This is a genomic window from Streptomyces krungchingensis (assembly GCF_054729265.1).
This window is the reverse complement of sequence record NZ_JBPUKY010000001.1, coordinates 4,172,245-4,286,039: the sequence shown is the minus strand read 5'-3', so window position 1 is coordinate 4,286,039 and position 113,795 is coordinate 4,172,245. Positions and strand designations below refer to the sequence as shown.

Below are 113,795 nucleotides of genomic sequence, written 5' to 3'. Positions count from 1 at the left end.
GCCGGGCGGGGCCACGGGGGGAGCCACTCGCGCCGCGGTGAACTCACCCGGTGTGCAGCCGGTCATCGTCCTGAACTCCCCGCTGAGATGCGCCTGGTCGTAGAACCCGCAGGTCGCCGCGGTCTCCGCCTGCGAACGCCCCGCCGCGAGCAGCCGCCGTGCCCGTTGCAGGCGCAGCACCCGGGCGGCGGCCTTCGGCCCGAGCCCGATCTGTTCCCGGAACCGGTTCTCCAACTGCCGTACGCTCCAGCCGACCTCGTCGGCGAGCCGGGGCACGGGCACCGCGCCCCAGGTCCGCTGGAGCCGGTCCCAGGCCCGTACGACCCGCGCCGAGCTCGGCGGCCCCGCCGCGGCCCACCGTGCGAACACGTCGTCGAGCAGCCGGAACCGCTCCGCCCAGCCGGGCAGCGCGGCCAGCGCGGCGGACAGTTCACCGACGCTGTCCCAGCGGTCCCGGCCCGGCCCCGCGCCCGGCGGACGCGGCAGTTCGTCGGGGTCCACCGTCCGGTCGGCGAGCTCGTACTGGGGTGTGCCGAACAGTGTGAACGCAGCCCACGGCGCGAGCATGACCTCGATGCCCGCCAGCCGTCCGCCGTGCTCGCCGACGGCCGAAGTGGTGGTCGGCCCGGAGAACACCGACACCAGTGTGGCGGGGGGCCGGCCCGCCCGGGAGACGCGCAGGGGCTGGTCGAAGCCGAGGAGCAGGGTCGCCGCGCCGATCGGCGCCTCCAGCCTGCGCCGGGGACCGTCGAGGGCGAGCCGGATGCCGCGGTAGCTGAGCACGCCCGGCCGCAGCCGCGGATGGGGCGACGCGAGCGCGGTCTCCCAGGTGCCGCCGGGTCCGCACCCGGCCCGCGAGACGATTCCCTTCGTCATCCACCCCTCCCGCCGTCCGTCCGCACCGGGGAACACCCATCGTGCAACGCGGCCCCGCCGGCCGGAAGGCCCGTCTCGCTCTCGACGGGGCGACCGGGTTCGCCGGGCCCCGCGGGACCCGTCCGGCTCCGCTCTCCCGGCGGGGGCAACCGCGTCGCCGCGCCCCGCGGGACCCGTCCGGCTCCGCTCTCCCGACGGAGGCAACCGCGTCGCCGCGCCCCGCGGGGCCGGTCAGGCTCCGCGCTCCCGCCAGGGCGACCGCGCAGCTGCATCCCACGGCGCCCGTCGACAGGGCGACCGCGCCGCTACGCCCCGCACGACCTCAGGAACGCCCGGGTCCGCCGGGCGATCGGCAGCGGCTTGTCGGGCGGGCACGGGTACATGTCCTGTTCCACGATGGCGAAGAGTTCGACGCCGAGCCGCTGCGCGGCGGCGAGCACGGGCTCCAGCGCCGGTACACCGGACGGCGGTTCGCACATCACGCCGCGGGCCACGGCGGGCCCGAACGGCACCTCGCCGGCCCGCACCTCGGCCAGGACCAGCGGGTCCACCTGCTTGAGGTGGAGGTAGCCGATGCGCTCGCCGTACGTCTCGATGAGCTTGACGCTGTCCCCGCCGCAGTAGGCGTAGTGACCGGTGTCGAGGCACAGGGACACGAGGGAGGAGTCGGTCGAGTCGAGGAAACGCGTGACGTTCTCCTCGCTGTCGATGTGTGTGTCGGCGTGCGGGTGGACGACGATCCGCAACCCGAAGCGCTCCCGCACCTCGTGGGCGAGCCGCTCCGTCTGCGCGGTCAGGTTGCGCCACTGCGTGGGGGTCAGCGTGCTGTCCTCCAGCACCGCGCCGGTCTTGTCGTCGCGCCAGAACGCGGGAATGACGACGAGGTGCTCGGCGCCCATCGCCCGGGTCAGTGCGGCGATGTCCGCGACGTGCGCCCAGGTGGACTCCCACACCTCGGGCCCCTTGTGCAGGGCGGTGAAGACGGTGCCGGCCGAGACGGTGAGTCCGCGTCGCGCCGTCTCCTCCTTCAGGACGCCGGGATCGGTGGGCAGATAGCCGTACGGGCCGAGTTCGATCCACTCGTACCCGGACTCGGAGACCTCGTCCAGGAATTGCCGCCAGGGGATCTGCCGGGGGTCGTCGGGGAACCAGACGCCCCAGGAGTCGGGAGCCGAACCGATCCGGATGCGGGACAGTGAGGACGAAGGCGGCGACTGCGGCGACGGGTGAGGCGATGACTGCGGCGGCAACGACGTCATGGGCGTCAGCTTCGGGCGGCCCCGGAAAGCTGTCAAGCCATCGTCCGAATGTCTGGACAAAACGTTGACAGGGTTCCCCGCGCGGGACTAGACCTGGGTTCAGCCGTAGCGAAGGGAAGGCGATGGCGTACGACCTGATCACCATGGGGCGGATCGGTGTGGACCTCTACCCGTTGCAGACGGGGGTCACGCTGGCCCGGGTGACGTCCTTCGGGAAGTTCCTCGGCGGCTCGGCGACGAACGTGGCGGTGGCCGCCGCCCGGCTCGGACGGCGTACGGCGGTGATCACACGGACGGGTGAGGACCCGTTCGGCGCATACCTCCACGAGGCGCTGCGCGGTTTCGGGGTCGACGACCGCTGGGTCACGGCGGTGCCCGGACTGCCCACCCCCGTCACCTTCTGCGAGGTCTTCCCGCCCGACGACTTCCCGCTCTACTTCTACCGGCAGCCCAAGGCCCCGGACCTGGAGATCCACGCACGGGACCTCGATCTGGAGGCCATCCGCGCGGCCCGTCTGTTCTGGGTGACCGGCACGGGCCTGAGCGAGGAGCCCAGCCGCACCGCGACCCTCGCGGCCCTGGCCCACCGAGCCCGGTCCGCCGCGACGGTCTTCGACCTGGACTGGCGGCCCATGTTCTGGAAGGACCCCGGGACGGCCCGCCCGTTCTACGCCGAGGCCCTGCGCCACACCACCGTCGCGGTCGGCAACCTCGACGAGGTCGAGATCGCGACCGGCGAGCGCGAACCGGACGCCGCCGCCCGTGCCCTGCTGGACGCGGGCGTCGAACTCGCGGTGGTGAAGCAGGGACCCAAGGGCGTCCTCGCCGTCCACCGCGACGGCTCCCGCGCCGAGGTCCCGCCGCTCCCGGTCGACGTCCTCAACGGCCTCGGCGCCGGCGACGCGTTCGGCGGTTCCCTGTGCCACGGACTGCTCGCCGGCTGGGACCTGGAGCGCGTCATGCGGCACGCCAACGCCGCCGGAGCCATCGTCGCGTCCCGCCTGGAGTGCTCCTCCGCGATGCCGACGCCCGAGGAGATCGAGGACGCGATCACGGCGGGAGAGGTGCGATGAGAGCGGGCCACGTCGGGGGCGCCCGGCACGAGCAGGGCGGCGACGCCGCCGGCCCCGCCGGTGCGGCCACCGGTGCCCGCGCCGGCCACGGCGAACTCCGCCCGCCGTACCGCACGGTCGACCTCGCCGGCCTGGTCCGCACCCGCGCCCGGCACCCCGAGGCGATCGCCGAGGCCGCCGCCCGCCGGGTGCGCCGTCCCCTGGTGGGCGACTCCGGGCGTCTGATGATCGTCGCGGCGGACCACCCGGCCCGGGGCGCGCTGGCCGTCGGCGACCGCAGGCTCGCCATGGCCGGCCGCGCCGACCTCCTGGAGCGGCTCTGCCTCGCCCTGTCCCGTCCCGGTGTCGACGGCGTGCTCGCCACCGCCGACATCCTCGACGACCTGCTGCTGCTCGGCGCGCTCGACGACAAGGTCGTCCTCGGTTCGATGAACCGGGGCGGACTCGCGGGCGCCTCCTTCGAGTTGGACGACCGGTTCACCGGCCACCGGCCACGGGACATCGAGCGGCTCGGTTTCGACGCGGGCAAGCTGCTGCTGCGTATCGACTACGACGATCCGGGCTCCCTGCGCACGCTGGAGTCCACCGCCCGGGTGATCGACGAGATGGCCGAGCGGCGGCTGCCGGTCTTCGTCGAGCCGTTCCTGTGCCACCGCCGCGACGACGGCACGCTGCGCAACGACCTGAGCGCCGAGGCCGTCATCAAGTCCATCGCCATCGCCAGCGGTCTGGGCGGCACTTCGGCGTACACGTGGCTGAAGGTTCCCGTCACGGACAACCCCGACGACATGGCCCGTGTCATGGAGACCTCCACCCTGCCCGCGGTCCTGCTCGGCGGCGATGTCGCGGAGGACCAGGAGGGCGCGTACGAGAAGTGGCGCGGCGCGCTCCAACTGCCCACCGTGCGGGGCCTGGTGGTGGGCCGCTCCTTGCTCTACCCGGCGGACGGCGATGTCGCCGCGGCCGTGGACACCGCCGTAGGACTGCTGTGAGGGCCGCATGAGCAAAGAGCTGTACGTCCCCCGAGGCGCCACCGCCGACGCGCACTACGCGCTCGACATCGACCCCGAGCGGGCCGGCTGGACCCATGCGAGCCTGCGGGTCGTCGAACTGCCGCCCGACGGCACCCACACCTTCACCACCGGTGACAGCGAGTGGATCGTGCTCCCGCTCGCCGGCGGCTGCACGGTCCGCGTCAAGGACGGCATCGAGGAAGCAGAGTTCCCCCTCCTGGGCAGGGAAGGCGTGTTCGCCGGAGTCTCCGACTTCGCGTACGTGCCCCGCGACGCCCGGGTCCAGATCGCCTCCGGTGCGGGAGGCCGCTTCGCCCTGGCAGGAGCGAAGTGCGAGCGCCGACTCCCCGCCCGCTACGGCCCCGCGCCGGAGGTTCCCGTCGAAGCCCGCGGCAGCGGCAACTGCGCCCGCCAGGTGCGCAATTTCGCCTCCGCGGACGCCTTCGACTGCGACCGGCTCATCGCCGTCGAGGTCATCACCCCGGGCGGCAACTGGTCCTCGTACCCGCCGCACAAGCACGACGAGTACCGGCCGGGCGAGGAGAGCGAACTGGAGGAGATCTACTACTTCGAGATCGACGGCCCGAACGGTTTCGGCTATCAGCGCGTATTCCCTTCGCGCGAGGGTGGCTCCGACGTCCTCGCCGAGGTCCGCACCGGCGATGCCGTCCTCGTCCCCGACGGATGGCACGGCCCGTCCGTCGCCCAGCCCGGCCACACGATGTACTACCTGAACGTCATGGCCGGACCGGGCAAGGACAGGGAGTGGCGGATCTGCTTCCACCCGGGACACCTAGAGACCACAGAGGGATACCGATGACCTCAACGACGAGGCTGACGGTCGCACAGGCGCTGGTGCGCTTCCTGGCAGCCCAGTACACGGAACGGGACGGCGACCGGCAGCGGCTGATCGGCGCCACCTGGGGCATCTTCGGCCACGGCAACGTCGCCGGGATCGGCCAGGCACTCGTCGAGTACGGCGACGTCATGCCCTACCACCAGGGCCGCAACGAGCAGGCCATGGTGCACGCGGCGGTCGGTTACGCCCGCCAGTCCGGCCGGCTGTCCACGCACGCCGTCACCACCTCCATCGGCCCCGGCGCCACGAACCTCGTCACCGGCGCGGCCCTCGCCACCGTCAACCACCTCCCGGTGCTGCTGCTGCCCGGCGACGTCTTCGCGACCCGCCCCGCCGACCCGGTCCTCCAGCAGCTCGAAGTCCCCTACGCGGGCGACGTGTCGGTCAACGACTGCCTGCGCCCGGTGTCCCGGTACTTCGACCGGATCACCCGCCCCGAGGCGCTGATCCCGGCCGCCCTCCAGGCGATGCGTGTGCTCACCGACCCCGTCGAGACCGGCGCCGTCACCCTGGCGCTGCCGCAGGACGTGCAGGCGGAGGCGTACGACTGGCCGGAGGAGTTCTTCGCCGAGCGGACCTGGGCGGTGCGCCGCCCGGCGGTCGACCAGGCCGAGCTGGCCGCCGCCGTGCGGGCGATCCGTGAGGCCCGGCGTCCGCTGATCGTCGCGGGCGGCGGCGTCCACCACAGCCGTGCCGAGGGGGCGCTCGCCGAGCTGGCCTCCGCCACCCGCATCCCGGTGGCCTCCACCCAGGCGGGCAAGGGCTCGCTGCGCTGGGACCACCCGCAGGACGTCGGCGGCATCGGCCACACCGGCACCGCGACCGCCGACGAGCTGGCCCGCACCGCCGACCTGGTGATCGGCGTCGGCACCCGCTACACCGACTTCACCACCGCCTCCGGCACCCTCTTCGGCGGCTCGGGCGTGCGTTTCCTGAACCTCAACATCGCGCCGTACGACGGCCACAAACTCGGCGGCCTCCCGCTGGTCGCCGACGCCAGGGCGGGACTGGAGGAGCTGACCGAGGCGCTGCTGCTGCACGACCACCGCGCCGAGCCGGCCTACGTCACCGAGTACACGGACGACAAGGAGCGCTGGGAGTACCGGGTCGACGCGGCCTACGAGACCGAGGACGACGACATACGCCCGACCCAGCCGCAGGTCCTCGGCATGCTCGACGAGCTGGTCACCGAGGACGACATCCTGATCAACGCGGCCGGCTCGCTCCCCGGGGACCTGCACAAGCTGTGGCGCACCCGGTCCCGGGACCAGTACCACGTCGAGTACGGATACTCGTGCATGGGCTACGAGATCCCGGCCGCGATCGGTGTGCGGATGGCGGCCCCGGACCGCCCGGTGTGGGCGCTGGTCGGCGACGGCACGTATCTGATGATGCCGACGGAGATCGTCACCGCCGTGCAGGAGGGCGTCGCGATCAAGGTGCTGATCCTGCAGAACCACGGGTACGCCTCGATCGGCGGTCTCTCCGAGGCCGTGGGCGGCGAGCGGTACGGCACGGCGTACCGCTTCCGGGCCGAGGACCACACGTACACGGGCGCTCCGCTGCCCGTCGACCTCGCGGCCAACGCGGCCAGCCTGGGGATGCGCGTCCTACGCGCGAAGACCGTGCGTGACCTGCGGGCCGCCCTGGCCGAGGCGCGCGCGGCGGACACTCCCACATGTGTCTACGTCGAGACCGAAACGGCAGACACAGTGTCGGGCGCGCCCCCGGCGCAAGCCTGGTGGGATGTACCTGTGGCCGAGACCGCGACCCGATCGTCGGCGGTCAAGGCGCGCGAGGAGTACGACCGGCACGTCGCCGCCCGACGCCGCCATCTGTGAAGGAGTTTTTGGCCATGACGAAGACCGTCAACCACTGGATCGGTGGCAAGACCGTCGAAGGTGCGTCGGGTACGTACGGGCCGGTCACCGACCCGGCGACCGGCGCCGTGACCACGCAGGTCGCCTTCGCGACCGTCGACGAGGTGGACGCCGCGGTCGCCGCCGCGAAGGACGCGTACGCGACCTGGGGCCAGTCCTCGCTGGCCAGGCGGAGCACGATCCTGTTCAAGTTCCGGGCGCTGCTCGACGCCCACCGCGACGAGATCGCCGAGCTGATCACCGCCGAGCACGGCAAGGTGCACTCGGACGCGCTCGGCGAGGTCGCCCGCGGCCTGGAGATCGTCGACCTGGCGTGCGGGATCACCGTGCAGCTGAAGGGCGAGCTGTCGACCGAGGTGGCTTCCCGGGTCGACGTGTCGTCGATCCGCCAGCCGCTCGGCGTCGTCGCGGGCATCACGCCGTTCAACTTCCCGGCCATGGTGCCCATGTGGATGTTCCCGATCGCCATCGCGTGCGGCAACACCTTCGTGCTCAAGCCGTCCGAGAAGGACCCGTCGGCGTCGATGAAGGTCGCCGAGCTGCTGGCCGAGGCCGGTCTGCCGGACGGCGTCTTCAACGTCGTGCACGGCGACAAGGTGGCCGTCGACCGCCTGCTGGAGCACCCGGACGTCGCCGCCGTCTCCTTCGTGGGCTCGACCCCGATCGCCCGCTACATCCACACCACGGCCTCGGCGAACGGCAAGCGCGTCCAGGCCCTGGGCGGTGCCAAGAACCACATGCTGGTCCTCCCGGACGCGGACCTGGACGCCGCGGCGGACGCCGCCGTGTCGGCCGCCTACGGCTCGGCCGGTGAGCGCTGCATGGCCATCTCGGCCGTGGTGGCCGTCGGCTCGGTCGGCGACGAGCTCGTCGCGAAGATCCGCGAGCGCGCCGAGAAGATCAAGATCGGTCCGGGCAACGACCCGACCTCCGAGATGGGCCCGCTGATCACGGCCGCGCACCGCGACAAGGTCGCGTCGTACGTGGCCGGCGCGGCGGCCCAGGGCTCCGAGGTCGTCCTGGACGGCACCGGCTACACCGTCGAGGGCTACGAGGACGGCCACTGGATCGGCCTCTCGCTGCTCGACAAGGTGCCCACGTCGGCGGACGCGTACAAGGACGAGATCTTCGGCCCCGTCCTGTGCGTGCTGCGCGTCGACACCTACGAGGAGGGTGTCGCCCTCATCAACGCGTCGCCGTTCGGCAACGGCACCGCGATCTTCACCCGGGACGGCGGCGCCGCCCGCCGCTTCCAGCTGGAGATCGAGGCGGGCATGGTCGGCGTGAACGTGCCGATCCCGGTGCCCGTGGGCTACCACTCCTTCGGTGGCTGGAAGGACTCCCTCTTCGGGGACCACCACATCTACGGCAACGACGGCACGCACTTCTACACCCGCGGCAAGGTCGTCACCACCCGCTGGCCGGACCCGTCCGAGGCGCCGGCCGGCGTCGACCTGGGCTTCCCGCGCAACCACTGAGACAGCCCCTCCGTGCCCCGGAACCGCGAGCCGGTTCCGGGGCACCGGTGCGTCCGGCGCCGTTCGTCCCGCGAGCCTGTCCGTGTTCCTTCCGGCCGGCCGGCTCCCCCTTCTTCTTGTGCGGCCGCTTCTTCATGCGCGGCCGCAGTTCCTCCGCGGGAGCCGGGGGCCTACCGCTCGGTAGTCGTCCCGACCGCCGAGAAATCCAGGTGAATTTACGCGGCGGCGCTGCGGTTCCCGTGTGCGGGTGATGAAACGGGTGGCGTAAGTATTTCGCTCACTAAGCCTTTGAAAGCAAGGTCACAGTCCGCTGAGTCTTGATGATTGCCATATAGAGGCGCACTTACCTAGGAAAGCGATGTGACATGGGTCGCTCCGCTAGTGCGGATTCCGAAGGTAAACGGCCATTGACGCAACGGTTTCCGTCAAGGTTCCATCAACGTCGGGAGCGGACGAAATGACGTACGACGCGAGCCGCCGGAGGCGATATCGCTCCCGCCCGAATCACCTGACGCACGAGTCGATCGGAACCGCTTCATGACCGACACGCTCCGCCCTGTCGAGACCGCAGTCCTGGACGCCGCCCCCTCGGCGCCGGACAGCCCTCGAAAGCTCAAGCGCTCCATCGGCGTCGTCGGCGGCACCCTGCTGACGCTCTCCTGCGTGACACCCGCCTCCACGCTCTTCGTGGTCGTGCCCGACCTGTTCGGCTCGCTCGGCACCGCCACCGCCCTCACGATCGCCATCGGCTCCCTCCTCTGCATAGCCGTGGCGTTCTGCTACTCGGAGCTGGGCACCCTCATCCCCAGCGCCGGCGGCGAGTACGCGATGGTCTCGACGATGGCCGGACGCCTCGCGGGCTGGCTGGTCTTCGTGCTCTCCCTGCTGGTCGTCATGATCGTGCCGCCGGTGATCGCGATGGGCACGGCCGACTACCTCGCGCCGATCGTGCACCTCGACCCCGCCATGACCGGCGCCGGCGTGATGCTCCTCGCCACCCTCGCGGGCCTGCTCGACCTGCGGGCCAACGCCTGGATCACCGGCATCTTCCTGGTTCTCGAAGTCATCGCGGCGGCCGTCGTGGCGGTCCTCGGCTTCGCCCACAGCGAGCGCGGCCCGGGCAGCCTGGTCTCGATGCAGGTCGCGGGCTCCGGAGGCCACACGGACACCGTCACGGCCATGCTGGTCGTCTCCGGACTCGCCATCGCCCTCTTCGTCACCCAGGGCTTCTCCACCGCCGTCTACCTCTCCGAGGAGCTGGAGAACCCGCGCCGCAACGTCGCCCGCACGGTCCTGGCCACCCTCGCCATCTCCACCGTGATCATCCTGGTCCCGGTCGTCGCCATCACCATGGGCGCCTCGGACCTCTCCGCCCTCACCGGCGGCGACATCAGCAGCATGGTCACCGCGTGGTCGAACTCCGCCGTCGGCACCTTCGTCAGCCTGTGCGTCGCCCTCGCGATCATCAACGCGGGCATCGTCATGGTCATCCAGAACTCGCGGGTCCTGTTCGCCTCGGCCCGTGACAAGGCCTGGCCCGAGCCCGTCAACAAGGGCCTGTCACGCCTCGGCCGCTTCGGTTCCCCCTGGGTCGCCACGCTCCTCGTGGGCGTCCCCGGAGCGCTCCTGTGCTTCGTCAACCTGGACACGCTCTACGGCGTGACCGGCGTCTCCGTGACGGCCATGTACCTGCTCGTCGCCGTCGCCGCCCTGCTCGCCCGCCGCGGACAGCACCGCCACACGCAGGCCTGGCGGATGCCGCTGTGGCCCGCGATGCCCGTCCTGCTCATCGCGGTCCTCGCCTACATCCTCAGCCAGCAGGAGACCTCCTACCTGCTGTGGACCGGCGGCATCACGGCCGTCGCCACCCTGTACTGGGCCTTCTACCTGCGGCCGCGCCGCGAGACCCGCTGGCTGGTGTCCATCCCGGAGGACGCGCAGGCCTAGGGGGGCTTCGTTCGGATCAGCCCGGGTCGAACGAAACCCCCTAGGCGAAGTCCCAGGTCACCACCGTGCACGACCCGTCGTCCTTGCCACCCGCGCTGCGGTAGGTGGCAAGGGCGACGTCGTTCCCGGTGTCGACGCCGACCCACATGCCGTAGCAGCCGCGCTCCCGGGCCAGCGCGGCGAGTGCCCGCACCAGCGCGCTCCCGGTGCCGCGCCGCCGGAACGGTCCGGCGACCGCCAGCTCGTACAGGAACATCTCGGTGCCCTTGTCGGGGTGGACCGTCTCCACACCGCTGACGAACCCGACGGGACCGCCGTCCTCGTACGCCAGGAACAGGTGGTGGCCCTGGGTCTCCAGGAAACGCCGGGCCCATTCGGGACGCACGGGGTGGTCGAAGAGGTACTCGGCGGGGGTCAGTTCCCCGACCGTGGTGGCGCGGCGCATCTCCATGGGCCGTTCGTACCACGGACGCGGTACGCCGGTACCCGCCCGTACTCCTGTGGGAGGGGCCGGGGTTCAGCCCGGTGGCTGCATCCGTCGCCGGTCCCCGCCCGTACCGTTGGAGCATGGATCTTCGACTGCCCCGACCGCGCGGGCCGCGCCGGGGCCCGCTCCCCGGTCGGACGTGGCCGGGCACCCGGGGGAGGTTCGCCGCCGCGGCCGCCGCCCTCGCCGTGCTCGCCGGCGCCGGCACCTGGACGGCCGTCGCCTCGGACGACGCGCCTCCCGTGCACCGCGCCGACCGCGTCATGGCTATGAGCGGCGGTGTGCGCGTCGACACCTCGTACTTCACCGCGGGCCCGCCCTCGCACCGCCGCCCCGCCGTGCTCCTCGCGCACGGCTTCGGCGGCAGCAAGGCCGACGTCCGGGACGAGGCGGAGCGGCTGGCCCGCGACGGATACGCGGTGCTGACCTGGTCGGCACGCGGCTTCGGCCGCTCCACCGGCACGATCGGGCTGAACGACCCCGACGCCGAGGTCGCCGACGTGTCCCGGCTGATCGACTGGCTCGCGCGGCGGCCCGAGGTCCGGCTCGACGCGGACGGCGACCCGCGCGTCGGCGTCACCGGCGCCTCGTACGGCGGCGCGGTCTCGCTGCTCGCCGCCGCGTACGACCGGCGGGTCGACGCGATCGCCCCGGCCGTCACGTACTGGAACCTGGCCGACGCCCTCTTCCCGAACGGCGTGTTCAAGAAGCTCTGGGCCGGTGTCTTCGTCAACACCGGTGGCGGCTGCGACCGCTTCCAGCCCCGGCTGTGCGCCATGTACAACCGCGTCGCCGAGTCCGGCAAGCCCGACGAGGCCGCCACCCGGATGCTCCAGGAGCGCAGCCCCTCCGCCGTCGGCGACCGCATCAAGGTGCCCACGCTCGTCGTCCAGGGCCAGTCCGACTCGCTGTTCCCGCTCGGCCAGGCCGACGCGACGGCCCGCGCGATCCGGGCGAACGGAGCACCCGTGGACGTCGACTGGATCTCCGGCGGCCACGACGGCGGCGACATGGAGACCGGCCGCGTCGAGTCCCGGGTCGCCGCCTGGTTCGACCGCTACCTGAAGGACGACGAGGGCGCCGACACCGGCCCCGCCTTCCGCGTCACCCGCACCGGCGGCATCGACTCCACCGACGGGGCCGCACAGCTGCGCGGCGCGAGCGCGAACACGTATCCCGGCCTGACCGACGGACGGCGCACCGTCCCGCTGAGCGGCCGCGAGCAGCGCTTCGACAACCCCGCCGGCGGCGGCCCGCCCGCCATCTCGGCGCTGCCGGGCCTCGGCGGCTCGGGCGGCCTCGCCCAGCTGTCCTCCCTCGGCGTCGGGGTCTCCCTCGACTTCCCCGACCAGTACGCGCACTTCGATTCCCCGGTGCTCCGCGACGACCTGCGGATCACCGGCACCCCCACGGCGACGGTGCACGTCACGTCGAGCGCCGACGACGCGGTCCTGTTCGCGAAGGTCTACGACGTCGGGCCGGGCGGCCGGCAGCAGGTGCTGCCCTCCCAGCTCGTCACACCGCTGCGCGTCGAGGGCGCCAGGACCGGCAAGGACGTCACGGTCACCCTGCCCGCCGTCGACCACGAAGTGCAGAAGGGCCACCGGCTGCGCCTCGTCCTCGCCTCGACCGACCTCGGCTACGCCTCACCGTCCGCCCCGGCCACGTACACCGTGTCCCTGAAGGGCGACCTCACGGTCCCCACGGCGCCCGGCGTGGAGACCGCCGCCGCGCCGCTGCCCTCCTGGGTGTGGTGGCTGCCGCTCGCCGGAGCGCTGGCCGCGCTCGCCCTGCTGCTCACCGCCCGCCGCCGCACGGCGCCGGCCGCACCCGACCCGGACCTCGCCGAAGTCCCGCTCCAGATCACCGGCCTGAGCAAGCGGTACGCCGGGTCCGCCGACCGGTACGCGGTACGGGACCTGTCGTTCCGCGTGGAGAAGGGCCAGGTCCTCGGCCTGCTCGGACCGAACGGCGCGGGCAAGACGACCACCCTGCGTATGCTCATGGGCCTCATCGGGCCGGACGACGGCGAGATCCGCGTCTTCGGGCACGCGATCCGGCCGGGCGCGCCGGTCCTCTCCCGGGTCGGGGCGTTCGTCGAGGGCGCGGGCTTCCTCCCGCACCTGTCCGGCCGCGAGAACCTGGAGCTGTACTGGCGGGCGACGGGCCGCCCGCCCGAGGACGCCCACCTGGAGGAGGCCCTGGAGATCGCGGGCCTCGGCGACGCGCTGGCCCGCGCCGTCCGCACCTACTCCCAGGGCATGCGTCAGCGCCTCGCCATCGCCCAGGCGATGCTCGGCCTGCCCGATCTCCTCATCCTCGACGAACCGACCAACGGACTGGACCCGCCGCAGATCCGCGAGATGCGCGAGGTCATGATCCGCTACGCCGCCGCGGGCCGCACGGTCATCGTCTCCAGCCACCTCCTCGCCGAGGTCGAGCAGTCCTGCACGCACCTCGTGGTCATGGACCGCGGCCGACTGGTCCAGGCCGGCCCGGTGAGCGAGATCGTCGGCTCCGGCGACACCCTGCTCGTCGGCACCGGTTCGCCCGTGGACGAGCCCGTCGTCGAGAAGGTCGGCGCGTTGCCCGGCGTGGCGTCGGCCGTCGCCACCGAAGGCGGACTGCTGGTCCGGCTCGCCCCCGGGGGCAGCGCCGAGCGCCTGGTCGTCGAACTCGTACGGCTCGAAGTGCCGGTGGCGTCGATGGGCCCGCACCGCCGTCTGGAAGACGCGTTCCTCACCCTGATCGGAGGCTCCGCATGAGCACGCTCGTCGAGCGCGGCGAGACGGCCGACGGGTACCGCGCCCGGCGCACCCTGCCGCTGCGCGTCGAACTGATCCGGCAGCTGAAGCGGCGCCGCACCCTCGTGATGGGGGCGATCCTCGCGGCGCTGCCCTTCGTCCTGGTCGTGGCGTTCGCGATCGGCGGCGACCCGGGCTCGCGCAACGGCCAGGTCACCCTCATGGACACGGCCACCGCGTCCGGCGCCAACTTCGCCGCGGTGAACCTGTTCGTGTCCGCGGGCTTCCTCCTGGTGATCCCGGTCGCCCTGTTCTGCGGGGACACCATCGCCTCCGAGGCGAGCTGGTCGTCGCTGCGCTATCTGCTGGCCGCGCCCGTGCCCCGGGCCCGGCTGCTGTGGTCCAAACTCGTCGTCGCCCTCGGCCTCAGCCTCGCCGCGATGATCCTGCTGCCGGTCGTCGCGATCGCGGTGGGCACCGCCGCCTACGGCTGGGGACCGCTGGAGATCCCCACCGGAGGCGCGCTCCCCGCGGGCACCGCGACCCAGCGGCTCCTCGTGGTGATCGCGTACGTCTTCGTGTCCCAACTCGTCACCGCGGGCCTCGCGTTCTGGCTGTCCACCAAGACGGACGCCCCGCTCGGCGCGGTCGGCGGCGCGGTCGGCCTGACGATCGTGGGGAACGTCCTGGACGCCGTCACCGCCCTCGGCCACTGGCGCGACTTCCTTCCCGCGCACTGGCAGTTCGCGTGGGCCGACGCCGTCCAGCCGACCCCGGAGTGGAGCGGCATGATCCAGGGCACGGCGATTTCCATAACGTACGCGCTCGTGCTGTTCGCGCTGGCCTTCCGCGGTTTCCGGCGCAAGGACGTCGTGTCCTAGGTCTCCGGAGGATCACCCACCGGTCTCGAAGGCCCCCCGTCGTGGCCGCTTCGAGATCCATCCGCAACACCCCGGAGCGCACGTCCGGGCCCCCTCGGCCGTCACAGTCACAGACGTCGGCCCACACACGGCCGCTCACCGAGGGGGCAGCATGGGGACGCACCTGACACGGATACGCACACGGGACGCGGGAGGCCGCCGGCTGCGCGGCACCCTGCTCGCGCTGACGGCCGCGGGCGCCGTCCTGCTGACGGGATGCAGCGCGAGCGACGGCGGCAACTCGGCGGACCACGCCGACAAGTCCGGGGGGCGCACCCTCCCGCTGCCCGCCCCCGACCGGCCCACGGGCGACGCCCAGGGCGCGCAGGAGGGCGAACAGACCGGGGCGCCCGACCGGGAGATCGCACCGTCCCCCGACTACCTCTCCACCTTCGCCCTGGACGTCGACACCGCCTCCTACGGCTACGCCCGCCGCACCCTCGCGGGCGGCAGGGTCCCGGACCCGTCCACCGTCCGGCCCGAGGAATTCGTCAACAGCTTCCGCCAGGACTACCGGCGCCCCGACGGCAACGGCTTCACCGTCACCGTCGACGGCGCCCGCACCGACGACGAGCGCTGGTCACTCGTCCGCGTCGGGCTCGCCACCCGCGCCGCCGAGGACGAGCGGGAACGGCCGCCCGCCGCCCTCACCTTCGTCATCGACATCTCCGGTTCCATGGCCGAGCCCGGCCGCCTCGACCTGGCCAAGGACTCCCTCGACGTGATGACGGACCGGCTGCGCGACGACGACTCCGTCGCCCTGGTCACCTTCAGCGACAAGGCGGAGACCGTCCTGCCGATGACCCGGCTCGGCGACCGCCGGGGCCGTGTCCACGACGCGATCGGCAGCCTGGAGCCGACGGACTCGACCAACCTCGGCGCCGGCGTGGACAGGGGCTACGAGACGGCGGTCGAGGGACTGCGCGAGGGCGCCACCAACCGGGTCGTGCTCATCTCGGACGCCCTCGCCAACACCGGTGACACGGACGCCGACAGCATCCTGGAGCGCATCTCCGACGCCCGCCGCGAGCACGGCGTCACCCTGTTCGGCGTCGGGGTCGGCAGCGACTACGGCGACGCCCTCATGGAGCGCCTCGCCGACAAGGGCGACGGGCACACGGTGTACGTCTCGGACCGCGACGAAGCCCGTACCGTCTTCTGCGACCAGCTCCCGCGGAACATCGACCTGACGGCCCGCGACGCCAAGGCGCAGGTCGCCTTCGACCCGCAGACGGTCGAGCAGTTCCGGCTCATCGGCTACGACAACCGCGCGGTGGCCGACGAGGACTTCCGCGACGACCGGGTCGACGGCGGCGAGGTCGGCCCCGGCCACACGGTCACCGCGCTCTACGCCGTCCGCACCCGCCCCGGCGCCTCGGGCCACCTCGCCACCGCGAGCGTCCGCTGGCAGGACCCCGACACCCGCGCCCCGCACGAGGAGTCCGGACTGCTGGAGGCCGGTTCCCTCGACGGCGACCTGTGGACGGCCGACCGCTCCCTCCAAGTCGCCGCCGTGGCGGCCTACTTCGCCGACGGTCTGCGCGCGGGCGACGCCCTGCCCGGCGCGCTTCCGCTCGGTGAACTCGCCACCCGCGCCGACAGGCTCGCCGACGACTCCGAGGACCCGGCGGTACGCGGGCTGGCGACCGCTCTCGAGCAGGCGAACCGGCTGAAGGGCTGAGCGGAGGAGTCCCCTGGAGGGCTGAACGGGGCGCCCCCTGGAGGGCCGGACGGCGGGCGTCCGCCGCCGTCCGGCCGGCCCGGCCCGGTTCATCGACCGTGCGCAACCCATTGAATTTCCGTTACGCCTGAGTAAGTTGACTCCAGAGTAAGTACCCCGAGCAAGTCCCCCCGACCGGGAGCCGTCATGGGCGTACGCAAGGATCTGAAACGGGCGAGGCGGCGCGCCGACCTGGCGGACCGCAGCAGGGTGGAGCTCGTCCGGGACGAGAACGGCACGGTCCGCGAGGCGCGCGCCGCACGTCTCGCCCCGGCCCCCACCACCGGCAGCACCGCCGACCTGCCCTTCACCAACGCGGCCGAGGCCCCCCATGCGGTCGTCCTGCGCCGCGCGGAGCAGGGCGTGTGGCGGCCGGTGACCGCGGCCGCCTTCGCCCGCGAGGTCACCGATGCCGCCAAGGGCCTGATCGCGGCGGGCCTGGAGCCGGGCGGCCGCGTCGCGGTGATGTCCCGCACCCGCTACGAGTGGACGGTCCTCGACTTCGCCGTCTGGGCGGCCGGCGGACAGACCGTCCCCGTCTACGCGACCTCGTCGGCCGAGCAGGTGGAGTGGATCGTCCGGGACTCGGGCGCCCGGTTCGTCGTCGTCGAGACCGGCGAGAACGCGGACACCGTGGCCGGCGGCACGGCACGGCACCCCGAACCCCCGCGCGTGTGGCGGCTGGACGCGGACGCACTCGGTGAACTCGCCGCCCTGGGACGGGACATCGCCGACGAGGAGGTGGCCAAGCGGCGCGCCGCGCTGACCCCCGACACCGTCGCGACCGTCTGCTACACCTCCGGGACCACCGGACAGCCCAAGGGCTGCGTCCTCACCCACGCCAATCTGCACGCCGAGGCCGCCAACACGGTCGAGCTGCTGCACCCCGTCTTCAAGGAGGTCACCGGCCAGACGGCCTCGACCCTCCTCTTCCTGCCGCTCGCCCACATCCTGGGCCGCACCCTGCAGATCGCCTGCCTCATGGCGCGCATCGAACTGGGCCACTGCCCGAGCATCAAGCCGGACGAACTCCGGCCCGCGCTCCGGCAGTTCCGCCCGACCTTCCTCGTCGGCGTCCCGTACCTCTTCGAGAAGATCCACGACACCGGGCGGGCCACGGCCGAGAAGATCGGCCGGGGAGCCTCCTTCGACCGTGCCGACCGCATCGGCGTCCGTTTCGGCGAGGCCTACCTGAACAAGTTCCTGGGCGTGGGCAAGGGCCCCGGCCCCGGACTGTACGCCGCCTGGGCGCTGTACGACCTGCTCGTCTACCGCCGTATCCGCAAGGAACTGGGCGGCCGGGCCCGCTACGCCATCAGCGGCGGCTCCCCGCTCGACCGCAACCTCAACCTGTTCTTCTACGCGGCCGGAATCATCGTCTACGAGGGGTACGGCCTCACCGAGACGTCCGCGGCCGCCACCATCGTCCCGCCCCTGGAACCCCGCCCCGGGACCGTCGGCCTGCCGGTCCCGGGCACCGCCGTGCGCATCGCCGACGACGGCGAGGTCCTCATCAAGGGCGGCATCGTCTTCGGCTCCTACTGGAACAATCCGGCCGCCACCGACGCCGTCCTCACCGACGACTGGTTCGCCACCGGCGACCTCGGTGCCCTCGACGAGGACGGCTACCTCACCATCACCGGCCGCAAGAAGGACATCCTCGTCACCTCCGGCGGCAAGAACGTCTCGCCCGCCGTCCTGGAGGACCGGCTGCGCAGCCGTTCGCCCGTCGGCCAGTGCGTCGTCGTCGGCGACAACCGCCCGTACGTCGCGGCCCTGATCACCCTCGACGCCGAGTCCCTCGCCCACTGGCTCGCCGTGCGCGGACTGCCCGCGGACACCCCGCTGTCCGACGTCGTCGCGGACCCGCGGATGCGCGCCGACGTCCAGAAGGCCGTGGACTACGCCAACGCGGCGGTCTCCCGGGCCGAGTCGATCCGCCGCTTCGCCCTGGTGGCGGGCGAGTTCACCGAGGACAACGGTCTGCTCACCCCCTCGCTGAAGGTGAAGCGGCACGCGGTCACCACGGCGTACGCCGCGGACATCGAGGAGCTCTACCGGAGCTGAGCGGCCCCGTACCGGCACGGGGGAGCGGCCGGTCCCCGCACACGGGAACAGCGGGCCGCCCCGAGGGGCGACCCGCTGTCCGCGGTACCGGGAGGTCAGCTGTTGTTGGCGCCGTTGCCCGACAGGACCGGGATGTTGTCCAGGATGTGCGAGAGCGGCTCGTCGCCCTTGGCCTGGGTGGAGTTCTCGGTGCACTGCTGGTTCTGCGGGGCCGACAGGATCGGCACGTCCTGGACGGCGGTGACCGGGATCGCGCCGACGACGGAACCGACGTTGGCCTTGGCGGGCAGGCCCACACAGGGCTTGTTCAGCGAGCCCTGCACCAGCGAGAGCTGGGGGCTCAGGTCGCCGTTCGTGGCCTGGTTGCCATAGGCCTGCGTGGAGTCGGTGCCCTGGGTGGTGGTGACACCGTCGTCGTTCCCGATCGCCAGTGCCTGCGGCGCGGCGGCAGCCGAGACGCCGGCGAGAGAAGCGGCAATGGCCGCGGTCGCCCACAGCTTCTTCATGTTCGTTGCCCTTTCGGAGAGCGGACTCCGGTGCGGAGCCGCGCAATGATCAACTCTGGTGCGGGCCGTCCGGTTGCTGCGTGTGCCCCGAACGGCCCAGGGGGGTCTGAGGGATCCGAGTGCCGGTGCCGCTGTCGTCATGGAGCCGACAGCGGCAGCGGGCCGCCGGGACACCCGGCGGCCCGCTGTGCGCGGTGCCGGAAGGTCAGCTGCCGGAGGCGCCGTTGCCCGACAGGACCGGGATGTTGTCCAGGATGTGCGAGAGCGGCTCGTCGCCCTTGGCCTGGGTGGAGTTCTCGGTGCACTGCTGGTTCTGCGGGGCCGACAGGACCGGGACGTCCTGGACGGCGGTGATCGGGACGAGACCGACGACCGAGCCGACATTGCCCTTGACCGGCAGGCCGATGCAGGGCTTGTTCAGCGAGCCCTGGACGAGCGCCATCTGCGGGCTCATGGTGCCGTAGGTGGCCTGGTTGCCGTAGATCTGCGCGGAGTCGGTGCCCTGGGTGGTGGTGACACCGTCGTCGTTCCCGATCGCCAGCGCCTGCGGCGCGGCGGCAGCCGTGGCTCCGACGACGGAAGCGGCGACCGCGGCGGCGGCCATAACCTTCTTGATCACTTGCTGATCCCTTCTGGAGTAACCCCGTACACCGGAGCGCTCTGGACAACTGGAACCGGTCCACATGGTTGCTCCGGTTCACCCCAATGGCCCATACGGGTGGCGTCTTCGCCGAGTCCTCGGGCCAGAGGTTCCGTGAATTCCGCAACCCTGAACGCACCATCCGGGTGACGGGACGAAACCAATCCCGCCGGCGCCGGTTGATGTGGGAGCAGGAATACCTGTCTCTGCCAGGAAAGGACCGGAGTAATGCTCAAGAAGGCAATGGCCGCGGCGGCGGTCGCGGCTTCCGTCGTCGGTGTCTCGGCGACGGCCGCCCCGCAGGCGCTGGCGATCGGGAACGACGACGGCGTCACCACGACCCAGGGGACCGGTGCCGAGCAGTCCTACGGCAACGGCGTCACCCAGGGCGACATGAGCCCCCAGCTCTCCGTCGCCCAGGGCGACCTGAACAAGCTGTGCGTGGGCCTTCCCGCCAAGGCCAACGTGGGTTCGGTCGTGGGTGTCCTGGTGCCCGTCACCGCCGTCCAGGACGTGCCGGTGCTGTCGGCCGCGCAGAACCAGCAGTGTGCCGAGAACTCCACCCAGGCCAAGGGTGACGAGCCGCTCTCGCACATCCTGGACAACATCCCGGTGGCCTCCGGCAGCGGCGCCACCAACAGCTGACGGCTGTTCACGAGAGGCTCGGGCCGAGTGCCGCGTCATGCGGCAGGCCCGGGCCTTTCCGTGCTTTCCCGCCGTGGGCGGCGAGATATTCGGACCGGTCCGGAGAAGCGTTTCTTCCGATGTGAAGTTTTCGTGCGCATTCGGTGCGGGCGATTCGAGTGAATTAACAAGCGGACCGGGTTTCGCAGTTTCTTCGCCCCGTTGTCGCTCGTTCACAGCCCGTAGGTCATGGTGCGAGCCGTTCATGCTGTGCTCGCTCGGTTTCGGCCGTCAAACGGGCATGACCGCAGAGAAGGGAAAGTGCGTGAAGCTCAAGAAGAGCGCTGCAGTCGTCGCGGGCACGATCGCGGCCCTGGGCATGGCTGTCCCCGCCTTCGCCGACTCCGGTGCCCAGGGCGGCGCCGCCGAGTCCCCCGGTGTCCTGTCGGGCAACGTGGTCCAGGTCCCCGTGGACGTGCCCCTCAATGTGTGCGGCGACACGGTCGACGTCATCGGGCTGCTGAACCCGGCGCTGGGCAACGGCTGCGCCAACAACGACTGACGCGGCGACGGATCAGCCGCCTCGGCTGAGCCGCGGCCGGCCTCGGACTGCCTCTTCGCGTCCGGGGTCGGCCTTCCTCACTTCTACCAGCAGGAAGATCAACGAGATTGCGACAGACTCTGAGTAGGGGAATGGTCGTGGCCGCGGCCGCGACGAGCATCGTGTCCCTGTACGGGAACCCGGCCTTCGCCGACGCGGGCGCGGAAGGGGTCGCCGCGGACTCGCCCGGCATCGCCTCGGGCAACAACGTCCAGGTTCCGCTGAACGTACCGGTGAACGCCTGCGGCAACACCGTCGACGTGATCGCACTGCTCAACCCGGCCTTCGGCAACTCCTGTGCCAACGGCTCGGGTTCGGGCGGGACGAGCGGCACGACGGAGACGAGCGGGACGTCGGGTGTGCCGGGTGTGTCGCAGCACGACGACGACTCCGTCCACGGCCCGGACGACATCGGGCGCGTGACGCCCGGCACGTACAGCGGCTCCTCGGCGCACGGGGAGAGCACCGGATCGCCCGGCGTCCTGTCGGGCGGCCTGTTCCAGGTGCCGTTGGACGTGCCGGTGAACGCCTGCGGCAACACCGTGGACGTGGTCTCCGCGCTCAACCCGGCCTTCGGGAACGAGTGCGGCTACGGGGACACGCCTTCGACGACGCCTCCGACGACTCCGCCGAAGACGACGCCTCCGACGACCACGCCTCCGACGACCACGCCTCCGACGGCGCCGCCGCCGACGACCACGCCTCCGAGGACGGTGACCCCGCCGTCGACGCCGCCGGCCACGCCTCCGCCGACGTACACCCCGCCCACGCCGGCGTCCACGCCGCCGCCCGTCGAGGAGCAGACGCCTCCTCCTCCCGGCGGATCGCTGCCGAACACCGGCAGTGAGGGCACTCTCGCGGCGTCGGCCGCCAGCGCAGCCCTGCTGGCGGGCGGAATCCTCCTGTACCGGCGAGGCCGAGCAGCCTCCCGCCGTTAGCGCCCTGCTGCGGGTGCCGGACGACGCAGGAGCGCGTCCGGCACCCGAGCCGGTGCTCCACCCGGCGGCCACTCGGAGCAACGGGGCCGGCCATGTCCGCGGCGGGCGAGCCGGGCCGGGGCGCTCGACGCGTTCAGGGAACCCGACGCGATCGTCGCGGGGAACGGCGTGGACGGATTCCCGGCCATGGTCATCCGTGCGAGTGATCCTCACCCATGAAGACCGATGCCATGTTCGGCAAAAGGGGTACTTATATGACTGTATGTCAGTAATCGAAACGCATCACGCGGTTCCGAGCGCGCCGGGAGCGGACATGGCCCCACAGCAACTGCGGCCCCGAAGCGGGCGGTCGGCGTTCGTCGCGGCCGGCGTCGTGGCGGCGGTCGTCCTCGCGGCGGGTCCGGGACACGCCGCCGGCGCAGGAGCGGTCCAGGTCACCGACCCGGCAGTCCCGCCGCCCGCCCCGACGCCGTCGGCACCGGCGATCCCCGCCACGCCCAGCGCTCCCGCCGCACCGACCACCCCCGCGACGCAGCCGGGGACGGCGACACCGTCCGCCGAGCCGCCGCCGTCCACCGAGGGCCGCAACGCCTTCGGGGCGTACCTCGACTACGGACCCCCGGGCATCGCCCGTATCGCGAAGTTCGGCACGTGGCTGGGCGGCGCCGACGTGCGGGTCGGACACACGTATCTGCCGGGTGACCGCTGGAGCAACATCGAGGGCGCGCCCGACTTCCTCGACGACTGGGCCCGATGGCGGCGCGAGCGGGACGACAGGCTGTTCGTCCTCAACGTGCCGATGCTGGAGCGCAACGAGGAGAACATCTCCGACGCCGGGGTCCGGCTGCGGCTGCGCCAGGGAGCGGCCGGGCTGTTCGACGGTCACTTCCGGGCCCTCGCCGAACGTCTTGTCGAGCTGAAGGTGCCGGACACCGTCATCGTGCTCGGCTGGGAGATGAACGGCATCACGTACACCCACCGGTGCGGTCCCGACCCCGCGGCCTGGAAGGCGTACTGGAAGCGCATCGTCACCACCATGCGCGCGGTGCCGGGGCAGAAGTTCCGGTTCGAGTTCACCCCCAACCGCGGCCGGGACGCCATTCCCTGGACCCAGTGCTACCCGGGGGACGACACCGTCGACATCATCGGCATGGACGCGTACGACCAGCCGAACGGGCTGCCCTTCGAGGAGCAGGTGACGGAGCCGTACGGCCTCCAGCGGCACGTGGACTTCGCGAAGGCCCACGGAAAGCCCGTGGCCTACCCGGAATGGGGGCTCTACCGCAACGGCGACGACGTGTCGTACATGAAGGGCATGCTCGCGTGGTTCGACGAGCACAAGCCGGTGTACAACACGATCACGGACTACTGCCCGCACGGCGTCTGGCAGTGCGGGGAGAACCCGAAGGCGGCTGCGGTCTACCGTGCGGCGCTCCTCGGACGCACCGACCCGACACCCACGCCCACCCCGACGCCCACGCCTACACCGGAGCCGACGCCTACGCCCACACCGGAGCCGACGCCCACGCCCACACCGGAGCCGACGCCCACGCCGACGCCCACGCCGACTCCCACACCGGAGCCGACGCCGGTGCACCCGCCGGGCTGCACCCCCGTCGACCTGGGGGACTGGGTCGAGTACTGGATGGGCGGCAAGCTGTGCCTGCGCTTCGACTGGTGGTCGCGCAGCCGGTGAGACGGGGAAGGCGGCGGGCCGTTCACGGCCTGCCGCCCTCATGCTCCTGCCGGCCCCGCATCAGCTCTCTGCCCCGGTTGCGCGCGGCGACGTCGCAGACCACCGCCGACATCAGCGGCGCGGTGCGGTGCCGGGCGAGCAGCAGACGCTGGTTGACGACGGTCTCCGGGCGCCAGTGGTGCTTGTACGGTTCGTCGCCGCGCAGCAGGCTCAGCGATCCGCGCCCGCTCCCCTCGGTGTGCCGGGTGCAGGCGCTGAGCAGCATCACGGCCACGTCCGCCTTGCGTTCGCGCAGCCGGGGATCCGCGCCGTACAGATAGCCGCCCACGAGGCACCGGGACAGCAGGGTGAGGTCCACGGCCACCACCGAGTCGTCGAGCCGGAACTCGGTGACCACCGCGTCCCCGGAGCGCACCATCGGGACCATCGACCGGACCAGATGCTCGCAGAACCGCTCCTGGACGTGCTCGGCGGTCATCGGCCGGCCCTCCCACTGCAGCCGGTGCAGTTCGAGGAGGCGGTGCAGCGCCGCGCCCACCCCGTCGGGGCCCACGACGTGCTGCTCCACGCCCAGCGCGGTCAGCTTGCGCAGCTTGGCGCGGACGCGCTGGGCCTTCGAGGAGGGCAGCCGGCCCGCCAGTTCGTCCATCGACGTGGCGGGCAGCTCCAGGCACACCGAGTCCCGCACCCGTCGGCGCGGTCCGCGCCAGCGCTCGTAGATCCGCTCCGCCGCGCCGCCGGGGCGGACCTCGCGGAAGTCGATCAGGGCGCTGCGGGCGGCCTCGGACAGCCCCTCGGTGAGCGTGGCCGCCGCCCGGTCCGCGTACTCGTCGTCGAGCAGCACGTCCCCGTAGTCGGTGATCGACCCGCCGAGCGGTACGAGGGCGGGCAGCGGCCTGCGCTGCCTCATCAGGGGCGCGACGGCGCGGAGTTCACCCCCGTCACGGACCACCATCAGGCGCAGCCGTCCCGGCATGCCGTACGAGAGCCACCAGGAGTGCAGCCAGGCGTGGTTCTGGAACGGCGTGGCGGCCCCGCAGCGGCGGTACAGGCGTCCCCAGGCCGGCTCCAGCGCGGCGAACTCCCGCTCGTCGGTGACGAGTTCTGTTCTCGACGAGCCTCGTACCGCGGTCTGCAGGGTGCCGCTCACAGCTGGCCGTGCACTTCGACGGCGGGCGCCGGGCTCGGTACGGACGCCGGGCGGGCGGCCTCGGCGCCGCGCCGCGGACGGACGAGCAGCAGAAGGCCGCCGAGCAGCCCGCCCGCGCTGGCGCCGACCAGCCCCGTCACCGTCGGCGACGGCGAGGAGGCCTGGGCGGGACGCACCGCGCGGGAGAACGAGACCAGCTCGACGTGGGTGCTGCTCCGGTTGTCGTTCGCGTGCCGGGTCAGCGAGCGGGCGACGGCGTTGGCCATGTCGGCGGCGACGTCCGGGCGCCCGGAGGTGGCCGACACGGCGACCATCGGGGCGTCGGGCGAGGTCGCCGTCCGCACGTGCGACTGGAGCGTGCGCACCGGCACGCCCGCCCACACCTGGGCGTCCCCGAGCACCGCGAGCTGGGTGGCGACCCGGCCGTAGGCCTGGGCGAAGCCGAGCGCGGCCGCCGGGTCGCCCTTGTCGGTCGGCACGGCGATGACGTAGCTCGTGGCGGTGTACGTCGGAGGCTTCACCATGCCGTAGGCGCCGCCCAGCGCGCCGCCGAGCACCGTGCCGGCGGCGAGCAGCGACCAGGACGGCAGGGACCTCACGCGGGTGAGGGCCCGGCCCGTCGGACGATGGCCTCTGGTGTTGTCGGACATGAGGAACTCACTCCCAGTCAGGTGCACGAGACGGCGGCCGCGTACACGTCCATGAGCTGCGCGGCGCTGCGGGTGATGGAGTAGTGGTGCGCGGCGTCCGGCGCCGAGCGCGCGGCGGGGCCCCGCGCGCGGAGCCGGGTCAGCCCGCCGACGAAGGACGCCGTGTCGCCCTGGACCCGCACGGCCCCGCCGGTGGCGTCCGGCGGCAGGTCCTCGACGGCCGGGCAGGACACGTACAGCACGGGCAGTCCGGCCGCCAGCGCCTCCACGACGGCGAGGCCGAACGCCTCCTCCGCACTGGGCGAGGCGAGGACGTCCATGGCCGCCATCAGCGACGGCAGATCGGCTCCGGGGCAGTCGCCGGTGGTGCGCTCACCGGTGAACAGCACCCGGTCCGCCACCCCGGCCCGCTGCGCCGCCCGCCGCAGCATGCTCTCCCCGGCGCCGCCGCCCACCAGCAACAGCCAGTGGTCGTCCGGAAGTGAGGCGAGTGCGCGGATCAGCACGTCGAACCGCTTGCCCGCCGTGAGCCGGCCCACCCCGCCGACCACGTACGCGCCCTCCGGCAGGCCCAGCCGGCGACGGGTGAGGTCGCGCAGTTCCGGGTCGAACCGGAACCGGGCCACGTCGATGCCGTTCGGCACGATCTCGATGCGCGGCCCCGGCACGCCCCAGCGCCGCAGCCGGGCGGCGACGGTAGGGGAGACGGCGACGGTCGACCGGCCCAGCCGTTCGCTGGCCAGGTACAGCGCGCGTACGCCGGCACTGAGCCGACGCCCCTCCATCTGCGAGTCGCCGAGCGAGTGTTCGGTCGCGACGACCGCCTTGACCCCGGCGAGCCGCGCGGCGAGCCGCCCGTACACGCAGGCCCGGTACAGGTGCGTGTGCACGAGGTCGTAGTCGCCCGCGCGGATCACCCGCACCAGGCGGGGCAGCGCGGTCAGGTCGCGGTTGCCGGACATGCCGAGGTGGATGACGCGCACGCCGTCGTCGGCGAGCCCGTCCGCGACCGCGCCCGGGTTGGTGAGCGTCACCACGTCGCAGTCGACCGGCAGATGGCCGAGCAGCAGGCGCAGTTGCTGCTCGGCCCCGCCGACACCGAGACCGGTGATGATGTGCAGGGCCTTCACCGGAGCCCCGCGACCGGGCGCCGGCGCAGACGGTGCAGCTTGTACTTGAGCAGGAGGCGCACGGCGTTGTCGTTCTCGCCGATGTGGAGGCGCGGCAGGGCGTGCCGTCCGGTGAGCGGGCCGGGGTCGATCGCGCAGGCGTACCCGTATCCGGCGGCGCGGACCGCGTCGGCCACCCGCCCGTCGACGGTCCCGTACGGGTAGCAGAAGCCGTCGACGGGAGCGCCGGTCAACTCCGCGAGCACCGCCCTGCTTTCGGCGACCTCCGCGTGCAGCAGGGCGTCGTCCGCCCGGGTCAGGTCGACATGGGTGAGCCCGTGCGAACCGACCTCGATGCCCTCGGACGCGGCGGCCAGCCGGATGCCCTGCTTGTCCAGGAGCGGTTTGCGGGGGCCCAGCGGGTCCCACGCGTTGTCGCCGCCGAGCCGGCCCGGCAGCACGAACAGGGTCGCGCCGCAGTCGTGGCGCCGCAGCAGCGGCAGCGCGGTCTCGACGAAGTCGGCGTACCCGTCGTCGAATGTCAGGCCCACCAGGCCGTGCGCGGCGCCGCGCGCGTGGGCGGCCAGGAGGTCGGCCATGCTCACGCCGCGCAGACCGCGGCGGCGCAGCCAGCCCAGCTGCCGGTCGAGCCGGTCCGGCGAGACCGTGATGCGGTACGGGTCGTCCGAACAGTCGCCCACGGAGTGGTACATCGCGACCCAGGGCGGCGTCTCGGGGGAGTGCGTGCCGGTACGTCTGATGCTGTCAGCGGAAACGGACATGCGGGAGCCTTCGTGTGACGGAACGGAATGCGGGTGCGCAGGCCTGGACCTTGAGGGCCCAGGCCAGCAGGGCGAAGACGACGGTCACGACCGTGCCGCCGACCATGAGACCGAGCACGGGGGAACGGGTGCCGCTCGCGGCGACCGCCCCCGCCACGGCGGCGACGGCCGCCGCCCGTACGGGTTTGCCGAGCTCCGACACCACACGACGGGTCCGGATCGGCACACTGCGCGGGCCCGTGCCGCACAGCAGGAGCACGGCGCTGACCGTGATGCCGAGGGCGTTGGCGGCCGCGATCCCGTGCACCCCCCAGACGCCGACGGTCAGCGCGCCGGCCCAGGACGTCACGACGAGCCCGACCGTCATCGCGAACAGCGGGTACCAGGTCGGCCGTCCCGCCGAGAAGAACGAACGGACCAGCGCGCCGACCAGGGTGTGGCCGAGCAGTCCCAGGGTGTACACGCGCATGACCGACGCGGTGGCCGCCGTGTCCCGGGCGGTGAACGCCCCGCGCTGGAAGAGCAGTTCGATGATCTGCGGAGCGCATGCGACGACCGCCGCGGCGCCGAGCAGCACCGTGCAGGAGACGAGCGCCAGGTCGCGTTCCACCCGCGCCCTGGCCTGCTCCGTGTCGCCCTCCGCCTGTGCCCGCGCGACCACCGGGAAGGTGACCGTGCAGAGCATCAGGGCGAGCACCATCGGCATCTGGGCCACTTTCTGGGCGTAGTTCAGATGCGAGATGGCGCCCGCGGGCAGCGAGGACGCGAGGTAGCGCTCGACGAGGACCTGGCACTGCCGGCACAGGGCGAACAGCAGGACCGTCGTGATCAGTGTCAGGTCCACCGGCCGGACCTGCGCGCCGCCTCCCGTGTCGTCTGTCCGCGCCATGGCGGCGAGGTCGTCGCCGGGCGCCTTCCCGGCCCTGAGCTGCCGCCACAGCGAGGGCAGTTGCGCCCCCACCATCAGCGCGCCGCCGAGCGCCACTCCGAGGGCCGCGGAGCGCACGCCCCAGTGGCCGCCGAGCACGAGCATCGACGTGATGATCGCCGCGTTGTACGCCACGTAGATCGCTGCCGGCGCGACGAACCGATGGTGTGCCCGCAGTACCGCGCTGCAGTACCCGGCGAGCCCGAAGCTCAGCACCCCGGTCGCCGTCAACCGTGTGCAGTCCACGGCCAGTCCGGGATCCGGCAGCCCGGGCGCCAGTGCCTCGACGAAGTAGGGCGCCCCGAAGACCAGCACCCCGGAAGCGGCCATGAAGGCCAGCGACAGCCGGGGCAGGGTGGCGCCGACCAGGGCGCGGACGGGGTCACCGACCGTCCCCCGGGCGCGGCGCGCGACGGCCACGCTGAACGCGGGTACGAGTACGAAGGCCAGACCGTCCTCGATCAGCAGCGTCGCCGCGAACTCCGGCACCGTCCAGGCCACCAGGAACGCGTCCGTCTCCGAACCGGCCCCGAACAGGTGCGCCAGCGCCTGGTCCCGGCCGAGGCCCAGCAGCGCCCCGGCGATGGAGAGGGCGATCGTGACGAGCGCGGCCTTGGCGAGGAAACGGCCGGCGGCCGTTTCCCGGGGTTCGGCGGGGGCGTCAGGAGCGGCTCTGCGGGCCGCGGGCAGCACGACGGGGGGCCGGGTGCGCGGGGGGCTCACGGTGCGGACGGGGACCGAGGCGCGCACCGAGCCGGCGTCGGCACGCCCGGCCCCCGCGCCGCCCGCCGCGTCACCGGCCTGCGCCGCGCCGGTCTGGTCGGCCTGGGCCGTGCCGGTCCGGTAGGTCTGCGCTGCGCCGGTCTGGTCGGCCTGGGCCGTGCCGGTCCGGTAGGCCTGGGCCGCGCCGGTCTGGTCGGCCTGGGCCGTGCCGGTCCGGTAGGCCTGGGCCGCGCCGGCCTGGTCGGCCTCGGCCATGCTGGTCCGGTCGACCTTCGCCGTGCCGGTCCTGTCGGCCTCCGCTGCGCCGGTCCGGTAGGCCTGCGCCGCGCCGGCCTGGTCGGCCTCAGCCATGCCAGTCCGGTCGACCTCCGCCGCGCCGGCTGGACCGACCCGGCCCGCCTCCGCGGCGCCCGGCGCGCTGACCTGGTTCGCCGTCGCTTTCGGCGCTCCGCCCCGGTGTGCGTCCGCCGGGCTTGCGGTGTCGGCCGCCGAGCGGGGTGCGATGCCGGCCGCTCGCGCCGGGTCCGGGGCGCCCGCCGCCGCGCCGGTGCCGGCCCCGGTCTCGGCTGCCGTCCCCGCCCCGGTGACGGGCACCGTGCCGTGCGCCGGGTCCGCGGGGAGTTCGCCGCACGGCCCGGCCGTACCCTCGCCGTCGGCGGAGGGGACGCTCTCGGGCGTGGAGCCGGGCTCCGGGCGTTCGTCCGTGCCTGGACCGGGCGGATCCACCGTCATCGTGCCGTCGCTCCTTCCGCCGGGGCGGGCGTCGCGGCGGACGCGTATGCCGGTGCCGTGGTGGACGTGGGATCCAGCAGGGCCCACCAGGCCGCCAGCCCGAGCACGAGGCCCGTCAGCACGGTCGAGGGCCCGCCGATGTCCGCGTACACGAAGTCGGTCAGCTGCCAGACGAGCAGCCCGCAGGCGACCAGCGCGCAGTCGAGGCCGGACGGGGTGCGCCGTACCCGGACGAGTCCGCGCAGCGCGCACACCAGGAGCGCGAGCCAGCTGCCCGCGAGGGCGAGCAGCCCGATCAGCCCCTGTTCGCCGAGCACCAGCAGATACATGTTGTGCGGGGAGAGCAGCGGCTGGCGGTGGTACGCCTCGCCGGCGCCGCCGACCTCGCTGCCGGAGGACAGGGCGAGGGACGCGTGGCCGTCGCGGTGGTCGGGGAAGCCCTTCAGACCGACCCCGGTCAGCGGGCGTTGGCGCCACATGTCCACGGCCGCCGCCCACATCGTGTACCGGTCGACGACCGACTGGTCCGGGGCGTCGGTGACCTGGGTGATGCTGTTGATCCGTTCCTGGAGCATCGCGGTGCCGACGCCGAACCCGCCCACCAGGATCACCGCGGCGGCGGCCACGGCGGCGCCCGCCTTCACCGCGCGCCGCGCCCCGGCGAGCGCCAGCTGCGTTCCGCAGGTCGCGGCGGTGGCGATCCACGCTCCCCGGCTGAACGAGAGCGCGAGCGGCAACGACAACGCCACGGCGCACACCACGGCAGCGCACCGCCCCCAGGACCCGTGCCCGCCCGGCCCACCGGGTGCCGTGGACGGCCTGAGCGCCAGCGCCACCGCGCACACCAGCCCGAAGGAGACCACGGTCGCCATGCCCATCACGTCCGTGGACCCGAAGGTGCCCACGGCCCGGATGTCCTCGCCCATGTACGTGGCCCCGGTCCCGGTGGCGTACTGATGCACCCCGACCGCCCCCTGCCACAGGGCCAGGGCGACGAACGACCAGGCCAGCAGCCGGAAGTCGGCGCGGTCGCGCACCGACAGCAGGACGGCCGCCGGGACGAGCACGAAGATCTGCAGATAGCGGCCGAGCCCTGCGAGGCCCGCCCCCGGGCTCACGGCATCGGCCGCGGAGACCGCGATGCCGACCACGGGCAGCCCGACGATCAGGGCGGCCGTGCCGGACAGGGGGCGCAGGCGGCCGCGCAGGAGCCGTACGGCGCAGCACACCACGAGCAGGCCCGACATGGCGTCCGCGGGCGTGGCGCCGCCCTCCGTGCCGGGTGCGTGCGGCAGCCCGAGCAGGGCGATCACCGCGATGGCGGGCAGGACGGGCAGCGCGCGCCGGACGGCGGACACGCACGTGTCCAGCGGCGTGAGGGGCAGGGCGTGGCTCAAGGGGCTCAGCTCCCCGTCGGGCGTACGAGCGAGGCGGCGGTGCGCAGCAGGATGCAGACGTCCTGCCACAGCGACCAGTTGTCGATGTAGGCGTTGTCGAAGCGGCAGCGGTCCTCGATGGAGGTGTCGCCGCGCAGCCCGTGGATCTGGGCGAGCCCGGTCATGCCGGTCGGCATGCGGTGCCGGGCCGCGTAGCCGGGATAGGTCTGGCTGAACTTCGCGACGAAGTAGGGCCGTTCGGGCCGGGGCCCGACCAGGCTCATGTCGCCCCGGAAGACGTTCCACAGCTGGAGCAGCTCGTCGAGCGAGGTACGCCGGAGGAACTGGCAGAAGCGGCTCATCTCCTGTTCGTTCGCGACGCTCCAGCGGGTCGCGGCCTCGTGCGCGTCGGCCGGCCGGTGGGTACGGAACTTCAGCAGGGTGAAGGGCCGCCCGTCCTTGCCGATGCGCTCCTGGCGGAAGACCACACCGCGGCCCTCGCTCAGCCGCAGCGCCGCCGCGCACATCAGCAGCAGCGGGCTGACGAGCAGCAGCAGCGTCCCGGACACGGCGACGTCGAGGGTTCGTTTGCCGACTCCGCCGCGTCGCCGCCCGACGGACAGCCGGCGGCAGGGGAACCCGGCGAGCGTGTGCCGGCCGCCCCTGTCGTACGCGGGCGAGTCCGCGTCGACCTCCCACAGGGCGCACCCCGCTTCGGCCAACGCCCGCAGCAGCGGCTCGCGTTCGCCACGGGGCTCGATGACGAGCACGGCCCGTACGCCGTTCTGGATGAGCGCCCGCTGCACCTCCTCGCCGGTGGTGAGGACCGGCAGCCCGACGCCTCCCGCCGCACGGTCGGAGACGACACCCACCGGCCGCAGACCGCAGCGCGGATGGCGCAGGAAGGCGGCGGCCACCCGCTGGGCCGTCGCGACGGGCCCGATCACCAGGGCCGCGCCGGGGCGCAGCAGGAGTGTCCTGCGGCGCCGCCGGTGCACGGTGGCGCGGCCCGCACAGCTCGTCGCCGACTGGAGGGCGCAGCCCGCCGCGAGGGTGGGGGCGGACAGCGCGGCGGCCGGGGCGAGCGCCGCGACGACGGCGGCCAGCGCGCACCACAGGACCGTGATCCGCACGCACAGGGCGGGCAGTTCGTCGAGGACGGCGGGTACCGGCTCGGGCCGGTACAGCGACGACCGCGCGTTGACGGCGACCATGCCGAGCAGCAGCGCGCCGAGGAGCAGCGGCCGGCGCTGGACCTGCGGGAGGGCGAGGCCCGTGAGCAGAGCCGCGGCGGCGTCCGCGGTGAACAGCGGCAGCCACGCGGCCCGCCGGCCCGACGGCCGCCGCCCGGCAGGGAATCTGAAGCCGCCGTCCGCGCTGCGGGCGGGGACGACCGAGACGGCCGAGAATCCGTACTCCCGGGGCTGGCCGCCGGGGGAGGGAACGGTGCTTTCCGCGGTCACGTGTGGATGGACTCCCTGCACTCGGTGTGGTCCTCGCACGTGACACGCCCGGCGTGCGGTGCCCGTCGGCCGGTCAGCAGTTCGCGGTACACCTCCGCGACCGCGTCGGTCATGTGGCGCACGTCGTGCGTGGTCGTTACGTGGTCGCGTCCCTCGCGGCCGAGCGAGTCGCGCAGGAGCGGGTCGCGCAGCAGGGCGCCGATCGCCTCGGCGAGCGGTCCGGGCGCCCGCGGCGGCACCAGACAGCGGGTGGCGAGGGCCGGGGGCAGACTCTCGCGGGCGCCGTCCACGTCCGTCACGAGGACGGGGCGTCCGCAGGCCATGGCCTCCAGCGGAACGAGCGCCATGCCCTCCCACCGGGACGGCAGGACCACGAGATCCGCGGCCGAGTACCAGGGCACGGTGTCGTCGGCGGCCCCTGCGAAGAGGACGCCGTCGGGTGCCGCGGCCCGCAGCGTCGCCGCGTCCGGCCCGTCGCCGACCAGGACGAGCCGGGCGCCGGGAATCTCCCGGAGTACCGAACTCCAGGCCTCGAGCAGGACGTCCTGCCCCTTCTGCCGGCACAGCCGCCCCACGCACACCACCACAGGAGCCGGCGGATCCACCCCGGCCCCGGCGAGCAGCGGAAGCCCGGCCCGCGCGGAGCGGGCGTCGGCCGGACGGAAACGTGCCGTGTCGACGCCGTTGGGGATCACCTGCCACTGCGCGTGCACTCCGGCGCGCACGCCGGTCCTGCGCTCCGCCTCGCTCACGCACACCACTCGCGACGCCCAACGCGCCCCCCAGCGCTCCCAGATCACCGCCAGCCGGGCGGCCGTCCCGTCGACGGCCTCGAACGACCAGGCGTGCGGCTGGAACACGGTGGGCACCCGCCCGCGCACGGCCAGCCGCACGGCCAGCCCCGCCTTGGCGCTGTGCGCGTGCACCACGTCGGGCCGCGCCCCCGCGAGGAGGCGGCCGAGCCGGCGCACCTCCTGCGGCAACCGCGGCCCCGGCGCACGCGTCGCCCGCCAGTGCCGTACGTCCGCGCCGAGCATCCGCAGCGAGCGGGCCAGGGGGCTGTCGTCCGGGCAGGCGACCGTGACGTGCGCACCCGCGGCCAGTTGGGCCCGCGCCAGGTCCGTGACGACCCGGGGTACCCCGCCGTCGACGGGCTGGGTGACGTGAAGGACCCGCGGCGGAGGGTCGGTTGACAGTTGCATGCGCGGTTCCTTGCTCACGGGCGGCGCGCAAAGGCGCGCGCGTCACTGCTTCGCGTCGACGGCGCCGAACTGTGCGCTGATCCAGGCCGCGTCCCGCTGCGAAACGATCCGGGAGGCCAACTGGTCACCCCTGCACCGGATCGCGGTGCCGGCCGGTGCCCGGAGCGCCGCGCGGGCCGAGCGGACCACCGGCGTGCGGTGCGGCGGAAGACCCGGGGAACGGCGCATGACCGGCGATGCCCTTTCGGGGAGAAAAGGTTCTGGATCAGCGGACGGTCGGAATCTGTACATCACATGAATACGTGTCGACTCCCCGTCCTTCGGAGGCCTGTTGGCGTCTGGCCGACGTCCGGTTCCAAGCGGCGCCAGGAGGAGCCCGACTCTAGCCCCCTATACGCATTTGTCGTCGAAACCATCGAAGTGTGTCGGAATGGTGAAGCTGCGCGTTTTGTGGCATCACTCTTCCGGGGCACAACCCGCGCGTGGCTCACGCGTTGACTTTCTGTGCCGGGCATCCCGCCCGGATGTTGTGTCGATCTCCAAGGAGCACTTCTCCATGTCGCGTATCGCGAAGGGCCTGGCCCTGACCTCCGTTGCCGCCGCCGCTGTGGCCGGTGCCGCCGGTATCGCCGCCGCCGACAGCGGGGCGAACGGCGCGGCCGTCCAGTCCCCCGGCGTCCTGTCGGGCAATGTCGTGGAGGTCCCCGTGCACGTCCCGGTCAACGCCTGCGGCAACACGGTCGACGTCATCGGTCTGCTGAACCCGTCGTTCGGCGACCGCTGCGCCAACGACTGACGTCCACGCGGACCCTTCCGGCCGTCCTCCGAAGCGGAGGGCGGCCGGTTCGCGTTGCCCCGAATGGGGGGAATGTGCCGCAATCCCCCGCATGGCTCCTGACCAGGGGCGATGACGGTGTTATGGACGCGAGGCCGCTACGCAGAGCAGTCGTTCGGTTGCACAGGGCGACAACCGCTTTCACGGTGATTCCAGGTTCGACCAAACATCGAAGGGAACATCCATGCGTGCTCTGCCCGCACGACGCATCGCCTCCACCGCTCTCAGTGCCACGCTTCTGCTCGGGATCGCCGCTCCGGCCGCCATCGCCGCGGACGGCGACTCGTCGCGTGGCACCAGCCACACGGCGGCGGCACCCGTCCCCGGCGCGGACGCGCTTCTCGCGCAGGTCCAGTCCCTGGCCGACATAGGTGGCGTACTGAGCCCGGTGACCGACCTGCTGAACACCGTCCTCAAGGCGGACAACGGCCAGCTCACCCCCGATCAGGCGACGAAACTCGGCCAGGCCGTGAAGGACGCCATCGCCAAGGTCGCGGCAGCCGCCCCGGCGACCCCGCCGGTCGCGCTGCCCGACACCACGACGCCGACCACCACCACGCTGCCCTCGGTGACGAAGAGCGCCGAGGCCAAGGACGGCAAGGCGCCGGCCGCCAAGGCGCAGATGGACCTCAAGGGCGACGCGCTGACCGCACTCCAGGCGGCGGTCGACGCGCTGCTCAAGGCCGCCACCTCCGGCGACCCCGCCCAGGTCGTGCCGGCGGTCACCGCCGTGGTCACCGGCCTCGTCAACTTCGTCGTCGCCACGGTCCTCGGCGGCGGGCTCCCCGCGGCCAACCTGCCGGGTCTGCCCTCGCTGTCCGGCGTGACGAGCACGCTGCCCACGTCCGACGTCACCAGCACGCTGCCGACGGGCGGTCTCCTGCCCACCCGCTGAGCCCGGGGAGCGGTGTCTGAGGCGAAGCAGTCGCCACCCTGCCGTCATGCCGACCGTCTCCGGTCGGCATGACGGCTGTTTTATATGAGAATGCGACACGCCGTTCGTTCGGGTGGGGTGCAGGAATTTTCTGCATGCGGGGTTTCCGGCGGGAGCGGGGCTCGTTAGCCGGGCGAAGAGGAATTCCCTCTGGTGACCTGAGTTGCCGATGAAAGGAACCCGATGAAGTCCCTGAAGGCCGCCGCTGTCGTTGCCGGGTCCGTGGTCGTCGCTGGTGCCGCCGCGCCCGCCTTTGCCGCCGATGCCTCCAACCTCACGCCCAGCAGCCTCAACGGCGCCCTGGAGACCATCACCAGTCAGCGCACGCTCAACGCCGAGGACCTGATGCCCCTCCAGCACCAGTCGAACGCGCTCGACACCGAGAACAAGGGCTCGCTGCTCAACTCCGTGGACGGCGTCACGAAGGCGGTCAACTCCTCCGGCACCCCCGCGAAGCTCCTCGGCGGACTTCCTCTCCAGGGCTGATCGGTTCATTTCATCGCGTGTCTTTTCCAGGGGGCCTGCGGCGATTTCCCTAGGATTTGGGGCAAATCTCCCAGGAAAGGGTTGATGATGAACACTGCCAAGAAGGTCGCTCTCATTCTTGCCGCCGCCGGAATGGCCATGGGTGTCGCTGCCGGCAGCGCCGTCGCCGACACCGGTGCCGAGGGCCTCGCGGCCAACTCCCCCGGCCTTGTCTCCGGCAACGTGATCCAGGTTCCCGTGCACGTCCCGGTGAACGCCTGCGGCGACTCCGTCAGCGTCATCGGTCTGCTGAACCCGGCGAGCGCCAACGGCTGCGCCACCGACTGACGTCGTACGCGATACGAAAAGGGCCGATTCCGCAGAATCGCGGAGTCGGCCCTTTCGCGCCGGAAAACGCGGGACCGGCGCTTCCGTGCTGTTCGAGAAGCGTCCCTCATTCGTGTGGTCGACCCTCCGGTCATCCCCCGGGCGGGTGATGAACCGGCCCGACCCGTTCGGGTGCGTCGATAAGGTTCCGCGGTGACTTCAACCCCAAGTGAAACGCGCCCTTTCCGGGCCGCCGACCTCGGCACGCTCGCCGTCATGGCCTTCAGCGGTGAAACCCCCGACGGCGACATGCCCTATCTCCTCGCCTATTCCCTGGGTGACGGCGCGGGCGGCCCCGAGGCCTCGGCGACGGCCATCGAGCAGCTGCTCACCAGCAACGGGCTGCCCGTCGGCGAGACGCTCCTCGACGCCTCGCGCAAGCCGAGCCTGCCGCTCAGCCTCCTCGTCGAGGCCGGTCAGGCCGTCGTCACGATGCCGCACCTCAACGCCCAGTGCGTCGCGCCGCCGGAGTGGCTCGCAGCCGTGGCCGAACGGGGTTACGCCTACTTCCTGTTCGCCACCCGCGCCTGGCCCGAGGCGCAGCCCGGCAAGCCCGTCGCGCCGGAGAGCCTGGCGGCCTTCGCGGGCGACGAGGAGACCCTGCTCAGCGCCGCGCACGTACTCCTGCCCGCGCGCACCCTGCGCGGCTGATGGTGTCCACCGCGGGGCGGGGGACACACGGCGAGGACGGCGCGTCCGTACGGACCGCGGGCAGCAGTCGCGCGTTCGCCCTGATGCTGGTGATCACCGGAGCCGCCGGGCTGCTCGCCGCCTGGGTCATCACGATCGACAAGTTCAAACTGCTGGAGAACCCGAACTTCGTGCCCGGGTGCAGCCTGAACCCGGTCGTCTCCTGCGGCAACATCATGAAGAGCGACCAGGCCTCCGCCTTCGGCTTCCCCAACCCGATGCTCGGACTGGTGACGTACGGCATCGTCATCTGCGTCGGCATGAGCCTGCTCGCCCGCGCCACCTTCCCGCGCTGGTATTGGCTCACCTTCAACGCCGGCACGCTCTTCGGCGTCGGATTCTGCACCTGGCTGCAGTTCCAGTCGCTCTACCGCATCAGCGCGCTCTGCCTGTGGTGCTGCCTGGCCTGGGCCGCCACGATCATCATGTTCTGGTACGTGACGTCATTCAACGTACGAAATGAATTCCTGCCCGCACCCGCCTGGCTCCGTCAATTCCTCGCGGAGTTCACCTGGGTCCCGCCGCTGCTGCACATCGGCATCATCGGCATGCTGATCCTGACCCGTTGGTGGGATTTCTGGACGAGCTGACTATTGCGTCTGTCGGGGGAATCTTGCACTGGTGGCGTTCTCGGCATCGTTACGCGGTACGGACGCTGAGCCCGCCGAACCCTGAAAGGGCCGTACCTGAGATGAAGCCGACCACACGAGGAACTCTCGCCGCCGTCATGACCGGCGTCGTGGCAGCGGTGGGCGCCGCCGCCGCGGCCCCCGCCGTCGCGGCCGGCACGGTCCCGGTCCCCGTACCCCTGGAAGGTGTCGAGAACGCCCTCAACCTGCCCGCCCCCAAGATCTCCGGGGAGTTGCCGCTGCCGACGCCCGGAAGTCCCGAGGGCCCCCGGTACGTCGAGGGACGGCTGATCCCCGAAGGCGCCCTGCCGCAACTGCCGCTCAGCGGCGGACTGCCCGGGGCGGACCTGCGTACGTCCCTCCCGCACGTTCTCGGCGACGGCCTCGAACACGTCGGCGTCGACGCGCCCGCGACCGGCCTGCGGACGCTGACCCCCGGACTGTCCCTGGACGCCCCGCTCGGTCCCCCGAACCCCCACCATTTCGGGCTCCCGGACACCAAGCTCCCCCAGGCCGCCGTGCTCGCGCCGCTGCTCAGGACGACTCCCGCCGCGAACGTGGAGGCGGGGTCGGGCTCCTGAGGGGCTTCGACGAAACCCCTGGGGCCTGGCCGCAGCAGGGGGCGAGGCCCGGGTGTCCGGCTCCGGCCCGCCGCCGCCACTGATCCGGACCGAATCCGCCTAGGAGAGAACCATGTTCGTCAGGAGAGCGTCGGCCGAGGCGTCCGGCGAGGCGCCGGGCAGCGTGCCGAGCCGGGTGTCGAGGCGAGTGTCCGACGGGAGGTCGGTGACACGGCGAGGCGCCATGCGCGGCCTGTTCGTGTCGGCCGTCGCCCTCGCGCTGGCCCCGGTCGTCGCGGCCTCGCGGCCCTCGCGCGACCTGCGCCCCGGGGACAGGTCGTTCGACGAGATGTACCGCGGCCGGCACATCCTCGGGACGAGGATCGGCTCCGACGGCCGGGCCGCGTACGGGACCGGCGGCGCATGGGAGGTCACCGTCGACGGCCGTCCGCTGCACCTGATGCGCCGCGCGGACGGCAGCTACATGAGCATGGTCGACCACTACGAGTCGTATCCGACACCGCTCGACGCGGCCCGAGCGGCCGTCGACGGACTCGGCCCCTCGGAGCACCTGCGCGACATGGACATGGGCCTGGGCAGGCCCGGGGCCGGCGGACGCGACCTGGGGAGCGACACGCTCGGGCGCGGAGGCCTCGGGCGCACGGACGCCGGGGCCACCGGGGTCACCGGGGCCACCGGGGTCACCGGGGTCACCGGGGCCACCGGAGACAGCGGGGCCACCGGGAACGGCGTTCGCCGGAGCGGCGCGGAGGGGAGCAGTCACCACCATGGTGTACACGCGTAAGGACGTCAGCACGCTCACCCGCACGGAGCGGCGCCGCTTCGTCGACGCGCTGCTGGCGGTCAAACGCAGGGGCGAGTACGACGAGTTCGTCCGCATGCACGTCGAGTACTACGTCTCCGACGGTGACGGCCGACTGCGTGCGGCCCACATGGCGCCGTCCTTCCTCCCGTGGCACCGGCGGTTCCTGCTGGAACTGGAGCGGGCCCTGCGCCGCGTGGACCCGTCGGTGAGCGTGCCGTACTGGGACTGGACGCGGGACCGCACGGCCAAGTCGGTGCCCTGGACCGAGGACCTGCTCGGCGGCACCGGACGGCGCTCGGACCGGCAGGTCATGAACGGGCCCTTCGCCCACGCGCACGGCAAGTGGACGATCAAGGAAGGGGTGACCGACGGCGCGTTCCTCACACGCGAGCTCGGCCGCCCGCGCAATCCGATCCAGCTGCCCACGCGGAAGGAGCTGAACTCCGCATTGGACGAACGCGTCTACGACACGTCCCCGTGGAACTCCACGTCCACCCGCGGGTTCCGCAACAAGATCGAAGGGTGGGGCTCCGGTTCCGGCAGCTCGGCCTGGCGCAACCACAACCGCGTCCACCGCTGGGTCGGCGGGCACATGCTCGGCGGCGCCTCCGTGAACGATCCCGTCTTCTGGCTGCACCACGCCTTCGTGGACCTTCAGTGGTCACGCTGGCAGAAGCGGCACGGCGGCGCGCGGTACCTGCCCGACCGGCCGCCGGCCCGGGGCGAGTCGCAGTACGGCCGGATCGTCGCCCGGCACGAGAAGATGCCGCCGTGGGGCGTGACTCCGGACTCGCTGGAGGACCACAGCGCCATCTACCGGTACGCGTAGGTACCGGAGCGGTACGGCGTAGGCACCGGGGAGCCGGTCCGGCACGTGGTGAGCGGCCCGCCGGAACCGTGGCGCGGCTGCCGCCGCGTGGCGTGCGGACGGTCGGCGGCGCGGTCGCATCGGCGGCGCGCGGGTGGAGCGGCGGTGGTCTCGCCGGACACACGGGAGACAGCGGAAGGCCCCCGGCGGTGACACTTGGGTTCTAGTAGTCGTCGCAACACCCCAGCTCAAGGGGTGCGATGGACTTCGAGATCCGTAAGGACAGAAGCCCGGGGGCCGGTCGTCGCCTGACTCGTGAGCGGGAGGTATATCTCCAGCTCATGAGTCAGGGCTACGGCAACGCGGAAGCATGCAGAATCGTCGGGGTCAACCGGGGACCGGCAAGAGATGGCGCAACGGGCACCACTCGCCGACCTACGGCAGGCCAAAGCCGCCGATCACGGCCGGTCCATCGGCTATCGACCCCTCCCGCTACCTCCGGGAAGCGGACCGCATCCACATCGCTGACCGGCTGCGGGAGAAGGCGTCCATCCGGCAGATCGCCGCCGAGCTGGGCCGCAGCCCCTCGACCATCAGCAGGGAGATACGCCGCAACGGCGCGCTCTGGCGCGGCAAGGACTGGGTCTATCGGCCGCACGCCGCGCACCGACGGGCGGAGGAGCGTCGGCCACGGCCCAAGACGGGAAAGATCGGCCAGAACTCCGAGCTGCGGGACTTCATCCAGCACCACCTCTCCCTGCGCTGGAGCCCGGAACAGGTCTGCCAGGCTCTGCGGACCGCCTTCCCCGACCGGCCGGAGATGCACGTGGTCCACGAGACGATCTACCAGGCCCTCTACGTCCAGTGCCGCGGAGAACTCCGCCGCGAGTTGGCCAAGGCCCTGCGGACAGGCCGCACGATGCGCCGACCGCACCGCCAGTCCTACAAGCGCAGAGCCCGCAACATCCCGGACAAGGTCATGATCAGCGAACGTCCGGCCGAGGCAGCCGACCGGGCAGTCCCGGGCCACTGGGAGGGCGACCTCATCATCGGCAAAGACCACAAGTCGGCCATCGCCACACTCGTGGAGCGCAGCACCCGCTACGTGATGCTCGCCCACCTCCCCGACGGCTACAACGCCACCAGCACGAGGGACGCACTCGTTCAGACCGTGCAGACGCTCCCGCCGCACTTGCGCAGGTCCCTGACCTGGGACCAAGGCTCAGAGATGTCCCGGCACAAGGAGTTCTCCATCGCCACGGACACCCCGGTCTTCTTCTGCGACCCCGGCAGTCCCTGGCAGCGCGGCTCGAACGAGAACACCAACGGCCTGCTGCGGCAGTACTTCCCCAAGGGCACGGATCTGTCCCGCCATAGCCGCGAGCACCTGCATGCCGTGGCGGCCGAACTCAACAGCCGGCCACGCAAAACGCTCGGCTGGCAAACACCAGCCGAGCGCCTCGCTAAGCTCCTGGCGACAGCCAGTTGATCACTGTGTTGCGACGACCCCTGGAATTCGCCACACCGCCGGGGGCCTTGCTCGTGCGCGTCGGCTCAGCTGCCGTAGCCGTAGCCCTCGTCGTCGCCGTCCCTGTCCTTCTCGGGGGTGCCGGCGTTCTCGCACTGGTTGCCGAACACCGGGTTCAGCAGGCCGACGACGTCGACGGTGTCCCCGCACAGGTTGACCGGCACGTGGACCGGGGCCTGGATCGCGTTGCCCGACACGGCGCCGGGCGAGCCGGCTGCCTCGCCGGCGGCACCGGCGTCCGCCATGGCGAGGCCGGCCCCGCTGAGCATCACGGCACCCGTGCCCAGGGCCACGACGGTGGCCTTCGCGATGCGAGACATCACGTTCTCCTTTGGGTCGATGAGTGCGGCTGCACGGACGCGGCCGCACTGCCCCTACAACGCGCCCACCCACACCTGGTCACGGCGTCCGCCGGTGCATCACCCTTCCCGAACTGGGCGTTCGATGCGTCCACCGCCTACGGCCGGGCCCGGGAGGAAATTCGTTACGGCACCCGGCCCACCCAGGACTAGCCTGCCGGGCATGCCGACCGACGAACCGACCGACCTTCCCACCGACCGGCCCACCGACCTGCCGAGCGGCCGGAGCGACCTGCCCGAGCTGCCGGACCCCGCCGAACTCGTCGGCCTGATCCGCCTGTTCGCGGAGGAGAAGCGGGTGCGCGCCTTCGCCGCGGTGGCCCTCGGGGCGGAGAACCCGACGCAGGTCGGGGAGCGGGCGGGACTCTCCCCGAAGGACACCGGCGGCGCCCTGCGACGGCTCCGCGACCAGGGCGTGATCGCCGAGGACGCCGGACGCCTGGGCGTGGCCCACCAGCGCTTCCGGGAGCTCGCACGCGCCGCCCGCCCGCGCACGGCGGCCACCGAGGACTACGGCTCGCAGGACGAACGGTCCGAGACGGTGCTGCGGACCTTCGTGCGCGACGGCCGCCTGGTCCGGCTGCCGTCGCAGTGGCAGCGCAAGCTGGTCGTGCTGCGGCACATCGCCGAGCGGACCTTCGAACCGGGTGTCGAGTACCCGGAGCGGACCGTCAACGAGAAGCTCCGCGCCTGGTGCGAGGACGCCCCCGTCGACCATGTGACCCTGCGGCGCTACCTCGTGGACCTGCATCACCTGCAACGCCAGGACGGCTTCTACTGGCGGCCCGCGGCGACGGCCTGAGGGCTCGTGACGACGGCCTGAGGGCTCGTGACGACGGCCTGAGGGCTCGTGACGACGGCCTGAGGGCTCGTGACGACGGCCTGAGGGCTCGTGACGACGGCCTGAGGGCTCGTGACGACGGGCTGAGAGCTCGCGGCGACCGGCGGAGTGCCTGCGGCGCCGGCTCGGGCGCCCGCGGGCCGGGTGCTCAGCCCAGCCGGCGCACGGGATCGCCGGCCAGGAACGCCTGGATGTCCTCGACCGCCGCGCCGTAGTACGTCTCGTAGTTGGCCCGCGACACATAGCCGAGGTGCGGGGTCGCCAGCAGGCGCGGGGCCGTGCGCATCGGGTGGTCGGCGGGGAGCGGTTCGACGTCGAACACGTCGACGCCCGCGCCCGCGATCCGGCCCTCGTGCAGGGCGGCGAGCAGCGCGTCCTGGTCGACGATCGCCGCGCGCGAGGTGTTGACGAGGTACGCGGTCGGCTTGAGGAGCGCCAGCTCGGGCGCGCCGACCAGACCCCGGGTGCGTTCGCCGAGCGCGAGGTGGACCGAGACGAAGTCGCTGCTCGCGAGCAGCTCCTCCTTGGAGGCCGCCCGTTCCACGCCGACCTCGGCGGCGCGTTCCGCGGTGAGGTGCCGGCTCCAGGCGCTGACCCGCATGCCGAAGGCGAGTCCGACCTGGGCCACCCGGCCGCCGATCCTCCCGAGTCCGAGCAGGCCGAGCCGGCGGCCGTGCAGGTCGGCGCCCACGGTGCTCTGCCAAGGGCCGCCCGTCCGCAGCGCGTCGTTCTCGGTGACGATGCCGCGGGCCAGGCCGAGCAGCAGTGCCCAGGTCAGCTCCACCGGGGGCGTCGAGGAACTGGGGGTGCCGCACACGGTCACGCCGTGCCTCTCGGCGGCGGCGTAGTCGATCACCGAGTTGCGCATCCCGGAGGCGACCAGCAGCCTGAGCCGGGGCAGCCGGGCGAGCAACGACGCCGGGAACGGCACCCGCTCGCGCAGGGTGACGACGATGTCGAAGTCCGCCAGCGCCGCCGCCAGCGCGTCCTCGGCCGCGGCCTCGCCGCCCCCGGCGGCCCGGGGCCGCTCGCGGAAGCTGACGACCTCCACGTCGTCGGCGAGCGGCGACCAGTCGGCCATCTCGGTCGCGACTCCCTGGAAGTCGTCGAGCACGGCACAGCGAAGTCGCATGTCAGGTCCCTCCCAGGATCAACCGGACCCTATCCGGGCCGGGTCGGGGCGGAGCGTCGGGATGCGAGGCGGCTCCCGGGAAGCCACGACGGTCCCTCCCGCCGCATGGCAGTATCTGGGCTCCATGAGTGCGTCCCCGGCAGTACGGAGCCTGCGCGCGGCGGTGTTCGCCGTGCTGTGCGTGCTGCTGGCCGCCGGGGGACACGGACTGGCCACGGGACAGGCACCGCCGCTCCGGGCGGACGCTGCCGGGGCCCTCGCCGTCTTCGCCGCCGCCTGTCTGCTGGGCGGCCGGGAACGGTCGCTGCTCGGGATCGGCGGCGGGATGCTGGCCGCGCAGGCCGGGCTCCACTTCGGGTTCGAGGCCGCACGGCCGCGCATGGCGATGACCATGCACGGGGCGCACATGACGCACCCGCACGCCATGACGCCGCACGCCACGGCCGCACATCTGACCGCGGCCCTGCTGGTGACCTGGTGGCTGCGGCGCGGTGAGGCCGCGCTGTGGACCCTGCTGCGGTGGGCCGTGACGCTCGTCCCGGGTCTCGTGGCGTGGTGGCGGGTACGGACGGGAACGTCCTTCGCACCGGCGCGCCGGGGTGCCGTACGCCCCGCGTCGGTGCCGGCGCGTCCGTTGCGGCAGGTGCTGCTGCGGTACGCCGTCTCCCGTCGGGGACCGCCGGCCGGGCTCGCGTACACGACCTGACCGCGTTCCACACCAGTACGGAGTCCCCTGATGTCCCCGATGAGCACCACCCTGCGCCGCGCCGGCGTCGTCGCCGCCCTGAGCACCGCCGGAGTCCTGACCGCGGCGGGTGCCGCCTTCGCGCATGTGACGGTCCACCCCGAGAGTTACCCCAAGGGCGCCACGGACGGTGTCCTGACCTTCCGCGTCCCCAATGAGGAGGACACCGCCAGCACCACGAAGGTGCAGGTGTTCCTGCCCACCGACCACCCCGTCCTGGGCGTCCTGGTCACTCCGCAGGCGGGCTGGACCGCCAAGGTGACGACCACCCGGCTGAAGAAGCCGATCAAGACGGACGACGGCACGATCACCGACGCCGTCTCGGAGATCACCTGGACCGGCGGCCGGATCCGGCACGGCGAGTTCCAGGACTTCGACGTCGCCTTCGGCCAACTGCCCGACGACACCGACCGGCTGGCCTTCAAGACCCTGCAGACCTACTCGGACGGCAAGGTGGTCCGCTGGATCGAGGAGACGCCGAAGGGCGGCGAGGAGCCGGAGAGCCCGGCGCCGCTGCTCTCGCTCACCGCCGAGACCGCGGGCGGGGCGGACTCCGGTGAGGGGCCGTCCTCGGCCTCCTCGTCGGCGCCGGCGTCGGAATCGACCGCCAAGGCGTCGACGGCGAGCGACAAGAGCAGTGACTCGACCGCTCGCGGCCTGGGTGTCGCCGGGCTGGTGGTGGGTGTCCTCGGGCTGCTCGCCGCCGGATTCGCCCTCGTCCGCGGCCGGAACGCACGCTCCTAGCCGCCGCGCGGCGCCCGCGGCTGGAACGCGCGGGCCTGCCGGCAGCGCGGCAGCCGTCCCGCCGGTTCCGGCCGGTGGGGCGGCGGTCCGGTGTCAGTTCCCGTCGGCCGGGCGGACCGCCCGGCGCTGCTCGACCGGTGGCGAGGGCCGCTCCGGCCCGGGCCCCTGAGGGGCCGTCACCGGTCTTCCCGAACACCACGGCCCGACCACCGTAGGGGTGGCTGGGGCCCGCCGCAAAGCCGTGCGCCCGCGCGGGTATCGAAGATCACAAACGGCTGCCCGTGGCGCGGGACCGCCCGACCCGCGGTGCGGGAAGCGTCCGGCCGGACGGTGGTGCGGCCCTTCAGCAAGGCCCGTGGCCCGGGCGCCTGGGGCGGGCCGAGGCCACGGTCTCACGAAGCCGTCCTGAGTACGGTCACCTGCTGTCGAGCTGTCGAGCTGTCGAGCTGTCGAGCTGTCGAGCTGTCGAGCTGTCGAGCTGTCGAGCCGTCGAGGTGCCGGGTGGCTCAGTCCTGTGCGGCTCAGTCCTGCGTCGGTGACTTCTTGCGGCGGACGAGGACCACCGCGGCGCCGCCGATGACGACGAGGGCGATGGCGATCCCCGCGATGACGGGCGTCGCGCTCGAACTGCCGGTCTCGGCGAGATCGCTGTCGCCGGCGGACGTGCCGCCCACCGAGGCCGGACTGGGCTCACTGACCGTCTGGGTCGTGATGTCGTTCGCGCTGCCCTGGGTCTTGCAGTCGAGGACGCCCTTGAACCGCTTCTGGAAGCCGTTCGGACCGGTGATCGTGAAGTCGTACGCCTGGTCCTCCTGGAGCGGGATGGTCACCGTCCCGGACGCGCCCGCCCCGATGGTGTGCTCGCTCCCCATCAGCTCGAAGGTGAACGGCTCGTCGCCCTCGTTGGCCGCCGTGATGTCCACGCCGCCCTCGGCGCAGTTCTTCTTGGCGGACAGAGCCGGTATGGCGCCCTTCTCGGCCCAGTTGGCGGTCGCCGTCGCGGAGACCGTCGACTCGCTGGAGCCCGCGAGGATCTGTGTCTGGCTGCGGGTCTCGGAGGTGAAGGCACGGCCGACCGGCACGGTCGTGGAAGCCTGCACCGTCAGCGCGGCCGAACCGTCCGCGCTGTCCTTCGGCACGTCGAAGTAGACGTGGCCGCCGTCGGCGGCGGACGTCACCGGCTTGCCGTCCTTGTCGACGATCTTCACGCCGGCGGCTGTGGCGTCCGCCGGGGGTGCCACCGCCACGCTGTCCGCGTTGGTGTGCACCGTGACCGGGCCGAGCCGCTCGCCGGCATGACCGGAGACCGCGGGCGGGGTGAGGCTCAGCGAGGCCTTGGGCTCGGGGAGGTTCCGCGCGCTCTTCTGCAGGTAGTCCGCGAGCTTCTGCGCCCCGGGGTCGGCCGCGTCCACGTCGGCGCCGTCCGAGTACCGCCAGATGGCCACCTGTGTACCCGCGGCCGCGTCCTTCTCCGTGAGGCTTGCGACGCCGGCCTTCGCGGCGAGGGCCGCGAGGTCGTTCACCTGGGGGTAGGAGTTCTGCAGGATCCAGCGGATCCTGCCCGCGTCCTTGTTGGCGCCCAGCGACGTGCCGCTCCAGGGCGTCTCCTGGTACTTGGCGTCCCGCTGGGTCGGGTTGTGGAGGTCGACGCAGTAGGTCTGCAGCATGCCGCCGTCGTCGACGGACATCTCGAACAGACCCGCGGAGACCCACGAGTCCTCGCCGTGGTCGTGGATGACGGCGGAGCCGTAGGTCTTCAGGTCGCCGATGGTGGCGGTCGCACCACCGAGGCTCTGCGGGGTCTCGTCGGCGGCGGCCGTGCCGGCGGTGGCGAGTGCCCCCGCGGCGACGAGACCCGACACCAACGTCGCGGCGGTGAGACGGGCTGTCACCCGCCTGCGCGCGAACGACGCAGAGAACGAACGAAACACAGAATTCCCCTTCGCGCAGGACCCGTTGATGTGGGGGACGGTCCCGCCAGCAGAATCAGAAGCCCCGTGAGCTATGCCCGGCATCCTAAAGACGCGGCGCACCACGCTCCCCGGTCATTCCATCCGATAACCGATCCGACTCGGAATCGTTATCGCTCACCCGCTTGTGAGCTGCGCTTATCGACAAATCCACGAGGACGGCTCGGTGTGAATTCACCGATAAGGCGCAGTTCGGTCAGATCGCGCGGGTCTCTGACATCACGTCACCCCGGCTGGCTCGGCCAGCTGTTGGGCGGCCGCGTCCGGAGAGGAGGGCGGGGGTGTCTCCCAACTCGGTTCGGGCCGGGGCGGCGAGGCCGGTCCCGTGTCCCCCTTCGGCGGACGGCGGAAGGCCGATGTGCCGTGTGACAGGTCGTGTCCGATCGCCGTCGCCTCGACGTCCGCGGACGTCCAGCTCTGGCCGTCCCGCGTCTCCGTACGGACCTTCAACCGCCCCTGGACGAGGACCGGATCGCCCACGGACACGGACGCCCCCACGTTCGTCGCGAGGGACTTCTTCGCCCACACCGTGAAGAAATTGGTGTGCCCGTCCACCCACTGGTTCTTCTCGCGGTCCCAGTAACGCGAGGTGACCGCCAGCCGGAACCGGGCCGACGCCCCGGTCGGCGCCTCCCGGTAGACCGGTTGCGTCGCGACGTTCCCCACCACGCACACCGTCGTCTCGTTCATGCCCGAACCCCTCTCCCGTGCGAATGCGTCCGACGCGGCGACCGCCGCGCTGCTGCGGTCGCCGCGAGTTCAGACTGCCTCCGCCGGGCCGGGCCCGCCGGGCCCTGTGGGCCACCGGCCGATTGTGGACAACCGTCTCACTCGAAGGAGTGGCAGCCGTCCGGCGCTATGCCGTTGCCCGACGCGCCGTCACCCGACGGAGGCCGGCGCCGCCCCCGTCACCCGCCCGTACTCCTCCCGGACCTCCCGGTACCGCAGCAACTCCGCGGCCAGGGGATCGAGCACACGGGCCCTGCCACAACCGGTGGCCGCCTCGCGCAGCCGCCGTTCCGCCTCCTGCCCGTAACGCCGGGCCGGTCCGCGGGCCGCCATCCTGCTGCCCCACTCGACGAGCGGTCCTCCGACGATGCCCGCCACCATCAGCAGCACCGGCACCCCGAGGTTCGGCGACATCACCCCGATGATCTGCGCCACCAGCCACAGTCCGCCGACGACCTGGAGGATCGTCATCGACACCTGCGCGAGGACGGCGACCGGCCACCAACCGGGCCGCGGCGGACGCCTGGCCGGAGTCGTGGCGCGCACCGCCATCTCGTCCAGGGCCTCGGGCAACCCCTGCGCCCCTCGCGCGGCGGCCTCGCGCACCGTCAGGGCCCAGGGGGCGGGCAGTCCGTACGCCGCCCGGTCCGCGACCACCCGTACGGCCTGCTCCACGCGCTGGCGTGCCGTGGCCTCCTCGTCCGCGGGGTCCCGCACCGGCAGACGCGCCGTCTGGGGATCGCGCCGCTCCTGCGTCCACCGCCACAGCCGCAGCCAGGGCGTGCCGCAGGCGCGGTTGGCGTTGCGGCGCCAGGCGCGCTCGGCCGCCTCCCCGGCCGCGACGGCGCCCACCGCGTCCGCGAGCCGGTCCGAGAACTCGTCGCGGGCCTCCTCGCTGAGCCCGACGCGCCGACCGGTCACGTACGCCGGGCGCAGCTGCCTGGCGGTCGCGTCGACATCGGCCGAGATCCTGCGCCCGGGGGCGTTGCGCCGGGCCACGAACTGGCCGAGGACCTCCCGCAGTTCCCCGACACCGTCCCCGGTGAGGGCGGACAGCGCGAGCACGGTCGCGCCCGGTTCGCCGTGCTCGCCGAGCGCGATGCCGTCCTCGTCGAGCAGCCGCCGCAGGTCGTCCAGGACCTGGTGGGCGGCCTCCCCGGGCAGCCGGTCCACCTGGTTGAGCACGACGAACATGACCTCGGCGTGTCCGGCCATGGGCCGCAGATAGCGCTCGTGGATGACGGCGTCCGCGTACTTCTCGGGATCCACCACCCAGATGACCGCGTCGACGAGCTTCAGGACGCGGTCGACCTGCTCGCGGTGCTGGACGGCGGCGGAGTCGTGGTCGGGCAGGTCGACCAGGACGAGACCGCGCAGCTGCGCCTCCGCCTCCGGGCTCTGCAACGGCCGCCTGCGGAGCCGGCCCGGGATCCCGAGCCGGTCGATGAGCGTGGCCGCGCCGTCGCTCCAGCTGCACGCGATGGGCGCCGCGGTGGTCGGCCGGCGGACGCCGGTCTCCGAAATGGCGACGCCCGCGAGCGCGTTGAACAGCTGGGACTTGCCGCTGCCCGTGGCCCCGGCGATGGCCACGACGGTGTGCTGCCCGGAGAGCTTGCGGCGCGCCGCGGCCTCGTCGAGGACCCGGCCGGCCTCCGCGAGGGTGTCGCTGTCGAGCCGCGCCCGCGAGACGCCCACGAGTTCACGCAGCGCGTCCAGACGAGCGCGCAGCGGGGCGTCGTACGCGAGCGGTGCCGGCGGGGCCTGCACGGCGGGTCGGGTGTCCGGCGCGGGCGGTTCCCCTGCGGTGGCCGGCTCCGTCACGCGCCGTGCGATGAGCCCGTCGTCCCAGACCGCGTCGCCGTCCGCGCGCGCGGACTCGGCGTCGCCGTTCACGCGCGCGTGCCCGTCGCCGTCGCCGGCGGGGGCGCGCTGGGGGAGTCCGGGCGCGGAGGGCTTCCTTGCTCCGGCGCCCCTGCGGAACCGGCCCTCGGCGGCAGCCGCCTCCTTGCGGTCCGCCCGCCGCTCCTTGGAGAGGCCGGTGCTCTTCCGGCGCGTGTCCTCGGAGGGGGCGTCGTCCCCGGCGGTGCCCGCGGAGCGGTCGTCGCCGGTGCGGTTCCGGCCCGGTCGGCCGCCGCCCTCGGAGGGGGTGTCGCCGGTCCGGACGCCTCCGGACGAGGTGGCGTCGGTACGGACGCCTCTGGACAAGGTGGCGTCGGTACGGGCGTCGGCCCGCGTGTCCTGGGAGGGGCCCTCCTGAGTCCCCCTGCCTTCGGGCCGGGCCTCTCGCGGATTCCGGCCTTCGGAACGGGCAGGTGAGGGCTCGGTACCTGCGGAGCGGGCCTCGTCGGAGCGGGCCCCTGCGGCGCGGGCGTCCTGGGAGCGGCCCTCCTGAGTCCCCCTGCCTTCGGGCCCGGCCTCTCGCGGATTCCGGCCTTCGGAACGGGCAGGTGAGGGCTCGGTACCTGCGGAGCGGGCCTCGTCGGACCGGGCCCCTGCGGCGCGGGCGTCCGCGGACCGGTCCTCTCCGGACCGGGCGTCTGCGGACCGGGCGTCTGCGGACCGGGCGTCTGCCGGACGGGCGTCTGCCGGACGGGCGTCTGCCGGACGGGCGTCCTCGCTCCGGCGCTGCGGCGTACCGCCGCCTCCGGACCGTTCGTCCCGTGGGTGGCGCCCTTCCTGCGGGCCGGCCTCCGCGGGCCGGGCCTCCCCGTCGCGCCCCTGCGTGCCACGGCTCTCACCGTCGTGCGCGTTCCCGTCGTGCCCGCCGGCGGGACGGTCGCCCCCGAGGCGTCCGTCCCCGGGGCGTCCGTCGCCGGAGCGCTCCTGACCGTGCGTGGCCTCCCCGCGGGGAGTCTCTGCGCGCGGAGCGTCCCCGTGCGGGTCGTCTCCGGGACGGTCGGCGTGATCCGTGTGGTCAGTGACGGCAGTCACCGCGGTCACCTCTCCTTCTGCAGTACGGACAGCGCGGCGATGAGTTCGGCCTGGGGTTCCGCGTGGACGCCGAGTGCGTCGAGTGGCGCGAGACGGCGTTCGCGCTCGTTGTTCAGGGTCCTGTCGAGGTAGTCCGTCAGCAGCCGTCCGCCCCGGTCGCGCAGCCGCAACGCGCGGTGGGCGCCGATCCGCTCCGCGAGCCCCTCGCCCGCGTTCCGTGCCCGGCGACCGCCCAGGAGCGCGGTGGCGACCAGCGCGGCCACCATCTCGGTGTCGGGCGCGACCGTCTTCTCGAGGCCGCGCACCTCCTCCTCCGCGTACTCCTCCATGACGCGCCGCCAGCGCCGTACGGCCAGCCCGATCCGGTGCTCGGCGCTCTCCAGCGTCGGGTCGCGGTCCATCAGGCCCGGGGCCTGCGCGGCCGGTTCGCGCCGCCACACCTCGTCCACGCGCTCGTCGGCCGCCGTGACCGAGCACAGCAGCAGCTCGCTCAGGCTCTCGACCAGGGAGTCGAGCAGCTCGCCCGCGGTGCAGTCGAGGGGGAAGGCGCGCCACCGCTTGAGCGCGCCCCCGGAGAGCACGGCACCGGCCTGCAAACGGCCCTTCACGCGCGCGTGTTCGCTGTCGTAGGCACTCTCGACGGCCGAGGTGAGCCGCAGCGCCGCGGCGTACTGCGCGGCTGTCGCACCGGCCAGTTCGGGCATCCGTCTCATCAGCGAGTCGAGCACTCCCTGCGCCGTCCGGGCCATCGCCTCGTGGCGGGCGCCCGGCTCCTGCGCGCGGTGCACGAGCCACGTACGCAGCGGCGCGACGGCGCTGGCGGGCAGCAGACCGCCGCCCCACGCGGACTCCGGCAGTTCGGGCACGGTGAAGCGGGGCACCTCGCCGAGCCCGGCCTTGGTGAGCAGGGCGCCGTACTGGCGCGAGACCTCCGTCACCACCTGGTGGGGCACCCGGTCGAGCACGGTGACCAGGGTCGCCTTGTTCTCCTTGGCCGTACGCAGCATGTGCCACGGCACGGCGTCGGCGTACCGGGCGGCCGTAGTGACCATGACCCAGATGTCGGCCGCGCAGATCAGCTCGGCCGCGAGGACGCGATTGTCGGCGACCAGGGAGTCGATGTCGGGGGCGTCGAGCAGGGCGAGGTTGCGGGGGAGCGTGTCGGCGGTCTCGATCCGCAGCACCGGCTCCATGGACTGTCCCCCCGAGAGCCCGGGAAGATCGTCGCCCGGCTCCTGATGGGGCTTCCACACGCGTGTGAGCTGGGGCAGCACGCGCATCCCGCTGAACCAGTGATGGTCCTCGGGATGGCACACGAGCACCGGGGTACGGGTCGTCGGCCGCAGCACCCCCGCCTCGCTGACACGCCGTCCGACAAGGGAGTTGACGAGGGTCGACTTGCCCGCGCCGGTAGATCCGCCGATCACGGCGAGGAGCGGTGCTTCGGGCTGTCTCAGCCGGGGCACCAAATAGTCGTCGAGCTGTGCGAGCAGTTCGTCGCGGTTGGCACGCGCGCGTGGAGCCCCCGCCAGGGGCAGCGGAAAGCGTGCGGCGGCGACACGGTCGCGCAGGGCGGAGAGTGCGTCGAGCAGCTGAGGCCGTACGTCCAAGGTCACCACATGCGAAGAATGCCCAATTTTGGCGGCATTCTGAAGCATATGGGTGTGTCTGCGCGCCGACAGGACACACGGGGCGGAAGGGATGACTGGGGCGCAGGCATAACGAGTGCACAACACCCGATGCGCGAGGCGCCAAAAGCGGTGCACGATTCGTACCCGCCTGCGATTATCGGGACCGCTTCACTGAACCTCCACATCGAGCCACGGAGGCGAAGCACGAGGGACAAGGAGGCGGGAGCCCTATCCTTGTGCCCGGCAAGGTCAAGGATCAGCCCACACCCGGGCACCGCGACACAGGCCACCACACCCGGCCCCCGTAGCTCAGTGGATAGAGCAGGCGCCTTCTAAGCGCTTGGCCGCAGGTTCGAGTCCTGCCGGGGGCGCCATGCTGCTCAGACCTGCGGATTCGCGGTTCGATCGAGCGCTCGGGACGCTGATTCATCCGCTTCGTCGAACTCGGGCCGAGCGCCTGCGGTCACTTCCGTCCTCCTCTCCCGCGGCACACCCATGAGCGCGCCCGGTGCGCCGCGACGGCCGACCCGACGGCACGGACCGCGGGCCGGCCCGCGCGGGGGCGGACGGTGGAACCGTCTCTCCGACGCGATCACGGATTTCCGGAATGTCATCGCCCGGATGGCGGTCATCGAGGACGACACACCGGCGCGATCCGACTCCGCGTGCCGGAACGGCGCGGTAGTCGCGCGCTCGCGACAGGTGCCGATGGGGCGCGGTTCCCGTGCGCCCGCGCCGCCGGCCGAAAGGAGCTGCGGGCCTTGTGCGCTGACGGCTCCTCAGGGGCGGGAACGGCCCCTTCCGTCCGGCGCGTGCCCGCCCCGAGTCGGCGCCCGCCCGCCTGAGCCGGCGCGAGTCCCGCCCCAGCCGGGGCGAGTCCTGCGTACGACGACATCCCCCCGTAGGACGGCGTTCCTGCGTGCGGCGGCGCCCCCCCGGGTACGGCGGCGTCCCGCACCGTGAATCCGGTGCGGGACGCCCCGCCGATGCCGGCGGCCCGGTCGAAGAAGTCGGGCCGGAGAGGCCCGGTCGTCCCGGCTGCCCGGGTCGACCCTGATGGGGGAGGCCCGGTTCCGTCCGACCGGGCACGCTGCCCGGACCGACCCCGGTCGGGAAGGTCCGTCTCCGGCCGACCGGGCACGGCTGCCCGGACCGAAGGGCCCGGGCCGGTCCGCTCGGGTCAGGCCCTCAGCGGGTGCGAGGTCCTGCCCGACGCCTCGTCGATCTCGTCGTGCGCCTTGGTCAGCAGCCGCATCGCCAGTTCGTTCAGAGCGCGAGCCCCCGCGACCTCCTCGCCGACCCTCGGCTGATTCGAGTCGGAGGGGTGGCGGCTGGCGTATCCGTGGGCGCGTACCTCAGTGCCGTCGGGCAGTCTCAGGAGCGCGGCGGCACGTGTGCGGTGGTCGTCCTCCTCGAACTCCATCTCCACGTGCCATCCGATCGCGGTCCGTGTCTTTGTCTCCATCATTGTGATCACCTCCGGGGCAGGCCCCAGCCCCTACTACCAGAGTGTGCCCCTTCGCCCTGGTCCGCACGAGGTGGCGGTCGACGCGGACGCGCAGTCACCGGCCGGTCACCCACAGGGCGCGGTGGAGGGCCGGGCGGCGGTCACCCGCGCCGCTTGGCGATCTGCCACCAGCCGGCGAGCGCCACGACGACGAGGAGGCACAGCAGCCCCACCACCCAGCCCGATCCGCCGAAGTAGTAGAAGTGGAAACCTCTACCGCGTCGCCGTATCGCGAGTTCGAACACGGTGTCCACAGGAGTCATGGGCAGGGACTGCAGACCAGGCCGCGGCGCACCGTGCCGGCCGGCGTTCGGGTGCTCACGTCCGGGCCGTCCCTGTGCCGTGCGGGGCCGCTCGGCAGCGGTCGAGCGCGACAGCCGGTGACCGGCCGGGCACGAGCGGCGGCAGAGGAGGCCCAGGTCACAGCCCCCCGCCGAGACTGGTTTCCTTCCAGGGCTGGCCGTCAGGCAAGATGGGGTGTATCTGCCCACTGCCGATTTCAAGCGTCCGGACGGTTTCTCTTGGCTGAGTTCATTTACACCATGCGCAAGACGCGCAAGGCGCACGGCGACAAGGTGATCCTCGACGACGTCACCTTGAACTTCCTGCCGGGTGCGAAGATCGGTGTGGTCGGTCCGAACGGAGCCGGTAAGTCCACCGTTCTCAAGATCATGGCGGGTCTCGAGCAGCCCTCCAACGGTGACGCGTTCCTGTCGCCGGGCTACAGCGTCGGCATGCTGCTGCAGGAGCCCCCGCTCGACGAGTCCAAGACGGTCCTGGAGAACGTGCAGGACGGCGCCGCCGAGATCATGGGCAAGCTCAAGCGCTTCAACGAGGTCGCCGAGCTCATGGCGACCGACTACTCGGACGCGCTCATGGAGGAGATGGGCAAGCTCCAGGACGACCTGGACCACGCCAACGCGTGGGACCTGGACGCCCAGCTGGAGCAGGCCATGGACGCCCTGGGCTGCCCGCCCGGCGACTGGCCGGTCACCACCCTCTCCGGTGGTGAGAAGCGCCGCGTCGCGCTGTGCAAGCTGCTCATCGAGGCGCCCGACCTGCTGCTCCTCGACGAGCCCACCAACCACCTGGACGCCGAGTCCGTGCAGTGGCTGGAGCAGCACCTCGCGAAGTACGCGGGCACCGTCGTCGCCGTCACCCACGACCGGTACTTCCTCGACAACGTCGCCGAGTGGATCCTCGAGCTCGACCGCGGCCGCGCCATCCCCTACGAGGGCAACTACTCCACGTACCTCGACAACAAGGCCTCCCGCCTGAAGATCGAGGGCCAGAAGGACGCCAAGCGCGCCAAGCGGCTCAAGGAAGAGCTGGAGTGGGTGCGGTCCAACGCCAAGGGGCGTCAGGCCAAGTCCAAGGCGCGTCTCGCGCGCTACGAGGAGATGGCGGCCGAGGCCGACAAGATGCGGAAGCTGGACTTCGAGGAGATCCAGATCCCGCCGGGCCCGCGCCTGGGCTCCATCGTCGTCGAGGTCAACAACCTCTCCAAGGCCTTCGGCGAGAAGGTCCTGATCGACGACCTCTCCTTCACGCTGCCGCGCAACGGGATCGTCGGTGTCATCGGCCCGAACGGCGCCGGCAAGACCACGCTCTTCAAGATGATCCAGGGCCTGGAGACGCCGGACTCCGGCTCGATCAAGGTCGGCGACACCGTCAAGATCTCGTACGTCGACCAGAGCCGCGAGAACATCGACCCGAAGAAGACGCTGTGGGCCGTCGTCTCCGACGAGCTGGACTACATCAACGTGGGCCAGGTCGAGATGCCGTCGCGCGCGTACGTCTCCGCCTTCGGCTTCAAGGGCCCCGACCAGCAGAAGCCGGCCGGCGTCCTCTCCGGTGGTGAGCGCAACCGCCTCAACCTGGCGCTGACGCTCAAGCAGGGCGGCAACCTGCTGCTCCTCGACGAGCCGACCAACGACCTCGACGTCGAGACGCTGTCCTCCCTGGAGAACGCGCTGCTCGAGTTCCCGGGCGCGGCCGTGGTCGTCTCCCACGACCGCTGGTTCCTGGACCGGGTCGCGACCCACATCCTCGCGTACGAGGGTGAGTCCAAGTGGTTCTGGTTCGAGGGCAACTTCGAGTCGTACGAGAAGAACAAGATCGAGCGGCTCGGCGCCGAGGCCGCGCGTCCGCACCGTGCCACCTACAAGAAGCTGACCCGGGGCTGATCGATCTTGCGGCACATCTACCGCTGCCCGCTGCGCTGGGCGGACATGGACGCGTACGGCCACGTCAACAACGCGGTCTTCCTCCGCTACCTGGAGGAAGCACGTATCGACTTCCTGACCCGCCCGGACAAGCAGTTCAAGCAGGGGTCCGTGGTGGCGCGCCACGAGATCGACTACAAGCGACAGCTCGTCCACCGGCGCGAGCCGGTGGACATCGAGCTGTGGATCACGGAGATAAGGGCGGCGGCGTTCACGATCACGTACGAGGTCAAGGACGCGGAGCAGCTCTACGTCCGCGCCGCGACCGTGGTCGTGCCGTTCGACTTCGAGGCCCAGCGCCCGCGTCGCATCACCGCCGAGGAACGTGAGTTCCTGGAGGAGTACCGGGACGACGAGGGCGGTAAGGGCGCCGGGGCCGCCGAGGACGGACAGCTCGACGAGGACGGCGAGGCCGTCGCGGCATGACTGTCCTGCACCTCGTCGACGCGGGGGAGGCGGCGGACCTCGCCGCCTTCCTCTCCCGGCTGGTCCACTACGACCGCGCGGCGGCCGTGCGCCTTCAGGCACACGGCACCACGCTCGCGGTCTTCGGCCGGCCACCGTCGTTCGAGGTCCTCGCCGTCCGTACGGCACGCCTCGCCAAGCCGTACGAGAACGGGCTCGACCTCACCCTGGACGTGACCGTCTCGGCCGGTGAACTCCTGGAGTCCGTCGACGAGTCGGCGGCCACCGCCACGGTGCCGGCCGCCGTCACCGGGCCGCCGTGGGCCGGGGTGCTGCCGCCGCGCGGCGGCTGGACGCCCGAGCCGGGACTGCCCGCCGCGGACGCCGTGCGTGCCATGGTCGCCGGTGCGGTGGCCGAATTCCGGTCCCGTACGCAGGAGTTGGCGCCCGAGCGGCGCACGCGCGCCGAACTCGACCGGATCGGGCGGGAGATCTGGTCCCGGCCGATCGGCGACACCGCTCTTCCGGTACGGGCCGCGCACGCGGCTCAGTCACTGGGATTCCTGCGACCCGCGCGGCCCGGGACGGAGTCCGGGGCCGCGGCCGGGGAGAGCCCGCTCGGGCTGTACTCGTCGGGCGCGTGGCTGCGGCTGCGCACGCCGTACGGGTCGATCGCGGTCCGCCGGGCGGGACTCGGCGCGCTGGACGTCAGCGTCCGCTGACCGCGCGCACCGCACCGGACCGCCTCCGCGGGCTCCGTGCGCCGACCGCGCGCACCGCACCGGACCACCTCCGCGGGCGCCGTGCGCCGACCGCGCGCACCGCACCGGACCACCTTCGCGGGCGCCGTGCGCCGACCGCGCGCACTGCACCGGACCACCTCCGTGGGCGCCGTGCGCCCACCGCGCGCACCGCACCGCCTTCGCGGGCTTCTCAGCCGGGCGTGCTGTCGTCCGGCCAGACGCCGATGTGGTCCGGCTCCAGTTCCAGTGCCACGCGGTCCCGCATGCCCAGCGTCTCGGTGTACTCGGCGGGGAGCTGGAGACGGCCCGCCCGGTCGAGCATCGCGTACTCGCGGGCCACCACCGCCTCCTGACCGGTCGCGGCGTCGACCTCGGTGCGGCGCAGCACCTCGGTGGAGGTGCGGCCGTCGCGGATCGCGACCGTGCGGCGGACCTCGCCGGCGACCGCCTGGTCGTGGGTGACGATCACGATGGTGGTGCCGAGGTGTTCGTTCGCCGTGCGGAACGCGGCGAAGATCTGCTCGGCGGTGTGGGAGTCGAGTTCGCCGGTGGGCTCGTCGGCGAGCAGTACGGCGGGGGCGTTCGCCAGCGCCACGGCGATGGCGACGCGCTGCTGCTGGCCGCCCGACATCTGGTGCGGGCGGCGGTTGCGGCAGTCGGCGATCCCCAGCAGCTCCAGCAGCTCCAGAGCGCGTTCGGACTGGGCGCGGCGGGTGCGGCGGCCTCCTCGGGCGGCGCCGGACAGCTGCATCGGCAGGGCGACGTTCTGGGCCGCGGTCAGATAGGGGAGGAGGTTGCGGGACGTCTGCTGCCAGACGAACCCGACGACCTCCCTGCGGTAGCGCAGCCGGTCCTTCGACCCCATCGTCAGCAGGTCGCGTCCCGCGACGCGCGCGGCGCCCGCGGTGGGGGTGTCCAGGCCGGCCAGGATGTTCATCAGCGTCGACTTGCCGCTGCCCGACGCGCCCACCAGCGCCATCAACTCGCCCTCGCGGACCAGCAGGTCGAGCCCCTGGAGCGCCTGGACCTCCACGCCGTCCGTGGAGAAGATCCGGACCAGCCGGTCACAGGTGATCAGGGCGTCGTGGCCGTAGGCGGGACGGTCCCGGCGCGCCGTGGCACGGTCGGCGAGATCGGCGAAGGTGGGATCGGTGGTGGTCATCGCCTGCCTCCGGCGGGGGTCACGGGGACACTGGTCGAGTACGGGCCCGGGCGCACGGCCGTACGAGCCGAAGGGCCGTGCCGGGCCGGGGGGTTTCCTGAGCCGGCCGCCTGCCGGGCGGGGCCGCTTCCTGCGGCAGGTTCCTGCCGGGCCGGGCGGCTGCCAGGACGACCGGCCTCTCGGGCCGGGTGGCCTCCGGGGCGGGTGACCTGCCGGGCCGGGCGGCCCACCTCGCTCGTGTCCTGTCCCGCCCGGCGGGACGCACGGCACAGGACCGGGCGGACCGAGGTGTGTGCCGGGGCCGTGCCCGGGGTCGAGGGGATCATCGCGAGTCCCCCGCCCGCAGTTCCCGGACCGACCCACGTCGACCCGACCACCACGCCTGCGCCGCCGCGATGCCCGTCGCCAGGGCCAGGACGGTCAGGGACGGCAGGATCAGCGAGACGGCGTCGGTGCGCAGCCGGGCGCCCCCCGACGAGGAGTCGGGCGTGGCGAGCGCGATCGCCGTCAGGTCGATGCCGGGGGACAGCAGACGGATCGCCGCCCAGCCGGTGAGCGCGCCGCCCGCCGCGGCCAGCAGAGCCTGGGGCAGGGCCTCCAGCACGAGCAGACGGCGGCCCTGGGCACGGGTGAGCCCCATGGTGCGCAGGCGGGCGAGGAGCGCGGTCCGTTCGGGCGCGGCACGCAGGAGGGCCAGCAGCAGTGCCAGCACGGCGTACCCGGCGCCCGCGGCGACCGCGGCCGTGTAGATCCGCTCCGCGCCGGTCTGCAACGGCGAGTCCACGTACCCGTCCCGCACCTCGGCCCGCAGCCGCACTTCCACACCGGTGCCCGCCGCGTCGCGCAGGGCACCTCTGTCGAGGTGGCCGCCTGTCACGAGCAGCGCGGTCGGCCGGGCGGGGCGGGCGGGCAGACCCGCGCGGTCCACCACCAGGAAGTCGAGGTCGGAGACGGCCGGGGTCTGGTCCCGTACGGCGGTGATCCGCACGGTCACCTGGCTGCCGTCCTCCAGCCGCACCGCGAACGGACGCGTGCCGTACCGGCCGGCGACGGCGGGTGAGGCGAGCGCGGGAAGCACCTGTTTCTCCGCGCCCGCGGTGGTCCCCGAGGAGCCGCGCGCGGCGGGGGCGGCCAACTCCGTGCCGGAGAAGCCCCCGAGGCCGACGCGCCGGGCCAGCCGCCCGTACGCCCCCGGCTCGACACCCACCAGAGCCACCACTTCCTGCTCGGTTCCGGAGCCGTCGCCCACCTGCGCCTCGTAGGCGATGCTCACCGGTGTGACCTCGCGCACGCCGGACGCCCGCCGGACCTGCCCCGGCAGGGCGGCCGGGAGCGGGTGGGTCGCCTCGATGCGGGCGTCCGCACCGGTGACCAGGAGCGCGGCGCGGTCGCGGGCGTCGTGGACGCCCGCGAGGACCGAGCCGCCGAACGCGGCGGTGGTGAGGGCGGTGAGCAGGGCGAGGAGAGGCAGCACGGTGGAGGCGGAGGTGCGTCCCGCGCGGGCCAGCGAGAGGTGGGCGACGGCGCCCCGCAGCCGCCCGGCGGGCCGGGCCAGCCGGCGCAGCGGCAGCGGGTAGAGCCGGACCAGGACCAGCGCCGCGATGACGCCCACCAGGACCGGCGCCAGCGCGACCAGCTGATCGCCGGACGCGCCGCGGCGCCGCAGTGCGGCGACGGCACCCGACGCCAGCACCAGCAGTGTGAGTTCCGCGACCGTGCGACGGCGTGAGGGACGCACCGACGCGAGGTCCTCGCGGCCGCCGTGGATGCGTACGGCGCGGTGGGCGAACGCTGCCCGTACGGGCAGGGTGGCGCAGGCAAGGGCGGTCACGGCGACGGCGGCGGCGACCGCGTGGGCGACGCGGTCCTCGGGCACGGCGAGCAGTGCCACCGCGAGGCCGAGCGCGCCCGCGGGCACCGCGACGACGGCCGTCTCGGCCAGCAGCCGTCCCGCGACGCCGCGCAGGGAGCCGCCGCGGGCGCGCAGCAGGGCCAGTTCGGCGCGGCGCCGGTCGACGGCGAGGCCGCCCGCCATCAGCAGCACGACGGCCGCGACCGTGCCGGCGCCGAAGGCGGCCACGGCCACCAGCGGGCCGATGCCGGACCGCAGCCGGACGAACGACGTCAGGACGTCGTCCAGGTCCGTGGCCACGTCCGCCAGCGGGTCGACCTTCTCGCGCACTCGCCCGAGTCCCGGCCCCGACTCCAGCGCGGCGATCGCGGAGGACAGCCGGTCCACCTCGTGCGCGGTCAGCGACGTGGTGTCGGGCGCCAGCTGCCAGTAGCGCTCGGGCTTCCCCGCCGTGCCGAGCAGGGCGGGCGCCGCGTCCGGCGGCAGCAACAGCGCGCCCAGCCAGTACCGGTTCGGCACGCCGGCCGGGGTGGCCAGCTGCATCAGGGAGGGCTTGCGCAGCACGGGCATCGCCGACCAGTACGCGCCGTCGGGCTCGCGCGGTTCGACGATCCCGGTGACCCGTACGGCCAGCGGCTCGCGCTCCACGCCGGGCAGGTGGATCACCGAACCCACCTTGATCCCCAGCGTCCTGGCCGTGGCGGTCGTGACGGCCGCCTCCACCTCGGGCGTCGCGGCGGTCACGGCGCCCCGCACGCGCGGAAGGCGGCCCTCGCGCAGCCTGGCATGGTCGGCGAGACCGTTCTGCGCGGTGAGCGACATCCGGGCGGGCAGCCCGGTGGGCCGGGGCAGCCAGGGGTCCAGCGCGGCGCCGGGGTTGGCGGTGCGGACCCCGTACGAGGACTGGGCGCGGTCGGGCACGAGGGGCCGCTCGACGGCGCCGAGCACCTTCTTGTTCGCGGCGCGCAGGGCGGCACCGCGCAGGGCCTCTTCCCTTTCCTCCTGCGGGAGTTCGACGCCGGGCTGCGGGGCGTACACCTGCACGGTGGTCCGCCGGGCGGTGGCGTCGTCGAGCAGCCGGCGCAGGCCCGCGTCCTCGTAGCGGTCGACCGCCCGCGGGAACGCGGCGGCCAGACACGCGGTCAGCGCGACGAGCAGGGCCAGGGCGACCGCCACGCCGGGGGCGGCGCGCAGCCGGGTGCGGACCCACGGGGCCACCACCGTCGCGACGCCGGTGCTCGCGGCGGCGTCGGCGCCGCCCGAGTCGCCCGGGCCGCCCGCGCCGCTCGTCTCGTCCGTGGGGCCGGTCATGTCACTCACCACCCTGCCGTCGCAGTGAAGTCGCCGGGTCAGGGCGGTGCAGCGAAAGGAAAGCCGTGATCGCCAGCGGGGTCACCGCCACGGCGGCCAGCAGCAACGCCACGTGCGGGAGCGGGAGCTGGACCAGGACCTCGGGGGTCGGCCGGGTCGCCTGGGACGTCAGCACGATCAGCGGCACCACGGCCCGTGCCAGCACCGCGCCCAGGGCCACGCCCACCACCAGCGCCAGGGTCACCAGGACGCCCTGCTCGACGGCGATCAGCCGGGCCAGCTGGCGGCGCGGCGCGCCCAGCGCCCGCAGCACCGCGAACTCGGCTCCGCGCTCCCGCAGCGACCCGGCGGTGCTCACCGCGAACCCGACCGCCGCGAGGGCGGCGGCCACCACGGCCGCCGCGGCGAACGCGGCCTCGGGGCCCGCCCCGAACGGGTCGTCGCGCAACCGGTCCGCGATCTCGTCGCGGACGACGACCTGCGACGGCTCGATGCCGGGCCGCTCCCGCAGCTCCGCGGCGACCCGTGCCGAGTCGCCGGGCGCGGTCCGCAGCCACCACTCACTGGGCGGGACGCTCTGCCCGTAGCGCGCCTGCAGCACCCGGTTCACCGACCGGAGATCGATGATCAGCGCACCGCCGTTCTCCGCGGCCCGGATCGTCGCCCCGGCCGCCGTGCCGTCCGGCGGGGTGTCCGTCGTCGGCAGCGCGCGGACGCTGTCCACGATCCGCACCGGCACCGTGCGGCCGGCGAACGGCACGTCCACCCGCTCACCGGTCCGGGCGCCCGACGAGGTGAGGAAGCGGTCCGTCGCGACTGCCGTGATCTCCGGCGCCTTCGGCTGCACCACCTGCATGCGGATCGTCACCGAGGTGATCTGCCAGGCGAGTTGGAGCGGGAGGTAGCCGGTGCCGTAGCGGACGGAGAACGACCGCTTCGACGCCTTGTCCACACGCGGGGGAGTGGGGCGGGTCGCCTCGTCGGGGGACGCCGCGGTGCTGGTGGTCCCCGACGCCGTCTTCCAGTCGGTGGGCAGCGGCAGTGCGCGCTCCTTGCCGTCGGCGCCGGTCGCGTTCAACGCCTCGACAGCGAAGCGGTGTTGCTGCGCGGTGTCGGTGGGCTGGGTCATGTCCAGCTGGAGTCCGGTGAGCAGCAGGGGCGCGGTGCTCCGCGGAAGGTCGAGGGAGAGCGGGTGCGCCCGCCCGTCGGAGGGGAGCCGGCCGATCCGCAGCGAGTGGGGCGTTCCGTAGCGGTCCTCCAGGGTGACCGACAGGTCCGCGGCCGTCGTGCCGCCCCTGCTGCTCAGACGTACGGTCATGCCGAGCCGTTCGCTGCCCTTGGGGACCGGCGTCCCTCTGGAGGCTCCCTTCGGCCCGAGTCCCGCGAGCAGCGGGCGCACCGGCCGGTCGGCCAGGTCCCGGCGCAGCAGCACACCGTCCGCCGCGTGCGCCGTGTCGAGGGCGAGCACCGTCGCGGTACGGCTGCCCGACAGCGGAAGCGTGGTGCGGACGGCGGGAGCGGCCTGTTGTACGCGGGGCAGGGTCGCGTACGCCTCGGCCTGGCCGAGCGCGTCCTCGTCGCCCGCGAGGACACGGACCGACGTACCGGCCCGGAAGTCCGCCTGGTCGTCCTGCGAGCGGTTCCAGGACGCGCCCTGGCCGATGGCGAGCATGCCCATGGCTACGGCGAGCACGAGCAGCAGGACCGGTCCGGCGCCGCGCATCGGGCGGCGGCTGAGCTGCCAGCCCGCGAGTGCCGTGGGCAGTCCCCGGCCGCTCGCGGCCCGGTGTTCCGCGAGCCGCGCCACCGGCGGCAGCAGCCGCAGCGTGAGGACGGTCCCGGCGAGCAGGGCGAGGGCGGGGGCGGAGACGAGCAGGGGATCGACGCCGAGGGTGCCCGAGGTGTCGCCGCTGACGGCGCCGGACGTCTGCCGGTCCAGCTGCCAGTACGCGACGCCGGCGATCGCCAGCAGCCCGACGTCCGCGCCCGCGCGCACCGGCGCGGGCAGCGTGCGCGCCCGGCCTCTGTCGCTGTCGCCCGCCGTCAGTGCCGGCACGGTCACCGCGAGCGCGCAGCCCAGCGCCACGCCCGCCGCGACCAGCCACACCGCGCCGAGCCCCTGCGAGGTGTCGAGGCGCAGCCCGATCCGCGCCAGCGCGCCCTGCCCGGCGAGCAGGCGGGTCAGCGGTCCGGCGAGGAGGGGCGCGCAGAGCGCGGCGGGCAGGGCGAGGAGCAGCGCCTCCAGCGCGGCGAGCGTTCCGACACGGGCGCGCGAGGCGCCGCGCGCCCGCAACACCTCGGTCTCGCCCACTCGTTCGGCGCTCAGCAGCCGGGCGACGAGCAGCAGCGCGTATCCGGCGAGCAGGGCCAGTTGCGACGCGACGATCAGGAGTGTCGAACGCGAGACGAGCAGCGAGCGCTCGACGCTGTCCAGGACCTCGGGCAGCGAGGTCGACACGGCCGTCGCCCCGGTCAGGGCCGGGTCCTTGCGCAGCTTCCGCTGGCCCTCGCGGGCGGCCTCGCGCAGCGCGCCGATCCCGCCGGGCGTCAGCGTGGAGAAGTCGGCGGACGTCAGCCACGCGGTCTCACCGGCGCTCACCCGGCCCCCGGAGAGGACCGCGGGATCGGTGAGCAGCGGCCCGTACGTCGTGAAGTCGACCTTGTTGATCCCCCGGCCGCGCAGCGCGTCCAACTGCCAGTACGGGGCGGTGGGGCGGACGGGCTTGTAGAGGCCGGTGACGCGGACGTGGACCTTGGGGCCGCCGAGCCGGTCGACGAGGGTGAGGCGGGAGCTGGGCTTCAGGCCGAGGCGGTCGGCGGCGGCCACGGGCAGGGCGACCTCGACGATCGGGCCGCCCGTGCCGCCGGGCAGCCGCCCGTCGGTGACCCGCACCTGGCTGTGGTCGAGGGCGGCGAAGTGCGTGAGGTCCGGGTCCCCGGCGCGGGCGGCGGGGGTCTGGAGGGAGCGGGGCAGGGCGTACGGGCCCGAGCGCGTCAGGGTGCGCCGGGTGACCGGCAGCCCGGAGAAGGTCTTCCGGGCGCCCGCGCGCACGGCGCTGTCGGCGGCCTCGCGCTCCCCGGCCGGGACGTCGGCCCGGACGATCAGGGCGGTGCTCACGGCGTTCCCGGGGTCCTTGAGCGCGTGGCGCAGGGACGCGTCGCCGATCGAGCCGGAGTACGCGGTGAGGGTCGCGAGCACCGCCGTCGTCAGCAGGACGGTGAGCAGCGCGGCCGCGAGCAGCAGACGGTGCGCCCTCGCCCGCAGTAGTACGAACCCCGTCACCCGGACCCCCGCCCGCCCCCGTCACCCCGTCGGCCCCTCTGTCGTCGTCCCGGGACCTTCGGGCGATGCTGGCAGAGGGACAGGGCCGCGGGTAAGCGCTTGTAGGCAGGCCTTGACCGGATTGTGACCGGAATCCGGCGTCCGGCGACCGGAATGCGCGCGTCAGCCTCCGTGCGGGGCCGGTACGTGTCCGTCCGGAACCGGCGCCGGGTCCGCCGCCGCGCGACGGACCCGGGGGCGGGCGGATCAGCCCGCGGTGTTCACCATCGAAGCCGCCGCGTACGTCAGGTAGTTCCACAGCGTGGTCTCGTGCTCCTCGGAGAGGCCGAGCTCCTCGACGGCGACCCGCATGTGCTTGAGCCAGGCGTCGTGCGCCGCCTGGTCCACGGTGAAGGGGGCGTGGCGCATCCGCAGCCGGGGGTGGCCGCGGTTCTCGCTGTACGTGGTCGGGCCGCCCCAGTACTGCATCAGGAACAGCCTGAGCCGCTCCTCCGCCGGGCCCAGGTCCTCCTCGGGATACATGGGCTTCAGCAGCGGGTCCTCGGCGACACCCTGGTAGAACCGGTGCACCAGGCGCCGGAAGGTCTCCTCGCCGCCGACCTGCTCGTAGAAGGTCTGCTCCTGAAGCGTGCCGCGCCGAATCTCTTTCACCCGTCCATGGTCTCAGACGGGGTGACCGAGGACTCGAGGCTTAGGACTCCTCGCCGCCGGCGCTCAGGACTCCTCGTCGTCGGCCGGTCCGTCGCTCGCCCGGCGGCCCGTCCGGCAGCACAGTGGAGACATGGGCGCGCACGCACTCGACCACGAGCTCGACGACCTCGCCGCGCAGGCGCGGGCCGCGATGGTGCGCGAGATCGAGGCGAGCGGCGCCTGGGCGGCCGACCCCGTCTGGCGGGAGGCGTTCGAGACGGTCCCGCGCCATCTCTTCGTGCCGTACTACTACGTCGGCGTCCTCGGGGGCTTCGAGCGCGTGTGGGGCCAGGACCCGGACCCGCGCAGCCGGGAGCGGTGGGTGCGCGGTGCGTACGCCGACGCCCCGCTGGCCACCCGCGTGCGCGACGGCGAACTGGTCTCCTCCAGCAGCCAGCCCTCCCTGATGGCGGCCATGCTCACCGAACTGGAGGTACGGGACGGGAACACCGTCCTGGAGATCGGTGCCGGGACCGGCTACAACGCGGCCCTGCTCGCCCACCGGCTCGGCGACGACCGGGTGACCACGATCGACCTGGACGCCGAGATCACCGAATCCGCGCGCCGGCATCTCGCGGCCGCCGGGCATCACCCGCTCGTCGTGACCGGCGACGGAGCCCGTGGCGTCCCCGAGCGCGCCCCCTTCGACCGGATCATCGCCACCTGCACGCTGACCACGATCCCGCACCCCTGGCTGGCCCAGTGCACCCCGGGCGCCCGCATCCTCGCGCCGCTGGCCACCGGTCTGATCGCGCTGCGGGTGCGGGACGCCGGGCACGCCGAGGGGCGCTTCCTGCACACACCGGCCTATTTCGTGCCCCTGCGCGGCGCGACCCGGCCCGGACGCGCGCCGGAGCACGTCGGCGGGCTGCCCGCCCGGGCCCGGAACGAGGAGCTGCTCCGCTTCCTGCTGGCCCTGACCGTGGACGGTCTCGATCCGCAGGAGGCCTACGCGCTCTGGGAGCGCGAGGGCCACCCGGTGCGGGAGCGGTACGGGATCACGGTCAGCGGAGAGCGCGTCCGGGCCTGGCTGGACGACCCCGAGGGGCCGCACACCTGGCCGCTGCCGTGAATCCCGTACGGACGCGTGGGGCGGTGCTCAGCCCCGGCGGATCGTGATCGTCGTCCAGGCGCCGACGTGCACCCGGTCGCCGTCCTGGAGAGGCACCGGCACGAACGGCTGGATGGGCTCCTCCCCGCCGTTGACCGTGGTGCCGTTCGTCGAGTTCTGGTCGACGACCGCCCAGCCCCCGTCCGGCTGCTGGACCAGGACGGCGTGCTGGTGCGAGACGCCCGGGTCCTCCGGGGGCACCGCCAGGTCGATGTCCGGGGTGTCGCCGGTGGAGTGCCGGCGACGGCCGATCGTGATCTGGTTGCCGGTGAGCGGACGCTGCTGCTCCGGCGAGTACGCGGGCAGGTTCAGCCCCGCGGCCTCGGGGCCCGAGCGCTGCATCATCGCCATGAAGTACTCGCGGTCGGGACCGATCGTCACGCTCCACGCCAGCGGCTGCTGCTGGTAGCCGGGGCCGGGCGGGGCCTGGGTCACGCCGGGCTGCGGGTAGCCGTAGCCGCCCTGGCCCGCGCCGGGACCGTTCGGACCGCCGGGACCGGCAGGGCCGCCGGGCGCGCCCGCCGAGGGCGGGGAGATCACCCAGTCGTCGTCACCGCCGAAGGCCGGGCCGCCGGGCTGCGGCGGGCCGCCCTGGGTGAAGGGCGAGGCGGGCTGCTGGGTGTACGCCTGCGGGGCGCCGGGGCCGCCGGGCGTCGGGCCCGGGGGCGGCGGCACGGGCCGCGAGGGGTCGCCGCCGAAGCCCGAGGGGTCGCCGCCGAAGCCCGAGGGGCCGTCAGCGCCCCACGGAGTGGAGGGCGGGCCGGGCGGGATCGGCTCGGCGGGCCGGTTCATCTGCGAGGGCCGCGAACTCTGGTACTCGAACGGGTCGTGAACGGGGCCGGCACCGGGACCGCCCGGCTGGCCGGGGCCCTGCTGCGGGAACCGCGGCGGGGGGTTGCCGCCGGGACCGCCCATGCCACCGGGACCGCCGGGGCCACCGGGACCGCCCATGCCGCCGGCCGGCGGACGCGGCGCCGCCGGCGTGTACGACGTGGCGGTGTTGGTCAGGAAGTTCCACCGGCACTCCTCGCAGAACGGCGCGGCGCCCTCACGGGGCGTGCGGCACTGCGGGCAGAGCTCCGGCTCGGGGTCGGGCACGGCGGACAGATGCGGGCGCCCGCCGGCGCCGGGCGGCGGCGGGGGCGAACCGGGCGGCGGATAGCCGTACCCGGCGCCGGGCGGCGGCGGGGGAGGTGGCGGGGGCACGGCTCCGGCCATGCGGTGACCGCAGACCTCGCACCAGTCGTCGGAACCCGACTGATGTCCGTTCGGGCAGGTCGGCATGTCGGCGCTTCCCCCTTTCCTTTCCGGCCCTCGGGGCCGGGTTTCTCCGGCTCCCCTCGGGAACCGGGCTCGCTACTTCTTTACACGAACAGTCTTTGTGGACCGTGTCTCGAGGGTCATCTCGTCGGCCTCTTCGACCTTTGCCTTCAATCGCACAGTACCTGCCGCGGCATCGACCACGTCCACCACCTTCGCAAGCAGTTTCGCAGTATCGGCATTTCCGGAGGCGCCGGCGAGCTGAACGGCACGTCCCAGCTTGGCCGTTGCGCCGTCCACATCGCCCGCTTTGCGGGCATCCAGGCCCTGTTGGATGACTTGCGCCAGTTCGGCCTGTCCTGTGTAGTGCGCCACCTGCGGGTTGATCGACGTCGAGGCGGCCATGTCGTCCGTCCACACCGCCCGGACGAGACCCTGCGCGCCGAGATTCTGCACGCTTCCGTCGCCCTGCGGGATGACCAGCGACACGCGGGCCGCCAGCATCTCCTGGCCGATCCCGGCCGCCGGGACCTCCACGCACACGTGGTAGTCGCGCGACTCGTCGCCCCAGGAACCGGTCGGGTAGTCCCCGGCGCGCGGCCCGGCCTCGCTCCGGCGCTCCGTCAGTTCCTCGACCGTGGGCGCCACTTGCTTGACGAACTTGATCCGCGTCCCGACCGGTGTCCACAGGCGCAGCGCGACGTCCGCGACCTCCTTGCCCATGGCCGTCTCCATCATCTGCGTGAAGTCGGCGGACAGGGCGGCGGGGTCGGCCACGATGTCGGCGGTGCCGAGGAGCGCGGAGGCGATCCCGGTGACCTCCTTGACCTCCCAGTCGGTGCCCACTCCACGCGCGTCACACGTGAAGCGTCCGGCACAGGAGTCCAGCGCGGCCTTCAGGTCCTCGGGCGACTCGTGTTCGTTGCGGCCGTCGGTGAGCAGGATGCCGTGCCGGATGGAGACCTCCGCGGAGGACAGCAGCCGGTCGGCCAGGCGCAGCCAGGTGCCGATGGCCGTGCCGCCGCCCGCGCTCAGCCGGCGCAGGGCCTGCTTCGCCTGCTCGCGGTTGGCCGCGTCGGCGACGGCGAGCCGCCCGCCGCCGGGATAGACCTCCTTGGCGACGTGCGTGCCGCCGATCACCGCGAAGTGCACGCCGTCGCGCAGCGTGTCGATCGCGGCGGCCGTCGCGTCGCGGGCGTTGCGCATCTTGGTCGGCGGGTAGTCCATCGACCCCGAACAGTCGACCATGATCGCCACGGCCGCGTCCGGTCCCTGTCCTGGCGAGTAGAGATGCGGTGCCGCCACGGCGCTTCCGATGGTGCCGCCGCCGGTCGCGCTCACGGTGACGATCGCGTTGACCTCACGACCGCCCTCGGGCAGGTACTCGTTCTGGTACACGTCGACCGAGAACTGCGGCACGTTCGACTTCGAGAAATTGGCCATGCCTTCTCTGTCCCCCTCGGGCCTCCGGTGCTGGCGGAGGTGATGACTGTATGCGGACCGGTCCCCTCCGGTCCGAGGCCGTCGCCCTGTGCGCGGTCCGCGGTGCCGGGACCCGCGGTGCCACGGCCCGCGGACCTGCGGTCCGTGGGCCGGTGGTTCCGTGGCCCGGCTGGTCCGGGTTTCGCGGCCTCAGGCCGATCCTGCCCCCTGTGGTGGGGCGGGGAACGGCAGGACGGCCACTGTTACGTTGTCGTGGCCCCCGCCGTCCAGGGCGTGACCGACCAGCACCTGCGCGCTGTGCAGCGGCCGTTCGGCGGCGTCGAGGGGTACGACCTCGGCCATGTCCTCGGCCGCCTCCGCGTAGTTCCACAGACCGTCGGTGCACACCACCACTACACCCGGTCGGTCCGGCTTGAAGGAAGCGGTGTGCGGCTCCAGTTCGTAGGCGTCCGCGCCGAGCCAGCCCGTGATGGCGTGGGCGCGCTCGTCGGCGTACGCCTCCGCCTCGTTCATCAGGCCCGCCGCGACCATCTGGGCGGCCCACGAGTCGTCCTCGGTGAGCCGGGCCGGCGGCGAGGAACGGTCGACGGGCACCCAGTAGGCGCGGCTGTCGCCGACCCAGCCGACGACCAGCAGGGCGGTCGTGACGACCGCGCCGACGAGGGTGCACGCGGGGGCGTTGACGTGGGGCGCGTGCTCGCCCTGTGCGGTGGACGCGTCGGCCAGCGCGTTGACGGCGTCCGCGGCGGCGACGATCGCGTCGTGCATCGCCTGCTGCGGATGCGTGCCCCGCGGCAGCGCCGCGAGGAGCGCCTCGTTGGCCGTGTTCGACGCGGCGAGCGAGGCCTCGTCCGGACGGGTCGCCGAGGAGACGCCGTCGCACACGATCGCGACGACCGCGGGCGATCCGTCGGGCAGCGCGGTGGACGAGATCGCGAACGCGTCCTCGTTGCGGTGGTGGCGCAGACCGCGGTCACTGACCGCCGCGACCGCGCCGAGTTCCTGCTCCATGTGGTCGCGCTCCCGGGGCTGCGCGTGGCCGCAGTTCTCGCAGTAGCCGTCGTCGTCGACGCGGCCCGAACGGCAGGCGACGCACAGCTTGGTACCCGCGGGCGGGCTCGCCAGATCGGCGGTACGGGGATCCGCGGGGCCGCTGCCGGCCACGGGGGCCTCCGCGGCCGGGGGCGCCAGCGGGTACTCGTCCGGTTCGGAGGGCCGGTCGAAGCGCACCCCGGACGGTTCCGCGCCGGGCGCCTGCCCGCCGGACGGACGGCCGGCCGGAGACGGCGCGTCCCCCGCCGGGGCGGGTGGCCGGGTGTCGGGGAGATGTCCGCCGGACACCTGTCCGACGGGTGCCTGCGTGCCGGGGAGTTGTCCGCCCGGCACCTGGCCGCCGGGCGGCCGCGCCCCCGGCGCCGGAGTGCCGGGGCCCTGAGGGGCGGGGGGCGCCGTCGGAGACTGCGGAGCCGGCGGCCGCGCACCGGAGGCCGGGGCGGCCCCGGGCCGCGCCGGACCGGGCTCGTGCGCCCCCGCGGACTCCAGGTCCGGGTGCGGGTGCGGGAGTTCGGAGCCGCCCGAATCCGTGCCGCGGATGTCGGTGGCCCGGTGCACCGGCGCGGGCATGTCGGAGCTGTCGACCTCGGGGGCGACGGGCCACTCCACGGACGCGGCGGCAGGAGGCCGCGCCGACGTGCCGTTCATCGTGATCGTCGCGTCGTCCGGGCTGTCCTGCGGCGGTGCGGACACGGCCGACAGGTCGTAGCCGCACGCACCGCAGAAACGGTCACCCGCCTCCAGCGGCTCCTCGCACACGGGGCACCGCGAAAGGGCCGTCGGCTGGGGCATCTGGGACATCAATCACACCCACGTCCGGGGGCGGTAACGATTCGCACGTTCCACCAGGTCGATCCTCTCCTCGCCGCCCTGCGCGAGCCGGGCCAGCGTGCGGTACGAACGCTCCAGTCCGAAGCGGAGACCGCGCTCGTCCAGCGCGCTGCCGAGCAGCACACGTCCGCCTCCGGGAGCCGGAGCGGAACCCTGGCTACCGGAGAGTACCCAGTCCAGCGCACAGCCAAGGACCTCCGTCGACAACTGCTCGCGTCGGACCGCGTCCAGACCGTACCCGTCGAGCGCCTCGACCTGGCCCGCCGCCGCGGTCAGATCGTCCAGGAACGCCGCTGCCGCCGCCTCCTCGGCCAGCCGTTGGCGCAGCCGTGCCCGGACGGCCGCGACCCGCGCGGCGGTGTAGTGGATGGACGCCTCCGGCACGGACTCCAGGGTGGCCACGGCGGCACGGCGGTCGCCCGCGGCGAGCTGCACGCGGGCCAGCCCGAACGCCGAACTCACATAGCTGGGGTCGGTCGTCCACACCAGCCGGTAGTACTCGGCGGCGTTGTCCAGCTGCCCGAGCACCTCCGCGCACAGGCCGAGCGCCAGCTTGGGCGCGGGCTCGCCGGGGAAGGCGTCGTAGACCGCGTCGAAGGACAGCGCCGCGATCTCGAACTCCCCGGTGGCCAGCGCCGCGACACCGCGGTACCAGACCACCCGCCAGTCGTCGGGATGGTCCGCCTCCAGGGTGTCGAGGGCCTTGCCCGCGCTGGTCAGCTCGCCCATTTCGAGGCGGGCCCGCAGCTCGCGCAGCCTGAGCTCGGGCGATCCGGCCGGCGCCGCCTGGAGCGCGGTGATCAGCTCCGCCGGGGCGGACGCCATGAGACCCGCGAGGAAACCCGCGTTGGGGTCGCTCGGGTCCACCAGCGGGACGGGCAGCGCGAGCGCCGTGCCGCCCGCCTGGACGAGCGTGACGAGCGCGCTCGGCGCCGTCGTCGGGGGGAGCGCGGGAGCCGTGGTCGCCCCGTCCGGCCGCTGGGCCGCGCCCTTCCTCCCGCGTACGGGTAGGGCCCGCGCGCCCAGGCGCGACACCTGGCCGTCCAGCTTCCCGAACAACTCGGTGTCCGTGACCTTCAGTTCGGGTCCGAACAGCGTCGACAGCGCCGGACGTGCCCGGCCCGTCTGCAGGGAGACGACCTCGCGCAGGACACCGGTCAGCTGCTCGGACATCTCCTGCGCGGACGCGAACCTGCGGGCCGGGTCGGGATCGGTGGCCCGGACGAGGAGCCGGTAGAACGACTCGTACTGGCGGAAGACCTCGATGTTGTCCGGGTCCGGCAGGGAGTCCACGAAGACGTTCGTGTAGCCCTGGAAGTCGAAGGTGAGCACCGCGAGGGTGCGGGCGACCGTGTAGAGGTCGCTCGCCACCGACGGCCCGACCTCCGCGACCTCCGGCGCCTGATAGCCGACTGTGCCGTAGATGGCCGACTCGTCGTCGTCCATCCTGCGCACCGCGCCCATGTCGATCAGCTTCAGCTGGTCCTCGGTCTGGATCGCGTTGTCGACCTTGAAGTCGCAGTACAGGAGGTTGCGGCTGTGCAGGTGACCGAGGGCCTCCAGCGCCTCGATGCCGTAGGCGCAGGCCTGTTCCACGGGCAGCGGGTCCCGCTTCCCGTCCGGTGTGCGGCGGCCGTTGGCGATCTCCTTCAGCGACTTCCCGCCGACGTACTCCATGACGATGTACCCGTCCAGCGAACCCGTCCGCTGGTCGAGGTGCTCGACGAAGTTGTAGATCCGCACGATGTTGGCGTGCTCGATCTCGGCGAGGAAGCGCCGCTCGGAGATCGCGGCGGCCATCGCGTCCTGGTCGCCGGTGTCGAGCAGGCCCTTGAGGACCACCCAGCGGTCGGAGACAGCGCGGTCGACGGCGAGGTAGACCCAGCCCAGCCCGCCGTGCGCGAGACAGCCCACCACCTCGTACTGGCCGTGCACGATGTCGCCCGTGTGCAGCTTGGGCACGAACGAGTACGGGTGGCCGCACTTGGTGCAGAAGCCCTCGGTGCGTCCGGGCCGTTCGCCGCGGGCGCGCCCCACCGGAGCCCCGCAGTCGGAGCGCGAGCAGAACCGCTTGCGCTCGGGGACCTCGGGGTTCTCCTGGACCATCGCGCGCGGGTCGGGCCGCGGCACGTCCGGCACCTCGACGAGACCCGCCCCGAGCCGGCCGCGCCCGGAGGCACCGGCGGTCGAACCGGAACTGCGGACGGACACCGAACGGCCCGTCGTCCGGCCCGACAGCGAGCGCGACAGGCGTCCGGAGACCGAGCGGCGCGACTGCGAGGAACGCGACGAACTGCGCGAACTCGCCCGTGAACTGCTGCTGGACCCCCGGCCGGAGCCGCGTGAGCCCTTCCCGCCCGCGGTGATCCCGGTCGGGGGCGAGCCCACCATGCCGGTCGCCGACACCACCGGCGCCAGGCCGCACGTGTCGCAGTACAGCTCTCCGCCGCCCACGTCCTCGTACGAACCCGAGCAACCGGGCCGCTGGCACTTCTGCTGCCCACCCGGGGCCTGCTGACTCACGATTCCCCCCTCCGGTCCGCCCCGTCGATCCGGTCGACGGGTCCGCCGCCCTGCTCAGGCACGCGCGGACTCAACAGGTCGGCCGCGGCGCGCTGGTAGCGCAGCACCGCCTCCCCGGCGACCCGCAGATCGCAGGGCGCGCTCCACAGCATGCGGCGCGCCGCGTCGTACCGCTCGACGAGGAACGGGTCCTCGGCGAGGCCGTGCCGTGCCACCTTGGCCTTGTACGCGTCGAGGCGGCCCCGCAGCTCCGCGCGGACCGCCAGCGGCGCGGTGACCGCGGTCAACGACTCGCGGGCACGCAGGAGTTCGTCCTCGGCCCGCTCCTCCAGTGATTCGAGGAGCGGGGAGAGCCGGTGCCACTGTGCGTGTCTGCGGTACTCCGCGGCCGTCGCCAGCTGCTCCTGGAGCGCGGTCGGCGGACCGCTGACCACCGGGACCTCCGACGCGGCGATCTTCGCGAGGACCTCACCGCGGGCGCTGCGCGCCTCGGCGAGCGTGCGGTCCGCGCGGCTGAGTGTGTCCCGCAGCTTCACGAGCCGTGCCTCCGCGTCCTGGCGGACGGTGAGCACCGCGTCGATCTCCCGGCGCACGTCCTCCAGGGCGCGCGCCTCGCGGTCGTACGTCACGGTGTCCGGACGGCCGCCGCCCGGGGCCGAACTGCCCTGCGCGGGGGTCCAGAAGGCCAGCGGGTCGGACACCACCCGCTCGCGCAGCGCGGTGAGCGTGCGGGTGATCCGCTCCAGGTCGTCGCCGGCCGGGTGCTCGCCCGGGCGCACGCCGACGGAGTGCGCGAGTTGGCGGGTGCGCTGGAGTTCCGCGGCCAGTAAATCGATGCGGGCGGGCAGCGCGGACCAGACGGCGTCCGCGGCGACGACCATGTCGAGGGAGGACGCGTACAGCTCGTTCATCCGCTCCACGAGCGCGGCCAGCGAGAACTGTTCGCTGAGCTTGCCGGCGGAGAGCGTCGGGGCGTTCGCCGTGGCGGTCGCGCTGCCCGCGACCGTGACGCTCTCGCCGCGCAGCAGTTCGGTGAGTTCGACCAGGTCGTCACGGCTGGACCAGCGTCTGCGGGAGCGGATGTCGCGCGCGGAGCGCAGCGCGTCCGTGTACGCGTCGAAGTAGGCCCACAGCAGGGTGATCGACGCGTCCGCGGCCGTCCAGCGCTCCTTGGTGGTGCCGGTGAGCTCGGCGCCCTCCAGGAGCCTGCGGCCCGCGTGGTCCTGCAGGGCGAGGAGCGAGGTCTCGATGGCCTCGTGCTCCGCGCCGAGCCGCGCCAGCGCACGGTCCACCTCGTCCCGGTCCATCACCGGCCCGGGGGGTCCCGTGACGCCCATCGATCACCTCTCGCTCTCCGTCGTCCCCGTGCGCCCGCCGTTGCCGGTGGTCCGCGCCGGGTAACTCTCCAGTCGTATCAGGTCGGTTACTTGTACTTCGCCGCGGGCGGGTCCGCCGACGGCGAGTTCTCGCCCAGGGTGGCGGACAGCCACTTGTCGTACGAGGCGCGCCAGCCGCTCTTGCGGTAGTCCACCAGGACCTGGTTGACCCGGCGTACCAGATCGTCCGCGCCCAGTTTCATCGCCACGCCGTAGTACTCGGTCGTGAACGTGTCGCCCTTCAGCACGACCGTCGGGTCCTGCGCGGCCTGGCTCGCGGCGAGCGCGCCGTCGGTCACCACGGCGTCCACCTCGCCCAGCTGGAGCCGCACCAGGCAGTCGAGCTGGTTGGGGACCGTGGTGGAGATGTCGGCGGAGGAGACGAGCTTGCCCGCCTTCTTGTCCGCGTCCAGCTTGTCGTACGCCGTGGAGCCCGCGGCCGTGCAGATCCGCTGGTGCGCCAGCGTCTTGCCGTACCCCTTGATGGGGGAGGTCCGCGGGGCGAGGACCTGCTGGCCGGTCGTGAAGTACGGGGCGGAGAAGGCGACCTGGTCCAGGCGCTCGCAGTTGATCGTCATGGTGCGGACCACCATGTCGACCTGGCCGCTCTGGATCGCCGGGATGCGCTGGTTGGTGGGGATGGCGTGGAACCGGACCGCGTTCTCGTCACCGAGGATCTCGCGCGCGATGCGGTGCGCGAGGTCGATGTCGAAGCCCTCCAGGTCGCTGCCGCCGCGGTTCGGGTTGCGGTAGCCCCAGCGGTAGCTGTTCTGGTCGACGCCCACCGACAGATAGCCGCGCTTCTTGATGGCGGTGATGGTGTCGCCGCTCTCGTCGCCGGACGGGGCGAGGCTCCGGTCCTGCGGGTCGGTGCACTCCTCGGCCTTCACCTGGGTGCCCTCGGCCACGCCCCGGCTGCCGATGCCCGTGCTGCCGTCCCCACGGCTGCCGCTCAGGGGCAGCAGCAGGGCGAAGACCACGGCGAGCGCGCAGGCGACGGCCATCGCGCCCACGCCGCCCCAGCCCTTCAGGCTCGCCCTCAGGCGTCGTGCCGTCATTGCCGCTCCCCCTCTCACCGGTACTCCGAAAGCCTGCGCCCGATACCGAGCACGGCGCCCGCCGCGGCCAGCACCGCGAGGACCGCGGCGCCGACCGGCAGACCGGTCATCGCGTCCAGTCCGTCGCCCGCCGCCTGCTTGAACTCGGTCTGCTCGTGGTCGAGCGCCTTCTCCAGGTTCTTGTCCACGCCGTCGAAGCACTCGCCGGTCGGCTTGACCTTGTCGGAGCCGATCACCAGGTCCAGGGCGCCCTGGTAGTCGCCGCCGTTGTCGGCCTCGCGGGCGTCGGCGTGGCGGGACTTCCACACCTTCATGTTGGCGGTCGCCGCCTTGACGGGCGTCTCGCCCGCCGCGTCGTCGGAGAGCTCCGCGGCCTTCGCCAGGCCCTTGGTGAGCGTCTTCATGTCCTGCTGGAAGTCGTAGTCGTACAGGTCGACGGTCGTCTTGCCGTCGGCCAGCGTCTTGGTCTCCGCGCCGCGGCTGACCAGGGTCAGGTTCTCGTTGCCCCGGGCCTTGAGGGAGGCGATCCGGGCGTCGTGCAGCACGTTCAGCGAGCGGACTCCGTGGTCGTACGACTCATCGAGCCCGGCCCGCGCGACGCTGTGCCCGACCACCAGCCAGAGCAGCACGACCGCGGCGGCGGCGGAGGCGGCGACCATGCCCTGGTTCAGCACACGGTTCGTCCGGCGGTAGTTGCGCCGCTGCGCCCACACGAGACCGCCGAGCGCGAGCACGCCGAGGCCGATCGCGGCCCACGGGTACGGCTTGGCGTCCGCGTAGTCGGAACCGAGCCGCTGGTTCTCCCGCTTGTAGAGGTCCTCGGCGGCGGGCAGCATCTCGTGCTGCATCTTGTCGTTCGCGTAGCGCAGGTACGCGCCGCCCAGCGGGTAGCCCTGGCGGTTGTTGGCACGCGCCCGCTCGATCAGGCCCTTGTACTCGGGCAGCAGACGGTTCAGCTTGGTGATGGTCTTCGCCGAGGGGGAGCCCGGCTTCGAGCTGTTGGCCGCCGTGATCAGCTTGGCGGCCGCCGTCCTGATGTCCAGCTCGTAGCGGTCGCGGGAGGCCTTCGTCTCCTGGCCGCCCGCCAGGAAGCCGCTGGAGGCCGCCGTGTTCGCGTCCGCCAGCGAGCGGTAGATGTCGGCGGCGCTCGCGCTCAGCGGCTGGCTGCTGTGCAGCACGTCGTCCGCCGCCGCCGCGCGCTCCGTCATCTGCCAGGCGGTGACCGCGCCGAACGCGACGACCAGCAGCGCGAGCAGCGCGCCGATGATCCGCAGCCGGCCCGGCTCGGTCGTGGCGGCGGCGCGCAGACGGTCGACGCCCTCCGCCCAGGCCGTGCGCCGGGCGGGGGCCGCGGGATCCGTCCGCGGGCCGGCGGGGCCGCTCCGCGGGCCGGGAGGCCCGGGCTGCGGCGGGACCGCGGGCATCGTGGGCGTGGCCCGCCCCGGTGGTGCCGTGCTGCCCTTCGGCGGCTGTGTCACTTGACCTCCCCCATGGTCATCCGTTCCGTCACCGTCGTCCCGTGCGCCGGTGGTACGGAGCGCGGACGAGGGTGCACGGCCGCAAGTATCCCCGCCGTGGCTGACATCCGCACAGGCCTTGACTGGATCTTGTTCGGATTGCCCCGCACCCTCCGTACGACAGCGGGCCGTTCGGACGGCAGCGCAGCGCGAAACCCCCGCACCACCCCCCTTCCCATGAATACGCGATCCGGATCTGTTCGGTTCCCGTTCGTGTCAGAGCAGACCCGTGAGCCGCCGCAGACTGCGCTCCCCCTCGCGTCGCACGCCGAGCGGCACCAGCGCCGCGCGTCCCGGCACCCGCACCCCTCCGGTGAAGGCCACCCGGGTCCCGGTGCCCTCGGGCGCCGCCGCGACACCGATCAGCAGGAAGCGGCTCTGCAGCCAGCACCAGCCGGGCCGTTGCTCCCCGCGCAGCCCGGCCCGCATCCCGTACCTGCTGCGGGCCAGCGCCTCCACGCGCGGCCCGTCGCGCCGCACGACGCGCAGCCGTCGCATGTCGGGGACGATCCGCCCGAAGTCGCCCTCCAGGTCGTCGAGCAGCGCCCACACACGGTCGTACGGGGCCGGCACGACGCCCTCGGTGACGTGTGCGCCCCGGACACCGGCGGCGAGGACCCGCAGCCGCCGCACCGGGTCGAGGTCGGCGACCGGCCATCCGCCGGCCGTCCCGGACGGGCGCGCCACGTGTCCGGGCGCCCCGGGTTCGGTCCTGTCGGGTTCCGTCATGAGCTCCACGCCTTCCGGAAGGTGTCGCGCGCCCGGTGCAGCCGGGACTTGACCGTGCCGACGCGGATGCCGAGCAGGTCGGCCGCGGCCCGCTCGTCCAGGCCCTCCACGTCGCGCAGGACGAGCACGGCCCGGTGCTCCGGGGACAGCCGGTCCAGCACGTCCCTGATGTCGGCGCCGAGTTGGGGGTCTCCACGGGCCGGGAGGGTGCTCAGATCGGCCGGCACCGTGCGGCCGGCCCGCCCGGCGAGCCGGACCGCCTCGCGCACCGCGATGGAGCGGACCCAGCCGCGCAGCGCGGCCGGGTCCCGCAGGGAGCGCAGTGAACGGAAGACCGCGACGAGGGCCTCCTGCGCGGCGTCCGGTCCCTGGTCGAGTGCGATGGGACCGCAGATACGGGCCACGTAGGGGGCGAGTTCGTCGAGCAGCCCGGCCATGGCGAGGGTGTCGCCGCGCTGCGCGGCACGCACCAGGCGGGCCGTTTCGTCATCGGACACGTACGGCATCTTCCCCGCGCGCGGCGAACCCGGCGACAGCGGGGCGCCGGTGCCGGGCGACGTGCAGGGCGGCGACGCACAGCACGGCGCACAACGGGGTGTACAGCACGAGGTTGAGCCGGTGGAACACCGTCCCGGAGTCCTGGGCGAAGACCCAGTGGACGCCGGCGAGGGCGCGCAGCGACAGTCCGGCCGCCACGGCGAGGGTGCCCAGCCGCAGCAGGCGGCCGGGCCGTACGGACTGGGCGACGACGATGCCGCTCGCCGTCAGCAGGAGTGCGGCGAGCGGCAGGAGGACGGGCGGCGTGAACGGTGCCTCGACGCCGAGGACGGCGTGCGACAGGCTCTTCTCGTCGGTGGCAGGCCAGGTGGAGCCGGTCGCCCAGAAGAGGTGGAGCAGGGCGTCCGCGGTGAGCACCGTGGCGAGCGGTGCGGCGGCTCGTCGTGCCGTGCGGTCGGACATGAGGCCTCCTGCGGTAGGGATCGACACCCACCAGAGGCGCCGTCCGCGCCGTTCGTTCCCCCGGATGCGCGGGAATTCCCGGCGCGGACCGTACGACGGTCCGAGGCGGCCTCAGGCCTCCTCGTAGTGCGCCCGCACGCGCGCGTGCACCGCGTCCGGGGCGTCGACGTGGTCGAGGCCCAGGAGTGCCGCGCCGAGCACCGGGCTGGTGGTGACCACGCGGGGGACCGCCTTGGGGGCGCGGGCGGCGAGGAGTTCGCGTACGCGGTCGTCGAGCTGGGGGTGGCGCGCCGCGAGGACGGACCCGCCGAGCAGGACCGGGGTCTCCTCGGCGAGCAGGTCGAGACGGGTCAGCGCGACCGTGGCCATCGCCACCACCTCGTTCGCGAGCCGGTCGACGAGGGAGCGGGCCACCGCGTCGCCGTCCGCCGCGGTGGCGAACAGCACGGGCGTCAGCTCGTGCCGCCGGGCGGTGTCGACGTCCCCCAGGTGGAGCGCCTCGATGAGCGCGTACATGGAGGTGAGCCCGAAGTGCGCGGGCAGGGTCCGGGCCAGGGCCGTGGGCCCGCCGCGTCCGTCCTCGGCGCGTGCCGCGTACCACAGGGCCTCCTCCGCCAGGCCCCAACCGCCGCCCCAGTCACCGGAGATGCGGCCTATCGCGGGGAAGCGGGCGGTGCGGCCGTCGGGCCGCATGCCGACGCAGTTGATGCCGGCCCCGCACACGACGGCCACGCCGCGCGGCTCGGCGATCCCGGCGCGCAGGATCGCGAAGGTGTCGTTGCGCACCTCCACGCTCGGCCCCCACGCGCGCGCGTGCAGCGCGGCGGCCAGCTGCTCCTCCTCCACGGGGAGGTCCGCGTTGGCGAGACACGCGGACACGTGCGAGGCGGAGGTCACGCCGGCTTCGGCGAAGGCCCTGCGTACCGCCTCGCCGACCGTGTCCACCGCGGTGTCGACCCCCACGGCCGGGGGCCGGAAGCCGCCGCCGCGCGCGGTGCCGGCGACGTCGCCGTCGGCGGTGATCACGGCGACGTCGGTCTTGCTGTTCCCCGCGTCGATGGCCAGGACCAGCGCCGTGTCCCGGGAGGCCGGGGCGGACGCGGGGCGCGCTGAGCCGGTCCCGGCGGCCGTCCCGGCGCCGGGACCCGATGACGTCATGCCCACGCGAGGTGCTCCCGGTTGTGCGCGATCAGCTGGTCGGTGAGGGTGTCGGCGTACGCGTACTGGCCGATCAGAGGATGGGCGAGCAGAGCCCGGAAGACGCGGTCGCGGCCACCGCGCAGGGCGGCCTCCAGCGCCAGGTCCTCGTACGCGGTCACGTTCGCCATCAGGCCCGCGTACAGCGGGTCCACGGCGGGCACGGGCAGCGGTGCGGGCCCGTGGGACCCGACGGCGGCCTGCACCTCGATGACGGCGTCGTCGGGGAGGAAGGGGAGCGTGCCCTTGTTGTACGTGTTCACGACCTGGTACGGGCTGCCCCCGCCGCCGAGCAGGGAGGCCGCGAGGTCCACGGCCGCCTCGGAGTAGTAGGCCCCGCCGCGCCTGGCCAGCAGCTCGGGCTTCTCGTCGAGCGCCGGGTCGCCGTACATCTGAAGCAACTGCTTCTCCATCGCCGCGACTTCGGCGGCCCGCGACGGCTTGGTCCGCAGGTCGCGCACGACCTCGTCGTGCGCGTAGTAGTAGCGCAGGTAGTAGGAGGGGACGACGCCGAGGCGGTCGACGAGGGTGCGCGGCAGGCGCAGGTCGTCGGCGACGGCGTCGCCGTGCTCGGCGAGCAGCTTGGGCAGCACGTTCTCGCCCTCGGGGCCGCCGAGGCGTACGCCGGTCTCCCAGGTGAGGTGGTTGAGGCCGACGTGGTCGAGGTGCACGTCGGCGGGGGCGACGCCGAGCAGCGCGGCGAACTTCCGCTGGAAGCCGATGGCCACGTTGCACAGTCCGACCGTCCGGTGGCCGGCCTGGAGCAGGGCGCGGGTGACGATGCCCACGGGGTTGGTGAAGTCGATGATCCAGGCGTCCGGGTTGGTGCGGCGGACACGCTCGGCGATGTCGAGCACCACCGGGACCGTGCGCAGCGCCTTCGCCAGGCCGCCCGCGCCCGTGGTCTCCTGCCCGATGCAGCCGCACTCCAGCGGCCAGGTCTCGTCCTGTTCGCGGGCCGCCTGGCCGCCGACGCGCAGCTGCAGCAGGACGGCGTCGGCGCCCTCGACCCCGGCGTCCAGGTCGGACGTGGTGACGATCCGTCCGGGGTGCCCCTGCTTCGCGAAGATCCGCCGGGCGAGGCCGCCCACCAGTTCCAGGCGTTCGGCGGCGGGGTCGACGAGGACCAGTTCCTCGACGGGCAGGGTGTCCCTGAGCCGCGCGAACCCGTCGACGAGTTCGGGGGTGTAGGTCGATCCCCCGCCGACCACGGTGAGTTTCATGTGTGGTTCAACCCTTCACTCCGGTGAGCGTGACACCCTCGACGAACGCCTTCTGTGCGAAGAAGAACACGAGGATCACAGGGGCCATGACCAGCACGGTAGCGGCCATGGTGAGGTTCCAGTCGGTGTGGTGCGCGCCCTTGAACGACTCCAGTCCGTAACTGAGGGTCCAGGCGCCCGGGTTCTCGGACGCGTAGATCTGGGGCCCGAAGTAGTCGTTCCAGGCGTAGAAGAACTGGAAGAGCGCGACGGCGGCGATGCCCGGCCTGGCCATCGGCAGGACGACCCGCAGCAGGGTCCGCAGCTCCCCGCAGCCGTCCACCCTCGCCGCGTCCACGTACTCGTTCGGGATGGTCATCAGGAACTGGCGCAGCAGGAAGATGGAGAACGCGTCGCCGAAGGCCATCGGGATGATCAGCGGCCACAGCGTGCCGGACAGGTCCAGCTGCTTCGCCCAGAAGAGGTACATCGGGATGATGACGACCTGCGGCGGCAGCATCATCATCGAGATGACCAGCATCAGCGACAGGTTCCGGCCGCGGAAGCGGAACTTGGCGAGCGCGTACGCCACGGGGATGGACGACACGACCGTGAGGACGGTGCCGGCACCCGCGTACAGCAGGGTGTTCTTCCACCAGGTCAGGAAGCCGGGCGTGTCGAAGACCTTCTGGTAGTTGCCCCACTCCCAGGTGTGCGGGATCAGGTCGCGGCTGAGCGCCTGGGTGTCGCTCATCAGCGAGGTCAGGAACACGAACACGAAGGGCAGGACGAAGAAGAGGGCTGCGGCGATGCCCAGCGCGTGGACCGCGACCCACTCCAGGAGGGCCCGGCGGCGGGCGGTGCGTTCGGCGGGCGAGGAGGGTGCCTTCAGTCCCACCGGCTTGTCGAGTACTTGGGTCATGGTCAGTCACCTGCCTGGATGAGGCCGCCCCGGCGCCGCATCAGGAACGCGGTGAACACCATGGACAGGGCGAACAGCACGAGCGCGACCACACAGGCGGAGCCGTAGTCGAAGCGCTGGAAGCCGAGGTTGTAGACGAGCTGCGGCAGGGTGAGCGTCGACTTGTCGGGGTAGCCGGGCTCGAACTGCGTGCCGGCGCCCTGGATGACGCCCGAGGCGACCTTCCCGGCGATCAGTGGCTGCGTGTAGTACTGCATGGTCTGGATGACCCCGGTGACCACGGCGAACATCACGATCGGCGAGATGTTCGGCAGCGTGACGTACCGGAACCGCTGCCAGGCGGAGGCACCGTCCAGCTGGGCGGCCTCGTACTGCTCGGTGGGCACGTCGAGCAGCGCGGCCATGAAGATGACCATCAGGTCGCCGATGCCCCACAGGGCCAGCAGGGTCAGGGCGGGCTTCGACCACGTCGGGTCGTTGAACCAGCCGGGGGCGGGGACGCCCGCCTTCTCCAGGATCGAGTTGACCGGTCCCGTACCGGGGTTGAGGAGGAAGGCGAAGGCCATGGTGGCGGCGACGGGCGGTGCCAGGTAGGGCAGGTAGAAGAGGGTGCGGAAGACCCCCGTACCCGTCTTGATCTTCGTGATCAGCAGGCCGATCCCGAGTCCGAACACGACCCGCAGGCTGACCATCACGACGACCAGCCACAGGGTGTTGCGCAACGCGGGCCAGAACAGCGGGTAGTTCTCGAAGACGTACGTCCAGTTCTTCGTGCCGCTCCACGTCGGCGGCTTGAAGCCGTCGTAGTGCATGAAGGAGAAGTAGACGGTCGAGATCAGCGGGTAGGCGAAGAAGACCGCGAAGCCGATCAGCCAGGGCGACATGAAGGCGAGGGTCCGAAGCGCCGAACGGCGGCGCTTCGAAGCCAGCGTGACGGTGCTCATCCCGGGCCTACTTCGCCTGCGCGATGTCCGTGTCGATCTGCTTGGCGGTGCTCTCCAGACCCGCCTTGAGATCCTTGGCCTTGCCGCTCTCGTAGTCGTACCCGAACTGCTGGATCGTCACGAGGTAGGTGCCGCCGTTGATGGAGGCGGGCGTCGTCGTCGAGTTCGGGTCGGAGGCGATGTCCAGGAAGGTCTTGAAGCGCGGGTCGTACTTCAGCTTCGGCGACTTGAGGGCGGCGAGTGTGGACGGGACGTTGTGGATGTCGTTGGCGAAGCCGACCACCGCGTCGGTGTTCGTCGTCATGTACTTGACCAGTTCCCAGGCCGCGTTCTGCTTCTTGCTGGTGGACGCGATGCCCGCGATGGTGCCCGTGATGTAGCCCTTGCCGTACTGGTCGGCCTGGTCGTCGGGCACGGGCAGCGGCGCCACGCCGATCTCGAAGCCGGGCTTGGCGTCCTCGGCCATGCCGAGGCGCCACTCGCCGTCCAGCTGCATGGCGACCTGGCCGGTGTGGAAGGGGTGCTTGGGGCCCCACTCGTCGCCGAGCTTGGAGCGGTACCGCTCCAGCTTCTGGAAGCCGCCGAGCTCGTCGACGAGCTTCTTCTGGAGGGTGAACCCGGCCGCGAAGGCAGGGTCCTTGGCGATGTTCGACTTGCCGCTGCTGTCGAAGTACGTCGGCGAGAACTGCCCGAAGTAGTGCTCGGTGGTGGACTCCCAGCCGTGGTAGTTCGGCATGAAGCCGAGCTGCTCGTAGGAGTCGCCCTTGGAGACCGTGAGCTTCTTGGCGTCCTTCTCGAACTCGGACCAGGTCTTCGGCGGACCGTCGATCCCGGCCTTCTCGAAGGCGGTCTTGTTGTAGTAGAGCCCGTACGCGTCACCGAGCAGCGGCACCGTGCAGCGGTTGCCGTCGAACTGGGTGTACTCGTTCATCGCCTTCGGGAACGTCGTCTCCGGGTCGATGCCCGACTTCTTGAAGAAGGGGTTCAGGTCGACGAAGGCACCCGACGAGCAGAACTTGCCGACGTTGTTGGTGGTGAAGGACGAGACGACGTCGGGCGCCTTGTCGCCGCCGGCCCGCAGCGCCTGGTTGATCTTGTCGTCCGTCATGTTGCCGACGATGTTCACGTGGATGTTGGGGTGCGCCTTCTCGAAGCCCGCGACCAGCGACTTCACGGCCTTGACCTCGCCGGGCGCGCTCCACGCGTGCCAGAAGTTGATCGTCTGTTCCTTGGACGCGTCGTCGTCGGCGCCGGAGCCGGACTGGCCGGTACAGGCGGTGGTGAGGAGGGCTATGGAGGCGGAGGCGGCGAGCGCGACGACCGCTTTCCTGGACATTCCGGGCATGACGGGGTCTCCCTAGGCAGGGCGGGGCGGTGAAGGGGGGTGAGGAGGTGCGGGAACCGGCTAGCGGGAGGTGTCGAAGACCTCGTCGCGGGTGGCCGCCAGGGCGCTCTCCAACGCGCCCCGGAGCACGGGGTGTTCGTGTACGTCGCCGACGACGAGGCGCGGCCGGGACGCGGCCAGCTCCTCCAGCTCGGCCTGGACCAGGGCGCGCAGCGGCTCGCCGCCCGCGGTGAGCGGGGCGCCGCTGAGGACCACGAGCTCGGGATCGAGCACCGAGACGAGCGAGGCGAGACCCGTGGCGAGCCCCGTCGCGTACGTCTCCAACAGCCGCCGGTACGGCCCCTCGTCGAGAGCGGCGGCCCGCTCGACGACGGCGGCGGCGACCTCGGCGTACGGGCCGGCGGGTACGTCCTTGATGCCGAGCTCGCGCGCCAGCTTGGGGATGGCCTGCGAACCGGCCAGCTCCTGGTAGCCGCCGCTGTTGGCCTTGGTCACCTGGCGGACCAGGGGCGCGCCCGGCACCGGCAGGAAGCCGACCTCGCCCGCGCCGCCGGTCCAGCCGCGGTGCAGCCGGCCGCCCAGGACGAGTGCGGCGCCGAGACCGCCCTCGTTCCACAGCAGGACGAAGTCGTCGTGGCCGCGCGCCGCGCCGAGCCGCTGTTCGGCGATGGCCACGAGGTTGACGTCGTTCTCGTACTCGACGGGCATCGGCAGCGCGGCCGCCAGTTCGTCGAGCAGGCTGGGGGAGTGCCAGCCGGGCAGGTGCGAGGCGTAACGCAGCCGGCCGGTGTTCGGGTCGAAGGCGCCGGGGGTGCCGATGACGAGCCGGCGGACGTCGTCGCGGGCGAGCCCGGCCGCCTTCACCGCGCCGTCGAGGGCGTCGGTGACCTGGCGGACGACCGGCTGGGAGGGGTGCCGGCCGGGGGTGGGCAGTTCGTACTCGCCGACCGTGCGGCCGGTGATGTCGGCGACGGCGGCGAGGATGCGCTCGGGGGTGACGTCCAGGCCCGCGGCGTGGCCCGCGCCCGGATTGACCACGTACAGCTGGGCGTTGGGGCCGGGGCGGCCCTCGCTGGTGCCGGTGGCGAGGACGAGGCCCGCCGCCTCCAGGCGGGCGAGGAGCTGCGAGGCGGTGGGCTTGGACAGCCCGGTGAGCTTCCCGATCCTAGTCCGCGACAGCGGTCCGTGCGCGAGGAGCAGGTCGAGGGCGGCGCGGTCGTTCATGGCGCGCAGGACGCGCGGGGTGCCCGGCGTACCGGCGGATCCTGCCATCGGGGTCGACACCTGCCTTTCTCGACTGCCCAGCTTCCCAGTGACCGGACGGCGGAGTCCGCGGGGGGTCCGCGGGAGGCCGCGTGGTCCACCACAAGATCACTGTTAGGAAAGTTTCCTGTTCGGTGGGAGGAACGTAGGCCGGGGGCCGAGGGGGCGTCAATAGAAACCGCCCCCGAGGCAACAGACTCGTTACCTGCGGGGGCGGTGTGCCTGCCTGCGGGGCCGTGCTACTTCACCGTGCCGGGCGGGGCGCCCGGCGCGACGGCCGGTGCGGGGATCGGCGCGGCGGCGGCGGTCTGCGGCGACGCCGGATTGGCGAGCGCCGAGGGTGCCGCGACGTTCTCCGTCGGGTCGGGCGCCTCCTCCTCGGGCACCGCGGTCGGACCGCCGACGATGCGGATGTCCGCGGCGTCGAAGGCCCGCTTGATGCGCCAGCGCAGCTCGCGCTCCACGGACAGCGCCTTGCCGGGCATGGTCTTGGCCGAGACACGGACGACCATCGAGTCGAGCAGCACACTGTCCAGGCCGAGCACCTCGACGGGGCCCCACAGCTGCTCGTTCCACGGCTCGGCCTTGCTCAGGGTCTCGGCGACCTCGGTGAGCACCGACCGCACCTCGTCCAGGTCCTCCGAGGCGCGCACCGTGACGTCGACGCCGGCCGTGGCCCAGCCCTGGGAGAGGTTGCCGATGCGCTTGACCTCGCCGTTGCGGACGTACCAGATCTCGCCGTTGTCGCCGCGCAGCTTGGTGACGCGCAGGCCCACCTCGATGACCTCGCCGGAGGCGACGCCCGCGTCGATCGTGTCACCGACGCCGTACTGGTCCTCCAGGATCATGAAGACGCCGGAGAGGAAGTCGGTGACCAGGTTGCGGGCGCCGAAACCGATCGCCACACCGGCCACACCCGCGGAGGCGAGCAGCGGGGCCAGATTGATCTCGAACGTGCCGAGGATCATCAGCGCGGCGGTGCCCATGATCAGGAACGACGCCACCGAGCGCAGCACCGAGCCGATGGCCTGCGAGCGCTGCCGACGGCGCTCCACGTTCACCAGCAGGCCGCCCAGCGAGGTGCCGTCGACCGCCTGCGCCGTGCGGTTCATCCGGTCGATGAGCTTGGTGATCGCCCGCCGGACGGCGACTCTCAGCACGGCCGCGATCACCAGGATCAGCAGGACCCGCAGTCCGATGGCGAGCCAGGTGGACCAGTTCTGCTGGACCCAGCTCGCGGCGTTGGTCGCACTTTCCTGGGCGTCCTGAAGCGTGGCGGTCGTCGGGTCCGTCGACGTCGAGGGGGACGGCGACGGCGTCGAACCGACGGCCAGTAGGACGGGCAGGGACACGGCAGGTACCTCCAGGCGTAGCGGTCCGCCCGCGGCAGGGGACACAAGAAGGGCACCGTCGGGCAGACCCACCACACTAACGGGGCATCGTGTGTGGATCGTTGCAATGTTCGAGGGAGAGACCGTGCTCACCTGGGGATGAAGGGGGTGTGGTCGAAAACACTCCCAGCCCGTTACCGGGACATGGTGGCGCTTCCACCAGGCATGAGGGGAGACTGACTGCAGATCGTCCCGGCGCGAGCCACGCGCCGCCGGCGTACAAGGAGGCATCCGTGCCGCATGTCCTGGTCCTCAACGCGTCGTACGAGCCCCTCGGCGTCGTACCGCTCCGCCGCGCGCTCGTCCTCGTCCTCGAGAACAAGGCTGTCTGTCTCGAGGAATCCGGCGCCTTCATGCACAGCGCAACCGTTACTGTCCCCGCACCCAGCGTGGTCCGGCTGAAGAGGTTCGTGCGGGTCCCTTACCGGGGGCCCGTTCCGCTGACCAGGCGAGCGCTGTTCGCTCGCGACGGCGGCCGGTGCATGTACTGCGGTGGCGTCGCAACCAGCGTCGACCACGTCATCCCGCGCAGTCGCGGGGGTCAGCACGTCTGGGACAACGTGGTGGCGTCGTGCCGCCGCTGCAACCACGTCAAGGCCGACCGTCACCTGGTCGAGATCGGCTGGCGCCTGCGCCACAAACCCGCCCCGCCGACGGGGCTCGCATGGCGCATCATCGGAACCGGGCATAGGGACCCGCGCTGGCTGCCATACCTGCAGCCGTACGGCGCGGACGACGCGATGGCCCGGATCGACGGCATTTCCGCCTGACGACCCGGGCCTTTGTGTTGCCTCACGGCGCCGTCCGCCGCCGCCGTTCCGGCTCCCCAGGAGCACCCCCGTGCCTCCCGGGGAGCCGGCCCGTCCGCACGGACCGTCCCGCCCGGCGTGGCCGGCCTGCCGAGGCCGGCCGGACCAGGTCAGACGTAGCGCAGCTCCGCCGGGTGCGCCGAGCGGCGCAGCAGCGGCAGGGACGTCGCCGCCGCCAGCAGACAGGCCGCGTAGACCGCCACGGGGACGACCACCGGCAGCAGCGGCACCGTCCCGCCGCCGGCGAGCTGCCCGTACCAGACGCCGATCCCCAGGCCCCCGACACCGGCCAGCGCGACCGCCGGAGCGAGCGGCAGGGCCGTCTCGAGGAGCAGCGCCCGACCCAGCACCGCCCGCGGCACCCCGGCGGCGGCCTGCGCGGCCAGCCCGCGACGGCGGCCGACCAGGGACTCGGCGGTGCCCACGGCGAGGCCGGAGAGGGTGATCACCAGGGCGACCAGGACGGCGGCGCCGGTCAGATTCACCCCGGTCGTGTAGAAGGACATGTTCTCGGCCAGCGTGTTGCGGTCGCGGCCGTGCAGGCCGTCCAGCAGGACTTGCCGTACGCCCAGGAAGCCCGTCCCCACCACGGTGACCAGGAGGACGGCGGCATGGGTGCGGGCGGCGGCCCACGGATCGTCGCGCAGGCGCTCCGCCGCGATCAGGGTCGCCGGGTTCTGCGTCCGGGCCGCGAGGAAGCGGCCGGTGAACCGGGCGGCGGCACCCGTCGCCCACACGGCCCCGGTGCCGGTGAGGATCACCACGGAGAAGACGATCAGCGGGGCGGTGCCGAAGCCGCCGAAGCTCGCCGGGGCCAGGACGAGACCCGTGAGAAGGATCACCAGCGCCGCCGCCAGGAAGGGGAGGCCCGGACCCCGGCCGGTGTCCGGGCGCACCCGCCGCACCCGGCCCAGCGGCGAGGCGACCACACGGCGCAGCGCCAGCAGACTGACCAGGACGCCCAGCACGGGTACGGCCACCAGGACGGCGGCGAAGCCGGCCCAGACGACGCCCGGCGGACTCTGCCACTGCACGCGCAGGACCACGGCGCAGGTGACGGTGGCGGCGGCTGATCCCGCGAGAGAGGTGAGTCCCGCCTCCAGCGCCGCGATCCGCCGGACCTGGGCCGGGGAGGCCCCCGCCAGTCGCAGTGCCGCCAGCCGCCGGTCGCGGTGCACGGCGCCGATGCGGGCGCACTGCCCGAGGAAGCCGAGCACCGGGACCAGCAGGAGCAGCAGCGTCAGGACGATGCCCGAACGCTCGCCGGGCTGGTCGAGCAGGCCGTCGGCCACGGCCACGTGGTACTGGCCGCGCAGCGAGGCGACCGCGGTCGCCGCGAGCGCGAACGCCGTCGCCACCGCGGCACCCAGAGCGGTGAGCGTGATCCGCCACCACTCGCGCCGGTCCGAACCGCGGACGAGGAGCAGCGCGAGCCGCGCATCGTCGATCATCGGGTGGCCTCCGTGGACGTCGTGCCCGCGGAGCCGGCCATGCCCTCGGCGGAGGGGCCGGACGCGCCCTCCGCGGTCGGGTGCCAGGCGCCCTCCGCGGTCACCGTCCCGTCCCGCAGGGACACCTCCCGGTCCGCGTACGCCGCCACCTGCGCGTCGTGGGTGATCAGCAGGACGGCGGTGCCGGTCTCCCGGGCGGTGTGGACGAGCGCCGTCATCGCCTGTTCCCCGGCGAGGGAGTCGAGCGCTCCGGTCGGCTCGTCCGCGAAGACGATCCTCGGGCCGGTCACCAGGGCCCGCGCGAGCGCGACCCGCTGTGCCTGACCGCCGCTCATCTCGCCGGGCCGCAGCGCCTCCTGACCGCGGACCCCGAACCGCTCCAGCCACTCGCCGGCCTGCTCCCGCGCCGCCGTGCGGGGGGTGCCCGCGAGCAGCAGCGGCAGTGCCACGTTGTCGGCGGCGGTCAGCTCCGGGATCAGCTGGCCGAACTGGAACACCACACCGAAGTCGGTGCGCCGCAGTTCGCCGAGCCGCTTCTCGGGGAGCCGGTCGAGGCGTTCGCCGCCGTAGTCGACCGTGCCCTCGTCGGGCCGGACGATGCCGGCGAGGCAGTGCAGCAGCGTGGACTTTCCACTGCCGCTCGCCCCGGTGACGGCCAGGATCTCGCCCGCGTGCAGGTCCACCGAGGCCCCGCGCAGCGCGGGGGTGGAGCCGTGCGTCTTGACGAGGTCCCGGGCCACCAGGAGTGGGTTGCTCATGCTGCGTCGACCTCCGCGGTCAGGGTCGTGAGCCGGGCCGCCGTGGTGTTCATCCAGCGGAGGTCGGCGTCGAGGTGGTTGAGGGCGTAGTCGGCCGAGAGCACGGTCGCGAGGTCGGCGCCGGGCGCCGTCTTCACCGCCGTGAGGTCGCGCATCCGTGCCATGTGCGCGGCGCGCTGGGCCCGCAGATAGCCGGCCGGGTCGGCCGAGGCGAGGATCGAGACGACGACCTTGGCGAAGATCTCGTTCGTCACGAACGGGGCGGGCGGGGTGATCTCCGCGGCCCACTCGGTGAGTTCGCGCGATCCGCCGTCGGTGGAGCGGTACAGCGTCCGCTCGGGGCCGCCGTCGGAGTCGGTGCCGTCGATCTCGGCGAGGCCGTCTCGGACCAGCCGCTGAAGGGTCGTGTAGACCTGCCCGTAGGCCAGCGGACGGGCCTGCGGGAAGCGTTCGTCGTGGCGTCGCTTGAGGTCGTACCCATGGCTGGGCCCTCCGGCGAGCAGCCCCAACAGGATGTGACGGGTGCTCATGGAGATCAGTATGCACTCGATATATGTACTGAGTGAATAGTGATCGCGAAAAAGTCTGCCCGCGAGGGCGAGGAGGGTGGGGATGCGCACGGGCCCGAACTCGCGCGGGGCGCCGGTCACTCGCCGCTGCGGGCACGGCGGCGCGGGCCGTCGGTCGGGCGGGCGATGACCGGCAGGCACCCGTCCGAGCTCTGCGATGCGAGGTGCGGGCGAGCCCGGGGACGGGCGGGGTGTGCGGTACGGGGCGCCGGCGGGTGGTGTGCGGGCCCGCGGGCGGGGGTGGGCGTCCGGGACGGGCGGCGCGGGCCCGGATGGGCGGTGCGAGGCCGGGCGGCGCGGGCCCGGATGGGCGGTGCGAGGCCGGGCGGCGAGGGCCCGGATGGGCGGTGCGAGGCCGGGCGGGCGGTGTGCGGGCCCGCGGGCGGGGGTGGGCGTCGGGACCGGCGGCGCGGGGCCCGGATGGGCGGCGCGGGGCGAGGGTGCGCGGTGTGCGGGCCCGCGCGGGTGGGGGTGGGCGTCCGGGACGGGCGGCGCGGGTCCGGATGGGCGTTGTGCAGGCCCGCGGGCGGGGGAGGGGGTCCGGGAAGGGCGGCGCGGGCCCGGATGGGCGGTGTGCGGGCCCGCGGGCGGGAGAGCCGGCCGCCGCAGGTCGTCCCGGACGCGGGCGTCCGGGACGACGGATCAGGCCCGGGGCCCGGCAGGTCTCACCGGTCGGGTGACGTCTTCGTCGCTTCCTCGTGCGCCTCGCCGGCCACCGCGTACGCCTCCACCGTCCAGAGCGAATACCCGTACCGCGTCGCCCTCTTGAGCCCCTGGACGCGCACGTACCGCACATCGCGTTCGTCGAAGCGGACCGACTCGCGCCCGCCCCGGCCTTCCCGCACCGTCGCCGCCGTGCGCCAGGTGCGCCCGTCGGCGGAGACCTGGACCCGGTACTCCGACGGGTGGGCGTCCTGCCAGTGCAGCACGACCTGGCCGAGGTGCGCCGGTTCGGCGAGCCGTACCTGCCACCAGGCGCCGTCCTCCACGGGTGACGACCAACGCGTCGCAGGGTCGCCGTCGTTCGCCGCCGCGGCGGGGAAATCGGGCGTCTCGTCGCCGGAGGAGGACGCCGTGCCGGTCCGGGCCAGTTCGGGGCCCGTCGTGCGGGGGAAGGCACGCACCGTCAGGGTGCGGGTCTGCTCGCCGAAGGCGACGGTGACGGTGTAGGAGCCGGCCGGTGTCCCCGGCTCCACGGTGACCTCGACGGGGACGTCCACGGCCGTTCCGCGCGGGAGGGCGGCAGGTGCCCGCGGGACCTCGGCCCGGATGCCCTTCGGTGCCTTCGCGGTCAGTTCGCCGTGCACGTCGGCCGGGCGCAGCGACGTCAGCCGGGCCGTCACCCGGCCCGTGCCGCCGATCTCCACGTCGGTCTCGGAACGCGCCAGGTCCAGCGCGGCGGCCGGGGAGTCGGCGAACCACGGCACGAGATGGCGCACCTGGGAGGGCCGGGGGCCGGTCACGCGGACGGCGTCGGCGCGCAGCCCCGCCGCCGCCCCGCCGTCCCCGGCCTTCTCGCCCGTGTCCTTCCCGCCCGTGTCCTTCCCGGCCGGGACCTCCGTCGCGCCTCCGGCCGCGAGGGGGCCGAGCGGTCGCCAGCCCTCGCCCGGCACGTGCGCCTCGACCGAGCCGGCCGCGCCGGGCTCGGTGAGGACGCTCACGGCGGTGAGGGTGCGGGTGTGCGGGAAGCGGACGGTGCGGCCGTCCGCGGCCGCGCCGTGTTCCGCGGCCGGCTCATGGCCGAGGCCCGCCCATGACCCGTACGCCGACAGCGCCTTCTTCAGGAATGCGTCCAGCACTCCCTTGCCGACCGTCACCTCGCTCGCGGCGATGCCGGCGCGCAGCCGGCCCAGGGTGCGGTACGCCGTCCAGGCAGCCGTCCCGTCGCCGCCCGCCTGGGCGCGCAGCATGTCGACCGCGGTCTCGCCTGCCTCCCCGTAGCGCGCCAACTGTTCGGCCCAGGGGGCCACTTCGACATCGAGGGTGCTGTCGGACAGTCGCTCCGGGGTCTCGCGCATCACGGTGAACGCGGCACGCAGCCGACGTGCGGCCGTCTCGTTCGCCGTCCGGTCCGTGCTCGTCCGCGCCCGCCAGAACGCCTCGATCAGCGGGCGCAGATACGCCGACTCCTCACCGCCGAGGACGGAGGACGCGTCGTTGCCGGCGAGGGCTCGCAGCGCCTCCCCGCGGCCCGGGTCCCCGCCCGCCAGGTCGTCCACCGCCGCCCTCCAGGACTCCTGGGGGCGGTAGTCCCGTGGGTTCCACGCGTAGTCGGCGGCGGTGAACAGCGGGATGCGCGAGGCCACGGCCTGCGGCATCGCGTTCGCCAGCAGCGCCGCCGAGCCGGTCGCGACCGCGGGCTCGCGACCCTGGTACGGGCCGAGGAAGATCCGGTCCTGTGCGTAGTCGTTGACCGGGTAGTTGTCCATGGTGACGAGCCGGTGACCGCCGAACGCGTCGCGGGCGCGGGCCAGTTCGGCCCCGGTGATCGTCCTCGGCACGACGCCGACGCCGGTCCAGGCGATCTCGATCCCCTCGTCCAGGGCGCTCGCCAGCTCCCGGCGGTAGTCGGTCGAGCCGTCCTCGTAGTACTCCGTCGGCATCAGGGACAGGGCGGTGGTGTCCGGGCGGCGCTCGGCGAGATACCGGGCGACCGTGTTCGCCACCTGGGCCTGCGCCTTCGCGGCCGCCTCCGGGCCGGAGCCGAAGGCCTGGGCGTCCGCGCCGCAGTGCCACTCGCTGTAACTGACGTCCTGGAACTGGAGCTGGAAGGACCGGAACCCGAGCGCCCACATGGCGTCGAGCTTGCGTGTCAGGGCCTTGACGTCGGCGTCGGACGAGAAGCACATCGCCTGGCCGGGGGCCACCGTCCACGTCAGGGTGACGTGGTTGCGGAGCGCCCGGTCGGTCAGCTCGCGGAAGTCCGAGCGTTGCGCGGCCGGGTACGGCTCCCGCCAGCGGGCCTGCCGGTAGAGGTCGTCGCCGGGGGCGTACACGTAGCGGTTCTGCTTGGTGCGGCCCATGAAGTCCAGTTGGGAGAGGCGCTGTTCACGGGTCCACGGGGTGCCGTAGAAGCCTTCGGTGGTGCCGCGCACCGGCGTGCCGGGCCAGTCGCGGACGACGACACCCTTGATCCGCCCGTCGGGGCCGACGAGCTGACGCAGCGTCTGCACCGCGTGGAAGAGGCCGTCCTCGCCCACTCCGGCCAGCACCACCGTGTCCCGGCCGTCCGTGCGGCCGACGGCCAGCCGGTAGCCCCCGGCGGGCAGGTCGGCGCGGGGGGCGGCGCCGAGAGCCGTGAGGACCCGCTCCAGGGAGCTCACCCCGGCACGCGCGCCAAGGCCGTGCGCTCCCTCGGAGGCCCTGCTTCCGGCGTGCCCGCCGAAGGGGTCGCGGGGGGTCGGGACCGACGGGGAGTGCGGGGAGCCGGTGACCTTCGTGCTCATGCGGCCGCGCGCGGCAGGCGTGCTCGTCACGCCTCCGGTGCCCGTCGCGCCCCGTACGCCGGACCGGGGCGCGGCCGCCGGGTCCTCGCCGAGGCGCACCACCAGCGCACCCGACGGGAGTGCGTCCCCGTCGCGCGCCGTGGTGATCTTCCGCGCGCCGGCCTGGCGCAACAGTGCCCGCAATGCGTCGAGGGCGTACGGATCGGTCGTCGCTCCGGGCGCGTACGGACCCGGCCCGGCCGTGGGCCCGGATGCGCCGGGTGCTTCGGTGACCAGGACGACCTCGTCGGTGACCGTGACCGCGGCGCCGCCCGCGCGCAGCGACTGAGGGCGCGGCCAGACCGCGGGCAGCCCGCCCCCGGTGGGCTCGGGTTCGTCCGCGGAGGGCAGCGGTGACGGCGGCGCGGCGACAGCGGCGGGCGCCGAGCCCAGGGCGCCCGCGACGACGGCGAACGCGAGCGCGGCCGCCCCTTTCCCACGCCGGAGCTGCACGCTCCCCCTCCTCGTGGCCCGGCTCCCCGGCAGCCCTGTGCCCGGTTCCCCGACAGCCCTGTCGGTGAGGCGTCGAGCCCACCATTCGCGTGGTGAGGGTGTCAATGAGAGTGGTCGAAGTGCGAGGATTGCCCGGATCTGGAGTCGCGCCACGGAGACGGAATGTGACCAGGAGCACGTTGTTCGCCCTTGTACGTCTGCCATCGCGCCCGCTGGGTAGGGCTGCGTTGACCGCCAGGGCCGGAGCGCGCGGCACGACTCCGCGGGAACCGCCCTGGGCCGCCGTACTCGACGTACTCGACAAGGAGGCCCCCGTGGCCGCATCGGCACACCTTCTGCTCTCGGCCCTCTCCAAACGCGAGGCGGAGCTGTCCGCCGAGCCCGAAGGCGCCTACCTGTGCCTGCTCAGCGCCGAAGGCGCCTGCGCGGAGGCGCCGCTGACCAGCGAACCCCCGCTGCCCGACGCCGAACCGCTCACCAGCGAGCCGCCGCTCACCGACGCCGTGCCCCTGACCAGCGAACCCTCCCCCCAGCTCGCGGCCTCGCCCGACGAGGGGGCGCCCCCCTACCCCGGCGCCGTGTCGGAGGTCTAGATGCCACCTCGCCGGCCCGCCGACCCACCGCGGGCGCCGTCACCGACGCCCCTGTCGCGGCTCGCCGACCTGCACGGCGTCGCCACGTCCTACGAGCCGTCCCCGGGCCGTGCGGTCGCCGCGTCCGACACCGCGCTCGTCGCGGCCCTGGCGGCGCTCGGCGTCGACGCGGGCACCCCGGACGCCGTGCGCGCCGCCCTCGCGGCGCGTGAGGACGCGCTGAGGGGACGGCTGCTGCCGCCGACGGTGGTGTCCTGGGGCGAGGGCGCCCCCGCCGCGCTGGCCGCCCTGCCGGACGGAACCCGGCTCCGCATCGTGACCGAGCAGGGCGAGACCCGCGCCCGGCCCGAACAACTCCCGCCCGGCGTGCACGCCCTGCACGCCGCCGCGCCCGACGGCCGCACCGCCGACGTCCACCTCGTCGTCGCGCCCGCCCGGCTCCCCGCGCCGCCCGGACGCGCGTACGGGCTGCTCGTCCAGCTCTACTCCCTGCTGTCGCGCCGCTCCTGGGGCATGGGCGACCTCGGCGACCTCGGGGAGCTGACCGCCTGGGCGGGACGGGCACTCGGCGCCGGATTCGTCCAGGTCAACCCCCTGCACGCGGCGGTGCCCGGCACACCCACCGACCCGTCCCCCTACCGGCCCTCCTCCCGCCGCTTCCCCGACCCGGTGCACCTGCGCGTCGAGGACATCCCCGAGTACGCGTACGCCGGCGGCTGCGACCGCTCGCTGCCGGCACGCGCCGAACGGCTCCGCGACTCCGTACTGACCGAAGGCGCCCTGATCGACCGCGACGCCGTCTGGGAGCTCAAGCGCGAGGCGCTCGAAGCCGTGTGCGCGGTGCCGCTCGGTCCCGGCCGGCAGGCCGCGTACGCCGACTTCCTCGCGGAGGAGGGCGAGGCTCTGGAGGACCACGCCACCTGGTGCGCGCTCGCCGAGCTGTACGGCTCCGACTGGCGGCGCTGGCCACCCGGCCTGCGCGACCCCCGCTCGTCCGAAACCGCGCGCGCCCGGGGCGAGTCGATGGACCGCGTCGACTTCCACAGCCGCCTCGCCTGGCTCACCGACGCCCAGCTGGCCGCCGCGCAGCGGGCCGCGCGCGACGCGGGCATGGCGGTCGGCCTCGTGCACGACCTCGCCGTCGGCGTTCACCCCGACGGCGCCGACGCCTGGGCCCAGCAGGAGTACTTCGCCGCGGGCATGTCGGTCGGCGCACCCCCGGACGCCTTCAACTCCCGCGGCCAGGACTGGGGTCTGCCGCCCTGGCGCCCCGACCGGCTCGCCGCGTCCGGCTACGCCCCCTACCGCCGCCTCCTGCGCGCCCTGTTCCGGCACGCCGGCGCCCTGCGCATCGACCACGTCATGGGCCTGTTCCGGCTCTGGTGGATCCCGCAGGGGCACCCGCCCACCGAGGGCACCTACGTCCGTTACGACGCCGAGGCCATGCTCGCGGTCCTCACCCTGGAGGCCTCCCGGGCCGGAGCGCTGGTGATCGGTGAGGACCTCGGCACCGTGGAGCCCGGTGTACGCGAGACGCTCCAGTCGCGCGGGGTGCTCGGCACCTCGGTGCTGTGGTTCGAACGGGACTGGGACGGCGACGGACTCCCGCTTCCCCCCGAACGCTGGCGCGCCGACTGCCTGGCCACCGCGACCACGCACGACCTGCCGTCCACCGCCTCCCGGCTCACCGGCGACCACGTCGAACTCCGCGACCGGCTCGGCCTGTTGACCGGCTCCCTGGAGCAGGAACGGGCCGCGGCCGCCGCGGACACCGGGGAGTGGCTGGCGCTGCTCGCCCGGCTGGGGCTGCTGCGCGGCGCGAGCGGCGGGTGCGCGGCGGTGTCGGAGGAGGCCGAGATCCAGGCCGTGCACCGGTTCCTGCTGCGCACCCCGGCCCGGCTGGTCGGCGTCTGGCTCCCGGACGCCGTGGGCGACCGCCGTCCGCAGAACCTGCCCGGCACCTGGGACCAGTACCCCAACTGGCGCCTGCCCGTCGCCGACGCCGAGGGCCGGCCGGTGACCCTGGAGGACCTCGCCGCCTCGCCCCGGCTGCACGCCCTGATCGACGTGGTGCGGGCGCGCGCGGCGGGGGACCGGGCCGTGCGGGACGGCGCGGGTGCGGCGGACGGTTCGGGCGCGCCGGACGGCGCGGGTGCGGGGGACCGCACGGGTGCGCGGGACGGCGCCGGTGCGGGGGGCGGCCGTGCGGCGGGGCCGGTTCCGGAGGCCGACGGGAGGACGGCCGGGACACCGGCCTGAGGGCGAGGAGGTCGCGCGTCCCGGGCCCCGCGGAGGGGCGCCCTCCGGCCCCGGGGCCTCCGTACGGCACCCCCGGACGCGCGACTCATTCAGGTGTTCGCTACGTTTGCTCCGTGGACAAGAAGAACGCCCTGCGCGCCGGCGCCCTGGCTGCCGGTACGACGCTGATGATGCTGCTCATGTCGTCCCCCGCGCTCGCGCTGACCCGCGACGACGGCGACGACCCCGGCACCGGCCTGAGCGTGATCGACACTCTGGGTCTGTACGTGGCGCTGCCGATCGTGCTGTTCCTGGTCATCGCCGGCCTCGTGATGGTCCTCGACAAGTCCGACAGGCCGCAGAAGCAGAGCTGACCCGGGTACACCGGTTTCTTCACTTCCGTCGAGGGAGTCCGCGCACGTGTCGCGCGGGCTCCCTCGATGTGTTTGTCCCGCGCGATGTGTTTGTCCCGCGCCCGGGGCGCCTTCCGCGGCGGGGGCGTAGCGCCCGGCCCGCCCGCGCCCGCGCCGGTGGCGCCGATCTCGCCCGCCCCGTGGCGCCGGGTCCGACCGTGCCTGTGGCGCAGGGTCCGCTCGTGGCGAGGGTGATCGGGTCGGAGCCGCGGCCTACGGGTGGGGCGCCGTCAGATATCGCTGGACCGTCGGGCCCAGCCAGGCCACGATCTCCGCACGGCTCAGCGCGACGGCCGGGCCGATCCGCAGGACGTAGCGGGTGAGGGCGAGCCCGAGCAGCTGCGAGGCGCACAGCGCGGCCCGTACCGGCGCCTGCTCGGGGTCGGGGCAGGCGCGCCGTGCGACCGGTGTGAGCTGGTCCTTGAAGATGCCCTGGAGGCGCTCGGCGCCCGCCTGATTGGTGACACCCACCCGGAGTATCGCGGTGAGGACTCCGTTCTCCTCCCACAGGTCGAGGAAGTGGCTCACCAGGACGCGGCCCACGTCACGCGGATCGAGGCCCGCCGGATCCGGCAGCCGCAGGTCGACGTCGAGGACGGCGGCGAACAGCCCGTCCTTCGAGCCGTAGTAGCGCATGACCATCGACGGGTCGATCCGGGCGTCCTTGGCGATGGCGCGGATGGTGGCGCGCTCGTAGCCGTCGGCGGCGAAGCGGGCGCGGGCCGCGTCGAGGATCGCGGTGCGGGTCGCGTCGGAGCGGCGGGGCGCGGGCGCGTCCGCCGCTGCCGACGTGGGTGCGGGGTGTTCCGTGAGTGCCATGCCAACGACCGTAGGCCAACACGTGTTGACAGTCCAGTGGGGTCGCCCTATGTTGGCAAACAAGCGTTGGCCAACAAGCGTTGGCAAGCGAGGGAGTGTGGATCGGTCGACAGGCGCTGCAGGTCAACCACGGTTGGCCCACTGCCGTTGGCCGACAGGTGCTGGCATCGGAGGTCACCATGAAGGACCACACGCAGAACGCACAGTCCATGCGCGACGCGCATGGCGAGCAGCCCGCCGAGCCCCGCGCCACCGCCGAGGACGCCACCGCCCCTCGCCGCGCGGCGGCGCGCACCACCGTCGACCCCCGCGGTGTCGTCGTCGTCGGCTCCGGCCCCACCGGGCTGCTGCTCGCCGGTGACCTCGCCACCGCCGGCGTCCCCGTCACCGTCGTCGAGAAGCGGCCGCACAGGATCAGCAACCTCTCCCGGGCCTTCGTGGTGCACGCCCGCACGCTGGAGCAGCTCGACGCCCGCGGCCTCGCCGACGACCTGGAGCGCGAGGGCCGGCGGCTCGACCGTCTCCAGCTCTTCGGCGCGTTCTCCCTGTCGCTCGACACCCTCCCCTCCCGCTTCAACCACCTGCTCGTGATCCCGCAGTACGAGGTGGAGAAGGTGCTGGTGCGCAGGGCGGAGGACGCCGGGGTGCGGTTCCTGTACGAGACCGAGGTGACCGGTCTGGGCCAGGACGCGGACGGCGTGACGCTGACGGTCCGCCGCCCGGACGGCGCGGCGGCGGAGTTGACGGCGGCCTACGTCGTCGGGACCGACGGGATGCGCAGCGCGGTGCGGACGGCGGTCGGGCTGCCGTTCCCCGGCAAGTCGGTGATCCGGTCCGTGGTGCTCGCGGACGTGCGGCTCGACGAGGAACCGGAGTCGGTACTGACCGCCGCCGCGGTCGGGGACGCCTTCGCCTTCCTCGCTCCCTTCGGCGACGGCTACTACCGGGTGATCGGCTGGCACCGTGGCCGGAACGTCCGCGACGACGAACCGCTCGACCTCGACGAGGTCAAGGAGATCACCCGGCTCGCCCTCGGCCGTGACTACGGCATGCGGGACGCTCGCTGGATGTCCCGCTTCCACAGCGACGAACGCCAGGCGCCCGCCTACCGGGTGGGCCGTGTCTTCCTCGCCGGAGACGCCGCGCACGTGCACACCCCGGCCGGCGGCCAGGGCATGAACACCGGGCTCCAGGACGCGGCGAACCTCGGCTGGAAGCTGGCCGCCGTCCTCGGCGGGCACGTGGACGCGGCCCTGTTGGACACCTATCAGGCGGAGCGCCACCCGGTCGGGCGGGCCGTGCTGCGCAGCAGCGGCGGCATCGTGCGGCTCGCGATGGCCAAGCGCCCCTGGACGCTGGCGCTGCGCACCGGGCTCGGCGCGTTCCTGAGCCATGCCGGCCCGGCCCGGCGCCGGGTGCTGGGCCGGATCACGGGCATCGGGTACGCGTACGGGGCGCCGCACGGCTCCCACCCGCTGGTCGGCCGCCGCATCCCGGACGTCGCGCTGAGGAGCGGCCGGCTCTACGAGGCGCTGCGCGGCGGCCGGTTCGTCCTGATCGACCCGCGGCCCCGCACCGCGCAGGGCCGCGCGGACCGCCTCGCCGTGGAGCGGTGGGCGGACGGCAGGAGCACGACGGTGCTGGTGCGGCCCGACGGATACGTGGCCTGGGCCGCGGAGTCCCCGGACGCGGCGGCGGTCGAGGCGGCACTCACCGCCGCGCTGGGCGCGCCCGGCGACCGTCGCCTAGACGGTGGTGCTGGTCAGCAGTCGGCGCAGCAGGTCGGCGAGTTGGGCGGCCCGGGCCTCGTCGAGGCCGGCGAGCGCGTCGGTCTGGACGGCGAGTCCCGCCCCGACGGCCTCGTCGATCAGGCGCAGTCCCTCGTCGGTGAGCGTGACCTGGAGGCCGCGCCGGTCGTGCGGATCGGGTGACCGGCGCAGCAGCCCGGCGCGCTCCAGCTTGTCCAGGCGCCCGGTCATCCCGCCGGTGGTGAGCATGAGCGTCGCCGAGAGCTGCCGGGGGGAGAGCGTGTAGGGGGCGGCGGAGCGGCGGAGGGTGGCGAGCACGTCGAACTCGCCCCGGGAGATCCCGAAACGCGTGTAGGCCTTCTCCATCCGGTCGCCCATCGCCCGCGAGAGCCGGAAGATCCGACCGAAGACCTCCATCGCGGTCGTGTCGAGGTCCGGCCGCACGGCGGCCCACTGCTCGATGATCGCGTCGACGGCGTCCTTGTCGGCCGCGGCCTCGGCCGGGTCGACCGGCCCCTCCGTGGAGGCCCCGGCGGAGTCGTCGGCGGGGTCGTCGGCGGGGTCGTCGGCGGGGTTCTCGACGGGGTCCTTGGGGGTGTTCATGCGGGTGAGTATCCGCCGAGGCCGGATCGGTCGCAAGAAAGTAGCTCACAAGAGAGTTGATGGACGCTGAGTAGATCAGTGAAAAGCAGCTTGACGATAAGTAGCTTGAAGCTAAGCTACTTAGTGTCGAGCCGCTCGCGGCCGACGTGCTCCTCCTGGCCCAGTTCTCGCCGGTCTACTGGAAATCGGGTGTCCCATGGCCATGAACCGCCCCGCTCTCATCGCGCTCACCGCGCTCGCCCCCGTGTCCTGGGGCAGCACGTACGCCGTCACGACCGAGCTGCTGCCGGCCGATCGCCCCCTGTTCACGGCGGTGATGCGCGCCCTGCCCGCCGGATTGCTCCTCCTCGCCCTCGCGCGGGTGCTGCCGCGCGGCATCTGGTGGGGCAAGGCGGCGGTGCTGGGCGCCCTGAACATCGGCGCCTTCTTCCCGCTGCTGTTCCTGTCCGCGTACCGGCTGCCCGGTGGCATGGCCGCGGTGGTCGGCTCCGTCGGCCCGCTGTTCGTCGCGGGGCTCTCGGTGCTGCTGCTCGGCGACCGGCCGACCCTCCGTACGCTCCTCACCGGTGTCGCCGCGGCCCTCGGGGTGAGCCTCGTCGTGCTGAAGGCCGCCGGGGCCCTCGACGCGGTGGGCGTGCTCGCCGCGCTCGCCTCGACCGCGTCGATGTCCACGGGCACCGTCCTCACCAAGCGCTGGGGACGCCCCGACGGGGTCGGGCCACTGGCGCTCACCGCCTGGCAGTTGACGGCCGGCGGACTGCTGATCGCGCCGCTCGCTCTGGTGGTCGAGGGCGCGCCTCCCGCGTTGGACGGCCGCGCGGTCGGCGGCTACCTGTACCTGGCGCTGGCGAACACGGCCCTCGCCTACTGGCTCTGGTTCCGCGGCATCGGGCGGCTCTCCGCCACCCAGGTCACCTTCCTCGGTCCGCTCTCGCCCCTGACCGCGGCGGTGATCGGCTGGGCGGCGCTGGGGCAGGAGCTGACCCCGGTGCAACTGGCGGGCATGGGACTCGCGTTCGGGGCGACCGTGCTCGGTCAGCTCCGGCCCCGCCCGGTGGCGGTCAGGACCGTCTCCGGCTCCGGACCTTTCAGTTCTGCTGAAGGGAATGCTCGAAAAGATTCGATGGACGTGACGGGTTCCGCGTTGCGACGGTAGGCGGGCCACCCACCCGACCACCGGAGAGGCGAGGGATGCACGTGACAGTCCTGGACCGGACGCGAACGCAGGGCGTGCCCGCAGGGGCCGCCGGGTCCGCCGAGACGACCGAGCCCATCGAGAGCGCCGGGTCCGACAAGGCCATCGAGCCCGCCGCGAGCGCTGAGTCCGCCGAGAGCGCCGAGCCCGCCACGACCATCGGGCTCGCCGGGAGCACCGAGCGAGCCACGGCCGTCGAGCCGGCGAAGAGGACCGAGCCGGCCAGGGCCACGGAGCCCGCCGGCACCACCGAGCCCGTCGACCAGTTCGAGTCCTTCGAACCGTCCGAGTCCTTCGAACCGTCCGAGTCCGTCGAGTCCGTCGACCCGTCCGAGCCCGTCGAGCCCGCCGAGTCCCCCGAGCCGTCCGGGGCCGTCGAGTCCCCCGAGCCGTCCGAGTCCGTCGAGTCGTCCAGGGCCGCTCGGCCGGGCAGGGCCGGAGCGGGCGCACGGAAGGGATCGGTCGGACTCGGTCTCGCCCTCGCGGCCGTCGCCACCGTCGTGTGGTCCGGCAGCTTCGTCGCGTCGCGCGCCCTGCACGACAGCGTGCCACCCGTCCAGCAGGCCTTCTGGCGCTGGGTCGTCGCCCTCGCGGTGGTGGCCCCGTTCGCGGCACGGGAGACCTGGCGGCAACGGGCGCTGATCCGCGGACACCTCGGGCACCTGCTGCTCGCCGCGCTCCTCGGCGTCACCGTCTACAACACCCTGGTCAACCAGGCGGGCGTGTCCACGTCCGCCGGCACCATGGGCATGATCATGGCCGCGTCGCCGGTCCTGATGGCGGTGTACGAACGGCTCGGCGGCGCACGCCTCGGCGCGCGGCGGGTCACCGGCATGCTGATCGCCTGCGCGGGTGTCCTCCTCCTGGTGGGCGGTGGCCCCGCGGCGTCGACGGACTTCACGGCGGGCGACCTCTGGATGATCGCGGCGGCGACGTGCTTCGCCTCGTACAGCACGCTGGTCCGCCGCGGGCCCGCCGAACTCACCGGTCCCGTCTTCCTGTTCACCACCTTCATGCTGGGCACGGCGATGCTGCTGCCGGTCTTCGTGCTGAGCGTGACCGTCCAAGGGGCCTTCGCCCCGGCCCCCGCGACGGTCGGCCCGCTGCTCTATGTCGGGATCGCCTCCTCCGCGGTCGCCTTCTTCACCTGGAACAAGGCGATCTCGCTCATCGGCGCGGCCCGGGCCGGAACGGTCTACTACCTTCAGCCGGTCTGCGTGGCCGTCCTGTCCTACGCACTCCTCGGCGAACGCACCACGGCCGCACAACTGCTGTGCATGGCACTGATCCTGGGCGGAGTCGTCCTGGGCACCGCCTCCCGGGCCCGCTGAACTCCCGGGATAGGTTGCGGCCATGGCCGAGTACGACAAGTGGGACATCAGGAAGCTGGAGATCCTGCGGACGCTGCGCGAGCGCGGAACCGTCACCGCGACCGCCCGGGCCCTGCTGATGACCCCCTCGGCCGTCTCGCAGCAGCTGACCAACCTCGCGAAGCAGCTCGGTGTACCCCTGCTGGAGGCGCAGGGCAGACGGGTGCGGCTGACCGACGCGGCGGAACTCGTGCTGCGGCACGCCGAGGCCGTCTTCGAGCAACTGGAGCGTGCCGACGCCGAGTTGTCCGCCTACGCGCACGGCGAGGTGGGGCAGGTGCGGGTCGGGGCCTTCTCCACCGCCGTGCCCGCGCTCGTCGTCCCCGCCGTACGGGCGCTGCGGTCGGCGCGGCCCGGGATCGCCGTGCAGGTGCGGGAGGCCGAGGCGGCGGAGGCGTACGAGCTGCTCGGCGCCGGGGCGGTGGACCTCGCCCTGTCCCTGGCCGCGCAGGCCCCCACGGCGACGGACGCCCGCTTCACCCGGGTGCCGCTGCTCTCCGACCCGCTCGACCTGGCGCTGCCGCACGGCCATCCGCTCGCCACCGCGCCGTACGTGCGGCTCGCCGACTTCGCCGCCGAGCCGTGGATCTTCGGCGGGAGCGGCCCGTGGTCGGACATCACACGGAGCGCGTGCGAAGCGGCCGGGTTCAGCCCGCACCAGGGCCACTCGGCGGCCGGGTGGACCGCGATCCTCGCGATGGTCGAGGCGGGGATGGGGGTGGCGCTGGTGCCGCGGATGGCCGCGGCGCGGCGTGAGGGGGTGGTGATGCGGGAGCTCGCGGGGGAGCGGCCGCATCGGCACGTGGTCGCGGCGGTGCGCCGGGGCGCCGAGGAGGGGGCCGCGGTGGGGTTCGTGCTGGGGGCGCTGCGGGAGGCGGCCCGGGGGGCGGACCGTTAGCCGGCAGTCCCGAGTACCGCTCGTTCGGGGGCGGGCGACGCGAGGAGACGTATAGCGTCACGTCGTCCCTGTGTGACGCGATCGCCGGAGGCCTCATGGACGTGGACGCCGTGTGCCGCAGCTGCGGGAAGCCGCTGCCCGGCCGGTCGGGGCGCAAGGGCCGGACCTCGGTGTACTGCTCCGCCGCCTGCCGGCAGAAGGCCTACCGGGACCGGCGGACCGAGCCCGTGGACACCGTGCGCGGACTGATCGAGGAGGTGGCCCGGCAGGTCGACGGGCTGGTCCCGCAGCCGCCGTCCGTCTTCTACTCCGGCGTGACGGAACTGTCCTCGTCCGTGAGCCGGCTGCGACGCGTCGCCCGCGTCGCGCGGGACACCGCGCACCGGGACCGGGAAGCGAGGGAAGCCGGGGAAGCCCGGCAGGACCAGGCGGGCCGGCCGGACCGCGAAGCCCGCGAGGCCCGCGAGGCCCGGGAAGTCGGCGAGGCCCGCGAAGCCCGCGAGGCCCGCGAAGCCCGCGAGGCCCCCGAAGCCCGGCCGGATTCCGTAACGAGGGGCGCCGTTACGGAATCCCCGGCCGTGCGGACAGCCACGGCGGACCCCCGCGGCACGGTGCCCGGCGCCGCCGAGGCCGGGCGCGGGGGAACGGTTGCGGCGGATCCCGGAGTCACGGGGGCCGGGCACGCCGTGCCGGTCGCGGCGGACCCCCGCGCCCCGGAGGCCGAGCGCGGCGCGACGCTCGCGGCGGGGCCCACCCCCGCGCAGACCGGACACGGTGAAGTCCCGCTCGCGGAGAGCGACTTCGCCGCCCTGGTCGAGTCGTACCGCCGCGAGCTGCGCGTGCACTGCTACCGGATGTCGGGCTCGTACGACGACGCGGAGGACCTCGTGCAGGAGACGTTCCTGCGGGCCTGGCGGGCGCGGGACGGTTTCGCCGGCCGGGCGAGCCTGCGGACCTGGCTGTACCGGATCGCGACGAACGCCTGTCTCGACTTCCAGCGGCGCACCGCACGCCGCCCGCAGCGCTACGAACCGCTGCCCGGCATGAACCACGGCGATGCCGAGCCACCCGCCCGCGTCACCTGGCTCCAGCCGTACCCCGACGAGGACCTGCCCTCCACGGAGGAGCAGCCGGACGCCCGTGCCGTCTCCCGGGAGACCCTGGAGCTCGTCTTCCTCGCCGCCGTCCAGCACCTGCCGCCCCGCCAGCGCGCCGTCCTCGTCCTGCGCGACGTGCTGGGGCTCGCGGCCGCGGAGACCGCCGAGGCCCTGGAGATGACGGTGGCCTCCGTCAACAGCGCCCTGCAACGCGCCCGCCCCACGCTGCGCGACCACCTGCCGCGCCGCCGCGCCGACTGGACCGCCGAGGCGGACGCCCGTGAACGCGAGGTCCTGCGGCGCTACATGGCAGCCGCGGAACGCCTCGACCTCGACGAGATCGCCACCCTGCTCAGCGAGGACATCACGCTCACCATGCCGCCGAACCCCTTCTGGTTCGTCGGCCGCGAGGCGCTCACCGAGTTCCTGCGCCCGAGCCTCGATCCGGCCTCGCCGATGTTCCTCGGGGACTGGCGCCATCTCCCCGCGCGCGCCAACGGGCAGCTCGCGGCCGGGGGTTACGTCAGGCGTCCCGGGACCACCGTGTACCGGGCGCAGGTCCTCGACGTGCTGCGCATCGAGGGCGACCGCATCGTGGAGATCACCTCCTTCGAGCCGCACCTCTTCCCGGCGTTCGGCCTGCCGTTGCGGCTCCCCGCCGACCGGTGAGGTCCGGGGGAACGACCCGCGACCGATGAGTGACCGGAGGTTCGTACGTCTCCATGACCGACGCGAACGAACGGTTCGTGCAACCGGCCTTCAGGAGATCATCATGCTGCTCACCGACAAGACCGCGATCGTCTACGGCGCGGGCGGAAGCATCGGCGGCGCCGTCGCCCGCACCTTCGCCCGCGAGGGCGCCCGCGTGCACCTCGTGGGGCGTACGGCGGCCGCACTCGACGCGGTGGCCGAGGACATCGCGGCGGCCGGCGGGTCGGCGGGGACGGCGGTGCTGGACGCCCTGGACGAGGCGGCGGTCGAGGCGCACGCGGCGTCCGTGGCCGCCGACGGCGGAATCGACGTCTCCTTCAACCTGGTCACGCGCGGCGACGTGCAGGGCATGTCCCTCCTCGACATGCCCGTCGACGACTTCATGGCGCCCGTCGTGACCGGCATCCGCGCCAACTTCGTCACCGCACGCGCCGCGGCCCGGCACATGGCCGAGCGCGGTTCCGGTGTGATCCTCACCCTCAACAGCGGTTCCGCGCACGGCAGTCCGATGATGGGCGGCACCGGGCCCGCGGACGCGGCGATCGACACGCTGGTGCGGAACCTGGCGGTGGAGCTCGGCCCGCGGGGACTGCGCGCCGTGGGCCTGTGGGCGGCCGGTGTGCCCGAGACACTGACCAAGGAGAAGCTCGCCGCGGTCGACAGCGGCATGGACCTCGACGAGAACGCCGTCCAGGGACTGCTGGCCCAGCTGGCGGGCATGCGGATGACCCGCCGCAACCCGACGCTCCCGGAGATCGCGGCCACCGCCGCCTTCCTCGCCTCCGACCACGCCGGTGGCATCACCGGCACGTTCGTCAACGTCACCGGGGGGATGTTCCCCGGCTGATCCTGCGCTCGCGGCGCCCGCGCCACCAGGTGCGGGCCCACAGCAGATGGATGCCGCCCAGCGCGACGACGACCGCCGCGGCGTCGAGATTCCGCGCCGCCGGCTCCCCGGGGCCCAGCCGGGTCACCGCACGCGCGAACAGCGTGATGTCCGCGGGCAGGGTGACGGTGGCGAGGAACGCGAGACACAGCGTGGTGCCGACGACGAGCACCACGCTGTACGCGCGCACGGCCCGTCGTTCGTGCCGCGGGAGCCCGAGACTGGGGTCGGACTCCCCGGCGCGGCGCAGCAGCCGCCGTACCGCGTACTTCGTGTACGCCACCCCGTCCCCGTACAGGTCGCGGCAGCGCGTCACGTCCTGGAGCACGAAGTAGAGGTCCGTGCGCATGAAGACCATCAGCTGGAAGGGGAGCGGCAGCAGGGCGAGCAGGGCGACGGCGGCGAGGACCCGCCGGGCCGTGCCGTCGGCGGCCCCCGCACCGAGCGCGGCGAGGCAGGACACCGTCAGATTGGTCGCCATGCCGGCGAGGTACGCGGTCAGCCGGTGGCGGCGCGGGGCGAGTTCGATACCGCTGATGTCCGTCTGCATGACCAGGAACTGGAGCCGTGTGCCCAGCCGCATCCGGCCCGGAACGCCGGTGGCGCGCGCGGTCAGCAGATGCGCGCACTCGTGCAGGAACAGCAGGCTCCAGCCCACGCCCGCGCCGAGCGCGATGACCGCGCTGCCGTGCGGGCTCCACAACAGGGTCCGGTAGCTCAGCGGGACCGGCGGGCGGGTGAGCAGGGTCACCGCGATCAGCAGGCCGACGAGGGCGGGCACGACGGGGCTCAGCGCCCAGCGCACGTGCCGCGGCCGTATCCCGGCGAGCGTCGGCTTCGGCGGGGCGGGCTGCGGCACGGCCCGGCCGTCCATCTCGGCGACGAACCCCAGCCCCAGCAGGGCCTCCACGAAGTCCGGTACGTCGATCTCGTCGCCGGTCTCCACCCGCAGCCGTTCCCCGACCTCGGCCGCGCTCAGCCCCTGCGCGAGCAGGTCCAGCGCCTGCTTGCCGACCTCGGGCAGTGCGACGAACCGGCCCGTGGCCATCCGCCCGACGATCCATTCCTCGCCGTCGGGACGGGAGTCCAGCGCGTGCAGGCGGACGTGGGTCACCCGGCCACCCCGTCCGCCCGGTCGCCGCAGGCCGCGCAGTCGAGGTGCCGCGGGGTGCGCTGGAGGACCGGGTCGCCCGGCAGCATCAGGTTGATCCCGAAGCGGAAGCCGGGTTCGAGGGCCGGGACCCCGGTCAGCAGGGCGAGGGCCGCATGCGCGAGCAGGCCCCCGGAGAGTCCGGCGGTGACGGCGCTCGCGGGGTTCCACGGCATGCGCGGGGAGGCGACCTCCGGGTCCTGTCCGGGCGCGAGGCGCAGATCGCGGCGGGCCGCCTCACCGGCGCGCAGGCACTCCCAGCAGGCGCCCCGGCCGGGCACGTACACGCCCGCCGTCACCAGCGGGCCGCGATAGCCGGCGTCGGCCCACGGCAGGCCCGCGGCCAGACAGACCCGGTTCGCCCAGCGGCGGATGTCGTCGGGCCGGTCGGCGGCGAGGACGAGCAGGTCGTAGGCGGACGAGCGAGGCCCGCTGCCCGGCGCCGCGGCGGACGGGTCCGGCCGGCGGGCGTCGTCCGGCGGCCCCGCGGCGGGTCCGGACGGGTCCGGGTCCGGGGCGCCGGACACGGGGTGCGGGGCGAGGCCGCCGGGGTCCAAGTCCCCGGGGGCGGCCGCGAGGTGCGGGTCCAGGCCGTCGGGGTCCGGGTCCGGGGCGGCGGACACGGGGTGCGGGTCCGGGCCGTCGGGGTCCGGGTCCCGTGGACCGGCCACGAGGTCCGCCAGGTCCGCCGGGCCGCGTACCTCGCGGCGCTCCCCCGTCACGGTGACGTCCGAGTTGACGGCCCGCAGCGCGGCCACGGCCGCCTCCGCCTTGGGACGGCCGATGTCGGACTCGCGGAACAGGGGCTGGCGGTTGAGGTTCGACAGCTCCACGACGTCCGGGTCCACGCAGTGCACCCGGCCGACGCCGGAGGCGACCAGGCTCTGCGCGGCGTGACCGCCCGTGCCGCCGACGCCGATCAGCAGGACACGGGCCCGGCGCAGCCGCAGCTGGGCGTCCCACGGGTTGCTGCGCGGGGCCAGGTCCATCCAGCGCAGCAGCGGCACCCCGCGGCTGTAGCGGACCCGTTCCCGCTCGGGCAGCGGCACGGCCGCGCCCGCGTCGTCCACGAACCCGGCGGCGAGCAGGTCCGCCATCGCCTGGCGGGCGTCCTCGCCGGGGAGGTCCGGGTGCGCCCGCACCACCTCGTCGACCACCGCGGCCGGCCCGCGTGTCCCGTCCATCGCCTCGACCAGCGTCCAGACCCAGCCCTGCGGGTCGGCGATCTCCGCGCCGATGCCGTGAATGACGCTGCCGATGCGGACGTTGCCGTCGACCGTGCGATAGGCACGGTGCTCGGGCTTGATGCGGGGCCGCCGGAGCGCTTCGACCGTCACTGTCACCAGGATCCCTCCCGTTTACAGGCACATGCCTTGACACTCTGATCCCACGAGTCGAGCCTTGACAAGAGTGGTCGACCATGGACATCGGAGAGCTCAACCCCACAACAGAGGTGAGGAGTTGACGTGCCCACCAAGATCGTGATCCGCCCGCTGGACAAGAAGGAGACCACGGGCGACAGCAGCGGAGGCAACGGCGGCTGAGCGCTCCCGCCGCTCGGACAACACCCGTCAGCACACCACAGGTTGTGAACGGAGAGGAGTCTGCATGCCTACCAAGATCGTGATTCGCCCGCTGGACAAGAAGGAGACCACTGGGGACAGTAACTCCCAGGGCGCCTGATCGGAGGACCAGCGTGCGGACACCGCTCCATCCGGTCTATCCGGCCGTCGACGAACTGGAGCGGCGGGCCCGCGCGCTGGTCGCCGCGGCACCGCGGGTGCTGCGGCTGCGCCCGGCCGGCGAGAGCCGCGCCGGGCGCCCGCTGTGGCTGCTGTCCGCCGGGCACGGGGACCGGCAGATCCTCACCGTCGCCGGCGCGCACGCCAACGAACCGGTGGGCGGCACCTCCGTGCTCCGCCTCGCCACGCTGTTCGCCCACCGGCCCGAGATGCTCGAACGCCTGGGCTGCACCTGGCACTTCCTGCTCTGTCTCGACCCGGACGGCGCTCGACTCGCGCACGGCTGGACGCCCGAGGAGCCGCACCCCTCCCTGGAGGAGTGCCATCGCGCCTTCTACCGGCCGGCGTTCGCCCGCCAGCCGGAGTCGCTGCCCGCGCCCGACGAGCCCCGCGCACCGCTCCCGGAGTCGAGGGCGCTCGTCCGGCTGCTCGACGAACTGCGGCCTGTCGCACAGTTCACGCTGCACGGCATCGAGGTCGGCGCGGCCTTCATGATGGCGACACGGGAGGTGCCCGGCGCGGCCGACGCCTTCAGGAGGACGGCCGCCCGCCTGCGGATCCCCCTCGACCGGCATCCCTGCGACGGCCCCGACTGGCGGCTGGACGCGCCCGGCGTCCTGCTGCTGCCCGACGACCGCGGCGGCGGCGAACGGGACCCGAGCGGTTTCGTCGCCGAGAGCACCTGGCTCTACCCCCGCCGGTACGGCACTCTCACCGTCCTGGTCGAGACCCCCGCCTGGTGCGTGCCGGCGATGAGCGACGCACGCCCCGCCGGCGCCCCGGAACGGGAGATCGCGCGCGTCGGCGACGTCCTGCTGGGACACACCCGGGAACTCGTGCAGGCGCTCGGCGACCGGACGGCCGCCGACGTCCCCGACGACCTCATGCCGCTCCACGACGCGGCACGCGAACTCGTCGAGGTGGCGCCGTCGATCGTGCGGACCTGGGCCGCGGAGGAACCGAGCCCCCACCAGGGGCACTTCGCGACCCTCGGGATCTCCGCGCGCCGCATCCCGCTGCGCGCGGCGGCCATGATGCGCCGGGCCCTCGCCCGCACCAGGCCCGACACGGCCGCCGTCCTCGCGGACCTCGTGCGCGAGTGGTGCCAGGAACTGCAGAAGTCGTACGACCTGCGGTGGGTGCCGGTGTCCGCGCAGACCGGACTGCATGTGCGGACCATGCTCGACACGGCCCGTCTGGTGTGCGCGGCGGGCGGGTGACCGGCCCGGTCACCCGCCCGCCGTCGCCCGCCGCTAGGCGGTCGTCGCCTGCGCGTCGGCCCGCTGCGCCTTCAGGGCCCGCTCGACGCCCGAGCGGGACTCCGAGACCAGGCGCCGCAGGGCCGCGTTGGGCTCGGCGGCGGCCAGCCACGCGTCCGTCTTGGCGAGGGTGTCCTCGAAGACCTGCACGGACGGGTAGAGACCGACGGCGATCTGCTGCGCCATCTCGTGCGACCGGGCGTCCCAGACGTCCTTGACCACGGCGAAGAACCGGTCCGTGTAGGGCGCCAGCAGCTCACGCTGGTCGGTCTGCACGAAGCCCGCGATGACCGCCTCCTGCACGGCGTTCGGGAGCTTGTCCGACTCGACGACCGAGGCCCACGCCTCCGCCTTGGCCTCCTCGGTGGGACGGGCCGCACGGGCCGTGGCCGCGTGCCGCTCGCCGGCCGCCGTCTTGTCGCGCTCGTACTCGGCGGCGATCTCCGCCTCGTCGAAGCGCCCGACGGCCGCCAGCCGCTCCACGAACGCCCAGCGCAGCTCGGTGTCGACGGCGAGGCCCTCGATGGTCTCGCGGCCTTCGAGCAGCGCCTCCAGGAGGTCCAGCTGCTCCGGCGTGCGGGCGGTCGCCGCGAAGGCACGCGCCCAGGCCAACTGGTGGTCGCTGCCCGGCTCGGCCGCGCGCAGGTGGGCGAGCGTCGCTTCGGTCCAGCGGGTCAGCAGGGCCTCGCGGGCCGACGGGTCGGCGTACAGCTCGATGGCCAGCTTCACCTGGCGGTGCAGGGACTGCACCACGCCGATGTCGGACTCCTTGCCGATGCCGGACAGCACCAGCGACAGGTAGTCGCGGGTCGGGAGCTCCGCGTCACGCGTCATGTCCCAGGCGGACGCCCAGCACAGGGCGCGCGGCAGGGAGGCCTCGAAGTCGCCGAGGTGCTCGGTGACGAAGGCCAGCGAGGCCTCGTCCAGACGCACCTTGGCGTACGACAGGTCGTCGTCGTTGAGCAGGACGACGGCCGGGCGGGCCTTGCCGACGAGCTGCGGCACGGCGGTCAGTTCGCCGTCCACGTCCAGCTCGACGCGGTCGCCGCGCACCAGCTTGCCGCTGTCCGCGTCCAGGTCGTACAGGCCTACCGCGATGCGGTGCGGGCGCAGCGTCGGCTCGCCCTTCGCGCCGGCGGGCAGCGCCGGGGCCTCCTGGCGGATCGCGAAGGACGTGATGACGCCGTCCGCGTCCGTCTCGATCTCCGGGCGCAGGATGTTGATGCCCGCGGTCTGGAGCCACTTCTGCGACCAGGTCTTCAGGTCGCGTCCGGAGGTCTCCTCCAGGGCGCCCAGCAGGTCGGACAGGCGCGTGTTGCCGAACGCGTGCGCCTTGAAGTAGGCCTGCACGCCGCGGAAGAACTCGTCCATGCCGACGTACGCGACGAGCTGCTTCAGGACGCTGGCGCCCTTGGCGTAGGTGATGCCGTCGAAGTTGACGAGGACGTCGTCCAGGTCGCGGATCTCGGCCATGATCGGGTGGGTCGACGGGAGCTGGTCCTGCCGGTACGCCCACGTCTTCATGGAGTTGGCGAACGTGGTCCACGAGTGCGGCCAGCGGCTGCCCGGCGCGTACGCCTGACAGGCGATCGAGGTGTAGGTGGCGAAGGACTCGTTCAGCCAGAGGTCGTTCCACCACTCCATGGTCACGAGGTCGCCGAACCACATGTGGGCCAGCTCGTGCAGGATGGTCTCGGCCCGCACCTCGTACGCCGCGTCGGTCACCTTGGACCGGAAGACGTACTGGTCCCGGATGGTCACGGCACCGGCGTTCTCCATGGCGCCCGCGTTGAACTCGGGCACGAACAGCTGGTCGTACTTCTTGAACGGGTACGCGTAGTCGAACTTCTCCTGGAACCAGTCGAAGCCCTGCCGGGTGACCTCGAAGATCGCGTCCGAGTCGAGGAACTCGGCGAGCGAGGGGCGGCAGTAGATGCCGAGCGGGACGGACTGCCCGTCCTTCTCGTACACGCTGTGCACCGAGTGGTACGGGCCCACGATCAGCGCGGTGATGTATGTCGAGATCCGCGGCGTCGGCTCGAACGCCCAGACGTCGTC

At 73.3% G+C, this 113,795-nt stretch carries 94 protein-coding genes, 1 tRNA gene and 1 pseudogene (2 of these 96 only partly in view); 43 read left to right on the top strand and 53 right to left on the bottom strand.

What is annotated here, in order from left to right; translation table 11 throughout:
- Both ACSYGO_RS18930 and ACSYGO_RS18925 read right to left on the bottom strand, forming a co-directional pair.
- A protein-coding gene (locus ACSYGO_RS18930) for an AraC family transcriptional regulator (RefSeq protein WP_432172089.1) crosses the window boundary here: on the bottom strand, nt 1–876 show its 5' portion. The gene continues 189 nt to the left of window position 1, outside the view; only the first 876 of its 1,065 coding nucleotides appear in the window; the start codon lies at nt 874–876; its stop codon lies beyond the left edge, outside the window.
- Between the two features lie 305 nt (nt 877–1,181).
- Entirely contained in the window at nt 1,182–2,135 is a 954-nt protein-coding gene (locus tag ACSYGO_RS18925; RefSeq protein ID WP_426681120.1) for a sugar phosphate isomerase/epimerase family protein, read from the bottom strand.
- 122 nt (nt 2,136–2,257) lie between these two features.
- Between ACSYGO_RS18925 and iolC the strand changes: the two genes are divergently transcribed.
- The 6 genes from iolC to ACSYGO_RS18895 all read left to right on the top strand — a co-directional run bounded on the left by iolC (nt 2,258) and on the right by ACSYGO_RS18895 (nt 10,385).
- On the top strand, nt 2,258–3,208 hold the full coding sequence (gene iolC / locus ACSYGO_RS18920) for a 5-dehydro-2-deoxygluconokinase (RefSeq protein WP_426681121.1): 951 nt from the start codon (nt 2,258–2,260) through the stop codon (nt 3,206–3,208).
- Entirely contained in the window at nt 3,205–4,200 is a 996-nt protein-coding gene (locus ACSYGO_RS18915; RefSeq protein WP_432172088.1) for a Cgl0159 family (beta/alpha)8-fold protein, read from the top strand. Before iolC ends, ACSYGO_RS18915 begins: the two co-directional genes overlap by 4 nt.
- A gap of 7 nt (nt 4,201–4,207) precedes the next feature.
- Entirely contained in the window at nt 4,208–5,041 is an 834-nt protein-coding gene (gene iolB, locus ACSYGO_RS18910) for a 5-deoxy-glucuronate isomerase (protein WP_426681123.1), read from the top strand.
- On the top strand, nt 5,038–6,921 hold the full coding sequence (gene iolD / locus ACSYGO_RS18905) for a 3D-(3,5/4)-trihydroxycyclohexane-1,2-dione acylhydrolase (decyclizing) (protein WP_426681124.1): 1,884 nt from the start codon (nt 5,038–5,040) through the stop codon (nt 6,919–6,921). Before iolB ends, iolD begins: the two co-directional genes overlap by 4 nt.
- A 14-nt stretch (nt 6,922–6,935) precedes the next feature.
- Nucleotides 6,936–8,438: a CoA-acylating methylmalonate-semialdehyde dehydrogenase gene (gene mmsA, locus ACSYGO_RS18900; protein ID WP_460387119.1), complete on the top strand. Its 1,503-nt coding sequence runs from the start codon at nt 6,936–6,938 to the stop codon at nt 8,436–8,438.
- Nucleotides 8,439–8,975: 537 nt separating this feature from the next.
- Nucleotides 8,976–10,385 (top strand): APC family permease, encoded by a 1,410-nt coding sequence (locus ACSYGO_RS18895; protein WP_432172086.1) that lies wholly within the window; start codon nt 8,976–8,978, stop codon nt 10,383–10,385.
- 40 nt (nt 10,386–10,425) lie between these two features.
- Here the strand turns inward: ACSYGO_RS18895 and ACSYGO_RS18890 are convergent, their stop codons facing one another.
- Nucleotides 10,426–10,836 (bottom strand): GNAT family N-acetyltransferase, encoded by a 411-nt coding sequence (locus ACSYGO_RS18890; protein ID WP_460387118.1) that lies wholly within the window; start codon nt 10,834–10,836, stop codon nt 10,426–10,428.
- Between the two features lie 116 nt (nt 10,837–10,952).
- On the opposite strand from ACSYGO_RS18890, the gene ACSYGO_RS18885 reads away from it, so the two are divergent.
- The 4 genes from ACSYGO_RS18885 to ACSYGO_RS18870 all read left to right on the top strand — a co-directional run bounded on the left by ACSYGO_RS18885 (nt 10,953) and on the right by ACSYGO_RS18870 (nt 18,323).
- Nucleotides 10,953–13,637, top strand: a complete 2,685-nt coding sequence (locus ACSYGO_RS18885; RefSeq protein WP_460387117.1) for an alpha/beta fold hydrolase — start codon at nt 10,953–10,955, stop codon at nt 13,635–13,637.
- Nucleotides 13,634–14,497, top strand: a complete 864-nt coding sequence (locus ACSYGO_RS18880; RefSeq protein ID WP_426681129.1) for an ABC transporter permease — start codon at nt 13,634–13,636, stop codon at nt 14,495–14,497. The genes ACSYGO_RS18885 and ACSYGO_RS18880 overlap by 4 nt, the downstream gene beginning before the upstream one ends.
- A 151-nt stretch (nt 14,498–14,648) precedes the next feature.
- Nucleotides 14,649–16,217 carry a vWA domain-containing protein gene (locus ACSYGO_RS18875; protein ID WP_460387116.1) on the top strand — a complete coding sequence of 523 codons (1,569 nt, stop codon included), beginning with the start codon at nt 14,649–14,651 and terminating at the stop codon, nt 16,215–16,217.
- Between the two features lie 186 nt (nt 16,218–16,403).
- Nucleotides 16,404–18,323 carry an AMP-dependent synthetase/ligase gene (locus ACSYGO_RS18870; protein WP_460387115.1) on the top strand — a complete coding sequence of 640 codons (1,920 nt, stop codon included), beginning with the start codon at nt 16,404–16,406 and terminating at the stop codon, nt 18,321–18,323.
- 95 nt (nt 18,324–18,418) lie between these two features.
- Here the strand turns inward: ACSYGO_RS18870 and ACSYGO_RS18865 are convergent, their stop codons facing one another.
- Together ACSYGO_RS18865 and ACSYGO_RS18860 are read right to left on the bottom strand one after the other, a co-directional pair.
- Nucleotides 18,419–18,829, bottom strand: coding sequence for a rodlin (locus ACSYGO_RS18865; protein WP_426681132.1), 411 nt, complete (start codon nt 18,827–18,829; stop codon nt 18,419–18,421).
- 205 nt (nt 18,830–19,034) lie between these two features.
- Nucleotides 19,035–19,448 (bottom strand): rodlin, encoded by a 414-nt coding sequence (locus tag ACSYGO_RS18860; RefSeq protein WP_426681133.1) that lies wholly within the window; start codon nt 19,446–19,448, stop codon nt 19,035–19,037.
- A gap of 249 nt (nt 19,449–19,697) precedes the next feature.
- Between ACSYGO_RS18860 and ACSYGO_RS18855 the strand changes: the two genes are divergently transcribed.
- From ACSYGO_RS18855 to ACSYGO_RS18840, 4 genes are all read left to right on the top strand, one after another.
- The gene (locus tag ACSYGO_RS18855; RefSeq protein WP_432172081.1) at nt 19,698–20,114 is read left to right on the top strand and encodes a rodlin; all 417 of its coding nucleotides are present in this window, start codon (nt 19,698–19,700) and stop codon (nt 20,112–20,114) included.
- Nucleotides 20,115–20,394: 280 nt separating this feature from the next.
- On the top strand, nt 20,395–20,655 hold the full coding sequence (locus ACSYGO_RS18850; protein ID WP_426681135.1) for a chaplin: 261 nt from the start codon (nt 20,395–20,397) through the stop codon (nt 20,653–20,655).
- Between the two features lie 131 nt (nt 20,656–20,786).
- A complete protein-coding gene (locus ACSYGO_RS18845) occupies nt 20,787–21,632 on the top strand; it encodes a chaplin (RefSeq protein WP_460387114.1) in 846 nt (281 codons plus the stop codon).
- A gap of 313 nt (nt 21,633–21,945) precedes the next feature.
- A complete protein-coding gene (locus tag ACSYGO_RS18840; RefSeq protein WP_460387113.1) occupies nt 21,946–23,328 on the top strand; it encodes a glycoside hydrolase family 26 protein in 1,383 nt (460 codons plus the stop codon).
- A gap of 22 nt (nt 23,329–23,350) precedes the next feature.
- On the opposite strand, the gene ACSYGO_RS18835 is transcribed toward ACSYGO_RS18840, so the two are convergent.
- The 9 genes from ACSYGO_RS18835 to ACSYGO_RS18795 all read right to left on the bottom strand — a co-directional run bounded on the left by ACSYGO_RS18835 (nt 23,351) and on the right by ACSYGO_RS18795 (nt 33,671).
- Nucleotides 23,351–24,478 carry a GNAT family N-acetyltransferase gene (locus ACSYGO_RS18835; protein ID WP_432172079.1) on the bottom strand — a complete coding sequence of 376 codons (1,128 nt, stop codon included), beginning with the start codon at nt 24,476–24,478 and terminating at the stop codon, nt 23,351–23,353.
- On the bottom strand, nt 24,475–25,128 hold the full coding sequence (locus tag ACSYGO_RS18830; RefSeq protein ID WP_426681139.1) for a YveK family protein: 654 nt from the start codon (nt 25,126–25,128) through the stop codon (nt 24,475–24,477). Before ACSYGO_RS18830 ends, ACSYGO_RS18835 begins: the two co-directional genes overlap by 4 nt.
- Before the next feature lie 17 nt (nt 25,129–25,145).
- Nucleotides 25,146–26,258: a glycosyltransferase gene (locus ACSYGO_RS18825; protein WP_432186060.1), complete on the bottom strand. Its 1,113-nt coding sequence runs from the start codon at nt 26,256–26,258 to the stop codon at nt 25,146–25,148.
- Nucleotides 26,255–27,019, bottom strand: coding sequence for a polysaccharide deacetylase family protein (locus ACSYGO_RS18820; RefSeq protein WP_432186061.1), 765 nt, complete (start codon nt 27,017–27,019; stop codon nt 26,255–26,257). Before ACSYGO_RS18820 ends, ACSYGO_RS18825 begins: the two co-directional genes overlap by 4 nt.
- On the bottom strand, nt 27,003–29,021 hold the full coding sequence (gene murJ, locus ACSYGO_RS18815; RefSeq protein WP_460389737.1) for a murein biosynthesis integral membrane protein MurJ: 2,019 nt from the start codon (nt 29,019–29,021) through the stop codon (nt 27,003–27,005). Before murJ ends, ACSYGO_RS18820 begins: the two co-directional genes overlap by 17 nt.
- A gap of 377 nt (nt 29,022–29,398) precedes the next feature.
- Nucleotides 29,399–30,799 carry an O-antigen ligase family protein gene (locus ACSYGO_RS18810; protein ID WP_460387112.1) on the bottom strand — a complete coding sequence of 467 codons (1,401 nt, stop codon included), beginning with the start codon at nt 30,797–30,799 and terminating at the stop codon, nt 29,399–29,401.
- 5 nt (nt 30,800–30,804) lie between these two features.
- Nucleotides 30,805–32,241, bottom strand: a complete 1,437-nt coding sequence (locus ACSYGO_RS18805) for an exopolysaccharide biosynthesis polyprenyl glycosylphosphotransferase (RefSeq protein ID WP_460387111.1) — start codon at nt 32,239–32,241, stop codon at nt 30,805–30,807.
- Nucleotides 32,238–33,443, bottom strand: a complete 1,206-nt coding sequence (locus tag ACSYGO_RS18800; RefSeq protein ID WP_460387110.1) for a glycosyltransferase — start codon at nt 33,441–33,443, stop codon at nt 32,238–32,240. Before ACSYGO_RS18800 ends, ACSYGO_RS18805 begins: the two co-directional genes overlap by 4 nt.
- 42 nt (nt 33,444–33,485) lie before the next feature.
- Complete coding sequence (locus tag ACSYGO_RS18795; RefSeq protein ID WP_460387109.1) at nt 33,486–33,671, bottom strand: hypothetical protein; 186 nt, start codon at nt 33,669–33,671, stop codon at nt 33,486–33,488.
- A gap of 328 nt (nt 33,672–33,999) precedes the next feature.
- Between ACSYGO_RS18795 and ACSYGO_RS18790 the strand changes: the two genes are divergently transcribed.
- The 7 genes from ACSYGO_RS18790 (at nt 34,000) to ACSYGO_RS18760 (ending at nt 37,964) form a co-directional block, all read left to right on the top strand.
- Nucleotides 34,000–34,239 carry a chaplin gene (locus tag ACSYGO_RS18790; protein ID WP_095934480.1) on the top strand — a complete coding sequence of 80 codons (240 nt, stop codon included), beginning with the start codon at nt 34,000–34,002 and terminating at the stop codon, nt 34,237–34,239.
- Nucleotides 34,240–34,462: 223 nt separating this feature from the next.
- Entirely contained in the window at nt 34,463–35,173 is a 711-nt protein-coding gene (locus tag ACSYGO_RS18785) for a hypothetical protein (RefSeq protein WP_460387108.1), read from the top strand.
- Between the two features lie 222 nt (nt 35,174–35,395).
- A complete protein-coding gene (locus ACSYGO_RS18780) occupies nt 35,396–35,698 on the top strand; it encodes a hypothetical protein (RefSeq protein ID WP_426681147.1) in 303 nt (100 codons plus the stop codon).
- Between the two features lie 87 nt (nt 35,699–35,785).
- Entirely contained in the window at nt 35,786–36,025 is a 240-nt protein-coding gene (locus ACSYGO_RS18775; RefSeq protein WP_426681221.1) for a chaplin, read from the top strand.
- A gap of 192 nt (nt 36,026–36,217) precedes the next feature.
- Nucleotides 36,218–36,715: a DUF5949 family protein gene (locus ACSYGO_RS18770; RefSeq protein WP_460387107.1), complete on the top strand. Its 498-nt coding sequence runs from the start codon at nt 36,218–36,220 to the stop codon at nt 36,713–36,715.
- On the top strand, nt 36,715–37,344 hold the full coding sequence (locus ACSYGO_RS18765; RefSeq protein WP_432172071.1) for a vitamin K epoxide reductase family protein: 630 nt from the start codon (nt 36,715–36,717) through the stop codon (nt 37,342–37,344). Before ACSYGO_RS18770 ends, ACSYGO_RS18765 begins: the two co-directional genes overlap by 1 nt.
- A gap of 101 nt (nt 37,345–37,445) precedes the next feature.
- Nucleotides 37,446–37,964: a hypothetical protein gene (locus tag ACSYGO_RS18760; protein ID WP_460387106.1), complete on the top strand. Its 519-nt coding sequence runs from the start codon at nt 37,446–37,448 to the stop codon at nt 37,962–37,964.
- 99 nt (nt 37,965–38,063) lie between these two features.
- Here the strand turns inward: ACSYGO_RS18760 and ACSYGO_RS18755 are convergent, their stop codons facing one another.
- On the bottom strand, nt 38,064–38,189 hold the full coding sequence (locus ACSYGO_RS18755; RefSeq protein WP_460387105.1) for a hypothetical protein: 126 nt from the start codon (nt 38,187–38,189) through the stop codon (nt 38,064–38,066).
- On the opposite strand from ACSYGO_RS18755, the gene ACSYGO_RS18750 reads away from it, so the two are divergent.
- From ACSYGO_RS18750 to ACSYGO_RS18740, 3 genes are all read left to right on the top strand, one after another.
- Entirely contained in the window at nt 38,188–38,748 is a 561-nt protein-coding gene (locus tag ACSYGO_RS18750; RefSeq protein ID WP_460387104.1) for a tyrosinase cofactor, read from the top strand. The genes ACSYGO_RS18755 and ACSYGO_RS18750 overlap by 2 nt on opposite strands.
- Nucleotides 38,732–39,598 (top strand): tyrosinase family protein, encoded by an 867-nt coding sequence (locus ACSYGO_RS18745; protein ID WP_432172068.1) that lies wholly within the window; start codon nt 38,732–38,734, stop codon nt 39,596–39,598. Before ACSYGO_RS18750 ends, ACSYGO_RS18745 begins: the two co-directional genes overlap by 17 nt.
- 307 nt (nt 39,599–39,905) lie before the next feature.
- Nucleotides 39,906–41,066, top strand: coding sequence for an IS30 family transposase (locus ACSYGO_RS18740; protein WP_460389736.1), 1,161 nt, complete (start codon nt 39,906–39,908; stop codon nt 41,064–41,066).
- Between the two features lie 65 nt (nt 41,067–41,131).
- Here the strand turns inward: ACSYGO_RS18740 and ACSYGO_RS18735 are convergent, their stop codons facing one another.
- On the bottom strand, nt 41,132–41,425 hold the full coding sequence (locus ACSYGO_RS18735) for a chaplin (protein ID WP_432174971.1): 294 nt from the start codon (nt 41,423–41,425) through the stop codon (nt 41,132–41,134).
- Nucleotides 41,426–41,627: 202 nt separating this feature from the next.
- Between ACSYGO_RS18735 and ACSYGO_RS18730 the strand changes: the two genes are divergently transcribed.
- Nucleotides 41,628–42,266, top strand: coding sequence for a DUF2087 domain-containing protein (locus tag ACSYGO_RS18730; RefSeq protein ID WP_460387103.1), 639 nt, complete (start codon nt 41,628–41,630; stop codon nt 42,264–42,266).
- Between the two features lie 187 nt (nt 42,267–42,453).
- On the opposite strand, the gene ACSYGO_RS18725 is transcribed toward ACSYGO_RS18730, so the two are convergent.
- Nucleotides 42,454–43,437 carry a D-2-hydroxyacid dehydrogenase family protein gene (locus ACSYGO_RS18725; protein WP_460387102.1) on the bottom strand — a complete coding sequence of 328 codons (984 nt, stop codon included), beginning with the start codon at nt 43,435–43,437 and terminating at the stop codon, nt 42,454–42,456.
- 124 nt (nt 43,438–43,561) lie between these two features.
- Here ACSYGO_RS18725 and ACSYGO_RS18720 point away from each other — a divergent pair, with 124 nt between their 5' ends.
- The gene (locus ACSYGO_RS18720) at nt 43,562–44,143 is read left to right on the top strand and encodes a hypothetical protein (protein ID WP_460387101.1); all 582 of its coding nucleotides are present in this window, start codon (nt 43,562–43,564) and stop codon (nt 44,141–44,143) included.
- A 30-nt stretch (nt 44,144–44,173) separates the two neighbouring features.
- Nucleotides 44,174–44,926, top strand: coding sequence for a YcnI family copper-binding membrane protein (locus ACSYGO_RS18715; RefSeq protein WP_460387100.1), 753 nt, complete (start codon nt 44,174–44,176; stop codon nt 44,924–44,926).
- 521 nt (nt 44,927–45,447) lie between these two features.
- On the opposite strand, the gene ACSYGO_RS18710 is transcribed toward ACSYGO_RS18715, so the two are convergent.
- The 4 genes from ACSYGO_RS18710 to ACSYGO_RS18695 all read right to left on the bottom strand — a co-directional run bounded on the left by ACSYGO_RS18710 (nt 45,448) and on the right by ACSYGO_RS18695 (nt 52,175).
- Nucleotides 45,448–46,818, bottom strand: a complete 1,371-nt coding sequence (locus tag ACSYGO_RS18710; protein WP_460387099.1) for an LAETG motif-containing sortase-dependent surface protein — start codon at nt 46,816–46,818, stop codon at nt 45,448–45,450.
- 297 nt (nt 46,819–47,115) lie between these two features.
- Nucleotides 47,116–47,586 (bottom strand): single-stranded DNA-binding protein, encoded by a 471-nt coding sequence (locus ACSYGO_RS18705; RefSeq protein ID WP_460387098.1) that lies wholly within the window; start codon nt 47,584–47,586, stop codon nt 47,116–47,118.
- A gap of 189 nt (nt 47,587–47,775) precedes the next feature.
- The gene (locus ACSYGO_RS18700) at nt 47,776–49,830 is read right to left on the bottom strand and encodes a YfjP family GTPase (RefSeq protein ID WP_460387097.1); all 2,055 of its coding nucleotides are present in this window, start codon (nt 49,828–49,830) and stop codon (nt 47,776–47,778) included.
- A gap of 731 nt (nt 49,831–50,561) precedes the next feature.
- Nucleotides 50,562–52,175 (bottom strand): dynamin family protein, encoded by a 1,614-nt coding sequence (locus ACSYGO_RS18695; RefSeq protein ID WP_426681160.1) that lies wholly within the window; start codon nt 52,173–52,175, stop codon nt 50,562–50,564.
- Between the two features lie 310 nt (nt 52,176–52,485).
- Between ACSYGO_RS18695 and ACSYGO_RS18690 the strand changes: the two genes are divergently transcribed.
- Nucleotides 52,486–52,561 (top strand) — tRNA-Arg (locus tag ACSYGO_RS18690).
- A gap of 806 nt (nt 52,562–53,367) precedes the next feature.
- On the opposite strand, the gene ACSYGO_RS18685 is transcribed toward ACSYGO_RS18690, so the two are convergent.
- Entirely contained in the window at nt 53,368–53,652 is a 285-nt protein-coding gene (locus ACSYGO_RS18685; protein ID WP_426681222.1) for a DUF1876 domain-containing protein, read from the bottom strand.
- A 143-nt stretch (nt 53,653–53,795) separates the two neighbouring features.
- On the bottom strand, nt 53,796–53,957 hold the full coding sequence (locus ACSYGO_RS18680) for a hypothetical protein (protein ID WP_426681161.1): 162 nt from the start codon (nt 53,955–53,957) through the stop codon (nt 53,796–53,798).
- Between the two features lie 258 nt (nt 53,958–54,215).
- On the opposite strand from ACSYGO_RS18680, the gene ettA reads away from it, so the two are divergent.
- From ettA to ACSYGO_RS18665, 3 genes are read left to right on the top strand one after another with little or no spacing between them, the layout of a single operon-like run.
- A complete protein-coding gene (gene ettA / locus ACSYGO_RS18675) occupies nt 54,216–55,880 on the top strand; it encodes an energy-dependent translational throttle protein EttA (RefSeq protein ID WP_426681162.1) in 1,665 nt (554 codons plus the stop codon).
- A gap of 6 nt (nt 55,881–55,886) precedes the next feature.
- On the top strand, nt 55,887–56,345 hold the full coding sequence (locus ACSYGO_RS18670) for an acyl-CoA thioesterase (RefSeq protein WP_426681163.1): 459 nt from the start codon (nt 55,887–55,889) through the stop codon (nt 56,343–56,345).
- The gene (locus tag ACSYGO_RS18665; RefSeq protein ID WP_426681164.1) at nt 56,342–57,046 is read left to right on the top strand and encodes a hypothetical protein; all 705 of its coding nucleotides are present in this window, start codon (nt 56,342–56,344) and stop codon (nt 57,044–57,046) included. The genes ACSYGO_RS18670 and ACSYGO_RS18665 overlap by 4 nt, the downstream gene beginning before the upstream one ends.
- Nucleotides 57,047–57,257: 211 nt before the next feature.
- On the opposite strand, the gene ACSYGO_RS18660 is transcribed toward ACSYGO_RS18665, so the two are convergent.
- The 4 genes from ACSYGO_RS18660 to ACSYGO_RS18645 all read right to left on the bottom strand — a co-directional run bounded on the left by ACSYGO_RS18660 (nt 57,258) and on the right by ACSYGO_RS18645 (nt 65,326).
- Nucleotides 57,258–58,229: an ABC transporter ATP-binding protein gene (locus ACSYGO_RS18660; protein ID WP_426681165.1), complete on the bottom strand. Its 972-nt coding sequence runs from the start codon at nt 58,227–58,229 to the stop codon at nt 57,258–57,260.
- A gap of 322 nt (nt 58,230–58,551) precedes the next feature.
- Nucleotides 58,552–61,392 carry an FtsX-like permease family protein gene (locus tag ACSYGO_RS18655; protein WP_460387096.1) on the bottom strand — a complete coding sequence of 947 codons (2,841 nt, stop codon included), beginning with the start codon at nt 61,390–61,392 and terminating at the stop codon, nt 58,552–58,554.
- Nucleotide 61,393: 1 nt separating this feature from the next.
- The gene (locus ACSYGO_RS18650; RefSeq protein WP_460387095.1) at nt 61,394–64,675 is read right to left on the bottom strand and encodes an FtsX-like permease family protein; all 3,282 of its coding nucleotides are present in this window, start codon (nt 64,673–64,675) and stop codon (nt 61,394–61,396) included.
- A gap of 246 nt (nt 64,676–64,921) precedes the next feature.
- The gene (locus ACSYGO_RS18645) at nt 64,922–65,326 is read right to left on the bottom strand and encodes a globin (protein ID WP_426681168.1); all 405 of its coding nucleotides are present in this window, start codon (nt 65,324–65,326) and stop codon (nt 64,922–64,924) included.
- A gap of 130 nt (nt 65,327–65,456) precedes the next feature.
- Between ACSYGO_RS18645 and ACSYGO_RS18640 the strand changes: the two genes are divergently transcribed.
- Nucleotides 65,457–66,437: a methyltransferase domain-containing protein gene (locus ACSYGO_RS18640; RefSeq protein WP_426681169.1), complete on the top strand. Its 981-nt coding sequence runs from the start codon at nt 65,457–65,459 to the stop codon at nt 66,435–66,437.
- Nucleotides 66,438–66,464: 27 nt separating this feature from the next.
- On the opposite strand, the gene ACSYGO_RS18635 is transcribed toward ACSYGO_RS18640, so the two are convergent.
- The 17 genes from ACSYGO_RS18635 to ACSYGO_RS18555 all read right to left on the bottom strand — a co-directional run bounded on the left by ACSYGO_RS18635 (nt 66,465) and on the right by ACSYGO_RS18555 (nt 87,451).
- Nucleotides 66,465–67,760 carry an FHA domain-containing protein gene (locus ACSYGO_RS18635; RefSeq protein ID WP_460387094.1) on the bottom strand — a complete coding sequence of 432 codons (1,296 nt, stop codon included), beginning with the start codon at nt 67,758–67,760 and terminating at the stop codon, nt 66,465–66,467.
- Between the two features lie 72 nt (nt 67,761–67,832).
- Complete coding sequence (locus tag ACSYGO_RS18630; RefSeq protein ID WP_426681171.1) at nt 67,833–69,179, bottom strand: vWA domain-containing protein; 1,347 nt, start codon at nt 69,177–69,179, stop codon at nt 67,833–67,835.
- 189 nt (nt 69,180–69,368) lie between these two features.
- A complete protein-coding gene (locus tag ACSYGO_RS18625) occupies nt 69,369–71,033 on the bottom strand; it encodes a PP2C family serine/threonine-protein phosphatase (protein WP_460387093.1) in 1,665 nt (554 codons plus the stop codon).
- Nucleotides 71,034–71,036: 3 nt separating this feature from the next.
- Nucleotides 71,037–73,586 (bottom strand): serine/threonine-protein kinase, encoded by a 2,550-nt coding sequence (locus ACSYGO_RS18620; RefSeq protein WP_460387092.1) that lies wholly within the window; start codon nt 73,584–73,586, stop codon nt 71,037–71,039.
- Entirely contained in the window at nt 73,583–74,923 is a 1,341-nt protein-coding gene (locus tag ACSYGO_RS18615) for a coiled-coil domain-containing protein (RefSeq protein WP_460387091.1), read from the bottom strand. The genes ACSYGO_RS18620 and ACSYGO_RS18615 overlap by 4 nt, the downstream gene beginning before the upstream one ends.
- Nucleotides 74,924–75,009: 86 nt before the next feature.
- Complete coding sequence (locus ACSYGO_RS18610) at nt 75,010–76,020, bottom strand: glutamate ABC transporter substrate-binding protein (protein WP_426681175.1); 1,011 nt, start codon at nt 76,018–76,020, stop codon at nt 75,010–75,012.
- Nucleotides 76,021–76,034: 14 nt separating this feature from the next.
- On the bottom strand, nt 76,035–77,498 hold the full coding sequence (locus ACSYGO_RS18605) for a hypothetical protein (RefSeq protein ID WP_426681176.1): 1,464 nt from the start codon (nt 77,496–77,498) through the stop codon (nt 76,035–76,037).
- 255 nt (nt 77,499–77,753) lie between these two features.
- Complete coding sequence (locus ACSYGO_RS18600; RefSeq protein WP_432174956.1) at nt 77,754–78,266, bottom strand: hypothetical protein; 513 nt, start codon at nt 78,264–78,266, stop codon at nt 77,754–77,756.
- A complete protein-coding gene (locus tag ACSYGO_RS18595; RefSeq protein ID WP_460387090.1) occupies nt 78,263–78,772 on the bottom strand; it encodes an RNA polymerase sigma factor in 510 nt (169 codons plus the stop codon). Before ACSYGO_RS18595 ends, ACSYGO_RS18600 begins: the two co-directional genes overlap by 4 nt.
- Nucleotides 78,753–79,226: a DUF3995 domain-containing protein gene (locus tag ACSYGO_RS18590; protein WP_426681179.1), complete on the bottom strand. Its 474-nt coding sequence runs from the start codon at nt 79,224–79,226 to the stop codon at nt 78,753–78,755. The genes ACSYGO_RS18595 and ACSYGO_RS18590 overlap by 20 nt, the downstream gene beginning before the upstream one ends.
- Nucleotides 79,227–79,337: 111 nt before the next feature.
- Nucleotides 79,338–80,384, bottom strand: coding sequence for an N-acetylglucosamine kinase (locus ACSYGO_RS18585; protein WP_432174955.1), 1,047 nt, complete (start codon nt 80,382–80,384; stop codon nt 79,338–79,340).
- Nucleotides 80,381–81,646: a 6-phospho-beta-glucosidase gene (locus ACSYGO_RS18580; RefSeq protein WP_432186084.1), complete on the bottom strand. Its 1,266-nt coding sequence runs from the start codon at nt 81,644–81,646 to the stop codon at nt 80,381–80,383. The genes ACSYGO_RS18585 and ACSYGO_RS18580 overlap by 4 nt, the downstream gene beginning before the upstream one ends.
- Before the next feature lie 7 nt (nt 81,647–81,653).
- Nucleotides 81,654–82,547 (bottom strand): carbohydrate ABC transporter permease, encoded by an 894-nt coding sequence (locus ACSYGO_RS18575; RefSeq protein ID WP_426681182.1) that lies wholly within the window; start codon nt 82,545–82,547, stop codon nt 81,654–81,656.
- Between the two features lie 2 nt (nt 82,548–82,549).
- Nucleotides 82,550–83,491, bottom strand: a complete 942-nt coding sequence (locus ACSYGO_RS18570) for a carbohydrate ABC transporter permease (protein WP_426681183.1) — start codon at nt 83,489–83,491, stop codon at nt 82,550–82,552.
- 7 nt (nt 83,492–83,498) lie between these two features.
- Nucleotides 83,499–84,836 (bottom strand): ABC transporter substrate-binding protein, encoded by a 1,338-nt coding sequence (locus tag ACSYGO_RS18565; RefSeq protein WP_426681184.1) that lies wholly within the window; start codon nt 84,834–84,836, stop codon nt 83,499–83,501.
- A 60-nt stretch (nt 84,837–84,896) separates the two neighbouring features.
- Complete coding sequence (locus ACSYGO_RS18560; RefSeq protein ID WP_432174952.1) at nt 84,897–86,108, bottom strand: ROK family transcriptional regulator; 1,212 nt, start codon at nt 86,106–86,108, stop codon at nt 84,897–84,899.
- A 230-nt stretch (nt 86,109–86,338) separates the two neighbouring features.
- The gene (locus ACSYGO_RS18555) at nt 86,339–87,451 is read right to left on the bottom strand and encodes a mechanosensitive ion channel family protein (RefSeq protein WP_460387089.1); all 1,113 of its coding nucleotides are present in this window, start codon (nt 87,449–87,451) and stop codon (nt 86,339–86,341) included.
- 272 nt (nt 87,452–87,723) lie between these two features.
- Here ACSYGO_RS18555 and ACSYGO_RS18550 point away from each other — a divergent pair, with 272 nt between their 5' ends.
- Nucleotides 87,724–88,260 carry an HNH endonuclease gene (locus ACSYGO_RS18550; RefSeq protein ID WP_028802683.1) on the top strand — a complete coding sequence of 179 codons (537 nt, stop codon included), beginning with the start codon at nt 87,724–87,726 and terminating at the stop codon, nt 88,258–88,260.
- Between the two features lie 149 nt (nt 88,261–88,409).
- On the opposite strand, the gene ACSYGO_RS18545 is transcribed toward ACSYGO_RS18550, so the two are convergent.
- The 4 genes from ACSYGO_RS18545 to ACSYGO_RS18530 all read right to left on the bottom strand — a co-directional run bounded on the left by ACSYGO_RS18545 (nt 88,410) and on the right by ACSYGO_RS18530 (nt 95,015).
- A complete protein-coding gene (locus ACSYGO_RS18545) occupies nt 88,410–89,750 on the bottom strand; it encodes an FtsX-like permease family protein (protein WP_460387088.1) in 1,341 nt (446 codons plus the stop codon).
- On the bottom strand, nt 89,747–90,508 hold the full coding sequence (locus ACSYGO_RS18540; RefSeq protein ID WP_432186088.1) for an ABC transporter ATP-binding protein: 762 nt from the start codon (nt 90,506–90,508) through the stop codon (nt 89,747–89,749). Before ACSYGO_RS18540 ends, ACSYGO_RS18545 begins: the two co-directional genes overlap by 4 nt.
- The gene (locus tag ACSYGO_RS18535) at nt 90,505–91,038 is read right to left on the bottom strand and encodes a PadR family transcriptional regulator (RefSeq protein ID WP_460387087.1); all 534 of its coding nucleotides are present in this window, start codon (nt 91,036–91,038) and stop codon (nt 90,505–90,507) included. The genes ACSYGO_RS18540 and ACSYGO_RS18535 overlap by 4 nt, the downstream gene beginning before the upstream one ends.
- A 704-nt stretch (nt 91,039–91,742) precedes the next feature.
- A complete protein-coding gene (locus ACSYGO_RS18530) occupies nt 91,743–95,015 on the bottom strand; it encodes a beta-N-acetylglucosaminidase domain-containing protein (RefSeq protein WP_460387086.1) in 3,273 nt (1,090 codons plus the stop codon).
- 314 nt (nt 95,016–95,329) lie between these two features.
- Here ACSYGO_RS18530 and ACSYGO_RS18525 point away from each other — a divergent pair, with 314 nt between their 5' ends.
- The 3 genes from ACSYGO_RS18525 (at nt 95,330) to ACSYGO_RS18515 (ending at nt 98,220) form a co-directional block, all read left to right on the top strand.
- Nucleotides 95,330–95,608, top strand: coding sequence for a hypothetical protein (locus ACSYGO_RS18525; RefSeq protein WP_426681191.1), 279 nt, complete (start codon nt 95,330–95,332; stop codon nt 95,606–95,608).
- Nucleotides 95,609–97,867, top strand: a complete 2,259-nt coding sequence (gene malQ / locus ACSYGO_RS18520) for a 4-alpha-glucanotransferase (RefSeq protein ID WP_460387085.1) — start codon at nt 95,609–95,611, stop codon at nt 97,865–97,867.
- A 113-nt stretch (nt 97,868–97,980) separates the two neighbouring features.
- On the top strand, nt 97,981–98,220 hold the full coding sequence (locus ACSYGO_RS18515) for a hypothetical protein (RefSeq protein ID WP_028802676.1): 240 nt from the start codon (nt 97,981–97,983) through the stop codon (nt 98,218–98,220).
- 252 nt (nt 98,221–98,472) lie between these two features.
- Here ACSYGO_RS18515 and ACSYGO_RS18510 read toward each other — a convergent pair whose 3' ends face one another.
- Complete coding sequence (locus tag ACSYGO_RS18510; protein WP_460387084.1) at nt 98,473–99,078, bottom strand: TetR/AcrR family transcriptional regulator; 606 nt, start codon at nt 99,076–99,078, stop codon at nt 98,473–98,475.
- Between the two features lie 179 nt (nt 99,079–99,257).
- On the opposite strand from ACSYGO_RS18510, the pseudogene ACSYGO_RS18505 reads away from it, so the two are divergent.
- A pseudogene (locus ACSYGO_RS18505) lies at nt 99,258–100,805 on the top strand (FAD-dependent monooxygenase); the annotation flags it as partial.
- Nucleotides 100,806–100,823: 18 nt separating this feature from the next.
- Here the strand turns inward: ACSYGO_RS18505 and ACSYGO_RS18500 are convergent.
- Nucleotides 100,824–101,429 carry a MarR family winged helix-turn-helix transcriptional regulator gene (locus ACSYGO_RS18500; protein ID WP_460387083.1) on the bottom strand — a complete coding sequence of 202 codons (606 nt, stop codon included), beginning with the start codon at nt 101,427–101,429 and terminating at the stop codon, nt 100,824–100,826.
- 196 nt (nt 101,430–101,625) lie between these two features.
- On the opposite strand from ACSYGO_RS18500, the gene ACSYGO_RS18495 reads away from it, so the two are divergent.
- The 5 genes from ACSYGO_RS18495 (at nt 101,626) to ACSYGO_RS18475 (ending at nt 107,547) form a co-directional block, all read left to right on the top strand.
- The gene (locus tag ACSYGO_RS18495; protein ID WP_432174943.1) at nt 101,626–102,585 is read left to right on the top strand and encodes an EamA family transporter; all 960 of its coding nucleotides are present in this window, start codon (nt 101,626–101,628) and stop codon (nt 102,583–102,585) included.
- A gap of 539 nt (nt 102,586–103,124) precedes the next feature.
- Complete coding sequence (locus tag ACSYGO_RS18490; protein ID WP_460389735.1) at nt 103,125–103,955, top strand: DMT family transporter; 831 nt, start codon at nt 103,125–103,127, stop codon at nt 103,953–103,955.
- Between the two features lie 22 nt (nt 103,956–103,977).
- A complete protein-coding gene (locus tag ACSYGO_RS18485; protein ID WP_432174942.1) occupies nt 103,978–104,892 on the top strand; it encodes a LysR family transcriptional regulator in 915 nt (304 codons plus the stop codon).
- 314 nt (nt 104,893–105,206) lie between these two features.
- A complete protein-coding gene (locus ACSYGO_RS18480; RefSeq protein WP_460389734.1) occupies nt 105,207–106,658 on the top strand; it encodes an RNA polymerase subunit sigma-70 in 1,452 nt (483 codons plus the stop codon).
- Nucleotides 106,659–106,761: 103 nt separating this feature from the next.
- Nucleotides 106,762–107,547, top strand: a complete 786-nt coding sequence (locus ACSYGO_RS18475) for an SDR family NAD(P)-dependent oxidoreductase (protein WP_435226554.1) — start codon at nt 106,762–106,764, stop codon at nt 107,545–107,547.
- Here ACSYGO_RS18475 and ACSYGO_RS18470 read toward each other — a convergent pair.
- Nucleotides 107,522–108,700 carry a hypothetical protein gene (locus ACSYGO_RS18470; RefSeq protein WP_426681198.1) on the bottom strand — a complete coding sequence of 393 codons (1,179 nt, stop codon included), beginning with the start codon at nt 108,698–108,700 and terminating at the stop codon, nt 107,522–107,524. The two genes, ACSYGO_RS18475 and ACSYGO_RS18470, sit on opposite strands and share 26 nt — an antisense overlap.
- Nucleotides 108,697–110,043, bottom strand: coding sequence for a HesA/MoeB/ThiF family protein (locus ACSYGO_RS18465; RefSeq protein ID WP_460389733.1), 1,347 nt, complete (start codon nt 110,041–110,043; stop codon nt 108,697–108,699). The genes ACSYGO_RS18470 and ACSYGO_RS18465 overlap by 4 nt, the downstream gene beginning before the upstream one ends.
- Nucleotides 110,044–110,432: 389 nt before the next feature.
- On the opposite strand from ACSYGO_RS18465, the gene ACSYGO_RS18460 reads away from it, so the two are divergent.
- Nucleotides 110,433–111,698: a M14 family zinc carboxypeptidase gene (locus tag ACSYGO_RS18460; RefSeq protein ID WP_460387082.1), complete on the top strand. Its 1,266-nt coding sequence runs from the start codon at nt 110,433–110,435 to the stop codon at nt 111,696–111,698.
- Between the two features lie 33 nt (nt 111,699–111,731).
- Here the strand turns inward: ACSYGO_RS18460 and pepN are convergent, their stop codons facing one another.
- Nucleotides 111,732–113,795, bottom strand: partial view of an aminopeptidase N gene (gene pepN / locus ACSYGO_RS18455; protein WP_426681201.1) — the 3' portion only. The gene runs 516 nt beyond the window's last position; only the last 2,064 of its 2,580 coding nucleotides appear in the window; its start codon lies beyond the right edge, outside the window — the gene reads right to left on this strand; it ends in the stop codon at nt 111,732–111,734.

Excerpts from the sequence above, each read along its gene's own strand:
- ACSYGO_RS18535 (WP_460387087.1), bottom strand. The coding sequence starts at position 91,038 with ATGAGCACCCGTCACATCCTGTTGGGGCTGCTCGCCGGAGGGCCCAGC.
- ACSYGO_RS18610 (WP_426681175.1), bottom strand. The coding sequence starts at position 76,020 with ATGACGGCACGACGCCTGAGGGCGAGCCTGAAGGGCTGGGGCGGCGTG.
- ACSYGO_RS18585 (WP_432174955.1), bottom strand. The coding sequence starts at position 80,384 with ATGACGTCATCGGGTCCCGGCGCCGGGACGGCCGCCGGGACCGGCTCA.
- ACSYGO_RS18795 (WP_460387109.1), bottom strand. The coding sequence starts at position 33,671 with ATGCGCCGTTCCCCGGGTCTTCCGCCGCACCGCACGCCGGTGGTCCGC.
- ACSYGO_RS18870 (WP_460387115.1), top strand. The coding sequence starts at position 16,404 with ATGGGCGTACGCAAGGATCTGAAACGGGCGAGGCGGCGCGCCGACCTG.
- ACSYGO_RS18820 (WP_432186061.1), bottom strand. The coding sequence starts at position 27,019 with ATGTCCGTTTCCGCTGACAGCATCAGACGTACCGGCACGCACTCCCCC.
- ACSYGO_RS18590 (WP_426681179.1), bottom strand. The coding sequence starts at position 79,226 with ATGTCCGACCGCACGGCACGACGAGCCGCCGCACCGCTCGCCACGGTG.
- ACSYGO_RS18595 (WP_460387090.1), bottom strand. The coding sequence starts at position 78,772 with ATGCCGTACGTGTCCGATGACGAAACGGCCCGCCTGGTGCGTGCCGCG.
- ACSYGO_RS18570 (WP_426681183.1), bottom strand. The coding sequence starts at position 83,491 with ATGAGCACCGTCACGCTGGCTTCGAAGCGCCGCCGTTCGGCGCTTCGG.
- ACSYGO_RS18925 (WP_426681120.1), bottom strand. The coding sequence starts at position 2,135 with ATGACGTCGTTGCCGCCGCAGTCATCGCCTCACCCGTCGCCGCAGTCG.
- ACSYGO_RS18875 (WP_460387116.1), top strand. The coding sequence starts at position 14,649 with ATGGGGACGCACCTGACACGGATACGCACACGGGACGCGGGAGGCCGC.
- ACSYGO_RS18705 (WP_460387098.1), bottom strand. The coding sequence starts at position 47,586 with ATGAACGAGACGACGGTGTGCGTGGTGGGGAACGTCGCGACGCAACCG.
- iolB (WP_426681123.1), top strand. The coding sequence starts at position 4,208 with ATGAGCAAAGAGCTGTACGTCCCCCGAGGCGCCACCGCCGACGCGCAC.
- ACSYGO_RS18880 (WP_426681129.1), top strand. The coding sequence starts at position 13,634 with ATGAGCACGCTCGTCGAGCGCGGCGAGACGGCCGACGGGTACCGCGCC.
- malQ (WP_460387085.1), top strand. The coding sequence starts at position 95,609 with ATGCCACCTCGCCGGCCCGCCGACCCACCGCGGGCGCCGTCACCGACG.
- murJ (WP_460389737.1), bottom strand. The coding sequence starts at position 29,021 with ATGGCTGAGGCCGACCAGGCCGGCGCGGCGCAGGCCTACCGGACCGGC.
- ACSYGO_RS18830 (WP_426681139.1), bottom strand. The coding sequence starts at position 25,128 with ATGTCCGACAACACCAGAGGCCATCGTCCGACGGGCCGGGCCCTCACC.
- ACSYGO_RS18635 (WP_460387094.1), bottom strand. The coding sequence starts at position 67,760 with ATGCCGACCTGCCCGAACGGACATCAGTCGGGTTCCGACGACTGGTGC.
- ACSYGO_RS18775 (WP_426681221.1), top strand. The coding sequence starts at position 35,786 with ATGAACACTGCCAAGAAGGTCGCTCTCATTCTTGCCGCCGCCGGAATG.
- ACSYGO_RS18745 (WP_432172068.1), top strand. The coding sequence starts at position 38,732 with ATGGTGTACACGCGTAAGGACGTCAGCACGCTCACCCGCACGGAGCGG.
- iolD (WP_426681124.1), top strand. The coding sequence starts at position 5,038 with ATGACCTCAACGACGAGGCTGACGGTCGCACAGGCGCTGGTGCGCTTC.
- ACSYGO_RS18895 (WP_432172086.1), top strand. The coding sequence starts at position 8,976 with ATGACCGACACGCTCCGCCCTGTCGAGACCGCAGTCCTGGACGCCGCC.
- ACSYGO_RS18735 (WP_432174971.1), bottom strand. The coding sequence starts at position 41,425 with ATGTCTCGCATCGCGAAGGCCACCGTCGTGGCCCTGGGCACGGGTGCC.
- ACSYGO_RS18495 (WP_432174943.1), top strand. The coding sequence starts at position 101,626 with ATGGCCATGAACCGCCCCGCTCTCATCGCGCTCACCGCGCTCGCCCCC.
- ACSYGO_RS18615 (WP_460387091.1), bottom strand. The coding sequence starts at position 74,923 with ATGGGCGTCACGGGACCCCCCGGGCCGGTGATGGACCGGGACGAGGTG.
- ACSYGO_RS18485 (WP_432174942.1), top strand. The coding sequence starts at position 103,978 with ATGGCCGAGTACGACAAGTGGGACATCAGGAAGCTGGAGATCCTGCGG.
- ACSYGO_RS18685 (WP_426681222.1), bottom strand. The coding sequence starts at position 53,652 with ATGGAGACAAAGACACGGACCGCGATCGGATGGCACGTGGAGATGGAG.
- mmsA (WP_460387119.1), top strand. The coding sequence starts at position 6,936 with ATGACGAAGACCGTCAACCACTGGATCGGTGGCAAGACCGTCGAAGGT.
- ACSYGO_RS18715 (WP_460387100.1), top strand. The coding sequence starts at position 44,174 with ATGTCCCCGATGAGCACCACCCTGCGCCGCGCCGGCGTCGTCGCCGCC.
- ACSYGO_RS18560 (WP_432174952.1), bottom strand. The coding sequence starts at position 86,108 with ATGGCAGGATCCGCCGGTACGCCGGGCACCCCGCGCGTCCTGCGCGCC.
- ACSYGO_RS18750 (WP_460387104.1), top strand. The coding sequence starts at position 38,188 with ATGCGCGGCCTGTTCGTGTCGGCCGTCGCCCTCGCGCTGGCCCCGGTC.
- ACSYGO_RS18800 (WP_460387110.1), bottom strand. The coding sequence starts at position 33,443 with ATGCAACTGTCAACCGACCCTCCGCCGCGGGTCCTTCACGTCACCCAG.
- ACSYGO_RS18580 (WP_432186084.1), bottom strand. The coding sequence starts at position 81,646 with ATGAAACTCACCGTGGTCGGCGGGGGATCGACCTACACCCCCGAACTC.
- ACSYGO_RS18730 (WP_460387103.1), top strand. The coding sequence starts at position 41,628 with ATGCCGACCGACGAACCGACCGACCTTCCCACCGACCGGCCCACCGAC.
- iolC (WP_426681121.1), top strand. The coding sequence starts at position 2,258 with ATGGCGTACGACCTGATCACCATGGGGCGGATCGGTGTGGACCTCTAC.
- ACSYGO_RS18630 (WP_426681171.1), bottom strand. The coding sequence starts at position 69,179 with ATGGCCAATTTCTCGAAGTCGAACGTGCCGCAGTTCTCGGTCGACGTG.
- ACSYGO_RS18665 (WP_426681164.1), top strand. The coding sequence starts at position 56,342 with ATGACTGTCCTGCACCTCGTCGACGCGGGGGAGGCGGCGGACCTCGCC.
- ACSYGO_RS18855 (WP_432172081.1), top strand. The coding sequence starts at position 19,698 with ATGCTCAAGAAGGCAATGGCCGCGGCGGCGGTCGCGGCTTCCGTCGTC.
- ACSYGO_RS18840 (WP_460387113.1), top strand. The coding sequence starts at position 21,946 with ATGGCCCCACAGCAACTGCGGCCCCGAAGCGGGCGGTCGGCGTTCGTC.
- ACSYGO_RS18725 (WP_460387102.1), bottom strand. The coding sequence starts at position 43,437 with ATGCGACTTCGCTGTGCCGTGCTCGACGACTTCCAGGGAGTCGCGACC.
- ACSYGO_RS18600 (WP_432174956.1), bottom strand. The coding sequence starts at position 78,266 with ATGACGGAACCCGACAGGACCGAACCCGGGGCGCCCGGACACGTGGCG.
- ACSYGO_RS18500 (WP_460387083.1), bottom strand. The coding sequence starts at position 101,429 with ATGAACACCCCCAAGGACCCCGTCGAGAACCCCGCCGACGACCCCGCC.
- ACSYGO_RS18850 (WP_426681135.1), top strand. The coding sequence starts at position 20,395 with ATGACCGCAGAGAAGGGAAAGTGCGTGAAGCTCAAGAAGAGCGCTGCA.
- ACSYGO_RS18720 (WP_460387101.1), top strand. The coding sequence starts at position 43,562 with ATGAGTGCGTCCCCGGCAGTACGGAGCCTGCGCGCGGCGGTGTTCGCC.
- ACSYGO_RS18545 (WP_460387088.1), bottom strand. The coding sequence starts at position 89,750 with ATGATCGACGATGCGCGGCTCGCGCTGCTCCTCGTCCGCGGTTCGGAC.
- ACSYGO_RS18625 (WP_460387093.1), bottom strand. The coding sequence starts at position 71,033 with ATGTCCCAGATGCCCCAGCCGACGGCCCTTTCGCGGTGCCCCGTGTGC.
- ACSYGO_RS18510 (WP_460387084.1), bottom strand. The coding sequence starts at position 99,078 with ATGGCACTCACGGAACACCCCGCACCCACGTCGGCAGCGGCGGACGCG.
- ACSYGO_RS18680 (WP_426681161.1), bottom strand. The coding sequence starts at position 53,957 with ATGACTCCTGTGGACACCGTGTTCGAACTCGCGATACGGCGACGCGGT.
- ACSYGO_RS18760 (WP_460387106.1), top strand. The coding sequence starts at position 37,446 with ATGAAGCCGACCACACGAGGAACTCTCGCCGCCGTCATGACCGGCGTC.
- ACSYGO_RS18575 (WP_426681182.1), bottom strand. The coding sequence starts at position 82,547 with ATGACCCAAGTACTCGACAAGCCGGTGGGACTGAAGGCACCCTCCTCG.
- ACSYGO_RS18640 (WP_426681169.1), top strand. The coding sequence starts at position 65,457 with ATGGGCGCGCACGCACTCGACCACGAGCTCGACGACCTCGCCGCGCAG.
- ACSYGO_RS18755 (WP_460387105.1), bottom strand. The coding sequence starts at position 38,189 with ATGGCGCCTCGCCGTGTCACCGACCTCCCGTCGGACACTCGCCTCGAC.
- ACSYGO_RS18765 (WP_432172071.1), top strand. The coding sequence starts at position 36,715 with ATGGTGTCCACCGCGGGGCGGGGGACACACGGCGAGGACGGCGCGTCC.
- ACSYGO_RS18655 (WP_460387096.1), bottom strand. The coding sequence starts at position 61,392 with ATGACCGGCCCCACGGACGAGACGAGCGGCGCGGGCGGCCCGGGCGAC.
- ACSYGO_RS18785 (WP_460387108.1), top strand. The coding sequence starts at position 34,463 with ATGCGTGCTCTGCCCGCACGACGCATCGCCTCCACCGCTCTCAGTGCC.
- ACSYGO_RS18885 (WP_460387117.1), top strand. The coding sequence starts at position 10,953 with ATGGATCTTCGACTGCCCCGACCGCGCGGGCCGCGCCGGGGCCCGCTC.
- ACSYGO_RS18915 (WP_432172088.1), top strand. The coding sequence starts at position 3,205 with ATGAGAGCGGGCCACGTCGGGGGCGCCCGGCACGAGCAGGGCGGCGAC.
- ACSYGO_RS18845 (WP_460387114.1), top strand. The coding sequence starts at position 20,787 with ATGGTCGTGGCCGCGGCCGCGACGAGCATCGTGTCCCTGTACGGGAAC.
- ACSYGO_RS18865 (WP_426681132.1), bottom strand. The coding sequence starts at position 18,829 with ATGAAGAAGCTGTGGGCGACCGCGGCCATTGCCGCTTCTCTCGCCGGC.
- ACSYGO_RS18780 (WP_426681147.1), top strand. The coding sequence starts at position 35,396 with ATGAAGTCCCTGAAGGCCGCCGCTGTCGTTGCCGGGTCCGTGGTCGTC.
- ACSYGO_RS18540 (WP_432186088.1), bottom strand. The coding sequence starts at position 90,508 with ATGAGCAACCCACTCCTGGTGGCCCGGGACCTCGTCAAGACGCACGGC.
- ACSYGO_RS18660 (WP_426681165.1), bottom strand. The coding sequence starts at position 58,229 with ATGACCACCACCGATCCCACCTTCGCCGATCTCGCCGACCGTGCCACG.
- ACSYGO_RS18475 (WP_435226554.1), top strand. The coding sequence starts at position 106,762 with ATGCTGCTCACCGACAAGACCGCGATCGTCTACGGCGCGGGCGGAAGC.
- ACSYGO_RS18890 (WP_460387118.1), bottom strand. The coding sequence starts at position 10,836 with ATGGAGATGCGCCGCGCCACCACGGTCGGGGAACTGACCCCCGCCGAG.
- ACSYGO_RS18790 (WP_095934480.1), top strand. The coding sequence starts at position 34,000 with ATGTCGCGTATCGCGAAGGGCCTGGCCCTGACCTCCGTTGCCGCCGCC.
- ACSYGO_RS18565 (WP_426681184.1), bottom strand. The coding sequence starts at position 84,836 with ATGCCCGGAATGTCCAGGAAAGCGGTCGTCGCGCTCGCCGCCTCCGCC.